The 115343-nt window shown below is 53.0% G+C and carries 93 protein-coding genes, 2 pseudogenes, 1 riboswitch and 1 other annotated feature (1 of these 97 only partly in view); of the genes and pseudogenes, 52 read left to right on the top strand and 43 right to left on the bottom strand.

Features of this window, described 5'->3' with window-relative positions; genetic code table 11:
• Positions 1–2062 carry the 5' portion of a cation-transporting P-type ATPase gene (locus ACX9GT_RS21750; protein ID WP_473188669.1) on the bottom strand. The gene continues 668 nt to the left of window position 1, outside the view, so 2062 of the gene's 2730 nt are visible here — the first part of the coding sequence; it begins with the start codon at positions 2060–2062; the stop codon falls past the left edge of the window.
• 516 nt (positions 2063–2578) lie between these two features.
• Between ACX9GT_RS21750 and sltY the strand changes: the two genes are divergently transcribed.
• Together sltY and trpR are read left to right on the top strand one after the other, a co-directional pair.
• Positions 2579–4498 (top strand): murein transglycosylase, encoded by a 1920-nt coding sequence (gene sltY / locus ACX9GT_RS21745; RefSeq protein WP_473188668.1) that lies wholly within the window; start codon positions 2579–2581, stop codon positions 4496–4498.
• A gap of 90 nt (positions 4499–4588) precedes the next feature.
• Positions 4589–4918, top strand: a complete 330-nt coding sequence (gene trpR, locus ACX9GT_RS21740; protein WP_473188667.1) for a trp operon repressor — start codon at positions 4589–4591, stop codon at positions 4916–4918.
• 15 nt (positions 4919–4933) lie between these two features.
• Here the strand turns inward: trpR and yjjX are convergent, their stop codons facing one another.
• A complete protein-coding gene (gene yjjX, locus ACX9GT_RS21735; protein WP_473188666.1) occupies positions 4934–5476 on the bottom strand; it encodes an inosine/xanthosine triphosphatase in 543 nt (180 codons plus the stop codon).
• A 101-nt stretch (positions 5477–5577) separates the two neighbouring features.
• Here yjjX and gpmB point away from each other — a divergent pair, with 101 nt between their 5' ends.
• Positions 5578–6225: a 2,3-diphosphoglycerate-dependent phosphoglycerate mutase GpmB gene (gpmB, locus tag ACX9GT_RS21730; protein WP_473188665.1), complete on the top strand. Its 648-nt coding sequence runs from the start codon at positions 5578–5580 to the stop codon at positions 6223–6225.
• Here the strand turns inward: gpmB and robA are convergent.
• Complete coding sequence (gene robA / locus ACX9GT_RS21725; protein ID WP_473188664.1) at positions 6222–7091, bottom strand: MDR efflux pump AcrAB transcriptional activator RobA; 870 nt, start codon at positions 7089–7091, stop codon at positions 6222–6224. The genes gpmB and robA overlap by 4 nt on opposite strands.
• 333 nt (positions 7092–7424) lie before the next feature.
• Here robA and creA point away from each other — a divergent pair, with 333 nt between their 5' ends.
• Entirely contained in the window at positions 7425–7904 is a 480-nt protein-coding gene (gene creA, locus ACX9GT_RS21720) for a protein CreA (protein WP_473188663.1), read from the top strand.
• Positions 7905–7953: 49 nt separating this feature from the next.
• Here the strand turns inward: creA and arcA are convergent, their stop codons facing one another.
• On the bottom strand, positions 7954–8670 hold the full coding sequence (gene arcA, locus ACX9GT_RS21715) for a two-component system response regulator ArcA (RefSeq protein ID WP_024483588.1): 717 nt from the start codon (positions 8668–8670) through the stop codon (positions 7954–7956).
• 76 nt (positions 8671–8746) lie between these two features.
• On the opposite strand from arcA, the gene yjjY reads away from it, so the two are divergent.
• The 6 genes from yjjY to thrC all read left to right on the top strand — a co-directional run bounded on the left by yjjY (position 8747) and on the right by thrC (position 15033).
• On the top strand, positions 8747–8914 hold the full coding sequence (gene yjjY, locus ACX9GT_RS21710) for a YjjY family protein (protein ID WP_473191663.1): 168 nt from the start codon (positions 8747–8749) through the stop codon (positions 8912–8914).
• 386 nt (positions 8915–9300) lie between these two features.
• A complete protein-coding gene (locus ACX9GT_RS21705) occupies positions 9301–9987 on the top strand; it encodes a tRNA/rRNA methyltransferase (protein ID WP_473191662.1) in 687 nt (228 codons plus the stop codon).
• 193 nt (positions 9988–10180) lie between these two features.
• Positions 10181–10267, top strand: coding sequence for a thr operon leader peptide (gene thrL / locus ACX9GT_RS21700; RefSeq protein WP_473191661.1), 87 nt, complete (start codon positions 10181–10183; stop codon positions 10265–10267).
• Positions 10206–10324, top strand: a sequence feature (Thr leader region). (Overlaps the previous gene by 62 nt.)
• Positions 10325–10349: 25 nt before the next feature.
• Positions 10350–12809, top strand: coding sequence for a bifunctional aspartate kinase/homoserine dehydrogenase I (gene thrA / locus ACX9GT_RS21695; RefSeq protein ID WP_473188662.1), 2460 nt, complete (start codon positions 10350–10352; stop codon positions 12807–12809).
• 1 nt (position 12810) lies between these two features.
• Positions 12811–13740: a homoserine kinase gene (gene thrB / locus ACX9GT_RS21690; protein ID WP_473188661.1), complete on the top strand. Its 930-nt coding sequence runs from the start codon at positions 12811–12813 to the stop codon at positions 13738–13740.
• A 3-nt stretch (positions 13741–13743) separates the two neighbouring features.
• The gene (gene thrC / locus ACX9GT_RS21685; protein WP_473188660.1) at positions 13744–15033 is read left to right on the top strand and encodes a threonine synthase; all 1290 of its coding nucleotides are present in this window, start codon (positions 13744–13746) and stop codon (positions 15031–15033) included.
• Between the two features lie 56 nt (positions 15034–15089).
• Here the strand turns inward: thrC and yaaA are convergent, their stop codons facing one another.
• The gene (yaaA, locus tag ACX9GT_RS21680; protein WP_473188659.1) at positions 15090–15863 is read right to left on the bottom strand and encodes a peroxide stress protein YaaA; all 774 of its coding nucleotides are present in this window, start codon (positions 15861–15863) and stop codon (positions 15090–15092) included.
• 100 nt (positions 15864–15963) lie between these two features.
• Positions 15964–17397 (bottom strand): alanine/glycine:cation symporter family protein, encoded by a 1434-nt coding sequence (locus ACX9GT_RS21675; protein ID WP_473188658.1) that lies wholly within the window; start codon positions 17395–17397, stop codon positions 15964–15966.
• Positions 17398–17778: 381 nt separating this feature from the next.
• Between ACX9GT_RS21675 and tal the strand changes: the two genes are divergently transcribed.
• The 3 genes from tal to ACX9GT_RS21660 all read left to right on the top strand — a co-directional run bounded on the left by tal (position 17779) and on the right by ACX9GT_RS21660 (position 20868).
• Positions 17779–18732: a transaldolase gene (tal, locus tag ACX9GT_RS21670; protein WP_473188657.1), complete on the top strand. Its 954-nt coding sequence runs from the start codon at positions 17779–17781 to the stop codon at positions 18730–18732.
• Positions 18733–18867: 135 nt separating this feature from the next.
• Positions 18868–19455: a molybdopterin adenylyltransferase gene (gene mog / locus ACX9GT_RS21665; protein ID WP_473188656.1), complete on the top strand. Its 588-nt coding sequence runs from the start codon at positions 18868–18870 to the stop codon at positions 19453–19455.
• Positions 19456–19581: 126 nt separating this feature from the next.
• A complete protein-coding gene (locus ACX9GT_RS21660; protein ID WP_473188655.1) occupies positions 19582–20868 on the top strand; it encodes an MFS transporter in 1287 nt (428 codons plus the stop codon).
• A 77-nt stretch (positions 20869–20945) separates the two neighbouring features.
• On the opposite strand, the gene satP is transcribed toward ACX9GT_RS21660, so the two are convergent.
• Positions 20946–21545, bottom strand: a complete 600-nt coding sequence (gene satP, locus ACX9GT_RS21655) for an acetate uptake transporter (protein WP_473188654.1) — start codon at positions 21543–21545, stop codon at positions 20946–20948.
• A gap of 408 nt (positions 21546–21953) precedes the next feature.
• Here satP and dnaK point away from each other — a divergent pair, with 408 nt between their 5' ends.
• The 4 genes from dnaK to nhaR all read left to right on the top strand — a co-directional run bounded on the left by dnaK (position 21954) and on the right by nhaR (position 27572).
• Positions 21954–23867 carry a molecular chaperone DnaK gene (dnaK, locus tag ACX9GT_RS21650; protein ID WP_459401233.1) on the top strand — a complete coding sequence of 638 codons (1914 nt, stop codon included), beginning with the start codon at positions 21954–21956 and terminating at the stop codon, positions 23865–23867.
• Between the two features lie 105 nt (positions 23868–23972).
• Positions 23973–25091 (top strand): molecular chaperone DnaJ, encoded by a 1119-nt coding sequence (gene dnaJ / locus ACX9GT_RS21645; protein WP_473188653.1) that lies wholly within the window; start codon positions 23973–23975, stop codon positions 25089–25091.
• Positions 25092–25326: 235 nt separating this feature from the next.
• Positions 25327–26493, top strand: coding sequence for a Na+/H+ antiporter NhaA (gene nhaA, locus ACX9GT_RS21640; RefSeq protein ID WP_473188652.1), 1167 nt, complete (start codon positions 25327–25329; stop codon positions 26491–26493).
• A gap of 182 nt (positions 26494–26675) precedes the next feature.
• A complete protein-coding gene (gene nhaR, locus ACX9GT_RS21635; RefSeq protein WP_473188651.1) occupies positions 26676–27572 on the top strand; it encodes a transcriptional activator NhaR in 897 nt (298 codons plus the stop codon).
• 66 nt (positions 27573–27638) lie between these two features.
• Here the strand turns inward: nhaR and rpsT are convergent, their stop codons facing one another.
• The gene (rpsT, locus tag ACX9GT_RS21630; RefSeq protein WP_473188650.1) at positions 27639–27902 is read right to left on the bottom strand and encodes a 30S ribosomal protein S20; all 264 of its coding nucleotides are present in this window, start codon (positions 27900–27902) and stop codon (positions 27639–27641) included.
• Positions 27903–28339: 437 nt separating this feature from the next.
• Here rpsT and ribF point away from each other — a divergent pair, with 437 nt between their 5' ends.
• From ribF to carB, 8 genes are all read left to right on the top strand, one after another.
• The gene (gene ribF, locus ACX9GT_RS21625) at positions 28340–29278 is read left to right on the top strand and encodes a bifunctional riboflavin kinase/FAD synthetase (protein WP_459401238.1); all 939 of its coding nucleotides are present in this window, start codon (positions 28340–28342) and stop codon (positions 29276–29278) included.
• Positions 29279–29310: 32 nt separating this feature from the next.
• Positions 29311–32127, top strand: a complete 2817-nt coding sequence (gene ileS, locus ACX9GT_RS21620; protein WP_473188649.1) for an isoleucine--tRNA ligase — start codon at positions 29311–29313, stop codon at positions 32125–32127.
• Between the two features lie 29 nt (positions 32128–32156).
• Positions 32157–32663 carry a signal peptidase II gene (gene lspA / locus ACX9GT_RS21615; RefSeq protein WP_473188648.1) on the top strand — a complete coding sequence of 169 codons (507 nt, stop codon included), beginning with the start codon at positions 32157–32159 and terminating at the stop codon, positions 32661–32663.
• Between the two features lies 1 nt (position 32664).
• Complete coding sequence (gene fkpB, locus ACX9GT_RS21610) at positions 32665–33141, top strand: FKBP-type peptidyl-prolyl cis-trans isomerase (protein WP_473188647.1); 477 nt, start codon at positions 32665–32667, stop codon at positions 33139–33141.
• A complete protein-coding gene (ispH, locus tag ACX9GT_RS21605; protein WP_473188646.1) occupies positions 33122–34075 on the top strand; it encodes a 4-hydroxy-3-methylbut-2-enyl diphosphate reductase in 954 nt (317 codons plus the stop codon). The genes fkpB and ispH overlap by 20 nt, the downstream gene beginning before the upstream one ends.
• 306 nt (positions 34076–34381) lie before the next feature.
• Positions 34382–35203: a 4-hydroxy-tetrahydrodipicolinate reductase gene (gene dapB, locus ACX9GT_RS21600; protein ID WP_473188645.1), complete on the top strand. Its 822-nt coding sequence runs from the start codon at positions 34382–34384 to the stop codon at positions 35201–35203.
• Positions 35204–35672: 469 nt separating this feature from the next.
• A complete protein-coding gene (gene carA, locus ACX9GT_RS21595) occupies positions 35673–36821 on the top strand; it encodes a glutamine-hydrolyzing carbamoyl-phosphate synthase small subunit (RefSeq protein WP_473188644.1) in 1149 nt (382 codons plus the stop codon).
• Between the two features lie 18 nt (positions 36822–36839).
• The gene (carB, locus tag ACX9GT_RS21590; RefSeq protein WP_473188643.1) at positions 36840–40064 is read left to right on the top strand and encodes a carbamoyl-phosphate synthase large subunit; all 3225 of its coding nucleotides are present in this window, start codon (positions 36840–36842) and stop codon (positions 40062–40064) included.
• Between the two features lie 39 nt (positions 40065–40103).
• Here the strand turns inward: carB and ACX9GT_RS21585 are convergent, their stop codons facing one another.
• Entirely contained in the window at positions 40104–41297 is a 1194-nt protein-coding gene (locus ACX9GT_RS21585) for a hypothetical protein (protein ID WP_473188642.1), read from the bottom strand.
• A 114-nt stretch (positions 41298–41411) separates the two neighbouring features.
• Complete coding sequence (locus ACX9GT_RS21580; RefSeq protein ID WP_473188641.1) at positions 41412–42026, bottom strand: LysE family translocator; 615 nt, start codon at positions 42024–42026, stop codon at positions 41412–41414.
• A gap of 128 nt (positions 42027–42154) precedes the next feature.
• Here ACX9GT_RS21580 and ACX9GT_RS21575 point away from each other — a divergent pair, with 128 nt between their 5' ends.
• From ACX9GT_RS21575 to folA, 3 genes are all read left to right on the top strand, one after another.
• Positions 42155–42955: a threonine/serine exporter family protein gene (locus ACX9GT_RS21575; RefSeq protein WP_459401250.1), complete on the top strand. Its 801-nt coding sequence runs from the start codon at positions 42155–42157 to the stop codon at positions 42953–42955.
• Positions 42952–43416 (top strand): threonine/serine exporter, encoded by a 465-nt coding sequence (locus ACX9GT_RS21570; protein WP_459401251.1) that lies wholly within the window; start codon positions 42952–42954, stop codon positions 43414–43416. Before ACX9GT_RS21575 ends, ACX9GT_RS21570 begins: the two co-directional genes overlap by 4 nt.
• A 182-nt stretch (positions 43417–43598) precedes the next feature.
• Positions 43599–44081 carry a type 3 dihydrofolate reductase gene (folA, locus tag ACX9GT_RS21565; RefSeq protein WP_473188640.1) on the top strand — a complete coding sequence of 161 codons (483 nt, stop codon included), beginning with the start codon at positions 43599–43601 and terminating at the stop codon, positions 44079–44081.
• Positions 44082–44127: 46 nt separating this feature from the next.
• On the opposite strand, the gene apaH is transcribed toward folA, so the two are convergent.
• From apaH to lptD, 6 genes are all read right to left on the bottom strand, one after another.
• Entirely contained in the window at positions 44128–44979 is an 852-nt protein-coding gene (apaH, locus tag ACX9GT_RS21560; RefSeq protein WP_473188639.1) for a bis(5'-nucleosyl)-tetraphosphatase (symmetrical) ApaH, read from the bottom strand.
• A gap of 1 nt (position 44980) precedes the next feature.
• Positions 44981–45358, bottom strand: coding sequence for a Co2+/Mg2+ efflux protein ApaG (apaG, locus tag ACX9GT_RS21555; protein ID WP_473188638.1), 378 nt, complete (start codon positions 45356–45358; stop codon positions 44981–44983).
• A gap of 12 nt (positions 45359–45370) precedes the next feature.
• Complete coding sequence (gene rsmA, locus ACX9GT_RS21550) at positions 45371–46180, bottom strand: 16S rRNA (adenine(1518)-N(6)/adenine(1519)-N(6))-dimethyltransferase RsmA (protein WP_459401255.1); 810 nt, start codon at positions 46178–46180, stop codon at positions 45371–45373.
• Positions 46173–47165 (bottom strand): 4-hydroxythreonine-4-phosphate dehydrogenase PdxA, encoded by a 993-nt coding sequence (gene pdxA / locus ACX9GT_RS21545; RefSeq protein WP_473188637.1) that lies wholly within the window; start codon positions 47163–47165, stop codon positions 46173–46175. Before pdxA ends, rsmA begins: the two co-directional genes overlap by 8 nt.
• Entirely contained in the window at positions 47152–48453 is a 1302-nt protein-coding gene (gene surA / locus ACX9GT_RS21540) for a peptidylprolyl isomerase SurA (protein WP_473188636.1), read from the bottom strand. The genes pdxA and surA overlap by 14 nt, the downstream gene beginning before the upstream one ends.
• An 87-nt stretch (positions 48454–48540) precedes the next feature.
• Positions 48541–50904 carry an LPS assembly protein LptD gene (gene lptD / locus ACX9GT_RS21535; RefSeq protein ID WP_473191660.1) on the bottom strand — a complete coding sequence of 788 codons (2364 nt, stop codon included), beginning with the start codon at positions 50902–50904 and terminating at the stop codon, positions 48541–48543.
• 227 nt (positions 50905–51131) lie between these two features.
• Between lptD and djlA the strand changes: the two genes are divergently transcribed.
• A complete protein-coding gene (gene djlA / locus ACX9GT_RS21530; protein WP_473188635.1) occupies positions 51132–51965 on the top strand; it encodes a co-chaperone DjlA in 834 nt (277 codons plus the stop codon).
• A gap of 58 nt (positions 51966–52023) precedes the next feature.
• On the opposite strand, the gene rluA is transcribed toward djlA, so the two are convergent.
• Positions 52024–52644: a bifunctional tRNA pseudouridine(32) synthase/23S rRNA pseudouridine(746) synthase RluA gene (gene rluA / locus ACX9GT_RS21525; protein ID WP_473188634.1), complete on the bottom strand. Its 621-nt coding sequence runs from the start codon at positions 52642–52644 to the stop codon at positions 52024–52026.
• Positions 52645–53137: 493 nt separating this feature from the next.
• Positions 53138–53348, bottom strand: a pseudogene (locus ACX9GT_RS21520) (IS3 family transposase); the annotation flags it as partial.
• A 197-nt stretch (positions 53349–53545) separates the two neighbouring features.
• Between ACX9GT_RS21520 and ACX9GT_RS21515 the strand changes: the two are divergent.
• The 7 genes and pseudogenes from ACX9GT_RS21515 to ACX9GT_RS21485 all read left to right on the top strand — a co-directional run bounded on the left by ACX9GT_RS21515 (position 53546) and on the right by ACX9GT_RS21485 (position 61390).
• Positions 53546–54588: pseudogene (locus tag ACX9GT_RS21515) on the top strand (IS630 family transposase).
• 396 nt (positions 54589–54984) lie between these two features.
• Complete coding sequence (locus ACX9GT_RS21510; protein ID WP_473188633.1) at positions 54985–55908, top strand: TauD/TfdA family dioxygenase; 924 nt, start codon at positions 54985–54987, stop codon at positions 55906–55908.
• 11 nt (positions 55909–55919) lie between these two features.
• Positions 55920–56705, top strand: coding sequence for a sulfite exporter TauE/SafE family protein (locus ACX9GT_RS21505; protein ID WP_473188632.1), 786 nt, complete (start codon positions 55920–55922; stop codon positions 56703–56705).
• A gap of 15 nt (positions 56706–56720) precedes the next feature.
• Positions 56721–57272 carry a GNAT family acetyltransferase gene (locus ACX9GT_RS21500; protein WP_473188631.1) on the top strand — a complete coding sequence of 184 codons (552 nt, stop codon included), beginning with the start codon at positions 56721–56723 and terminating at the stop codon, positions 57270–57272.
• Positions 57273–57769: 497 nt separating this feature from the next.
• On the top strand, positions 57770–58744 hold the full coding sequence (locus ACX9GT_RS21495; protein WP_473188630.1) for a diiron oxygenase: 975 nt from the start codon (positions 57770–57772) through the stop codon (positions 58742–58744).
• Between the two features lie 243 nt (positions 58745–58987).
• Complete coding sequence (locus ACX9GT_RS21490; RefSeq protein ID WP_473188629.1) at positions 58988–60121, top strand: MFS transporter; 1134 nt, start codon at positions 58988–58990, stop codon at positions 60119–60121.
• On the top strand, positions 60122–61390 hold the full coding sequence (locus ACX9GT_RS21485; protein ID WP_473188628.1) for an ATP-grasp domain-containing protein: 1269 nt from the start codon (positions 60122–60124) through the stop codon (positions 61388–61390).
• Positions 61391–61541: 151 nt separating this feature from the next.
• On the opposite strand, the gene ACX9GT_RS21480 is transcribed toward ACX9GT_RS21485, so the two are convergent.
• Positions 61542–62383, bottom strand: a protein-coding gene (locus ACX9GT_RS21480; RefSeq protein ID WP_473188083.1) for an IS5 family transposase whose coding sequence is annotated in 2 segments (ribosomal slippage) — positions 61542–62041 and positions 62041–62383 — 843 coding nt in all. Because the reading frame shifts where the segments join, the coding sequence is not laid out codon by codon here.
• A gap of 154 nt (positions 62384–62537) precedes the next feature.
• On the opposite strand from ACX9GT_RS21480, the gene ACX9GT_RS21475 reads away from it, so the two are divergent.
• Together ACX9GT_RS21475 and ACX9GT_RS21470 are read left to right on the top strand one after the other, a co-directional pair.
• The gene (locus ACX9GT_RS21475; RefSeq protein ID WP_473188627.1) at positions 62538–63107 is read left to right on the top strand and encodes an FkbM family methyltransferase; all 570 of its coding nucleotides are present in this window, start codon (positions 62538–62540) and stop codon (positions 63105–63107) included.
• A gap of 13 nt (positions 63108–63120) precedes the next feature.
• A complete protein-coding gene (locus ACX9GT_RS21470; protein WP_473188626.1) occupies positions 63121–63873 on the top strand; it encodes a methyltransferase domain-containing protein in 753 nt (250 codons plus the stop codon).
• Positions 63874–64203: 330 nt separating this feature from the next.
• Here ACX9GT_RS21470 and ACX9GT_RS21465 read toward each other — a convergent pair whose 3' ends face one another.
• From ACX9GT_RS21465 to ACX9GT_RS21445, 5 genes are all read right to left on the bottom strand, one after another.
• On the bottom strand, positions 64204–64785 hold the full coding sequence (locus ACX9GT_RS21465) for a DUF1120 domain-containing protein (protein ID WP_473188625.1): 582 nt from the start codon (positions 64783–64785) through the stop codon (positions 64204–64206).
• Positions 64786–64801: 16 nt separating this feature from the next.
• The gene (locus ACX9GT_RS21460) at positions 64802–67237 is read right to left on the bottom strand and encodes a fimbria/pilus outer membrane usher protein (RefSeq protein WP_473188624.1); all 2436 of its coding nucleotides are present in this window, start codon (positions 67235–67237) and stop codon (positions 64802–64804) included.
• Between the two features lie 13 nt (positions 67238–67250).
• Positions 67251–67949 (bottom strand): fimbria/pilus chaperone family protein, encoded by a 699-nt coding sequence (locus ACX9GT_RS21455; RefSeq protein WP_473188623.1) that lies wholly within the window; start codon positions 67947–67949, stop codon positions 67251–67253.
• A 129-nt stretch (positions 67950–68078) separates the two neighbouring features.
• Positions 68079–68777 carry a DUF1120 domain-containing protein gene (locus ACX9GT_RS21450; RefSeq protein WP_473188622.1) on the bottom strand — a complete coding sequence of 233 codons (699 nt, stop codon included), beginning with the start codon at positions 68775–68777 and terminating at the stop codon, positions 68079–68081.
• 74 nt (positions 68778–68851) lie between these two features.
• The gene (locus ACX9GT_RS21445) at positions 68852–69559 is read right to left on the bottom strand and encodes a DUF1120 domain-containing protein (RefSeq protein ID WP_473188621.1); all 708 of its coding nucleotides are present in this window, start codon (positions 69557–69559) and stop codon (positions 68852–68854) included.
• Positions 69560–71164: 1605 nt separating this feature from the next.
• Between ACX9GT_RS21445 and glaH the strand changes: the two genes are divergently transcribed.
• The 3 genes from glaH to csiR all read left to right on the top strand — a co-directional run bounded on the left by glaH (position 71165) and on the right by csiR (position 74264).
• A complete protein-coding gene (glaH, locus tag ACX9GT_RS21440; protein WP_473188620.1) occupies positions 71165–72121 on the top strand; it encodes a glutarate dioxygenase GlaH in 957 nt (318 codons plus the stop codon).
• 46 nt (positions 72122–72167) lie between these two features.
• Positions 72168–73409 (top strand): L-2-hydroxyglutarate oxidase, encoded by a 1242-nt coding sequence (gene lhgO, locus ACX9GT_RS21435; RefSeq protein WP_473188619.1) that lies wholly within the window; start codon positions 72168–72170, stop codon positions 73407–73409.
• 159 nt (positions 73410–73568) lie between these two features.
• Positions 73569–74264, top strand: coding sequence for a DNA-binding transcriptional regulator CsiR (csiR, locus tag ACX9GT_RS21430; protein ID WP_473188618.1), 696 nt, complete (start codon positions 73569–73571; stop codon positions 74262–74264).
• Positions 74265–74267: 3 nt separating this feature from the next.
• Here csiR and ACX9GT_RS21425 read toward each other — a convergent pair whose 3' ends face one another.
• Positions 74268–75161, bottom strand: coding sequence for a LysR family transcriptional regulator (locus ACX9GT_RS21425; RefSeq protein ID WP_473188617.1), 894 nt, complete (start codon positions 75159–75161; stop codon positions 74268–74270).
• A 189-nt stretch (positions 75162–75350) separates the two neighbouring features.
• On the opposite strand from ACX9GT_RS21425, the gene ACX9GT_RS21420 reads away from it, so the two are divergent.
• The 3 genes from ACX9GT_RS21420 to ACX9GT_RS21410 all read left to right on the top strand — a co-directional run bounded on the left by ACX9GT_RS21420 (position 75351) and on the right by ACX9GT_RS21410 (position 80358).
• Positions 75351–77045, top strand: coding sequence for an acyl-CoA dehydrogenase family protein (locus ACX9GT_RS21420; RefSeq protein WP_473188616.1), 1695 nt, complete (start codon positions 75351–75353; stop codon positions 77043–77045).
• A 75-nt stretch (positions 77046–77120) separates the two neighbouring features.
• Positions 77121–78251, top strand: coding sequence for a CaiB/BaiF CoA transferase family protein (locus tag ACX9GT_RS21415; protein WP_473188615.1), 1131 nt, complete (start codon positions 77121–77123; stop codon positions 78249–78251).
• Positions 78241–80358: a 3-hydroxyacyl-CoA dehydrogenase NAD-binding domain-containing protein gene (locus tag ACX9GT_RS21410; RefSeq protein WP_473188614.1), complete on the top strand. Its 2118-nt coding sequence runs from the start codon at positions 78241–78243 to the stop codon at positions 80356–80358. Before ACX9GT_RS21415 ends, ACX9GT_RS21410 begins: the two co-directional genes overlap by 11 nt.
• Positions 80359–80391: 33 nt before the next feature.
• Here the strand turns inward: ACX9GT_RS21410 and ACX9GT_RS21405 are convergent, their stop codons facing one another.
• Genes ACX9GT_RS21405 through ACX9GT_RS21385 form a run of 5 tightly spaced genes read right to left on the bottom strand, consistent with a single transcriptional unit; the run spans position 80392 to position 84845 of the window.
• Positions 80392–81093 (bottom strand): ABC transporter ATP-binding protein, encoded by a 702-nt coding sequence (locus ACX9GT_RS21405; protein ID WP_473188613.1) that lies wholly within the window; start codon positions 81091–81093, stop codon positions 80392–80394.
• Positions 81086–81802 (bottom strand): ABC transporter ATP-binding protein, encoded by a 717-nt coding sequence (locus ACX9GT_RS21400; RefSeq protein ID WP_473188612.1) that lies wholly within the window; start codon positions 81800–81802, stop codon positions 81086–81088. The genes ACX9GT_RS21405 and ACX9GT_RS21400 overlap by 8 nt, the downstream gene beginning before the upstream one ends.
• Positions 81789–82748 (bottom strand): branched-chain amino acid ABC transporter permease, encoded by a 960-nt coding sequence (locus ACX9GT_RS21395; RefSeq protein ID WP_473188611.1) that lies wholly within the window; start codon positions 82746–82748, stop codon positions 81789–81791. Before ACX9GT_RS21395 ends, ACX9GT_RS21400 begins: the two co-directional genes overlap by 14 nt.
• Before the next feature lie 7 nt (positions 82749–82755).
• Complete coding sequence (locus ACX9GT_RS21390) at positions 82756–83628, bottom strand: branched-chain amino acid ABC transporter permease (RefSeq protein WP_473188610.1); 873 nt, start codon at positions 83626–83628, stop codon at positions 82756–82758.
• 47 nt (positions 83629–83675) lie between these two features.
• Complete coding sequence (locus tag ACX9GT_RS21385; RefSeq protein WP_473188609.1) at positions 83676–84845, bottom strand: ABC transporter substrate-binding protein; 1170 nt, start codon at positions 84843–84845, stop codon at positions 83676–83678.
• A 376-nt stretch (positions 84846–85221) separates the two neighbouring features.
• Here ACX9GT_RS21385 and pcaF point away from each other — a divergent pair, with 376 nt between their 5' ends.
• Positions 85222–86430, top strand: a complete 1209-nt coding sequence (gene pcaF, locus ACX9GT_RS21380) for a 3-oxoadipyl-CoA thiolase (RefSeq protein WP_473188608.1) — start codon at positions 85222–85224, stop codon at positions 86428–86430.
• A 135-nt stretch (positions 86431–86565) separates the two neighbouring features.
• On the opposite strand, the gene rapA is transcribed toward pcaF, so the two are convergent.
• Both rapA and ACX9GT_RS21370 read right to left on the bottom strand, forming a co-directional pair.
• Complete coding sequence (gene rapA / locus ACX9GT_RS21375; protein ID WP_473188607.1) at positions 86566–89472, bottom strand: RNA polymerase-associated protein RapA; 2907 nt, start codon at positions 89470–89472, stop codon at positions 86566–86568.
• Positions 89473–89857: 385 nt separating this feature from the next.
• A complete protein-coding gene (locus ACX9GT_RS21370; protein ID WP_473188606.1) occupies positions 89858–92224 on the bottom strand; it encodes a DNA polymerase II in 2367 nt (788 codons plus the stop codon).
• 308 nt (positions 92225–92532) lie between these two features.
• Here ACX9GT_RS21370 and ACX9GT_RS21365 point away from each other — a divergent pair, with 308 nt between their 5' ends.
• The gene (locus tag ACX9GT_RS21365) at positions 92533–93300 is read left to right on the top strand and encodes a DedA family protein (RefSeq protein WP_473188605.1); all 768 of its coding nucleotides are present in this window, start codon (positions 92533–92535) and stop codon (positions 93298–93300) included.
• Positions 93301–93336: 36 nt separating this feature from the next.
• Here ACX9GT_RS21365 and ilvN (ACX9GT_RS21360) read toward each other — a convergent pair whose 3' ends face one another.
• The 7 genes from ilvN (ACX9GT_RS21360) to sgrR all read right to left on the bottom strand — a co-directional run bounded on the left by ilvN (ACX9GT_RS21360) (position 93337) and on the right by sgrR (position 100777).
• Positions 93337–93630, bottom strand: a complete 294-nt coding sequence (ilvN, locus tag ACX9GT_RS21360) for an acetolactate synthase small subunit (RefSeq protein ID WP_024527189.1) — start codon at positions 93628–93630, stop codon at positions 93337–93339.
• A 3-nt stretch (positions 93631–93633) separates the two neighbouring features.
• Positions 93634–95328, bottom strand: coding sequence for an acetolactate synthase large subunit (gene ilvB / locus ACX9GT_RS21355; protein ID WP_473188604.1), 1695 nt, complete (start codon positions 95326–95328; stop codon positions 93634–93636).
• Positions 95329–95439: 111 nt separating this feature from the next.
• Entirely contained in the window at positions 95440–95553 is a 114-nt protein-coding gene (gene ivbL / locus ACX9GT_RS21350) for an ilvB operon leader peptide IvbL (RefSeq protein ID WP_459401273.1), read from the bottom strand.
• 88 nt (positions 95554–95641) lie between these two features.
• Entirely contained in the window at positions 95642–96346 is a 705-nt protein-coding gene (gene thiQ, locus ACX9GT_RS21345) for a thiamine ABC transporter ATP-binding protein ThiQ (RefSeq protein ID WP_473188603.1), read from the bottom strand.
• Positions 96333–97946, bottom strand: coding sequence for a thiamine/thiamine pyrophosphate ABC transporter permease ThiP (gene thiP / locus ACX9GT_RS21340; protein ID WP_473188602.1), 1614 nt, complete (start codon positions 97944–97946; stop codon positions 96333–96335). Before thiP ends, thiQ begins: the two co-directional genes overlap by 14 nt.
• Positions 97922–98908 carry a thiamine ABC transporter substrate binding subunit gene (thiB, locus tag ACX9GT_RS21335; protein WP_473188601.1) on the bottom strand — a complete coding sequence of 329 codons (987 nt, stop codon included), beginning with the start codon at positions 98906–98908 and terminating at the stop codon, positions 97922–97924. Before thiB ends, thiP begins: the two co-directional genes overlap by 25 nt.
• Positions 98909–98965: 57 nt before the next feature.
• Positions 98966–99078, bottom strand: a riboswitch (TPP riboswitch).
• 37 nt (positions 99079–99115) lie between these two features.
• Positions 99116–100777 (bottom strand): HTH-type transcriptional regulator SgrR, encoded by a 1662-nt coding sequence (gene sgrR / locus ACX9GT_RS21330; protein ID WP_473188600.1) that lies wholly within the window; start codon positions 100775–100777, stop codon positions 99116–99118.
• Between the two features lie 210 nt (positions 100778–100987).
• On the opposite strand from sgrR, the gene ACX9GT_RS21325 reads away from it, so the two are divergent.
• Both ACX9GT_RS21325 and ACX9GT_RS21320 read left to right on the top strand, forming a co-directional pair.
• Complete coding sequence (locus ACX9GT_RS21325; protein ID WP_473188599.1) at positions 100988–102175, top strand: sugar efflux transporter; 1188 nt, start codon at positions 100988–100990, stop codon at positions 102173–102175.
• Between the two features lie 143 nt (positions 102176–102318).
• Positions 102319–103791, top strand: coding sequence for a DASS family sodium-coupled anion symporter (locus tag ACX9GT_RS21320; RefSeq protein ID WP_473188598.1), 1473 nt, complete (start codon positions 102319–102321; stop codon positions 103789–103791).
• Between the two features lie 51 nt (positions 103792–103842).
• Here the strand turns inward: ACX9GT_RS21320 and leuD are convergent, their stop codons facing one another.
• The 4 genes from leuD to leuA are packed head-to-tail and all read right to left on the bottom strand — an operon-like array spanning position 103843 to position 108529.
• A complete protein-coding gene (leuD, locus tag ACX9GT_RS21315; RefSeq protein ID WP_473188597.1) occupies positions 103843–104445 on the bottom strand; it encodes a 3-isopropylmalate dehydratase small subunit in 603 nt (200 codons plus the stop codon).
• A gap of 11 nt (positions 104446–104456) precedes the next feature.
• Positions 104457–105857: a 3-isopropylmalate dehydratase large subunit gene (gene leuC, locus ACX9GT_RS21310; protein WP_473188596.1), complete on the bottom strand. Its 1401-nt coding sequence runs from the start codon at positions 105855–105857 to the stop codon at positions 104457–104459.
• Positions 105858–105860: 3 nt separating this feature from the next.
• Entirely contained in the window at positions 105861–106952 is a 1092-nt protein-coding gene (gene leuB / locus ACX9GT_RS21305) for a 3-isopropylmalate dehydrogenase (RefSeq protein WP_473188595.1), read from the bottom strand.
• A 2-nt stretch (positions 106953–106954) separates the two neighbouring features.
• Complete coding sequence (gene leuA, locus ACX9GT_RS21300) at positions 106955–108529, bottom strand: 2-isopropylmalate synthase (RefSeq protein WP_473188594.1); 1575 nt, start codon at positions 108527–108529, stop codon at positions 106955–106957.
• A gap of 913 nt (positions 108530–109442) precedes the next feature.
• Here leuA and leuO point away from each other — a divergent pair.
• From leuO to ilvN (ACX9GT_RS21280), 4 genes are all read left to right on the top strand, one after another.
• A complete protein-coding gene (gene leuO / locus ACX9GT_RS21295; protein ID WP_473188593.1) occupies positions 109443–110390 on the top strand; it encodes a transcriptional regulator LeuO in 948 nt (315 codons plus the stop codon).
• Positions 110391–110834: 444 nt separating this feature from the next.
• On the top strand, positions 110835–112640 hold the full coding sequence (locus ACX9GT_RS21290; RefSeq protein WP_473188592.1) for an AMP-dependent synthetase/ligase: 1806 nt from the start codon (positions 110835–110837) through the stop codon (positions 112638–112640).
• Between the two features lie 371 nt (positions 112641–113011).
• Complete coding sequence (gene ilvI / locus ACX9GT_RS21285) at positions 113012–114730, top strand: acetolactate synthase 3 large subunit (protein WP_459401287.1); 1719 nt, start codon at positions 113012–113014, stop codon at positions 114728–114730.
• Entirely contained in the window at positions 114730–115224 is a 495-nt protein-coding gene (ilvN, locus tag ACX9GT_RS21280) for an acetolactate synthase small subunit (protein ID WP_473188591.1), read from the top strand. Before ilvI ends, ilvN (ACX9GT_RS21280) begins: the two co-directional genes overlap by 1 nt.
• Positions 115225–115343 lie beyond the last annotated feature (119 nt).

Below are 115343 nucleotides of genomic sequence, written 5' to 3'. Positions count from 1 at the left end.
CCGCGCTGGCAATGGTGGCGAAGTTATCGTCGGTCAATACCATGTCTGCGGCTTCTTTGGTGACCTCGGTGCCTTTGATCCCCATGGCGATACCGACATCGGCCTGTTTCAGCGCTGGCGCGTCGTTAACGCCATCGCCGGTCATGCCGACCACTTCACCCTTGTTCTGCAAGGCTTTCACCAGGCGCAGTTTGTGTTCCGGGCTGGTGCGGGCAAAGATGTCGTAATGCACGGCGGCTTCTGCCAGCGCCTTATCATCCATGTGCTCCAACTGGTTGCCGGTAATGGAATCCTGACTGTTACCGATACCGAGCATGGCACCGATGGCCATGGCGGTTGTCTGGTGGTCGCCAGTGATCATTTTCACGCGGATACCGGCCTGCTGGCATTCGGCGATCGCCGCAATCGCTTCAGGGCGAGGCGGATCCATCACCCCGGCGATGCCGATAAACACCATCTGCTGGCGGATATCGTCATGATCCAGTTCCACCTCTTCATCTGGCGTGGTTTTGCTGGCGGCAGCTACCATGCGCAAGCCCTGCTCAGCAAAGCGCGACATCTCTTTTTCCCAGTAGTCGCGGCGGAACGGTTTGATGCCGGATTCGGTCAGCTCCAACTCGCACAGCGAGAACAGCACATCAGGGGCACCGGTGAGGAACACCTGATTTTTGCCAGCCACCTGGCTGCGCACCGCCATATATTTGTAGCTGGAGTCGAACGGGATTTTCGCTAGTTGACGGGTTTCACCAATCGCCAGTTCGGCTTTCATCGCCAACACTTTCAGTGCACCTTCGGTCGGGCTGCCGGTGATGATCCAGCGGCCGCTGTCATCCTGCTTCACTTGGCTGTCGTTACACAGGGTGATGGCGGTAATGAACTGTGCCAGCGCGGGAATATCCTGCACTCGCGCCTGTTTGTCGCTGTCGGCGAAGAAAATGCCGCCGGTGGGCTGGTAGCTTTCGCCTTCTACGCGGAAGGCATGGTCGGCCATGATGACGTTTTTCGCCGTCATTTCGTTCATGGTCAGGGTGCCAGTTTTGTCCGAGCAGATCACCGTCATCGAACCCAGGGTTTCTACCGTCGGCAATTTGCGGATAATGGCACGGTTGCGCGCCATCGCCTGTACGCCCAGCGACAGGATGATCGAGATAATGGCCGGTAAACCTTCCGGTACCGAAGCCACAGCCAGGCTGATTAATGCCAGCAGCAGTTCACCGATCGGCATATCGCGCAGCGCTAAGGCAAACAGACCCAGCAGCACCATCATCACCAGGATCAGAATAAAGATCCCTTTACCCAGACGATCCATCTGTTGCAGCAGCGGCGTGCGCTGGGTTTCAACGGTGGAAATCATCTCGCTGATGTGGCCGAGCTCGGTGTGGCCGCCGGTGGCGATCACCACGCCTTTGGCATTCCCGGCGCTGATGGTGGTGCCGGAGAACAGCAGGTTGGTGCGATCGCCAATCATCACTTCTTCATTGATGGCATCGGTTTGCTTGGAGACGACGGTCGATTCGCCGGTCAGGATCGCTTCTTCCACTTGCAGGTTGTGCGATTCCAGCAGCCGCAGGTCGGCGGGGATTTTGTCACCAGGGCGCAGCAACACCATATCGCCGGGCACCAGATCTTCGGCATTCACCGTATGGTTAATCCCGTCACGCACCACAATCGCCTGGCTGGAAAGCATATTCCGAATGCCTTTCAGCGATTTCTCCGCGCTGTTTTCCTGTACGAAGCCGATCAGGGCGTTGATGACGGCCACGCCAAGAATCACTACGGTATCGATCCAGTGGCCCATTACGGCCTTAAGAAAGGCGGCGGCCAGCAGGATATAAATCAGCACGTCTTTGAAATGGGCAATAAAGCGTATGAAGGCGCTTTTCCCCGCCTTTTCAGGCAACGCATTCGGGCCGAATTTTGCCAGGCGCGCGGCAGCTTCTTGCTCACTCAGCCCTTCAGGCTGGCTGTTTAAATGCTGAAGAGTTTCTTCGATATCATACTGATACCATGCTTTCTCCGGTGTAATGGGAGCATGGTGCTCATGGGGGGTATGTGTTGGCATTTAACGCCTCTCCTAAAAGTAAATTAACTCTGTATTCCCACTTGCGTCGGCAGCCCTTTTGCCGGGGTTGATATCCATGGTTTTACTGTCATACAGGCGTGAATGTTGATAATTTTCAATAACCCTGTGGGTAAGTCATTGGCCGCATGATAGTAAGTAATCGAGAACTTAGGTTTTTGATCTGGGATAATAAAATCAAATTAATAGCCAATGTTTCATTATGTGCGTGAATGCTTGTGTTTTTACGTCTGTTTACTGTCATTTTGTGTATAAAAAAACAAGCTGCCAGCAAAGAAAACTATAGAACATCCCGAATATTGTGTGATGAAAAAAGTTGAGATAATTACCTGAGTTATCAAGATCTCAATGCGAAACAAGGCGAAATACGCTGTGGCAGTAAACTTCTTATAATCTAATGAATGGATATAGGTTTCTGCTGTCTATGATAAATATCAGGTGCTGCTGAACGTGGTGCAGAGCTTCTTGGCAAGACAACCCAGTGAGGAAAGAGTAAGTATGGACAAATGGCGGCTTTTGGCATTAAGCCTGTGCCTCACAGCATTTTCTGGTGCAGCATTGGCAGACTCTTTGGATGCCCAGCGTCAGCGTTACCTGCAAATCAAGCAGGCTTGGGACAGTAATCAGCAGGACGTGGTGCAGCAACTGATGCCAGCGCTGCAAGATTATCCGCTGTATCCGTATCTGGAATATCGCCAGCTAACGCAGGATCTCGCTACCGCCAGCGTTGCGCAGGTGAGCCAATTCTTGCAGAAGAACCCAACGTTGCCGCCAGCCCAATCGCTGTCTGCCCGCTTTGTCAATGAACTGGCAAGCCGTGAGGATTGGCGCACGCTGCTGGCGTTCAGCCCGCAGGCACCAAAACCGGTGGCTGCACGCTGTAATTACTATTACGCCAAGTGGGTGACCGGCGATCAGCAGGCTGCCTGGAGCGGTGCAGATGAGATTTGGCTGAGCGGTAAAACTTTGCCGGGTTCCTGTGACAAGCTGTTCGGTGTCTGGCAGGCGGCCGGTAAGCAAACGCCGCTGAATACCCTGGCGCGTATGAAACTGGCGTTGGCCGAGGGTAACAGTAGCCTAGTGAATTACCTGTATCGCCAGTTGCCTGCCAGTGAGCAGACCATGGGCGATGTCTTGGTGCGCCTGCAAAACGATCCGGCCACGGTGGAATCTTTTGCCCGCAGCGTTGGCCCAACCGATTTTACCCGCTCGGCTACCAGCATCGTTTTCGCCCGCTTGGCGCGTCAGGATGCGGAAAATGCCCGGGCGATGATCCCGACCCTGGCCCGCCTGCAGAAGATGAGTGATAGCGAGAAGCTGGAACTGGAAGAGGCGGTGGCCTGGCGGTTGATGGGCAGCGATGCCACGTTTGAGCAGACTCAGTGGCGCGATCGGGTGATCCTGCGTAGCCAGTCTCCTGCGTTGCTGGAGCGCCGGGTGCGTATGGCGCTGGGCGATGGCGATCGTGCTGGGCTGAAAACCTGGTTGGCACGTTTACCGGAAGAGTCCCGCAATAAAGACGAATGGCGTTACTGGCGTGCCAGTGAATTGATTGATGAAGGTAAGCGCAGTGAAGGGGAGCAGATACTGCGCAGCTTGATGAATGAGCGCGGTTTTTATCCGATGGTGGCGGCGCAAAAACTGAATGTGCCTTATCCGGTGAGGGTGTTGGTAGCCACCAAACCCGACGCGTCTTTGGTGAATGGCCCGGAAATTGCCCGCGTACGTGAATTGATGTACTGGAATATGGATAACCTGGCGCGCAATGAATGGAGTTCGTTTGTTGCCAGCCGCACCCGCGCTGAGCAGGAAGCCTTGGCACGTTATGCTTTTGAACAGAAATGGGCCGATCTTAGCGTGCAGGCCACCATCGTCGCCAAGCTGTGGGATCATCTGGAGGAGCGTTTCCCGATGGCTTGGTCGCAGGAATTCCACCGTGCTACCGAGGATAAAGGCATTACGCCAAGCTATGCCATGGCGATTGCCCGTCAGGAAAGCGCTTGGAACCCGAAGGCCCAGTCGCCGGTTGGCGCGACAGGATTGATGCAGGTGATGCCGCGTACCGCTCAGCATACGGTGGAGATGTACAGCATTCCGGGCTACTCCAGCCCGAGCCAACTGTTTGATCCTCAAACCAACATCAACATTGGCACCAGCTATCTCGAATCGGTTTACCAGCAATTTGGCCGCAACCGTATTCTGTCCTCGGCGGCTTATAATGCTGGTCCATCGCGGGTGAACACCTGGTTGGGCAACACCGATGGCCGCGTTGATGCGGTGGCGTTTGTGGAAAGTATTCCGTTCTCGGAAACCCGCTCTTACGTGAAGAACGTTTTGGCTTACGACGCGTTTTACCGCTACTTCATGCATCGCCCGGCGAAGGTGCTGACCGATGCCGAGTGGCAACGGCGCTATTAATGTTGAAGGTACGGCCCTGCTGGCCTGAATTTTGCTGGCCAGTGGGGATATGGTATGCTGCTGTACTAGTTAAATAGTATGGTGGCTGCCATGACGCAATTATCACTTAACGACCCCGCTCTTGCAGAACAAGGCCATGACGATTGGCTGCGCTTTGTGGCGCTGTTGCAGAGTTCGTTCACCCAAGACTTACACCAACAACTGATGCAACTGCTGCTGACAGCGGACGAACGGACCGCATTAGGGACGCGCGTGCGGATCATTCAGGAATTGATGCGCGGCGAAATGAGCCAGCGTGAGCTGAAGAATGAACTGGGCGCAGGGATTGCCACCATTACCCGCGGTTCGAACAGCCTTAAAGCGGCATCTCCGGCGTTGAAGCAGTGGTTGGATCAGCAGTTGCTGGGCGATGCACAGTAGCATCACCCCAGCGGATCATTTATGCGGTGTATTGCTAGCGTAGTGGCGATAAATCGGGTTGTGGAATGGCACCAGAGCCAACAGCAATGCCTGATGGTAAACGCTGGTGCGGCTCAGCCTGCCATCGGTGAAAATGCCGATCGCCCCCCCTTGACGCTTAATCTCGGTATTACCGGTCAACTCCGTCATTTCACTGCCCAGTTCGCGGCCAGCGCGAATTCCCTGTAAAATAGCTTCTGGCAGCATCAGGCTGGCAGAGCGCGATTCACCACGGGTTTGCGGGTTTTCTATGGTCATCCAGGCGAAGGTCATGTTCTCTTCGATCCCGGCTTCTACGCCAACCCAAAAGTCGGCTTCTGGCCGCACCTGCCGAGCTTCCATCACCCGTTGCCGTGCGCCGGTGCGAGTTTCGACATTGCCTATCGGTTGCAGTGAGACACCGCTGGCGACGTCCACAGATTCGATACGGCACTGGCCTGCACCAAAGGTATCTTCAAAGGCCAGTTGAATAGCCTTGATCTTTGCCGGGTTGGTAGTTGCAGCGATAACATGGTACATAACGGGTTTAATATCCTTCTATCTAGTACGCTAGGCGTTAGTATCAGTGGCCGCCGGGCGCAGATAAACTCAAGTTTCACGCAGTATAACGGAAAACAAACATGTTACAGGTATACCTTGTTCGCCATGGCGAAACGGAATGGAACGCGGCCCGCCGTATTCAAGGCCAGTCCGACAGCCCGTTGACCGCCAAGGGTGAATATCAGGCACAACAGGTTGCCAAGCGCGTGCGCCTTGAAGGCATTACGCACGTGATTACCAGCGATCTGGGCCGTACCCGTCGCACCGCACAAATTATTGCACAGGCGTGTGGTTGTGACGTGATTAACGACGTTCGATTGCGTGAACTGCATATGGGCGTTCTGGAGGAGCGCCTGATCGACAGCCTGACACCGCAGGAAGAACAGTGGCGTAAACAGATGGTCGATGGTACTGCCGATGCCCGAATCCCTCAAGGTGAATCCATGGCGGAGTTAGGCGCGCGAGTACGTGCCGCGCTGGAAAGCTGCTTGAGCTTGCCAAAAGGCAGCAAGCCGCTGATTGTCAGCCACGGTATCGCACTGGGTTGCCTGATTAGCACGGTGCTGGGGTTGCCCGCCTATGCCGAACGTCGCCTGCGTTTGCGCAACTGTTCGCTGTCACGCGTTGACTATCAGCAAAGCCCGTGGCTGGCTTCTGGTTGGATCGTAGAAACCGCAGGCGATGTCTCGCACCTGGACATGCCTGCGTTGGACGAACTACAGCGTTAACGCCGGATCGGGATCAGGTAATCACACTTGATCTCGGTCGGTGCCTGAGGTGGCCTACGGTCACCTTGCGGATAAAAACGCTCAATATCATGCCCTTTGCGGCGCGTCAGTTCGAGCGCTGGCAGGCAGGTGCCATACAGCATCAGGATAAAATCCTGTAGCCCTGAACTTGGCCCCTGATAGTTGAACATGGCATATTCGCCGCCCTGCAATACCATCGGCTGGCCTTCCTGAACGTTGGCCGGGACGTGATGCGGTTCCAGTGCGGTGGTGTACAGCACTTCTTGCTCGTCGTCCCTTTCCTGGCTTGGCCGTGAATGGTGCAGGCCGTACAGCACCGGTGGCAAAGTTTTTGCCTCACCCAGATACTGACGCCAGAATTGCGCGCGCAGTTCGTTACGGAAGTTGGAAATCTGTTCCAGGGTGCAGGAGTAGCTCTGCGTCAGGCCAATCAGGTGCTGTTCTGGCAGGGTGATAAACTCCGGCTGTGGCAAGGTAAAGGCTCCCAGCCGTATCGGTGGGCAAATACCAAAGGCGCTCCAGTCTTCAGCGCGACGATACAGGGCTGGCGTTTGCGCAAACTGCTTCTTGAACGCGCGGGTAAACGTCTGCTGCGAGTCGAAGCGATATTGTAAGGCAATGTCCAGAATGGGGCGGCTGGTTAAGCGCAATGCGACGGCGGCTTTGGATAATCTCCTGGCGCGGATGTAAGCGCCGATGGCGTTACCGGTGATATCTTTGAACATCCGTTGCAGATGCCATTTAGAGTAGCCCGCTTTTGCTGCCACGTTGTCCAGTGACAAAGGTTGGTCCAAATGGCTTTCCAGCCAGCTAAGCAGATCACGAATGATACCGGCTTGATCCATAGATCTTCCTCGTAGAGCTGTAGGGTCGGAACCCGAACGATTTAATTTATCACGCTGGTACCTGATGCTAACTGACTTATCCATCAATCAGTTGCATTGCACCTCTCTATGCGCCGGGCGACTACTGGGGGAGGGATACATTAACAGGCATAAAGAAACGACGATGCCGCATAATAGCAACTTTTTTACTCCACGACTCCCAAAGATTTTTTCTCCGCACTGTGCTAAAAATGACAGTTCGGGCCGAGAAAATCCCTCTTCTGTGACTTAAAACATAAGCGTTCTTAATTACCGCCCCGTTTTCCCTTAGGCTGTTCTCTTGGAGTTAAGTGAATGAAAAAAGGATGGATATTTTTGTTTGGCCTGGTTTGCGCAACCATTAGCAGTGCGCAGGCAGAACAGGTGGGCTCAGTCGATACGGTATTTAAACTGTTTGGTCCAGACCATAAAATTGTGGTTGAAGCGTTCGATGATCCTGATGTTAAAAATGTAACCTGTTATATCAGCCGGGCAAAAACCGGTGGGTTAAAAGGCGGGCTCGGGCTGGCGGAAGATACCTCGGATGCCGCGATTTCCTGCCAGCAGGTTGGGCCGATCGTGTTGAATGACAAGATCAAAAATGGCAAATCAGAAGGCACGGTGGTGTTCCAGAAACGGACTTCGCTGGTGTTTAAAAAGCTGCAAGTGGTGCGTTTTTATGATGCCAAACGTAACGCGCTGGTTTATTTGACCTACTCGGACAAAGTGATTGACGGTTCACCGAAGAATGCCTTGAGCGCGGTGCCTATCATCCCTTGGGGTGAAGCCAAATAAAACAAAAGGGGTTCAGCATGCTGAACCCCAGGGTAAACCGTTGTGGAAGTTATTCTTCCAGATCGCCGCAGAAGCGGTAACCTTCACCATGAATGGTGGCAATGATTTCCGGTGTATCCGGCGTGGATTCGAAGTGTTTACGAATACGGCGGATAGTCACGTCGACGGTACGATCGTGCGGCTTCAATTCGCGGCCGGTCATCTTCTTCAGCAACTCACCACGGGATTGGATCTTGCCCGGGTTTTCACAGAAGTGCAGCATGGCGCGGAATTCGCTGCGCGGCAGCTTGTATTGCTCGCCTGCCGGGCCGATCAGTGAACGGCTGTTGATGTCCAGTTCCCAACCATTGAATTTGTAGCTTTCAACCAGTTTGCGTTCTTCGCCGACGCTACCCAGATTCATGGTACGTGACAGCAAGTTACGCGCCCGGATAGTCAGCTCGCGTGGGTTGAACGGCTTAGTGATGTAATCATCGGCACCAATTTCCAGGCCAAGGATTTTATCTACTTCGTTATCACGGCCAGTCAGGAACATTAACGCTACGCTGGCTTGCTCACGCAGTTCGCGTGCCAGCAGTAAACCGTTTTTGCCCGGCAGGTTGATATCCATGATAACCAGGTTGATATCATTTTCAGACAGGATGTTGTGCATTTCTGCACCGTCATTGGCTTCATGAACAATGTAGCCTTCCGCCTCGAAAATGCTCTTCAGGGTGTTACGAGTGACTAACTCGTCTTCGACAATCAGAATGTGCGGGGTCTGCATATTTGCTACCTAAAATTGCCAACAAAATAGAAAATAGGAAGTACAGAAGTCTTTGTGTTCTTCGTGGAGGGCAGAGATACCGCTCACGTTCCCTCATGACCAAACGACTAAAGTACGTAAACTCGTTCTTGATGCACTTTCCATCAATGTCAACAAGATCGCTAGCTTGCAGGAGACGCTATTACCAGCATCCCCAAATGATGCCAAAACGGCGCATATCCTAACCCTATTAACAGCAATATAACAGTGCGTGCCGAATTCATCACCCAACAAAACTACGCTTTGTTGACATATATCAAATTCAATTCTAGCACGTTAACAGATTTGTGAAAAACACTTACAGAAATGCAAGCTTAAGACACAGATCAACAAATTCTGTGAACGATTCAGCATTGTAATAGCCAATGCGTTACAATCGTTGGTTAACTGAGAGTTGGAAATTTTTAATTATTTGATTAATAGAAAAATTAAGAGATATCTCGTGGATATAAGGTTTTCGTCTTAATTATGCTTCCAAAGCTCTATTTACTCATATTATTGGGGGTGATAAATTGTGTTAACTAATTGTAAATATAATCAGGTCACCCCCAACAGTCAAAGAACTATTTTTACTTTTTTGCTGGAGTAATGATGCAGTTTCATATCGTGTTAGTGGCTCCGGCACGGCCGGAAAACGTGGGCGCAGCGGCGCGAGCGATGAAAACTATGGGGTTTAACTCATTGCGCATTGTTGATAGCGAGGCCCATTTGCAGCCAGCAGCGCGCTGGGTGGCGCACGGTGCCGGTGATATTCTGGATGCCGTACAGACGTTCCCTTCTTTGCAGCAGGCGCTGGCTGACGTGGATTTTACCGTCGCCACCACCGCTCGCAGCCGCGCTCGTTTTCATTACTACTGCACACCGCAGCAACTGACCGGGCAATTGATCGAGCGCCAGCAGTGGGTGCAGCAGGCTGCATTGGTGTTTGGCCGCGAAGATTCGGGCCTGACCAATGAAGAGCTGGAACTGGCAGACTTGTTGACCGGTGTACCGATGATCGCCGATTACCCTTCGCTTAATCTCGGCCAAGCGGTGATGGTGTATTGCTACCAGCTTGCGGAACTGATGAAGATCAGCGCTCCGCAGGAACCTTCTGCCAATGCCGGGCAACTGAAGGCATTGCGTCAGCGAGCCGATCGTTTATTGAGCACCCTTGAGGTTAGCGATGACCAAAAGTTGCGCGATTGGCTCCATCAGCGGCTTGGCGTATTACAGCAGCGCGATATCGTGATGTTGCATACGTTGCTGCATGATATTGAAAAAAAATTGATAAAGTAATGCTAATGTTATTCTTTGATAATCCAGTTTAATTCACTATGGATTTGGCTTTTTATTGATTTTTTATTCTGTTATTTGGTTTTTAGTCTGTTTCATTGCGCAGATCCCAGTTTGAGCATTAAATAAGCAGGTTGAAGAAATAATTTGACTTGGGAAAGTGATTGCTTTAACCAATAGAGGGGACAAGATTCTAATGAGACAGACAGACCAAATGCGATATATCAGCCTGAACACCACAATTATTACCACCACCGATACCACAGGTAACGGGGCGGGCTGACGCGCACAGGAAACAGAAGAAAAAAGCCCGCACCTAACCAGTGCGGGCTTTTTTTTCGTCATAAATTCAGGAGATAAAGTAAATGCGAGTGTTGAAATTTGGTGGAACCTCGGTAGCGAACGCAGAACGTTTTCTGCGCGTTGCCGATATCGTGGAGAATAACGCGCGTCAGGGACAGGTGGCCACGGTATTGTCCGCACCCGCCAAGATCACCAATCACTTGGTGGCGATGATTGAGAAAACGGTGGCAGGACAGGACATTCAGCCAAACATGAGCGACGCAGAGCGTATCTTTGCTGAGTTGCTGAGCGGTTTAGCCAAGGCATTGCCGGGCTTTGAATACGATCGCCTGAAAGCGTTAGTCGAGCAGGAGTTCGCGCAACTGAAACAGGTGCTGCACGGCGTGGCGTTGCTGGGGCAGTGCCCGGACGGTGTTAACGCCGCCATCATCTGCCGCGGCGAAAAGCTTTCTATTGCCATCATGGAAGGGGTATTCAAAGCCAAGGGCTATCCGGTCACCGTGATCAACCCGGTGGAGAAACTGCTCGCGCAGGGTAATTACCTGGAATCTACCGTCGATATCGCCGTGTCTACGCAGCGCATCGCTGCCGCTGCTATTCCGGCGGATCACATCGTGCTGATGGCCGGTTTCACCGCCGGTAATGACAAAGGCGAACTGGTGGTGCTGGGGCGTAATGGTTCCGACTATTCTGCCGCCGTACTGGCCGCCTGCCTGCGTGCGGATTGCTGTGAGATCTGGACCGATGTCGATGGGGTTTATACCTGCGATCCACGCACCGTGCCGGACGCCAGATTGCTGAAATCGATGTCGTATCAGGAAGCGATGGAGCTTTCTTACTTCGGCGCCAAAGTGCTTCACCCGCGTACCATCACCCCGATTGCCCAGTTCCAAATCCCTTGCCTGATTAAAAACACCGCCAATCCACAAGCTCCCGGTACTTTGATCGGTGGCGAAAGCGTGGATCACGACATGCCGGTGAAGGGGATCACCAACCTGAACAATATGGCGATGATCAACGTTTCTGGCCCTGGCATGAAAGGGATGGTAGGCATGGCGGCGCGGGTGTTTGCCGTGATGTCGCGGGCGCGCATCTCCGTGGTGCTGATCACCCAGTCCTCTTCCGAATACAGCATCAGCTTCTGCGTGCCGCAGAGCGAGCTACAGCGCGCACGTCGTGCACTGGAAGAGGAATTCTATCTGGAGCTGAAAGACGGCGTACTGGAGCCGCTGGACGTGATGGAACGCCTGGCGATCATCTCGGTGGTGGGCGATGGTATGCGTACCTTGCGCGGTATCTCTGCACGTTTCTTCTCGGCACTGGCACGCGCCAACATCAATATTGTCGCTATCGCTCAGGGCTCTTCCGAGCGCTCCATCTCCGTAGTGGTCAGCAATGATTCTGCTACCACCGGGGTGCGTGTCAGCCACCAGATGCTGTTCAACACCGATCAGGTGATCGAAGTGTTTGTGATCGGCGTCGGCGGCGTGGGTGGGGCGTTGATCGAACAGATTTACCGTCAGCAGCCATGGCTGAAGCAGAAACATATCGATCTGCGCGTCTGCGGTATCGCCAACTCGCGCGCAATGCTGACCAACGTACACGGTATTTCACTGGAAAGCTGGCGCGATGAGCTGGGCAGCGCGCAGGAGCCGTTCAACCTTGGCCGCCTGATCCGCCTGGTGAAAGAGTACCATCTGCTGAACCCGGTGATCGTCGACTGTACTTCCAGCCAGGCGGTGGCCGATCAGTATGCCGATTTCCTCGCCGATGGTTTCCACGTGGTGACGCCAAACAAGAAGGCCAACACCTCGTCAATGAACTATTACCAGCAACTGCGCACCGCCGCTGCGGGTTCACGCCGCAAGTTCCTGTATGACACCAACGTGGGTGCGGGTCTGCCGGTGATCGAGAACTTGCAGAACCTGCTCAACGCTGGTGATGAACTGACGCGTTTCTCCGGTATTCTGTCGGGCTCATTGTCGTTTATCTTTGGCAAGCTGGATGAAGGCATGTCGCTGTCGGCGGCTACCCTGAAGGCCAAGGCGAACGGCTACACTGAGCCGGATCCACGTGACGATCTTTCCGGCATGGATGTGGCACGCAAGCTGCTGATTCTGGCGCGTGAAGCGGGTTATGCGTTCGAACTGAGCGACATCGAGGTCGAGTCGGTGTTGCCAGCGTCCTTTGATGCGTCGGGCGACGTTGAGACTTTCCTGGCTCGCTTGCCGGAGCTGGATGCTGAATTCGGCCGTCGCGTGGCCGCTGCCGCCGAGCAAGGCAAGGTGCTGCGCTATGTGGGGGTGATCGAAGAGGGCCGCTGCCAGGTGCGTATTGATGCGGTAGATGACAACGATCCGTTGTATAAAGTGAAGAACGGCGAGAACGCCCTGGCCTTCTACAGCCGTTATTATCAACCACTGCCGCTGGTGCTGCGCGGTTATGGGGCGGGTAATGATGTGACGGCGGCAGGGGTATTTGCCGATCTGTTGCGCACACTGTCATGGAAGCTGGGAGTTTAATATGGTTAAGGTGTATGCACCGGCCTCAATTGGTAACGTCAGCGTCGGGTTCGACGTTCTGGGGGCTGCGGTTTCCCCCATTGACGGTTCGTTGCTGGGCGATTGCGTCAGCGTAGAAGCGGCCTCCCGCTTCAGCCTGGAAAATGCCGGGCGCTTTGTCAGCAAGCTGCCAACGGATCCGAAAGAGAACATCGTCTACCAGTGCTGGGAGCGTTTCTGCCAGGAAATTGGCCGTGAAATACCGGTAGCGATGCGGCTGGAGAAGAACATGCCGATCGGTTCAGGGCTGGGTTCCAGCGCCTGTTCGGTGGTGGCTGGTCTGATGGCGATGAACGAGTTCTGCGAACGCCCGTTGGATAACATGCAGTTGCTGGCGTTGATGGGCGAGCTGGAAGGGCGTATTTCTGGCAGCGTGCATTACGACAACGTTGCGCCGTGCTATCTCGGCGGCCTGCAACTGATGCTGGAAGAAGAAGGCAATATCTGCCAGGAAGTGCCCTGCTTTAAAGAGTGGCTGTGGGTGATGGCTTACCCTGGTATCAAAGTCTCCACCGCTGAAGCACGCGCTATTTTGCCTGCGCAGTATCGTCGTCAGGACTGTATCAGCCATGGCCGCTATCTGGCGGGCTTTATTCATGCTTGCCACACGCAGCAGCCGCGCCTGGCCGCCAAGCTGATGCAGGATGTGATTGCTGAACCTTACCGTACCCGTCTGCTGCCGGGCTTTGCCGAAGCGCGCAAAGCCTCGCAGGATATCGGCGCGCTGGCCTGTGGTATTTCCGGTTCCGGCCCGACGCTGTTCGCAATCTGCGATGACGGCGCTACCGCGCAACGTATGGCTGATTGGCTGACTAACCACTATCTGCAAAACGACGAAGGTTTTGTTCATATTTGCCGTCTGGATACCACCGGCGCTCGACTATTGGGATAACGCATGAAACTGTATAACCTTAAAGACCACAATGAGCAGGTCAGCTTCGCACAGGCGATCAAGCAGGGGCTGGGCAAACAACAAGGCTTGTTTTTCCCGCTGGAATTGCCCGAGTTTGAGCTGACCGAGATCGATCACCTGCTGGAGATGGATTTCGTCACCCGCAGCACCAAGATCCTGTCGGCTTTTATTGGCGATGAGATCGGCGAAGCTGCGCTGTATCAGCGCGTAAAAGCCGCCTTTGCCTTCCCGGCACCGGTAGCACCGGTTGAGAGCGATGTGGCTTGCCTGGAGCTGTTCCACGGCCCGACGCTGGCGTTCAAAGATTTCGGCGGTCGTTTTATGGCGCAGATGCTGGCAGAAGTGGCGGGCGATCAGCCGGTGACCATTCTGACCGCGACGTCTGGCGATACCGGTGCCGCCGTGGCTCATGCCTTCTACGGGCTGAAAAACGTGCGGGTGGTGATCCTGTATCCGCAGGGCAAGATCAGTCCGTTGCAGGAAAAACTGTTCTGTACTCTGGGCGGCAACATTCACACCGTGGCGATCGAGGGCGACTTCGATGCCTGTCAGGCGTTGGTCAAACAGGCGTTTGACGATCAGGAACTGAAAGACGCGGTGCATCTGAACTCGGCCAACTCGATCAACATCAGCCGTCTGCTGGCGCAAATCTGTTACTACTTTGAAGCGGTAGCGCAATTGCCGCAGGAAGCCCGCAATCAACTGGTGGTTTCGGTGCCGAGCGGCAACTTTGGCGATCTGACCGCTGGGCTGTTGGCGAAATCCTTAGGGCTGCCGGTGAAGCGCTTTATTGCTGCCACCAATGCCAACGATACCGTGCCGCGTTTCCTGAGTAACGGTGAATGGCAGCCGCACGCCACCGTGGCGACGCTGTCCAATGCCATGGATGTCAGCCAGCCAAACAACTGGCCGCGCGTGGAAGAACTGTTCCGCCGCAAAATCTGGCAGCTCAAAGAATTGGGTCACGCTGCGGTGAGCGATGAAACCACCAAAGACACCATGAAAGAGCTGGCGGCGCTGGGTTATCTTTCCGAACCACACGCGGCGATCGCTTACCGTGCGTTGCGCGATCAACTGAAAGACGGGGAGTTCGGCCTGTTCCTGGGCACGGCGCACCCGGCCAAGTTCAAAGAGAGTGTCGAAGCGATCCTGGATCAGGAATTACCGTTGCCAGAAGCATTGGCGGCGCGTGCCAATCTGCCGCTGCTGTCGCATCACATGTCGGCTGATTTTGCCAGACTGCGTCAGTTCCTGATGACCTTACCGGCCTGATGGGGGGCGCTCAGCGCCCCTTGTGCTACCTAAAAGCCGCTTGCTGACAGGCGGCTTTATTGTTCCGGGCGTTTGAACACCAGTTCGTTACCCGCAGAAGCTGCTTCGTCAAAGGCATAACCTTCCAGATCGAAATCAACCAGTTGTTCACTTTTGGTCAGCCGATTTTTGATGATAAAGCGGCTCATCAGCCCACGCGCTTTTTTGGCATAGAAACTGATCACTTTATACTTGCCGTTTTTCTCATCGAGGAATACCGGTTTGATCAATGAGCCATGCAATTTGGCCGGTTTTACCGATTTGAAGTATTCGTCAGAAGCCAGGTTAACAATGACATCATCACCTTGCTGCTTGAGCGCTTCGTTCAGTTTCTTGGTGATCTGCTCGCCCCAGAAACTGTACAGATCCTTGCCTTTCGGGTTTTCCAGTTTGATACCCATTTCCAGGCGATAAGGCATCATCAGATCTAACGGCCGCAGCACGCCATATAAGCCGGAAAGCATACGCAGATGCTGTTGTGCAAAGTCGAAATCGTCTTCGCTGAAATCCTGTGCCTGTAGCCCGGTATAAACATCGCCTTTAAACGCCAGCAAAGCCTGGCGGGCATTCTCTGGGGTGAATTCAGGTTGCCATTCACTGAAACGTGCGGCATTCAGCCCGGCGAGTTTATCGCTGATGCTCATCAGGCTGGCAATTTGCGCGGGCGTCAGTTTACGGCAGAGGTTGATAAGCGCTTTCGATTTATCCAGCAGCTCAGGTTGCGTAAAACGTTCGGTCGCCAGCGGGCTTGTGTAGTCTAGGGTCTTGGCGGGTGAAATAATAACGAGCATGGCCACATCCTGTTTATCAAAGAACCGATACTGTAGCAAAAAGCACGGCAGAAGGGATGAATGGCTGTAATAGGGCGCACTGAACGCACGCCCTCAAGGTTTAGCGTGGTTTTTTGCGCTCCCAGATGCCGGGTTCTAGCTGGGCGTTCAACTCGGGGTAATAACTCGCATCGAAGGTCGGTAATCTGCCGATCGAACGCTGGTGGTTGTAATCCTTGGTCAGCTTGAAGGCAACACCAGACAACAACAGGATCGCCGTCAGATTGGTGATGGCCATCAGCGCCATGGAGATATCCGCCAGGCGCCATACCACCGGTAGCTCTGCCATCGAACCGAACATCACCATGCCTAAGGATGCGCAACGGAAAATCAGCAAGCCAGCCGGATGATTATGCTCGAGAAAGATCAGATTGCTTTCGGCATAGGCGTAATTGGCGATGATCGAGGTAAAGGCAAAGAAGAAAATGGCCACCGCGACAAAAGATGCGCCCCAGGCGCCCACCGCGCTGGTCAGCGCCCGCTGGGTCAGGTCAATGCCGCTGATATTGCCAGACGAATGATCCAGGATGCCGGAAGCCAGAATAATGGCGGCGGTCGCGCTGCAAATCACGATGGTGTCGACAAACACGCCGAGCATTTGCACATAACCCTGTGACGCCGGATGTGGAGGGTACGGGGTAGCGGAGGCGGCCACATTGGGGGCGGAACCCATACCGGCCTCATTGGAGAACAACCCCCGTTGGATACCTTGGGTCATTGCTTGGGAAATGCCATAGCCGATAGCTCCTGCTGCCGCCTCTTGTAGGCCGAAGGCGCTTTTGAAAATCAACGCCAGAATCGCCGGCATATGCTCAATGTTATGAGCGATGATCCATAACGCCAGCAGCAGATAGACGACCGCCATCAGCGGAACCACCTTTTCAGCTACGCGGGCGATCGAACGAATACCGCCGAAGATCACAATGCCACTCAGAATGGCCAGAGCGATACCCACATGCATAGGCTTGAAATTAAAGGCAACGGCGCTGGCCTGGGCAATAGAGTTGGCCTGTACGGCATTGAACACCAAACCAAAGGCGATGATCAGAAAGACGGAGAACAGCACTCCCATCCAACGCATGCCCAGCCCTTTTTCCATGTAGTAGGCAGGGCCGCCACGGTAGTTGCCGTTATCGTCTTTGGTTTTGTATAACTGGGCCAAGGTGCTTTCAATGAAAGAGGTCGCCATACCGATAAAGGCCACCACCCACATCCAGAAGATGGCCCCGGGGCCACCGGCGGTGAGGGCGATCGCGACACCGGTCAGGTTGCCGGTGCCGACACGCGCGGCCAGCGACGTGCAGAGCGCCTGGAAAGAGGAGATACCGGCGCTATCGCTTTTGGTACTGTTTTTCAGCACGGAAAACATATGGCCGAAGTGGCGAATCTGAATGAAACGGGTAGATAAAGTGAAATAAATACCAACACCCAGTAGCAAATAGATGAGTACCGATTTCCAGAGGATATTACTGATAAAGTTGATTAGATCCGTCACAGATCTCTCCTTGTTAAGCTCTACAGCGCATGGCGCTCCATTTACTCAAGGTGAAAAGGTATTTGGCCAAATCTTACAATAAGTTAGCTAAAGTCGCTTTGATGCCATTGGGGTGAGAGTTTTCTTAGGTTGTAGACATAAATACATCAATTGGCGCGAATTTAACATAATTTTCAGAAGAGAATGTACGGTAATGCCGTCCTGTTTGCTCGTAAATGACGAAGGTTGACCCTGTAAACGGTTGCTTGAACAAGGATGAAACCTCTGCCGCAACGCCGTGATTTTCCAGCCTTGCACCGGGCCTCGCGCATGTTATTATCAGCTCAGGGCATGGTTGAACGATGCCAAAAGTTCATGCACAAACGATGAGATAATGCCAACATGACCGATAAATTAACTTCCCTACGCCAGATTACTACGGTGGTTGCGGATACGGGTGATATCGCTGCAATGAAGCTGTATCAACCGCAAGATGCCACCACTAACCCTTCGCTGATCCTCAATGCAGCCCAAATTCCTGAATACCGCAAACTGATTGATGAAGCTATCGCCTGGGCTCGTGGGCAGAGCAGCGATCGTGGGCAGCAAGTTGCCGACGCGGCAGACAAGCTGGCGGTCAACATCGGTCTGGAAATCCTGAAACTGATCCCAGGCCGTATTTCCACCGAAGTGGATGCGCGCCTGTCTTATGATACCGAAGCCAGCGTGGCCAAGGCTAAGCGCCTGATCAAACTTTATAATGAAGCGGGTATCAGTAACGATCGTATTCTGATCAAACTGGCTTCTACCTGGCAGGGGATCCGCGCGGCGGAACGCCTGGAAAAAGAAGGCATCAACTGTAACCTGACGCTGCTGTTCTCCTTCGCCCAGGCACGTGCCTGCGCCGAAGCCGGTGCCTACCTGATTTCTCCGTTTGTTGGCCGTATCCTCGACTGGTACAAAGCCAATGGCGACAAAAAAGAGTTCGCACCGCATGAAGATCCGGGCGTGGTTTCGGTGACTGAGATCTATCAGTACTACAAGCAGCACGGTTATGAAACCGTGGTGATGGGCGCAAGTTTCCGTAACATCGGTGAAATTATCGAATTGGCCGGTTGTGATCGCCTGACCATTGCTCCTTCATTGCTGAAAGAACTGGCAGAGAGCGAAGGGGCACTGGAGCGTAAACTGTCCTATACCGGTGAGGTAAAGGCGCGTCCTGCATCGCTGACTGAGCCTGAGTTCTACTGGCAGCACAACCAGGATCCAATGGCGGTTGAGAAACTGACCGACGGTATCCGCAAATTTGCCGTAGACCAGGGCAAGCTGGAAAAAATGATCGCCGATCTGCTGTAATTAATGGCAGTTCGCGTGGAAAAAGGTGGCTTAGGCCGCCTTTTTTATATCTGTTTTCCCCGGTGTATACTTTCGAGATGAGTAACAGGGTGGGAGATGAACCCATCTACAGTATTTCAGCGACAGAGGTTAAGCATGGACACATTACGTATTGGTTTGGTTTCTATTTCCGATCGCGCTTCCGGCGGTGTTTATCAGGACAAAGGGATCCCGGCACTGGAGGCTTGGCTGAGCAGTGCGCTGGCCACGCCTTTCGAGCTGGAAACCCGGCTGATCCCCGATGAACAGATGCTGATTGAGCATACCTTGTGTGAACTGGTCGATGAAATGGGCTGCCATCTGGTGCTGACCACTGGCGGAACCGGCCCGGCGCGCCGTGATGTCACCCCTGATGCCACGTTGGAGATCGCCGATCGCGTGATGCCCGGCTTCGGTGAACAAATGCGGCAAATCAGCCTACACTATGTACCAACGGCCATTCTTTCGCGTCAGGTTGGCGTGATCCGTAAACAGGCACTGATCATCAACCTGCCGGGGCAGCCAAAGTCGATTCAGGAAACGCTGGAAGGGGTGAAAGACGAGCAGGGTAAGGTGGTGGTGCATGGGATTTTTGCCAGCGTGCCCTATTGCATCCAACTGCTTGAGGGGCCTTATGTGGAAACCCACGAGGCCGTGGTCGCCGCATTTCGCCCTAAAAATGCGCGCCGCGAGATCAACCTCTAAATTTCAGCTCGCTGCAAAATAGCGTTCAACCGATTTGGTGTGAAAATAGTTTGCCGTTATAGTAAGGATTCGTTTACAGAAAGCCGCTGCGCTTTTTTTCTTCACTGTTTCCTCTGACGGTACCTTATGCACCACGACAATAATCGCCGGTTGAACCGGCAAGACTACAAAACTCTGACCTTGGCGGCCTTGGGCGGTGCGTTAGAGTTCTATGATTTTATCATTTTCGTTTTCTTTGCTGCGGTCATGGGCGAACTGTTCTTCCCGGCGGACATGCCGGAATGGCTGCGCCAGGTGCAAACTTTTGGCATCTTCGCGGCGGGTTATCTGGCCCGCCCGCTGGGTGGCATCATTATGGCGCACTTCGGCGATCTGGTTGGCCGCAAGAAGATGTTCACCTTGAGTATTCTGTTGATGGCGTTACCGACGCTGGCGATGGGGATGCTGCCCACCTATGCAAGCATCGGTATTGCGGCACCGCTGTTACTGCTGCTGATGCGCGTGCTGCAAGGCGCGGCGATCGGTGGGGAAGTGCCGGGGGCATGGGTGTTTGTTGCCGAGCACGTACCGCGCAAGCGCATTGGTTTCGCCTGCGGCACGCTCACTGCGGGTTTAACCGCCGGTATCCTGCTGGGTTCGCTGGTGGCCACCGTCATTAATACCACGCTCAGCCAAGAAGCGATCCTCAACGGTGGCTGGCGTATTCCGTTCTTCCTCGGCGGTATTTTTGGTCTGTTCGCCATGTATCTGCGCCGCTGGTTGCAGGAAACACCGATCTTTATCGAGATGCAGGCGCGTAAAGCGCTGGCGGAAGAGCTGCCGCTCAAATCGGTGATAGTGAATCATAAGAAAGAGGTGGCGGTCTCCATGCTGCTGACCTGGCTGCTGTCGGCCGGGATCGTCGTGGTGATCCTGATGACGCCAACCTATCTGCAAAAACAGTTTGGCATTGCCCCGGCGCTGTCGTTGCAGGCCAACAGTGTGGCGATCGTCATGCTGATTATCGGCTGTATCACCTCAGGTTCGGCGGCCGATCGCTTTGGTGCCAGCAAAACCTTTATCGTCGGCAGTCTGCTGCTCGCCGCCTGTAGTTGGCTGTTTTATCAGACGATAGGAACTCACCCGGAAATGTTGTTTGCGACCTATGCGCTGGTGGGATTCAGCGTGGGGATCGTAGGAGCGGTGCCTTATGTGCTGGTGCGGGCTTTCCCGGCAGAAGTGCGGTTTAGCGGGATCTCATTCTCCTACAATGTGGCCTACGCCATCTTTGGTGGGTTAACTCCGATCTTTGTCACCTTGATCATGAAGTTGACCCCGTTAGCTCCGGCCTACTATGTGCTGGCGTTGTCGATGATTGGTTTGATGTTGGGGATCTACCTGCGTCGCGATCTGAACAGTGAGAACAAGCTCTAGATCACCGGTTCTTGAATGCTAAAAAAGCCCTGTCGTTGCTGCAACGGCAGGGCTTTTTGCTATCAGAGCGTCATTAATTAGGCGGTTGCGGTGACTTGCGCCGCTGGTGAAGCCGTTACGCTGCCAATAGGCAGTACGGTGCGGCCCAACTGTTCGTTAATCACTTCTGCCATTGCCAGATAAATGGCGCTGGCACCACAGATGATCCCTTCATAACCAGCAAAGGTCAGGATGGCGTGGTTACCGGTCATGTTGCCAACGGCCAGCAGGGCAAACAGCAAGGTCAGGCTGGCGAACACGAATTGCAGTGCGCGGTTGGCGCGCAAGGTGCCAAAGAACATGAACAGGGTGAAGACGCCCCACAGCGCCAGATAAATACCGAGCACGTTGGCATCGGTAGGATCCGCCAAACCCATACGTGGCAGCAGCAGGATCCCCACCAGGCTCAGCCAGAAGCAGCCGTAGGACGTGAAAGCGGTCAAACCGAAGGTGTTACCTTTCTTGAATTCAAGAATGCCAGCAAAAATCTGAGCCATGCCACCGAAGAAAATCCCCATGCTGATGATGACGGAGGTCAGTGGAAAAAAGCCTGCATTGTGCAGATTCAGCAAGACGGTAGTCATCCCGAAGCCCATCAGACCCAGAGGGCCTGGATTCGCCAACTTGTTGGTGTGCATATGTCCTCTGTAATAACAGAATATTAACGAAAATGGATATGCCCGCTGTCTTTCAAGCCAGTTGAAATATTTTGGGTATAGGTAAATTTATAGTTGGTCTGAATGGCCGAAAAGCCTCACTTCCATCAGAGCGCGCGGCATCATAATGATCCCCATGAAAGGAAACAATGATCTGACAGGTGGTAAAAACGAAATTTTTTTTACTCAGGCCCTTGATGCTGGTTCGGATGGCCCCATCTTATTGACAACCGCAGTTGCCGACCGCGGATATCCCCAAATTGCCATCTGCCTGTAGTTTGCAAGGTGAAGGGGATAAAACTGGTGTAGCGGGCAGTTGAAAAATGAAGAATCGCCCGCATATAGGTTAGCAACCTGACCGATTATGAATTTATTAGTGGAGATGTTTAGATGGGCAAAATTATTGGTATCGACCTGGGTACTACCAACTCTTGTGTAGCAATTATGGATGGTGGTAAGGCGCGTGTGCTGGAGAACGCCGAAGGCGATCGCACTACACCTTCGATCATCGCATATACCCAGGATGGTGAAATTCTGGTTGGCCAGCCTGCTAAGCGTCAGGCGGTCACTAACCCACAGAATACCCTGTTTGCGATCAAGCGCCTGATTGGCCGTCGCTTCCAGGATGAAGAAGCACAGCGTGACAAAGCGATCATGCCGTACAACATCGTTGCTGCTGATAACGGCGACGCCTGGCTGGAAGTGAAAGGCCAGAAAATGGCACCACCGCAGATTTCTGCTGAAGTGCTGAAAAAAATGAAGAAAACGGCGGAGGATTACCTGGGCGAGCCGGTAACCGAAGCGGTCATTACCGTTCCTGCTTACTTCAACGATGCTCAGCGTCAGGCAACCAAAGACGCGGGCCGTATCGCGGGTCTGGAAGTCAAACGCATCATCAACGAACCAACCGCAGCTGCCCTGGCTTACGGCCTGGACAAAGAAGTGGGTAACCGCACTATCGCGGTATACGATCTGGGTGGTGGTACTTTCGATATCTCTATTATCGAAATCGATGATGTTGATGGCGAAAAAACCTTCGAAGTGCTGGCAACCAACGGGGATACCCACCTGGGTGGTGAAGACTTCGACAGCCGCTTGATTAACTACCTGGTAGAAGAGTTCAAGAAAGATCAGGGCATGGATCTGCGCAACGATCCGTTGGCGATGCAGCGCCTGAAAGAAGCCGCTGAGAAAGCGAAGATCGAACTCTCTTCTGCCCAGCAGACCGACGTTAATCTGCCGTACATCACTGCAGATGGTTCCGGTCCAAAACACATGAACATCAAAGTGACCCGCGCCAAGCTCGAGTCACTGGTAGAAGATCTGGTTGCACGTTCCATCGAGCCGCTGAAAGTGGCACTGAATGACGCAGGCCTGTCGGTTTCCGACATTCAGGATGTGATCCTGGTGGGTGGTCAGACCCGTATGCCAATGGTTCAGAAGAAAGTTGCTGACTTCTTTGGTAAAGAACCGCGTAAAGACGTGAACCCGGACGAAGCGGTGGCCGTAGGTGCTGCGGTTCAGGGCGGCGTGTTGGCCGGTGATGTGAAAGACGTTCTGCTGCTGGATGTGACCCCGCTGTCGCTGGGTATCGAAACCATGGGCAGCGTGATGACGCCGCTGATCACCAAAAACACCACCATCCCGACCAAGCACAGCCAGGTGTTCTCGACCGCCGAAGACAACCAGGCGGCAGTGACCATCCATGTGCTGCAGGGTGAGCGTAAACGCGCTAACGATAACAAGTCACTGGGCCAGTTCAATCTGGACGGCATCCAGGCTGCGCCGCGCGGTATGGCTCAGATCGAAGTGACTTTCGACATCGATGCCGACGGTATTCTGCATGTGTCTGCCAAAGACAAGAACACCGGCCGTGAGCAGAAGATCACCATCAAGGCTTCTTCTGGTCTGAACGAAGAAGAAATCCAGAAAATGGTGCGCGATGCAGAAGTGAACGCTGAAGCAGACCGCAAGTTCGAAGAGCTGGTGCAAACCCGTAACCAGGCGGATCACCTGATCCACGGCACGCGTAAGCAACTGGAAGAAGCGGGCGACAAACTGCCTGCGGAAGACAAAACGGCGATCGAAGCGGCGCTGAAAGATCTGGAAGTGGCTGCGAAAGGCGAAGATAAAGCCGAGATCGAAGCGAAAACCCAGGCTCTGGTGCAGGTTTCTGGCAAACTGCTGGAAATGGCACAAGCTCAGGCGCAGGCACAGGGTGCTGATGCGGGCGCAGACAACGCGGCGAAGAAAGACGACGACGTGGTTGATGCCGAGTTTGAAGAAGTTAAAGACAAAAAATAATCGCCCTTAAGCGGGCACGGTGCGGCCAAAGGTCGTCACCGGAAACCAGCACGGGCGTCGAGGCAACTCTACGCCCGTGCACGCATGTTAAGGGTAAGAGAAATAATGGCGAAGAAAGATTATTACGAGGCTCTCGGCGTCGCCAAGACGGCAGATGAGCGTGAGATCAAAAAGGCGTACAAGCGTCTGGCGATGAAGTATCACCCTGACCGTAATCAGGAAAAAGACGCCGAAGCCAAATTCAAAGAGATCAAGGAAGCCTACGAGATCCTGACCGACGATCAAAAGCGTGCTGCCTACGATCAGTACGGTCATGCTGCCTTTGAACAAGGTGGTATGGGTGGCGGCGGTGGCGGGGCTGATTTCAGCGATATCTTTGGTGACGTATTTGGCGATATCTTCGGTGGCGGGCGCCGCCAGCGTGCCAGCCGGGGTTCAGATTTGCGTTACAACATGGATCTGACGCTGGAAGAAGCCGTGCGCGGTGTCACCAAAGAGATCCGTATTCCCACGCTGGAAGAGTGTGACGTTTGCCACGGTAACGGTGCCAAACCGGGCAGTTCGCCGGTCACCTGCCCAACCTGTCACGGCCAGGGCCAGGTGCAGATGCGCCAAGGGTTCTTCACCGTACAGCAGGCTTGTCCGCATTGTCACGGACGTGGCCAGATCATCAAAGATCCTTGCACCAAGTGCCATGGCCATGGTCGGGTAGAGAAATCCAAAACGCTGTCGGTGAAAATCCCGGCAGGTGTTGATACCGGCGACCGTATCCGCTTGGCGGGTGAAGGTGAAGCTGGCGAGCACGGCGCACCCGCGGGCGATCTGTACGTTCAGGTGCAGGTGAAGGCGCACCCGATTTTCGAGCGTGAAGGCAATAACCTGTATTGCGAAGTGCCGATTAACTTCGCCATGGCTGCATTAGGTGGCGAGATTGAGGTGCCAACGCTGGATGGCCGCGTTAATCTGAAAGTTCCGGCTGAAACCCAGACCGGCAAACTGTTCCGCATGCGTGGCAAAGGGGTGAAATCGGTACGTGGTGGCAGCCAGGGTGATCTGCTGTGCCGCGTGGTGGTAGAAACACCGGTGAATCTGAACGATAAGCAGAAACAGTTATTGAAAGAGTTGGAGGAGAGCCTCGGTGGCCCTTCCGGTGATAAAAACAGCCCGCGCTCGAAAAGCTTCTTCGACGGCGTGAAGAAGTTTTTTGACGATTTGACGCGCTAATCACTGCTTCTGTTGTTCTGTCGATAAACCCCGGTCATAAAACACCGGGGTTTTTTGTTGCTGCTATTATTTTAATACCCATACAAAAAATGTGATAAGTATCGCTAATTAATCGTTTTTAACGAGCTATTAAGCGTTTATAAACTGATTTTTTCGAAGTAAAACAGCATCTATACTCATTACATTGTCTCAAAGCCAAGGCGTATCGCCTGGTTCAGATCTGGAGTGATGCACTGTGACTAATATTATTCGTCAATTTTTACGCCAAGAGGCGGCAGGGGGCATTATCCTGATCGTGGCCGCTATCGTGGCGCTGATCATGGCTAATACCCCGATGCAGGTTCTGTATCAGGCGTTCCTCAATTTGCCGGTGATGGTCAAAGTCTCATCGCTGGAGATCGCTAAGCCGCTATTGCTGTGGATTAACGACGGGCTGATGGCGATCTTTTTCCTGGTGGTTGGCCTGGAGGTCAAGCGTGAGCTGATACAAGGCTCATTGGCCGGGCGTGATAAAGCCATATTCCCGGCGATCGCCGCGTTGGGCGGCATGCTGGTACCTGCGCTGGTTTATCTGCTGTTCAACGGGGCTGATGAGGTGACGCGCCAAGGTTGGGCGATCCCGGCAGCGACCGATATCGCTTTTGCCTTGGGCGTCATGGCACTGTTGGGTAACCGTGTGCCAACCAGTTTGAAGGTCTTTCTGCTGGCGCTGGCGATTATCGACGACTTGGGCGTAATCATCATTATTGCGCTGTTCTATACCCATGGGGTATCGATGGTGGCGCTGGGCGTAGCCGCTGCGGCGATTACCGTCTTGGCGCTGATGAACTGGCGCGGAGTGGGGCAAACCTCGCTGTATATGATCGTTGGGCTGGTGCTGTGGGTGGCAATTTTGAAGTCCGGTGTGCATGCCACGCTAGCCGGGGTGATTGTCGGTTTTCTGATCCCGCTGAATGTTAAAAATGGGTCTTCACCTTCCGAAACGCTGGAACATGAACTGCATCCTTGGGTTGCATTCTTGATCTTGCCGTTGTTTGCATTTGCCAATGCCGGTGTTTCGTTACAGGGTGTATCCTTGAGCGGATTAACCTCACTGTTACCCGTAGGGATTGCGGCGGGTTTGTTTATCGGTAAGCCATTGGGGATTTTCGCTTTTAGCTGGTTAGCCGTAAAGTTGGGGATCGCACAATTACCGCAAGACATTGGATTTAAACAGGTGTTTGCCGTTGCGGTGCTCTGTGGTATTGGTTTCACCATGTCGATCTTTATTGCCTCACTGGCGTTTGCCGATGCGGATGCGGCTCTCAGTACCTATTCCAAATTGGGCATACTATTGGGCTCAACCAGCGCCGCCGTGGTGGGTTATGGTTTGCTGCGCCTCGCGTTACCTCGAGGTAGATAACTCTTCAGGGTTATCCCACCATGGTACAGAGGTATTACAATAGTGCCGGGCCGGGGCAGTACAGCATGAACGCTGTGCTGCCCCGGCTATTTCTAACACTGTGTTGTCTACATAAAGGAAAGGGAATTTGTCGCTCATCAGGGCAGAGCCTGTGCCGATGAGAACCCCAAGGAGAGCACCTCGTGAGAATGTCACATATTAATTTTAATCACCTGTATTACTTTTGGCAGGTTTGTAAGGCGGGATCGGTGGTGGGTGCTGCGGAAGCACTGTTTCTTACCCCACAAACCATTACCGGCCAAATCAAAGCGTTGGAAGAGCGGCTCAACGGCAAATTGTTCAAACGCCAGGGGCGCGGGCTGGTGCCTTCTGAACTGGGGCAACTGGTTTTCCGCTATGCAGATAAAATGTTTATGCTCAGCCAGGAAATGCTGGATATCGTCAACTATCGCAAAGAATCCAATCTGCTGTTTGACGTTGGCGTCGCGGACGCGTTATCCAAACGCCTGGTCAGCCAGGTATTGGAAACGGCGGTGGTGGATAACGAGCAAATCCATCTGCGCTGTTTTGAATCTACGCATGAGATGCTGCTTGAGCAACTGAGCCAGCACAAGCTGGATATGATCCTGTCTGATTGCCCGGTGGACTCCAGCCAGCAGGAAGGGCTGTTCTCACTGAAACTGGGGGAGTGTGGTATCAGCTTCTTCTGCCGCCAACCGGCACCGGATTTGCCATTCCCGGCCTGCCTGGAGCAGCGGCGTTTACTGATCCCTGGCCGGCGTTCGATGCTGGGGCGTAAACTGCTCAACTGGTTTAACACTCAGGGTATTAACGTCGAAATACTTGGGGAGTTTGACGATGCGGCATTGATGAAGGCGTTTGGCTTGTATCACAACGCGATCTTCGTCGCCCCGACGCTGTATGCGCAGGATACCTATAGCGATGATCAGGTGGTGGAGATTGGGCGGATCGACAGCGTGCAGGAAGAGTATTACATCATCTTTGCTGAACGTATGATCCAGCATCCGGCGGTACAGCGGGTGTGCAACAAAGACTTCTCGGCGCTGTTTGCCCTTTAGCGGCAGATTACCGACGTAAAAAAACCGGCCGAGGCCGGTTTTTTTAACAAGCAGACAACGTAAGGCTTATTGCATTGCGCTGATGCGCGCAGCCAGGTTTGACTTATGGCGTGCTGCTTTGTTTTTGTGGATCAGGCCTTTAGCTGCCTGGCGATCCACAAGTGGTTGCATTACGAGAAATGCGGTTTGTGCTGCTTCTTTATCGCCAGTTGCGATAGCTGCGTCTACCTTTTTGATAAAGGTACGCACCATTGAGCGACGGCTAGCGTTATGCTTGCGGCGTTTCTCAGACTGTACGGCGCGTTTCTTAGCTGATTTGATATTAGCCAAGGTCCAACTCCCAAATATATCTATTGAGGACAATTCAAAGGCCGAGGAATATGCCCTTTTAGCCTTCGTTTGTCAATGGATTTGTGCAAATAAGCGCCGTTTGTACGGGCGGCACTTGCTACGTTGTGATGGCGCAGGATTTTACCAGCTTCGGCCATGGGAATACAGTGTTTCGCGAGAAAAATCGCCATGTGATTTGCATCACTCTCTGCAAGCGGCTGGTGGTAATGAATTATCCCCCGTCTTTCAAGCTGCTGCCAGAAGGCCAGCTTGATATCAGTTGGCTAATATACCACGCATCGGGCCGGATAAACGGGGTAGTTAAGGCGATTTTCCTCGGGTATGGTATGACTATTACATCAAAGGAAACAATCGCCGGTTAACCTTAACCGCTGTACAAGGTATAATCCGCCGATTTCCACTGTTTTGAGCCAGCTATGCAGCTAATTCGCGGCATCCACAATATCCGGGCGCGCCACCATGGTTGCGTGCTTACCATCGGCAACTTTGACGGCATACACCGCGGTCACAAGGCGCTGCTGGAGCAGTTGAAACATGAGGGGCAACGCCTCGGGCTGCCGGTGATCGTCATGATCTTTGAGCCGCAGCCGCTGGAACTGTTTGCCGCTGACAAGGCTCCTGCACGTCTCACGCGCTTGCGTGACAAGGCTAAATATCTGGCGCAGGCCGGGGTAGATTACCTGCTGTGTGTCAAGTTTGATCCCCGTTTTGCCGCCAATACCGCACAGGCGTTTGTTGCCGAACTGCTGGTAGAAAAACTGGGTGTGCAATTCCTGATGGTGGGAGATGATTTCCGCTTTGGCGCGGGCCGCGTAGGTGATTTCACCCTGTTGCAGAAAGCCGGGGAAGAGTACGATTTTGCGGTGGTCCGCACGCCAACCTTCCGTGAGGGAGAGCTGCGTATCAGCAGCACAGCGATCCGTAATGCGCTGCGTGATGACGATCTGCCACTGGCCGAAACGTTGCTTGGCCATCCGTACAGTATCTCAGGCCGCGTGGTACATGGCGATGAACTGGGGCGCACCATCGGTTTCCCCACCGCTAACCTGCCGCTCAAGCGCCTGGTGGCACCGGTAAAAGGGGTTTATGCGGTTGATGTTTATGGCCTTGGCCCTGAGCCACTGCCGGGCGTAGCGAATATTGGCACGCGGCCAACCGTGGCTGGCGTGCGTCAACAACTGGAGGTCCATCTGTTGGATATCACGATGGATCTTTACGGGCGCCATTTAGACGTGGTGCTCCGCGCAAAATTGCGCAACGAACAGCGTTTTGCTTCGCTCGATGCGCTGAAGCAGCAAATCGCCAACGATGTGGTGACGGCCCGGAAATTTTTCGGGCTACAGACACCGGTTTAATCTCTATAGCCGAAAACGGAACCGAGAATCTAATGAGTGACTACAAGAATACCCTGAACTTGCCGGATACAGGGTTCCCGATGCGTGGCGATCTCGCCAAGCGCGAACCTGGCATGCTGGCACATTGGTATGAGCAGGATCTGTACGGGATTATTCGTGCTGCCAAGAAGGGCAAGAAATCCTTTATTCTGCATGACGGCCCTCCGTATGCGAATGGCAGCCTGCATATTGGTCACTCCGTTAATAAGATTCTTAAAGACATTATTATCAAGTCCAAAGGGATGGCCGGTTTTGACTCGCCTTACGTTCCCGGCTGGGACTGCCACGGCCTGCCGATCGAACTGAAGGTTGAGCAACTGTATGGCAAACCGGGCGAGAAACTGACCCCGGCAGAATTCCGCCAGAAATGCCGCGAGTATGCGGCCGAACAGATCGAAGGCCAGAAGAAAGACTTTATCCGTATGGGGATCCTGGGGGATTGGGATCATCCGTACCTGACCATGGACTTCAAAACCGAAGCCAATATCATTCGCGCACTGGGCAAGATCATCAGCAACGGCCATCTGTTAAAAGGTGCCAAGCCGGTGCACTGGTGTACCGACTGCGGTTCATCGCTGGCAGAAGCGGAAGTGGAGTATTACGACAAAGCGTCTCCGTCGATCGACGTAACGTTCCACGCGGTGGATGCGGCGGCGGTTGCGGCTAAATTTGGCGTGCACAGCGTTAATGGCCCGATCTCTCTGGTGATCTGGACCACCACTCCTTGGACATTGCCCGCTAACCGCGCGATCTCGCTGAACCCGGAATCTGCCTACCAACTGGTGCAGGTCGAAGGCCAATGCCTGATCCTGGCGGCAGACCTGGTTGAAAGCGTGATGAGGCGCGTCGGCATTACCCGTTGGGCCGTGCTGGGCGACTGTAGAGGTGCCGATCTGGAGCTGATGCGCTTTACGCATCCGTTTATGGGCTTTGATGTGCCTGCGATCCTGGGCGATCACGTCACGCTGGACGCCGGTACCGGTGCGGTACACACCGCGCCGGGCCACGGCCCGGACGACTTTGTGATCGGCCAGAAATATGGCCTGGAAGTGGCTAACCCGGTTGGCCCGAACGGCTGCTATCTGCCGGGTACTTATCCGTCACTGGATGGCAAATTTGTGTTCAAGGCCAACGATCTGATCGTTGAACTGCTGCGCGAAAAAGGCGGGCTGCTGCACGTCGAGAAATTGCTGCATAGCTACCCGTGCTGCTGGCGTCACAAAACGCCGATCATCTTCCGTGCCACGCCACAGTGGTTCGTCAGCATGGAGCAAAAGGGCCTGCGTCAGCAGTCGTTGGCAGAGATCAAAGGCGTCAAGTGGATCCCGGATTGGGGCCAGGCACGTATCGAAATGATGGTGGCAAACCGCCCAGACTGGTGTATCTCGCGCCAACGTACCTGGGGTGTGCCAATGTCGCTGTTCGTGCACAAAGACACCGAGCAACTTCATCCGCGCAGCGTCGAACTGATGGAAGAAGTGGCGAAGCGCGTTGAGCAGGAGGGTATTCAGGCGTGGTGGGATCTGGACGCCGCCGATATCCTCGGCGCTGAAGCGGCTGACTATGTGAAAGTGCCAGACACGCTGGACGTATGGTTTGACTCAGGTTCAACCCATTCTTCGGTGGTGGATGTGCGCCCTGAGTTCAACGGCCATGGTGCCGACATGTATCTGGAAGGCTCTGACCAACATCGCGGCTGGTTTATGTCATCGTTGATGATCTCGACCGCCATGAAGGGAAAAGCGCCTTATAAAGAAGTGCTGACCCACGGTTTCACCGTGGATGGTCAGGGCCGCAAGATGTCCAAATCCATCGGCAACACCGTCAGCCCGCAGGATGTGATGAACAAGCTGGGTGGCGACATCCTGCGCTTGTGGGTGGCTTCTACCGATTATACCGGTGAGATTGCGGTTTCTGACGAAATCCTCAAGCGTGCAGCCGACTCCTATCGCCGCATCCGCAATACCGCGCGTTTCCTGTTGGCTAACCTGAACGGATTTGAGCCAAGTACCGACTGCGTGGCTCCAGATGAGATGGTGGTGTTGGATCGCTGGGCGGTTGGCCGTGCGTTGGCGGCACAGCAGGATATCGAGCAGGCTTATGCCAACTATGATTTCCATGAAGTGGTGCAGCGCCTGATGCAGTTCTGCTCGGTCGAAATGGGCTCCTTCTATCTGGATATCATCAAAGATCGCCAGTACACCGCGAAGAGCGACAGTATCGCGCGCCGTAGCTGCCAGACTGCGCTGTTCCACATTGCCGAAGCGATGGTGCGCTGGATGGCACCCATCATGTCCTTCACCGCCGATGAAATCTGGGCCTTCCTGCCGGGCAAGCGCGCGCAGTTTGTGTTCACTGAAGAGTGGTGCGGCGGCCTGTTCGGGCTGGCCGAAGGCGAAGGCATGAACGATGGCTTCTGGGACGATCTGCTGAAAGTGCGTGGTGAAGTCAACAAGGTGCTGGAGCAGGCGCGTGCGGATAAGCGCATTGGCGGCTCGTTGGAAGCGGCAGTCACTCTGTATGCAGATAACGATCTGGCTACACGCCTGAATAGCCTGCAGGATGAACTGCGTTTTGTGCTGTTGACCTCGGCTGCCACGGTGGCACCACTGGCCGATGCTCCGGCGGATGCGCAGCCAAGTGAACTGCTGAAAGGGCTGAAAATTGCGTTCAGCACCGCGGCTGGTGAGAAATGCCCACGTTGCTGGCATTACACCACCGACATCGGCCAGGTGGCGGAACATGCGGAGCTTTGTGGCCGCTGTGTCACCAACGTTGCCGGTGACGGTGAAAAGCGTAACTTTGCCTGATAACTGAATGCCTGATAAATGAGTGCCTGATGAGTAGACCGATAAGTTCGACCGGCTTGCGCTGGCTTTGGCTGGTAGTGGTGGTGCTGGCGCTGGATCTTGCCAGCAAACAGTGGATCCTGAGTCACTTCGTGCTGGGCCAGACCCAGCCGTTGTTCCCGTCATTCAACCTGTATTACGCGCGCAACTACGGTGCGGCGTTCAGTTTCCTGGCGGATCACGGTGGTTGGCAGCGCTGGTTCTTTGCCGGTATTGCTATCGCGATCGTGGCGGTACTGCTGGTGATGATGTATCGCAACAGCGCGCAGCAGAAGCTGAGCAATATCGCCTATGCCCTGATTATTGGTGGCGCGCTCGGCAACCTGTTTGATCGCCTGTGGCACGGTTTTGTCGTGGATTTTATCGATTTCTACATCGGTAACTGGCACTACCCGACCTTCAACCTGGCAGACAGCTTTATCTGCGTCGGGGCAGCCATGATTGTGCTGGAAGGTTTTCTGCCAGCGAAGAAACACGTGAAGAGCGAAGGTAAGTAATATGACGGCTCAGGTTAGCAGCAACAGCGCGGTACTGGTGCATTTTACGCTGAAACTGTCGGACGGCTCGACCGCAGAATCCACCCGCGGTAATGGCAAGCCAGCGCTGTTTCGCTTGGGTGATGGCAGCCTGTCGGCCCCGCTGGAGCAACAACTGTTGGGCTTGCGGGCCGGTGAAAAATGCGTTTTCACCCTGCAACCGGAAGCGGCATTCGGTACAGAGAACCCGGATCTGATCCAGTTTTTCTCGCGCCGTGATTTTGCCGAAACCGGCGTGCCAGACGCAGGAACCATCATGCTGTTTACCGCCATCGACGGCAGCGAAATGCCCGGCGTGGTGCGTGAAGTGGCGGAAGATTCCATTACCGTTGATTTTAACCATCCGTTGGCGGGGCACTCGGTCACCTTCGATATTGAAGTGCTGGAGATTGACCCGCAGCCGCAGCAGGAGGCAACGCATGCAAATATTGCTGGCTAACCCACGCGGTTTTTGCGCTGGGGTTGATCGTGCGATCAGCATTGTGGAGCGTGCGCTGGAGATTTACGGCGCACCTATTTATGTGCGCCACGAAGTGGTACACAACCGCTATGTGGTCGATAGCCTGCGCGAACGCGGTGCGGTGTTTATTGAAGAGATCGCGGAAGTACCGGACGGCTCGATCCTGATCTTCTCTGCGCACGGGGTTTCTCAGGCGGTGCGTGCCGAAGCGAAAGCGCGCGAACTGACCATGCTGTTCGACGCCACCTGCCCGTTGGTGACCAAGGTGCATATGGAAGTCGCCCGTGCCAGCCGCAAGGGCACAGAGGCGATTCTGATTGGCCACGCCGGGCACCCGGAAGTGGAAGGCACCATGGGCCAGTACAGTAACCCGAAAGGGGGGATGTACCTAGTGGAGTCGCCGGAAGATGTCTGGCAGTTGCAGGTGAAGAACGAAGGTAACCTGTGCTTTATGACGCAGACCACACTGTCGGTGGACGATACTTCCGACGTAATCGATGCGCTGCGCAAGCGCTTCCCGAACATCATCGGGCCGCGCAAAGACGATATCTGCTACGCCACCACCAATCGCCAGGAAGCGGTGCGCAATCTGGCGGGGGATGCCGATGTGGTGCTGGTAGTGGGGTCAAAAAACTCCTCCAACTCCAACCGTCTGGCCGAACTGGCGCAGCGCGTGGGTAAACCGGCGTACCTGATCGACTCGGCGGCCGATATTCAGGAATCCTGGCTAAAAGATGCCACTAACATCGGCGTGACAGCCGGTGCTTCCGCGCCAGACGTGCTGGTTCAGGACGTCATCAGCCGCCTGAAAGCCTTGGGTGGCCAGGATGTTCATGAGATCAGCGGCCGTGAAGAGAACATCGTGTTTGAAGTGCCGAAAGAGCTGCGCATGGATATCAGGCAGATCGATTGAATGCAGCTATATGGTTAAGCAACGGGGGAGCTTCGGCTCCCCGTTTTGCATTTTAGCCCGCGTACGGCAAGGAGGAACTCGCTGAACAGGCTTTATCTCAATGCATAAAAACCGCATGATTATGCAGATTTGTGTTCTTATCGTTATTCGACCAATTGTTAATCAATTGATAGCGTTACTGATAAAAGTATCGGGATAACATAATATTCTAATTCTGCATGAAATCCTCTGGCAGTGATAAAGCAGGGCAGTTACTCTGGACCTCATGCTCCTTACATGGGCACAAAATCAAGAAGAGAGAAAAGTATGACTGATTCACAGATCCGCATCGCGATTGCGGGTTCCGGTGGCCGCATGGGGCGTCAATTGATTCAGGCGGTGCAGCAGGCGCAGGGCGTGATGTTGGGGGCGGCTCTGGAGCGCCCAGGCTCAAGCCTGGTGGGAACCGATGCCGGTGAACTGGCTGGTGTTGGGGCGCTGGGGGTGACCGTCAGCGACAGCCTGGAACAGGTGGCTAATGATTTCGATATTCTGATCGATTTCACCCGCCCAGAAGGCACCTTGGCGCATCTGGCGTTTTGCGTGGCACATAAAAAAGGCATGGTGATTGGCACCACCGGTTTTGATGATGCCGGTAAAGCGGCGATCGGCGCTGCTGCACAACATATCGGCATCGTGTTTGCTGCCAACTTCAGCGTTGGCGTTAACGTGATGCTCAAACTGTTGGAAAAAGCCGCTAAAGTGATGGGCGACTATACCGATATTGAAATTGTCGAAGCGCATCACCGCCACAAGGTGGATGCTCCTTCCGGCACTGCGCTGGCGATGGGCGAGGCGATCGCTGGGGCGTTGGGCCGTGATTTGAAAGAATGCGCGGTTTACCAACGGGTTGGCTATACCGGCGAGCGCGATCCAAAAAGCATCGGTTTTGCTACCATTCGCGCTGGGGATATCGTGGGTGAGCACACCGCCATGTTTGTCGATATTGGCGAGCGGGTGGAAATTACGCATAAAGCATCAAGCCGCATGACTTTTGCCAATGGTGCCGTGCGTGCGGCATCCTGGATCACCAAGCAGCAAAAAGGGCTGTTTGATATGCGTGATGTCCTTGGTTTAGAGCAGTTATAATGTTTTGCATACCATTGTGATGTGGTTGTATTGATCATAGTGCTATGATAATAGGGCAATAATTTTATTGTCCTTTTTTTTAACCATAAAAACAGGGGTTACTTTGACTATTTTAACGGTATCTCCTGTTTTAATCAGTTATCTTTTGCTTTCTCTCCTTTTTATCCCCTCGTTTGTTTATTAGGGCCGAGTTTTAGCGGCTATCATGGGTTTTCTGTGTCATTGTGTCTCGCAACCGTTTACTCGCCCGAGTTTCCGTATGTTTTTATCGGTGTGAAGCCCATAAAACTGTGAGAACAGCAAAAATACGATAAAAAATGGTGCTTTGAGTAGACAAGTCAGAGGCTCATCATTAAAATGCGCCCAATTTGCCAAAAATTAGCCTTGAGGGCGGTTTTTGCATTGATTTAGGCGGTGAAATCTGAATTAATATGCAAATATTATGATTGATTATTCCTTGGAGGGTGTTTTGATTAAGTCAGCGCTATTGGTTCTGGAAGACGGAACCCAATTCCACGGTCGGGCCATCGGGGCAGAAGGTACGGCAGTGGGGGAAGTGGTCTTCAATACGTCGATGACCGGCTATCAAGAAATCCTCACTGATCCTTCCTATTCCCGCCAGATTGTTACTCTCACTTATCCTCATATCGGCAATGTCGGCACCAATGCTTCCGACGAAGAATCCTCCGCTGTTCACGCTCAAGGCCTCGTCATTCGCGACCTCCCACTGATTGCCAGCAACTATCGCAACGAAGAAGGCCTTGCCGAGTACCTCAAGCGCAACAACATTGTGGCGATTGCCGATATCGATACCCGCAAACTGACTCGCCTGCTGCGCGAAAAGGGCGCACAAAACGGCTGCATCATTGCTGGTGATGTCACCAATGCTGAATTGGCGCTACAAAAGGCCAAAGCCTTCCCTGGCCTGAAAGGCATGGATCTGGCGAAAGAAGTCACTACCAAAGAAGCCTACGCCTGGCAGCAGGGCAGTTGGACGCTTGAAGGCGACTTGCCGGAAGCGAAAGCGGCGAGCGAATTGCCCTACCACGTAGTGGCCTACGACTACGGCGCCAAACGCAACATCCTGCGCATGCTGGTGGATCGCGGCTGCCGCCTGACCGTAGTGCCTGCGCAAACCCCTGCCGATGACGTGCTGAAAATGAATCCAGACGGCATCTTCCTGTCCAACGGGCCGGGCGACCCGGAGCCGTGCGATTACGCGATTACCGCTATCAAACAGTTCCTGGAAACCGACATTCCGGTATTCGGCATCTGCCTGGGCCATCAGCTACTGGCATTGGCCAGCGGTGCCAAGACCGTGAAGATGAAGCTCGGCCATCACGGTGGCAACCATCCGGTGAAAGATCTGGATAACAATACCGTGATGATCACCGCGCAGAACCACGGCTTTGCGGTGGATGAAAATCATCTGCCCGCTACGCTGCGCGTCACGCACAAATCCCTGTTCGACCACACGGTGCAAGGGATCCACCGCACCGACAAAGCGGCGTTCAGCTTCCAGGGGCACCCTGAAGCCAGCCCAGGCCCGCATGATGCTGCGCCGCTGTTCGATCACTTTATCGAACTGATTGAGACTTACCGTTCCAACGCCAAATAATCAGGAGCCATAACAGCCATGCCAAAACGTACAGATATAAAAAGCATCCTGATCCTCGGCGCTGGCCCGATCGTTATCGGCCAGGCGTGTGAGTTCGACTACTCTGGTGCCCAAGCCTGTAAGGCGCTGCGTGAAGAGGGTTACCGCGTTATTCTGGTCAACTCCAACCCGGCAACCATCATGACCGACCCGGAAATGGCCGATGCGACCTACATCGAGCCGATTCATTGGGAAGTGGTGCGTAAAATCATCGAAAAAGAGCGCCCAGATGCGGTGCTGCCGACCATGGGCGGCCAGACGGCGCTGAACTGCGCGCTAGAGCTGGAGCGCCAAGGCGTGCTGGCTGAGTTCGGTGTGACCATGATCGGTGCCACGGCCGATGCCATCGACAAAGCGGAAGATCGCCGCCGTTTCGACATCGCCATGAAGAAAATCGGCCTGGATACCGCGCGCTCCGGCATTGCGCACAATATGGAAGAAGCGCTGGCGGTGGCCGCTGACGTCGGCTTCCCGTGCATTATCCGCCCATCGTTCACCATGGGCGGCACCGGCGGCGGTATTGCTTACAACCGCGAAGAGTTCGAAGAGATCTGCGAGCGCGGTCTGGATCTGTCGCCGACCAAAGAGCTGTTGATTGACGAATCGTTGATCGGTTGGAAAGAGTATGAAATGGAAGTGGTGCGCGATAAGAACGACAACTGCATCATTGTCTGTTCCATCGAAAACATCGACGCGATGGGGATCCACACCGGCGACTCGATCACCGTCGCCCCGGCACAGACGCTGACCGACAAAGAGTACCAAATCATGCGTAACGCCTCGATGGCGGTGCTGCGTGAAATCGGCGTCGAAACCGGCGGTTCCAACGTGCAGTTCTCGGTAAACCCGAAAACCGGCCGCCTGATCGTGATCGAAATGAACCCGCGCGTGTCCCGCTCTTCTGCGCTGGCGTCGAAAGCCACCGGTTTCCCGATTGCCAAGATTGCCGCCAAGCTGGCGGTGGGTTACACCCTCGACGAACTGATGAACGACATCACCGGCGGCCGTACTCCAGCCTCCTTTGAGCCGTCTATCGACTACGTGGTGACCAAAATTCCTCGTTTCAACTTCGAGAAATTTGCCGGTGCCAACGATCGCCTGACCACCCAGATGAAGTCGGTCGGTGAAGTGATGGCAATTGGCCGTACCCAGCAGGAATCCTTGCAGAAAGCGCTGCGTGGCCTGGAAGTGGGTGCGACCGGTTTCGATCCGAAAGTGAGCCTGGACGATCCGGAAGCGCTGACCAAGATCCGCCGCGAACTGAAGGAAGCCGGTTGTGACCGCATCTGGTATATCGCTGACGCTTTCCGCGCCGGTATGTCTATCGACGGCGTGTTCAACCTGACCAATATCGACCGCTGGTTCCTGGTGCAGATCGAAGAGCTGGTGCGTTTGGAAGAGCAAGTGGCTGAAACGGGCATCAACAGCCTGAACGCTGAGTTCCTGCGCACGCTGAAGCGTAAAGGTTTTGCCGATGCGCGTTTGGCTACGCTGGTGGGGGTTTCCGAAAACGAAATCCGCAAGCTGCGTCACAGCTTTAACCTGCACCCGGTCTACAAACGTGTTGATACCTGCGCGGCTGAATTCGCTACCGACACCGCTTACATGTATTCCACCTATGAAGAAGAGTGCGAATCTAACCCAACCAACGATCGCCCGAAAGTGATGGTGCTGGGCGGTGGTCCGAACCGTATCGGCCAGGGCATTGAGTTTGATTATTGCTGCGTGCATGCCTCGCTGGCGCTGCGTGAAGACGGTTACGAGACCATCATGGTCAACTGTAACCCGGAAACCGTGTCTACCGATTACGACACCTCGGATCGCCTGTACTTCGAACCGGTGACGCTGGAAGACGTGCTGGAAATCGTGCGTATCGAGAAGCCAAAAGGCGTGATCGTGCAGTACGGTGGCCAGACTCCGCTGAAGCTGGCGCGCGAACTGGAAGCCGCAGGCGTGCCGATTATCGGTACCAGCCCGGATGCCATCGACCGTGCCGAAGACCGCGAACGTTTCCAGCAGGCGGTTAACCGCCTGGGCCTGAAGCAACCGGCCAACGCCACGGTAGCCACCATTGAGCAGGCGGTAGAAAAAGCCACTGGGCTTGGCTATCCGCTGGTGGTGCGCCCGTCCTACGTGTTGGGTGGCCGTGCGATGGAGATCGTTTACGACGAAGTCGACCTGCGCCGCTACTTCCAGAACGCCGTCAGCGTGTCTAACGATGCTCCGGTGCTGCTGGACCGTTTCCTCGATGATGCGATAGAAGTGGACGTTGATGCCATCTGTGACGGCGAACGTGTGCTGATTGGCGGCATCATGGAGCACATCGAGCAGGCTGGCGTACACTCAGGTGACTCGGCGTGTTCACTGCCGGCTTACACTCTGAGCAAAGAAATTCAGGATGTGATGCGCCAGCAGGTTGAAAAGCTGGCGTTTGAGCTGCAGGTGCGCGGTTTGATGAACGTGCAGTTTGCGGTGAAAAACAACGAAGTTTACCTGATCGAAGTGAACCCGCGTGCGGCACGTACCGTACCGTTTGTCTCTAAAGCCACCGGCGTGCCGCTGGCGAAAGTGGCGGCGCGCGTGATGGTTGGTCAGTCGCTGGCTGAACAGGGCGTAACCGAAGAAATTATCCCGCCGTACTACTCGGTGAAAGAAGTGGTACTGCCGTTCAACAAATTCCCAGGCGTTGACCCGATCCTTGGGCCGGAAATGCGCTCCACCGGTGAAGTGATGGGCGTTGGTCGCACCTTCGCCGAAGCGTTCTCCAAAGCGATGCTGGGCAGTAACTCTGGGATGAAGAAACAGGGCCGTGCGCTGCTGTCGGTGCGCGAAGGTGACAAAGCCCGCGTGGTGGATTTGGCCGCCAGCCTGCTGAAACAGGGCTTCGAACTGGATGCGACTCACGGCACAGCTGTGGTGCTGGGTGAAGCGGGGATTAACCCACGCTTGGTCAACAAGGTGCATGAAGGCCGTCCGCACATTCAGGATCGCATCAAGAATGGCGAGTACACCTACATTGTGAACACCACGGCAGGCCGTCAGGCGATTGAAGACTCCAAGCTGATTCGCCGCAGCGCGTTGCAATACAAAGTGCATTACGACACCACGCTGAACGGCGGCTTCGCCACGGCGATGGCGCTGAAGGCGGATCCTACCGAGCAGGTGACTTCAGTTCAGGAACTGCACGCTCGCATCGGCAAGTAAAGCCAACTACCCGCCTCCGGCTGAGGCGGGTTTCCTCTGCTAGAACTGTTTGAGTAGGCTTGCGATAAAGTCCATCTCTTCCTCTTGGTTTTCCTGCGCGCGCCCTGCCAGATAGTGTTTTAATACTTTCAATGACGTGAGTTCAGCTAGTGCTTGACTCTCTTCCTTTATCTGGGCGTACAGGTATTTGGCATGCCGAGCCAGTTTCTTATCAAGAGCCTGTGGGGTGTTGTTATTGCCAAACTTGAGCCAAAGTAAAGAGGTTATTGGATCGCCAGCATGTTCCTGCTGGCGATGCTCTCTTTTTAATTTTTCCACCTGTTCGGCCAGCAATAGGTTGATGGTTGGCAGATCTTTCTCTTCGAAACCGCCGTTGGGATCGATATGTTCTTGGTACAGATCGATGATGGTCCAGATATCGTGGTTTTGCTTGGCTTGAGCTAACAGCACCATTAAATGATGTTTATCCTGCTTGCTGGCTTCGTTCATTTCGCGATCGGGGTGGAAGGCCATTGCCAAGCGTTTGTACATGCGGTTAGCGGCTGAAGTACCAAACAGAGCGGTAATGTCTTGCCGCCGCTGTTCTTGTTTATCTTCATCTTCATCAAAGAAGAAATCGTCATCGTCGGTAAATTCGTCGTATTCAAACTCCTCACCGGCAAACTCTTCGGCACCTTGTGCCTCGTTGGCGGCTGAGTGTGCGTACTCTTGCTCAGCTCTGGCTTTAAATTTCTCGGGATGACGGATTAAATCAAGCAACTCTTCATCAGAGATCTGGTGAATAAAAGAAAACTCTGTTTCCAGCATGGCGCGCATGATGGTGAGTTCATCTTCATCCGGAGCTTGGCCTACAGACCAGGCACAAACCTCGATATGTTTTTCCTTAAGAGCCATGATATCCAGATGTTCTGAAAACGGATACTCTTCCAGATACATGATCTCTTCAGTGATCCATTGAAGAAGATCGTCACGTTGATAGGCTGGAAGAGATTTTTTATTGGTAAAGGAGAGCAATCGTTCGGTTTTTTGATAGACAATATCAATATATTGTTTTTCTAAGGGCAACAGTTGTTGCTGAAAACGGGTCACAAGCTCCGTCTGTTGTTGCTGTAATGCATCGATCCGCGAGCGCTGCTTCTTGATCGCCAGACAGTGGGCATTAAATTGCTGGCGCGGGTTTTTGGGCAACGACTTAGCGGGGGTTTTCTTTTTAACCGACTTTCCTCTGCTCATGGCACTCTTCCGGAGGTTGAAATTACCCATATGATAGCAATTTTTTACCAATTTCTGTCACCGCTACTACAAGGAAGGATTAAATCAGAGCTCCACGCCGTTTTTCACCGTTCATCAACTCAGGGCGACTTTAATCCCCAGCGCGATCAGCATCCCACCTAATAATTTGTCGACCACTTTCTGTGTTTTCTCCAGCCCACGGCGCACCGGCCCGCTCTGGATCAAAAACACCAGCACCGGCCACCAGATGGCCGCAAGACCGAAAATAATCCCTGCGTACCATAGCTTTTCGCCGATACCGGAATTGATTTGCAGCACCTGAGTAAACACCGCCAGAAAGAACAGTGTGGCTTTCGGGTTGAGCAGGTTGCACAGATAGCCCTGCAAAAAGGCGCTTTTCAGGCTGACCTGCTGCTGGGGCAGGTTACTGACGTTCATCTTGCTGCTGCTGTGCGAGCGCAGCGCCTGAATGCCCACCCAGATCAGATAAACCGCTCCGGCATATTTCAGCACATTGAACAGCCACGGCGTGGTGGTGATCACAACTGCCAGCCCGGCGACGCAGTAAGACATATGAGTGGCGACGCCACAAATCACGCCGAATGCGGTCATCATTGCCGCCAAACGCCGATAACGGGCGGCATTTTTAATCACCAGAAAGAAATCCGGCCCAGGTGAAAGCATCCCCAGCGTGGCGATACCGGCAACGAATAATGAAGTTTCAAGCATGATGATGTCTCAGAGCGAAAGGCGTAACTGCGCTGATAATAACGCGACTCCTCCTGATGCGCATCAACCTATTGAAGTCATCTTTGGTTATATGATGCTCATTCATTCAGGGGGAGTGGTTGGGGACTATGAAGCAGGAATTAACCAGTGAAATGCCGGGCGTACACCGGCAACAGCGGGACATAACCCGCTTGTGTATTCAGTGCGCATTGCTGTTATTGCAGCATGGTGCGGAAAGCATGGTGGTGGAACAGTTATCAACCCGTCTGGGCCTGGCGCTCGGCATGGACAGCGTGGAAAGCTCAATTTCGGCCAATGCCGTGGTGCTGACCACCATCAGCAATGATGCCTGCCTGACGACCACGCGCAAGAACGTCGATCGCGGTATCAATATGCAGATCGTCACCGAGGTTCAGCATATTGTGATCCTCGCCGAACATCGTTTGGCGGATGCTCAGGATGTGGCGCGACGCTTTGACAAGATCCGCCCGCTGCGTTATCCGCGCGGGCTGGTAGTGCTGATGGTGGCTTTGTCGTGCGGCTGTTTCAGCGTGCTGAATGGCGGTGGCGCGGATGCTTTTGCCGTCACTTTTCTGGCCAGTGGCGTGGCGATGTTTGTGCGCCAGATGCTTACGGCCCGCCATATGAACCCGTTGATTAACTTTTGCCTGACGGCGTTTGTCGCCACGTCGGTTTCCGGCCTGCTGCTGCGGCTACCGATGTTCAGCCAGACCTCAAGCGTGGCGATGGCGGCCAGTGTGCTGTTGCTGGTGCCGGGGTTCCCGTTGATTAACGCGGTGGCCGACATGTTCAAGGGCCATGTGAATACCGGGCTGGCACGCTGGGCGATGGCCAGCCTGCTGACGCTGGCGACCTGTATCGGCGTGGTGATGGCCATGTCGCTGTGGGATCTGCGGGGGTGGTCATGAGTTTGCTGTGGGCACTGTTGCAGGATATGTTGCTGGCGGCGGTGCCAGCGCTGGGGTTTGCCATGGTGTTTAACGTGCCAGCGCGTGCTCTGCGTTACTGCGCCCTGCTCGGCGCGGTGGGCCATGGTTCGCGTATGTTGATGATGCATTTTGGCATGAACATCGAGTGGGCTTCGTTTCTGGCGGCGATTCTGATCGGCATTATCGGCATCCAGTGGTCACGCTGGCTGCTGGCTCACCCGAAGGTTTTCACCGTTGCGGCGGTTATCCCGATGTTCCCCGGCATTTCTGCGTATACCGCGATGATCAGCGTGGTGGAGATTTCGCATCTGGGGTACAGCGAAGCATTGATGTCGGTAATGATTTCCAACTTCCTCAAGGCCTGTTTTATCGTTGGTGCGTTGTCGATCGGCCTGTCGGTGCCGGGGCTGTGGTTGTACCGTAAACGCCCGGGAGTTTAATCCAGCTCGATTTCAGGCTGCTGCCTGGCAGTAGCTTGAAATTCATCGGGGGTTGAACTCTGAGTATTACTGAACCTAATAAGAGCTGTCTTATATATTCATATTGCATGATTAGCCTATCGACGCTGGCAGGGGGTTTACGTATAGTGTGAGCAATTTTGCTGCCTACACAGGGTTAAACAATGATTATCAGCCTGATCGCTGCCTTGGCGGCGGATCGCGTAATTGGTATGGAAAACGCCATGCCATGGCACCTGCCAGCGGATTTAGCGTGGTTTAAACGTAACACGTTGAATAAGCCGGTGATTATGGGTCGTAAGACCTTTGAATCAATTGGCTGCCCACTGCCGGGCCGGCATAATATCGTTTTGAGTAGCCAACCCGGTAATGAAGCCGAGGTGACCTGGGTCAGTTCTCTGGATGAAGCGCTGGCCGCAGCCGGGCAGGTGGAAGAAGTGATGGTGATGGGCGGCGGCCGGGTTTATAGCCAGTTCCTGTCTCGTGCCAACCGGCTGTATCTGACGCACATTGACGCCGAAGTCGAGGGCGATACCCACTTCCCGGATTATGAACCCGATGAGTGGGAAACGTCGTTCAGCGAGTTCCATGACGCTGACGAACTGAATTCTCACGGTTATTGCTTTGAGATTTTAGAACGCCGCTGAGTTGGCTAGAGAACAAATTGGGCACCCAAGGGTGCCCATTGTTTTATTAAGAGGCGGCCAGCGTATCCAGGCCGTCTATCGCTTCACGTCGGTTGGAGGGTTGGGTAAAGTACTGTTTGTCTTCCCAGCGCAACAGCGTGAGATTGCCCCCCCAGCAGCAGCCAGTATCCAGCCCGATCACCCCTTCCGGCGTACCTTTGCCTTCCAATGAAGCCCAATGACCAAAAATGATGGTGTAATCAGCATCAACCAGGCGCGGCAGCTCAAACCAGGGTTTCAACGGTGAAGGCGCACTGCCCGGCGCATCTTTGCAGATCATGTCTAGCTGACCGTTCGGGAAGCAATAACGCATGCGCGTCAGGGCATTGGTACTGAAACGCAGGCGCGCCAGCCCGCTCAGATCCGGGCTCCAGTTGTTCGGCATATCACCGTACATGGCATCCAGAAACAGCGGATAGCTGTCGCTGCTCAACACCGCTTCCACTTCACGCGCGCATATCTGCGCGGTGTCGATATCCCACTGCGGGGTGATACCGGCATGGCCCATGATCAGCTTGCGCTCATCATCCACCTGCAACACCGGCTGGCGGCGCAGCCAGTTAATCAGTTCGTCCCGATCGGGCGCTTCCAGCAGCGGCGTGAGAAGATCTTTGGGTTTGTTGCGGCTGATACCGGCATACACCGCCAGCAGATGCAGATCGTGATTGCCCAGCACCATACGCACGGCTGGCCCGAGGGAGCGCACATAGCGCAAGACCTCGAGCGAAGCGGGGCCGCGAGCGACCAGATCGCCCGTCAGCCAGAGTTGGTCGTGCTGTGGATCGAAAGAAACCTGGGCTAACAGCGCTTGCAGTTCATCGAGGCAGCCATGAATATCGCCGATAAGATAGGTCGACATATTAATGAATCAACGCTGGAATGGCTAAACGGAACACCGGAATCTCAGTGCGGAACGTTTGACCTTGGTGATCAACCATCTCGTAGTGGCCTTCCATGGTGCCCAACGGCGTTTCGAGAACGGCACCGCTGGTATATTGGAACTCGCTACCGGGGTGGATAATCGGCTGTTCACCGATCACCCCTTCACCCTGCACTTCGGTCTGGCGGCCGTTACTGTTGGTAATCAGCCAGTAACGGCCGAGGAGTTGCACGTCAAAACGCCCCAAATTACGGATGGTGACGGTATAAGCGAAGACATAACGCTCTTCCTCAGGTATCGACTGTGATTCCACATAAATACTTTGTACCTGAATATACACACGGGGCGAATCAATCATGGCGACTACTCCTTATTGCTGCTGCGCTGAAAGCCAGTTGGCCAGCTTGCAGTACTGCGCTACAGAAATATTTTCTGCTCTGAGCGTCGGGTCGACGCCGAGTTCCGTCAACTGCTCTGGGGTAAACAGATCGCCCAGGCTGTTGCGGACGGTTTTCCTGCGCTGGTTAAACGCCTGGGTGGTGATACGGCTTAACATACGGACATCACCAACCGGGTGCGGGATCTCGCGGTGTGGCACCAAACGGACCACGGCGGAATCGACTTTAGGTGGTGGAGCGAACGCGGTAGGCGGCACTTCCAGCACCGGGATAACGTTGCAATAATACTGCGCCATCACGGTCAAACGCCCGTAAGCTTTGCTGTTCGGGCCGGCAACCAGACGGTTTACCACTTCCTTTTGCAACATGAAGTGCATGTCGTGAATAGCGGAAGTATAGCTGAAAAGATGGAACATCAACGGCGTCGAAATGTTATACGGCAGGTTGCCGAATACGCGCAGCGACTGGCCCGCTTCTTCGGCCAGCTCGGCGAAGTTGACCGTCATGGCGTCTTGCTGGTGGATCGTCAGTTTGTCTTTCAACTGCGGATGCACGGCTAAGCGAGCCGCCAGATCGCGGTCCAGTTCGATCACCGTCATGCGATCCATTCGTGCGCCAACCGGTTCGGTCAGCGCCCCTAAGCCGGGGCCGATCTCAATAACCGCTTCACCCGGTTGAGGATGAATGGCCGAGACAATGCTATCGATGACAAACTGATCGGTTAAAAAGTTTTGTCCAAAGCGTTTGCGGGCAAAATGCCCTTGGTGGACTCTATTATTCATTACAATTAATTATCATTTTAATGGCGAGATTTAAGGCCGTTTTGAAGCTGCCTGCATCGGCGGTGCCGGTGCCTGCCAGTTCCAACGCGGTACCATGGTCGACCGAGGTACGGATAAAAGGCAAACCGAGAGTGATATTCACCGCCCGGCCAAACCCTTGGTATTTTAGCACTGGCAGGCCCTGATCGTGATACATCGCCAGCACGGCATCCGCATGTTGCAGATATTTGGGCTGGAACAGCGTATCTGCCGGTAATGGGCCAATCAGGTTGATACCGTGGCTGCGCAGGGTATCGAGGGCCGGAATGATGACATCCAGCTCTTCACGCCCCATATGGCCGCCTTCCCCGGCGTGCGGGTTCAGCCCACAGACGTAGATTTGCGGCTGTTTGATGCCAAATTTGCTCTTCAGATCGCTGTCGAGAATGGTGATCACTTCAAACAGGCTCTGCTGCGTAATGGCACCCGGCACTGCCAACAGCGGCAGGTGCGTGGTGGCCAGCGCAACGCGCAGCTCTTCGGTCGCCAGCATCATGACCACGCGATCGCAATGGCTGCGATCGGCAAAGAATTCGGTGTGGCCGGTAAACGGCAACCCACCGTCGTTGATCACGCTTTTGTTAACCGGCCCGGTAATCAGTGCGGCAAACTCGCCGTTCAGGCAGCCATCACAGGCACGAGCCAAGGTTTCCACCACGTAAGCGCTGTTGGCAACGTTCAGTTCACCCGGCACCACGGTTGCGGCAGTGTTGACAGGCAGGATCGTCAGCGTGCCTGCGCGCTGTGGTTGTGCCGGATGTGTGGGTTGATAGTTACGCAACGTCAACGGTAGCTGCAACAACCGGGCGCGTTCAAGCAACAAAGCCGGATCGGCGCACACTACCAGTTCAACAGGCCAATCCTGCTGCGCCAGCACTGCCACCAAATCCGGCCCAACCCCGGCTGGCTCGCCGGGGGTCATCACGATGCGTTTATTGTTGTGCATTGCTTCCATCGAGGATCTTCACGTAAGCAGCGGCACGTTGTTCCTGCATCCAGGTTTGCGCTTCTTCGGCAAACTTGCGGTTGAACAGCATGCGGTAAGCACGATCTTTTTGCGCCGCGTCGGTTTTATCCACCTGGCGGGTATCGAGCAACTGGATCAGATGCCAGCCGAAAGAAGAGTGAACCGGTTCGCTGACTTCACCTTTCTGCAACTTCATCAGCGCATCACGGAAAGCGGGATCGTACATGTCTGGAGAGGACCAGCCCAGATCGCCGCCCTGGAGTGCAGAACCTGGGTCCTGAGAAAGCTGTTTGGCTTCATCTTCAAACTTCGCCGTCCCACTCTTGATGGCGGCAGCCACTTCCTGCAATTTTGCGCGCGCCTGATCGTCGGTCATCACCACGGAAGGCTTCAGCAGAATATGACGGGCATGCACTTCGGTCACCGAAATGGACTGGTTGCCGCCGCGCATATCGTTCACTTTCAGAATGTGGAAGCCAACACCGGAACGGATTGGGCCAACGACATCGCCTTGCTTGGCGCTAATCAGCCTTTCTGCGAACAGCGTAGGCATTTCTTGCAGTTTACCCCAGCCCATCTGGCCGCCTTTCAGCGCCTGAGAGTCGGCAGAGTAGGTGATCGCCAGCTTAGCGAAATCGGCCCCACCGTTGATTTCACCCACCAGGCGTTTTGTCAGCGCTTCGGCTTCATCGACCTGTTTCTGCGACGGATTTTCCGGCAGCGGGATCAGGATGTGACTGAGGTTGACCTCAGTATCACCGCCGTTCTGAGCGCCAACCTGTTTAGCCAGTGCGTCCACTTCCTGAGGCAGGATGGTAACACGGCGGCGTACTTCGTTATTACGCACTTCCGAGATCAGCATTTCTTTGCGGATTTGCGCGCGATAGGTGTTGTAGTTCAACCCTTCAGCCGCCAGGCGAGTACGCATTTGATCGAGGCTCATTTTGTTCTGAGCGGCGATATCGGTAATCGCTTTGTCCAGATCGGCATCAGAAGCGGTAATTCCCATCTTTTGCGCCATCTGCAACAGGATGTTATCTGCGATCAGGCGTTCAATGATCTGGTGACGCAACGTTTTGTCGTCCGGCAACTGCTGGCCGGCCTGCTGTGCGTTGAGCTTCACCGATTGCATTAAACCGTTCACGTCGCTCTCAAGTACCACACCGTTATCCACGACGGCGGCGACTTTATCCACTTCTTGGGGTGCTGCGAACGCGGTATTGGCACAAACCACCAATCCGAGAAGAAGCGTTCTCCAGTTCTTCATACATTTCCCATTATCTAGTCCGCAAATGCGGGTGAAAGTTGTCGTTTTTCAAGGTGTTCAATATACCTGCTTACCTGCGGGTATACATCAGAATGCGCGCTGGTAAGGCAAGATGCCGGAGCGCAGCATTTCCGTGGTGCCGAGGCTATGATCGTTACTCAGGCCACGGAGTTCGATGTTGAATGAAACTTTGTTGTCATATTTACTGGTCTGGTTCCCGGCATCCCAGTCGGTGATTTTCCGTTCGTACCCCAGGTTAACCGCCCAGCAACAGGTGTTGTAACGCACGCCCACCAACTGGTTAGCCGTCTGCTTCGCACGGGTATCATAGTAATAAGCCCCTACGACGGCCCAACGATCAGCGATCGGCCAACTGGCAACGGTGCCTACCTGCGAAATACCGTCCTGATAGCCTGGGTTTTTAATCCCCGGCAAGGTTGCCGCAATATATTCCGAGCTGGCATAACGGTAGTTCAACTGAAGCATACGGTTTGCATCCTGGCGGTATTCAATCACTGAATCACCTAATGCAACGCTATTAAGACGGGTGTCGTACTGCACACCGCCGCGCAGGCCCCAGCGATCGTCAATCTTCCAATAGGTGTCACCAGCCCATACTACGCTGCCGGTATCATCATTGTTATCAAAGCTACTGCTTTTATCCCCCGTCCGCGAACGGTTGAGGTAATAGATTTGACCAACAGAAGCATTGAAACGTTCAACCAGTGCATCATCATAAATACGTGAGGTAACACCGGTTGCCAGACGATTCTGCGAAGCGATGCGATCCAGCCCGCTGTATGAACGGTCACGGAACAGACCGGAGTAGTCGGTTTGCAGCAGCGTTGAGTCATAGGTATAGATATTGCTTTGATCGCGATACGGAACATACAGATACTGCATCCGCGGCTCAATGGTCTGGGTATAGTCTTGCACCCACTCCATTGGGCGTTCAAACACCACTTTACCATCGGTTTTTAACTGCGGCAGGACTCGGTTGACCGAACCGTCGAGATTTGGCGCGGCGTTACCGGTGCGGCCTGCATAATCCGTGGCAAAACTGTTCGGAATATCCTGCTGGTAGTGCGTTGCCATCACTTTGGCTTCGGTGTTCAGGCTGCCCCAACTGTTCGCCAGCGGCAGATTGATCGCCGGTTCAACATGCCAACGGGTGGTTTCCGGGTTGTTCGGATTCACACTGGAGAATTTGGCCACTTGGCCGTAAGTGTGCAAATCAAACGGGCCGATATCGGTTTTATAATAGTTGAGGTCCAACTGGGGCTGCGCCCGGTAAGCATTTTGGTTGCCGACCCCACTGAAAATCTGGAATTGTTTTGATGCCAGCGTGGCATCCCAGTTTTCATTGGCATAACCGGCGCTGAATTTCTGCGTAGCATAGCCATCGGTCGTTGCACCGTATTTGGAATCCAGATCGGTGAAGTAATAGGGATCGCTGACCTTGGTGTAATCGATGTTGAAACGCCACACCTTATCCATCACGCCGCTATGACCCCAGTAGAACAGCCAGCGTTTGCTGTCGTCCATTTCGCCGTGATCGTCCTTAAACTGGCGATCGCTTGGCAGCCAGTCCAATGCCAGGGTACCCAGGCCCGGTTGCACCAGGTAGCGGAATTCGTTCTGCCACTGCAGGCCACGCTGGGTCATATAATGTGGCGTAAGAGTGGCATCAAAGTTTGGCGCGATGTTCCAGTAATACGGCAACGTGAACTCGAAGCCGTTGTTGCTGCCATATTTGGCGTTCGGGATCAGGAAACCCGAACGGCGTTTGCTGCCTACCGGCAGTTGCATATAGGGGCTGTAAAATACCGGTACACCGCCAATCTTGAAGCGGGCATTCCAGATTTCGGCCACTTCCTCTTCGCGATCGTGGATCACTTCAGAGCCTACTACGCTCCAGCTGTTATCGCCCGGCAAGCAGGAGGTAAAGGTGCCATTTTCCAGAATGGTGTAGCGGTTTTGCCCGCGCATCTTCATTTTGTCGGCGTCACCGCGCCCCTGGCGGCCCACCATCTGGTAGTCACCTTTATACACATCGGTATCTTTGGTATTCAGGTTTGACCAGGCTTTCGGGCCTTTCAGTTTGATCTGATTATCATCGTAATGCACATCACCGGTGGCGGTAACGGTTCGCACAGGCTCAGGCTGCCCCGCTTTCTGCGTCTGGTTCATTTCAACCTGTTCCGCCGTCAGCGTGCTGTTACCCTGTTGGATGTTGACGTTACCGCTAAACAGAGCACTGCTCGGATAGTCAGATCGTGAATCATCGGCAAGGATGGTGACGGGGAGGCTGTTGGGGTCGCCGATGATGACAGGTTTATCGTAAGTAGGTACGTCGAGCATACATTGCTCGGCCAGATCAGCCAGTGCATGCTGGCTGTAAAGTGCCGTCCAAATCAGTGTGGCCAGCAGTGTTGGGAAACTTTTTTTCATACGTGGTTTTTGGTGTTCCGTCATCAGAGGCGTCATGTCCGGCAAACGGTCAGAGACTATATTACTCATCGGCGTTGCGCTAGTGTTAAATCCTGCAGTTTGGCTGCGTCGTCGTTAGGCGCAGAGATAAATGACAGGTATGATAATCCAAATCTTGGGAAAAATCGCCTTAACCCTTGCGTGAAACGGGGGGAATGTGCGGCTTGCGGTTGATAATTGAGGAGCCTATGCAGTATTGGGGCAAACTGCTCGGAGTGATTGTTGCCATTTGGTCTGGCGCGGGATTCTGGGGTGTAGTGTTGGGGCTGATTGTCGGCCATATGATCGATACCGCGCGTAATAACAAGCGCAGTCGAGGCTTTTTTACCGACCAGCAAACGCGGCAGACGCTGTTCTTCCGCACGACTTTTCAGGTGATGGGCCACCTGACCAAATCAAAAGGACGCGTCACCGAAGCCGATATTCAGATCGCCAGCCTGTTCATGGATCGCCTGCAACTGCACGGCGAGGCCCGTACTGCCGCGCAGCAGGCGTTCCGCGAAGGTAAGCAGAGCCAGTTTCCGCTGCGTGAAACGTTGCAGCAGTTCCGCAGTATCTGTTTTGGGCGCTTCGACCTGATTCGGATGTTTCTGGAAATTCAGATCCAGGCGGCGTTTGCCGATGGGTCACTGCATCCGAACGAACGGCAGGTGCTGTATGTGATCGCCGAAGAACTGGGGATTTCACGCGCGCAGTTCGACCAATTCCTCAGCATGATGGAAGGCGGGCGTCAGTTTGGCGGCGGTAGTTGGCAGGGGCAGCAAGGGAACTACTCGCACGGCGGTTACCAGCAGGCGCAACGTGGCCCGACGCTGGAGGATGCCTGTAAAGTGCTGGGTGTCAGCAGCACAGACGAGGCGGCCGTTATCAAACGAGCCTACCGCAAGCTGATGGGCGAACATCATCCGGATAAACTGGTGGCGAAGGGTTTGCCGCCGGAAATGATGGAGATGGCCAAGCAGAAAGCGCAGGAGATTCAGGCTGCCTATGATCTGATCAAGCGTGAGAAAGGCTTCAAGTAAGCGGTCAGTGACGACGGATATAAAAGGGGCTCTGTTAACAGGGCCCTTATCATTTGTATCAGAAATCCGGTTCGGCGCAGAAATGCAGCGGCGTCTGGAATGCCGGATGGGTGATGCGCAACTCTTGTGCATGCAGCTGTAAGCGTGGTGCCATCGCTTTGGCTTCAGGGTGTGCGTAAAAACCATCCCCGAGGATCGGGTGCCCCAGCGCCAGCATATGAACGCGCAGCTGGTGCGAACGCCCGGTGATCGGCTTCAGCAGCACCCGCGTGCTGCCATCGGCATCGCGAGAAAGCACCTGATATTCAGTCTGTGCCGCTTTGCCGGTTTCAAAACACACTTTTTGCAGCGGCCGGTTTGGCCAATCACAGATCAGCGGTAAATCCACCAGCCCCTCGTCATGCTCCATATGCCCCCACACGCGGGCGATGTAGGATTTCTGTGGTTCACGCTCGCGGAACTGGCGCTTAAGCTCGCGTTCTGCGGCTTTGTTCAGTGCAACCACAATCACCCCGCTGGTGGCCATATCCAGACGATGCACCGATTCGGCGGCGGGGAAATCGACCTGAATGCGCGTCATCACGCTGTCTTTGTTCTCGGGCGCACGGCCTGGAACAGAAAGCAGCCCGCTGGGCTTATTGACCACGATGATGTGCTCATCCTGATGAATTACTATCATAGGTACCTGTGTTTATCTGAACTTAGTGGCTTTAATAAAGTAACCATTTAATTTTTTTGGCTAAACGTATTGGTGATCACGAATGGGAAGGCGGAAAGACTATTTTGGGATCACGAAAACCCCTCTATATCAGTATGCAACCCAAAGAACGTTGGCAAAAGGTGTTATCGATAAGGTTGGCCAACGTTCGGCTCAGGAGGGATTATTCTACGCGAACTCTGCGTTGCTTACGAGTTTGCTCTGAGGATTGGTAAGACGTTGGATGAAAATTGTGCTAATCCAGTATTGCTGGGCAAGGGGAAACGGATATCTCCCCCGGCACTGTAAAAAGGTGCAATCCATCTGAGAATAACCGAGACAGATATTTGAGCGACATGTTCAGTTATCGAATCAGACGATATAATCCTATGATCTTACCCACGAACAATGGATACAGGCCGAAGCATGATAAATGTACCAAACTAATAGTGCCGCAGTCACTGTGATGATTCTAGCGATTGTAATTACAATCGATATAATTAAACACCGCCGTGCATATCATTTCCCTGTTGGCAAAACGTTCTTCGCGGATGTATTCCATTTTAAGTGAGCAGAAAAAACTTTCTACGTAGGCATTACAGTAACAATTACCTTTCGCACTCACTCATGCTGCCATGCAAATTATGCCGTTTCAGCCGCGTCTGATAATCCGTTGCGCAGTATTCACGCAGCATTTTTTGACCGAAATTTCAAGTCGGCTGCGCAAGTTAGACTTAATGTTCGATATCCTCTATTGGATGCTACACGACTTACGCGTACTAAATAACTTTGCCAAATAGTAGATCACTTGAAAGGAACTCAGCCCGGATTGTGCGATCTGATCAATCGCCAAATATCCTAAATCACCCCACCGGACTAAGCGATGCCGATCATAGCAGCAATTCCTGATGAAGAACGACAACTGATGTGTAAAGAAGCCCAACAGACCCGTGATAAAAATCATGTCAGGCGACTCATCGCCATACTGATGTTACATCAGGGAATGACCGTTTCCGAGGTGGCCAGATTGCTCTGTGCTGCGAGTTCATCCGTCGGGAGATGGGTAAATTGGTTTACTTTACAGTGTGTTGAAGGACTAAAAAGCCTCAAGCCCGGACGTGTTCCTCGGTGGCCGGTCCCGGATATCCTGCGCGTCCTGCCGTTGTTGGTACAACGCTCCCCGCAAGATTTTGGTTGGCTGCGTTTCCGTTGGAGCACTGAGTTGTTGGCGCTCATCGTCAACCGGTTTTTTTAGTGTAAAACTCCATCCTGTCACCTTATACCAATACCTGAGCTGGGCAGGTATTGTCTGGAGCAGAGCCGCGCCAACGTTGAAAATTGAAGATTCACATTATGAGGAAAAGCGACACGCTATTGAGCGGGCGCTAGCTCAGGAGCAGATAGTGCATCCCGTGTTTTATCAAGATGAAGTCGATATCGACCTGAACCCTAAAATCGGCGCAGACTGGATGCCCAAAGGGCAGCAGAAGCGCATCGCTACACCGGGACAGAACCAAAAGCATTACCTGGCTGGTGCGTTACACTCGGGTACGGGACGAGTCCACTATGTCAGCGGTATCAGTAAGAGTTCTGATATATTTATCAATCTATTAGAGACGTTACGTTGCACATATCGGCGAGCGAAAACTATCACCCTGATCGTTGATAACTACATTATCCACAAAAGCCGTAAAGTAGAACGGTGGCTGGAGAAGAACAAGAAGTTCCGGCTGTTGTTCTTGCCAACCTATTCGCCTTAGTTGAACTCAATAGAACGAAAGGCTGTGGTTATCGTTACACGAAACGATAACGTGAAACCATCAGTGTCGATACATGTGGCAGTTACTGGACCAGGTAAAACAGTTTATGAATGCAGCCTCGCCGTTCCCCGGTAACCAACACGGGTTGGCTAAAGTGGAGCGGTAATATGCAAAGTTATTTAGTTTCGCCTGCTTTGAATTGGATGTCTGAAGTAGCAAAAGCCGTTTTAGGCCACTCTCTAATGGTATTGAAGGTACGTACGATAAAGAATACAAGGTCTGGCTGCAGAAATGGGACATTGGTTGAGCAGTATCGAGGTAACATTCACAAAATTTATGTATTATCTTTGATGTTACTGAAATGTAATGAATCGTTTTTTAGCATAAAATGTTAGTTTTTTGCATTTCAATGGATTTTTTAAATTAAATTTTGGTGAATAAGAATTAATTGCCTAATTGTAAAGTATTTTATATCGTTAATCTCCATTGTGTTGATAGTTAAAATAAATTCATGTTATAAATTTATTAAAAATCGTTTCACCCCTACAGGAAAAGTAACGGTATGTATCAAAACAATAAGCTGTATGAAAATGCACAGTATAATGTTCAGCATAATGATCTGAAGGTTTTTTATAAACAGCATAAAATCAATCTTGAGGCTAACGAATATTCTATAGCAGAAATCCCTATCGACGAAATTTTGCCTAGCACACCAACTAAGACTGGTTACCTTGATAATAGTGATATTCCTATTTCTGTTAGCTCTATTATTTCATTTAACGTTGCTCTAGGTTTGTATCCAGTCGTTTATGAAGGAGAGAATAATAGAAGACTAATAAGACATGTTGTACCCTTAGAGTCTGCAAGAGGGAAAATAAGTTCTCATGGTTCAGAGTATGACTTTTTTCCCCATGTAGATAATCCGGATTTATTTATAACAGGGGATCGTCGTTATAATAGTGACCATCAGTCACCATCACCGGACACATTAAGTTTACTATGCTTAAAAATGCAAAAGGGTGTTAACACTAGTTTAGTACTTCTTGATCATGTTCTTTCTGATATTCACCAATCAGATATTTCTCTTCTAATGCAGTCTAAGTTTAATATCAAGAGGCCAGACTCCTTTGGAGATAAAAAAGTTGAAGTTGAATGTGTGCCATTGATTAATAAACATAGTGATGGTAAGTTTTATTCTAGATTTGATTACCATAATGTAGTAGCAAGTAGTAGGGAGCATCAAGATGCTCTGAGTAATTTTAGAAAATCATGTATGGATAAAGATAAGTGGAAAACGTTTTCATTGGAGCCGGGTCAGATTATTATATTTAATAATCAGAGAACTTTACATACAAGGAATTCTTTTTCACCGAAATACGATGGTAATGACAGATGGTTGCTCAGGGTTTTTGGTGTTAGAGATAAACCATCACCAAAATTAATGGCTAGCAAGATTTGTGATCATAATTTGAAAACCTCTTTTTAAAGGATATGTAAATGTTTGTTGATGGAAGTATTATAAGTCAGTATTTCTTTGTTGGTTTAACCATTCTTATTGTGGCATCTTTTGTTGCCGGCTATATTGATTCAATAGCTGGGGGAGCTGGATTGATACTTATACCAGCATTTATACTTACAGGATTACCACCTCATTTAGCTCTAGGCCAAGAGAAGCTAGTTAGTACTATAGGTACTATCGCAGCAATAAAGAATTTTATGAAAAGTAGCTCCATTGTTTGGAGTATTATTCCTGCTGGTATTATATCATCATTAGTTGGTGCATATGTTGGAGCTAAAGCGATTCTTTGGTTGCCAACTGAAATAATAACATACATTATTATTTTCATGCTTCCTCTGGGGCTATTGGCTGCTTTTTTTAAAGGGAAATTAGTAAATAACAAAGATAATAGTGAAATAAAGAAGTCCGTCTTGTCTGTATTTATTACATGTTTTATTGTTGGGTTTTATGATGGTTTTTTTGGACCAGGAACAGGAAGTATTTTTATAATAGCTTTGTTTATAATAAATAATCTAAATTTTCTTAAAGCATCGGCTACATCAAAAATATTTAATTTCTCTTCAAATATTGGCGCTTTTGTTGCTTTTGCTCTTTCAGGTAATATGGCCTATTTTATAGGTATCCCAATGATAGTAGCGAGTTTAATTGGGAATCATTTGGGAAGTTTGCACGCCATTAAGACAGACGGTGAAATGGTAAAGAAGGTTTTAATAATCACTGTATCTATAATGATGGTGACACTTGCAATTCATTTAGTGAAGTAATATAGAGGTCTAAAATTGGAAATTTCTATTGCAAAGTTAACCGATATTGATGCAGTGATGGAACTTCATAAAAAATTCCATATTGACTCGATCTCAGAAGAAGATAAAAGAGATGGTTTTTTGACCACTTTGTTAACTAGAGATCAAATGGTGTCGTTAATTCAGGAAGAGCAAGGTGTATTTGTTGCAAAGGAGAACGAAAAGGTTATAGCTTTTATTTTGGCTGCTTCATGGTCATATTGGGCTTCTTGGCCTTTCTTTCAAAATATGATAAATAAGTTGGGTGAGTTTAGTTATAAAGGTGAGGTGTTGAGTGTAAAAAACTCATATCAGTATGGGCCTATATGTATAGACAAAAACTATAGATCTAGTGGTTTGCTAAAGGAAATATTTATTTTTTCATTAGAAAAAATGTCCTTGCGATTCCCTTATCTAGTAACTTTCGTTAATAAGGTGAACGAGAGATCCTACATAGCACACACGAAAAAACTAGGTCTTGATGTATTAGTTGAATTTCAATTCAATAATAATGATTACCATTGGATGGTGTGTGAAACGAAGGTATAAATAAAAGGGGTCTTGAGTTAATGCTCCATTTATTGGGGCATTATTGAAATATCGATGAACGTATGTGTTTTAATGACCTAATTATTATATATTACGCACTCTACTTTCTCAGTTATCTGATGAGGAATAATGACACTGCTAACGCCTATTTTGGAGTGCCTAGTGTCAATATGCCTATTGAATAATAATTACAGCACTGCAGTAGTTGGGGAGGCAATTTCTGAAAAATCAAAGTAATATAGTGTTTTAATCAGAGTTTATTGATTTTTATGACTGTAAGTAATGACTTGATATGCTAATTTAGTGCAAAAACACTACCGGCAGAAGCAAAGTTGACTTTTATTTAAAATGCGAAGGTCACCTATATGGTGGAATGCATAAATCTAACAAAATAATAGGTCGGATACTGCAAGCTAAATGAATTTGGAAGTGATTTTTATGCTGAAACCACAAAATAACTCATGCAGACTGTATCCAGTAAAAAAGCAGAGGAAGTTATGAGCGATAAGATTATCTATTATTCTGGGTGTCAAGAACCTCACTATAATGAAAAAGATACACTTATAATAACACCTAAAGAAAAAAGTACTTCTCTGGCTTGGTATGGTCGTTCTAGCGTACGTCAGGCCCCACGGCGCCTGTTTAACAAAGATGACATTACAAAAGACTTCTACCCAAGAGATTTAGTTCCTCATTCATCACATCCGCTAGTGATGCGGAGAGGTGAAGTAGTTATGCAGAAAATTCTTGCGTACTCACTTTATCGGTATCTTAATTTCACAATTAATCTTGAAATATCTGTAATTAATGAAACAACGCGACAGCTTATGCTAGGGGCTTTACCCATTAAGCTAACTATCGATGGTGTTCTTGATGCACAAAGATTATATGCAGACGAGGCTTATCATGCTTTGTTCTGTACAGATCTACAGAGACAAGTGGTAGAAATGAGCAATATTCAAGTGCTCAATGCACCGCCACCCTATTTTTTAAATTGGCTTAGCCAAGAATCAGCAAAGAGCCTACAACCAGAAATTATGCGATTTATTTTTACAGCTGTATCTGAAATGCTAATTACAGGTAATCTTGCACAAGTAAAAAAACGTGTCAATATACCGAAGGCTGTACAAGAAATTATGTCCGACCATGCAGGTGATGAGGCGCGTCATCACCTGTTCTATCGAGAGATACTTAAATTGTTCTTAACTACTATACCGGCTCATGAAGCACATTATTGGGCACAGTGGATTCCCAAGTGCATCTTAGTCTTCAACCATCCAGATATAGAGTGCATATCACTCGAATTAGTTTCATGTGGATTTATGCAAGCTGAGATTGATCAGGTTATTCATGATACTTATTCAGAGAGCCAAGTTGAATTATATTCAGACGGTTCTGCAAAGCACATAATAAGCTTATTACATGAGTTAGGCTTAGCTAAGCCTACGACTAGTATTAGGATGAGCTTTTGAGTATGTATCTAGTGAGTAATTAGTGGCTTTTATAGATTATCACATGTAAATATTAAACTTTTAGCTCCAATCTGAATTAAAGAGTGTGAGCTAATATAGTCAGATGATTAATGGTTATACGTTCACCATTATAAGTCAGTATTAGAAGAAAAATAGGCAGTAGATATTATGCTAGCAAGGTATGAAGATAAAACATCATCCTCATTGAGGAGTAACTATAATTTCTGGATATTGTGGCTCTCAATGTTCATCAGCACGGGAGGAACCTTCATACTATTACTCGCCTTATCGTTACATGTTTACAGAGAAACACAGTCAAGCCTACTAGCCGCTATTGTGTTTGGCATACAATGGTTACTCCCTGTTTTTGCTGCAAAAACTATTGGAATAGTATCCAGATTACGTGAGCCTAAATATAACATTCTAACTTCAGAAATACTTGGAGCTATTGTTTCTTTGTCTATAGGGCTACTTTATGGCAATATTGATTTATTATCAATTATCGCAATTTTGGCTGTAAGAGGTGTGTTTGAAGCAGCAACTAAAAGTTTCAGAATAGTGGCAGTACGCTATTATCTGCCAGAGTCATTAGTGGGTACTGGTATTGCCTATGTGAGTACCGCTCAATATCTTGGTAGTGGGGTAGGTGCATTGTTTGGTACCTACCTTATTGCAAATTATTCAATTTTAATAATCTCTATTGTAGATACCATCACATTTTTTGTGGCAACTATTCTTTATTTTTTTCTTAAAAGAGAAAGGCCTTGGTCTTCCAAAATTATAATATCTAATCGAGTATGGATGGAAACATATACTCTCTTGAAAAATAATCCCATTACAAGGAAGAATTTTCAGTACCTATTAATTGCTGCGGGAATAATTCAGGGTTGGCATAATGTGGCACGTACACCACTGCCTCTGGAGTTGTTACAGTTGGAGCATAACGGTCTTATCTACATTCAAGTTATTAGTAGTATTGCAATTTTCCTTGGTGCTTTTTTTACTGGAGTCTATTTTCAGAGAAATATCGCTTGGCGATGGATGCAGGGTCCAATATTGTTATGCTTTACTCTCAGCTTTATGATTGCTGCCTGTATTATAGATGAACCCATTATATCTCTCACTTTGTATGGCTGCTTTATGTTTATATTCGAAGTTCTTTATACTTATTCACAGAAAGAAATGGTCGTATCTTGTCCATCCAATCTTCTTCCTTACATTTCAAGTACATCTTCGACATTACAAATGTTAACTATGATGGTTGCAGTTATAGTTGGTGGCATAGTTACCGACTTAATCGGATTATTGTGGTGTGCTATATCTTTTGGTTTATTATCCTTAATTATAATGACATTTATTGAAAGGAAGGAGTACTGAATGAAACATGTGGTTTTTGTTGAAATGAGCCATCATGGCCTTTATGCTATTGAAGCTGCTAAGCAGCTGGGTATGAGAGTAACGTTGATCAAATGTGATGAGTTCAAAAAGAGCTACCAAGTCCCTAGATACGAACAATTGCTACCACTTATTGACCTTGTTGTAGATATAGAAGACTCGACCAATACTGAAATGCTTTATGCTGCTCTATATAATATAAATGAAGAACATAGTATAGATGGGGTTCTTTCTGTTCTTGACTTTACGACATTGCCTCTTGCAATAGCGGCGGATAGAGTCAATATACGAGCCACACCATTAGGTGGTATTCAAAATGCACGTAATAAAGCACTATGTCGTAAATTACTACATCAAGATAATATTCCATCGACAAAATATTGTGAAGTGGCTTCATTAGATGAAGCACTAGATGTCATACATGAATTCACCTTACCGTTAATTTTAAAGCCTGTATCAGGAGTTGGTAGTATATTAGCTGCAGTTATAAATAGTTATGAAGATATTGATGATTATTTTTTTAATAAAGAAAGAATACTAACTGGACTAGCGACAGGTGCACGAAGAACAGCATCAGGTAATACGTTGATCGAAGATTATCTTAGCGGACCACTATTTTCTGTTGAGATCGGTGCCACTGATGGTCACTTTATTCGATTTATGGTTTCCTCTCGTAAACGTAGTGCTAATAATGAGATACTGGAACTAGGTACCACAATGCCAGCAAATTTAACAGATGAGGAGATAGAGATCTGTTTTGCCTATACAGAAAGCATCCTAATATCACTTGGATTGGACCTTGGTTTATTTCATGTCGAAATAGTTCTGACTCCTTTAGGTCCAAGACTAATAGAGGTAAACCCAAGAATGATGGGGGCCTCTTTATCTACTTTGTATGCCAATGCTACAGGTGTCAATATTCATAAGATACTAGTCATGATGCATACTGGAATCCCTATTAAGCTACCAAAATTAACCAGCAAGAGATATGCAACATCACGGATACTTGCTGCAACAGAAGATGCTTATATTAAAGAGAATTTATCGGCGGATTGGTTGGATGATCTGCTCCCCTATTTTATAGAGCATAACATTCACGTATCCGCTGGTCAGTACTTACCAAAAATGATTTCTAACTTCGAAAGCTTTGGTTATTTTCAAGTGGTCACAGATAGCTACCAAAGTTCCGTTTCACTAGCTGACCATTTAGTAAAAACTATAGGCACCCGTTTGGGTGTGAATTTACACTAATGTTCTAAAAGAGAATGATATGGTACTTAAAGATAAAGCTTCACGCTCGACCTTTTCTATCCTAGGTACAGAGTTCTATTTTGTTGATCCTGATTACAGTGTTAAAAATGAAACACTGAATAATTGTATTTATGAGCCTAGGCTGTGTCCCTCAATTACATATTCGTCGTAAAAACAGCCGAATACAGCCCAGTTGAACCATCGACAGGTAGTTCCTCGCCGTCTTTTCATAACGTGTCGCTATGCGGCGGTTTTCTTTCAGCAAACCAAAGCTTCTTTCTACAACATTGCGCCTACGATAAATCTCTTTATCAAATCGGGTTCGTCCATCTGTACTGGCCTTCTCATTCGACTTATGCGGAATAACGACCTTGATACCACTCCGCTTTAAGTCACTACGTAATGCCTTGTTTGAATAGGCTTTATCAGCGAGAACGGCCTTGCCTCGACGCTTCATAAAACCATTTTTTCTTAGAACGCCGATGCCATCTAATAACCGTAGCGCAAACTGACTTTCATGAGCTTGACCCGCACTCAGCACGATATTTAAAGGGAGCCCGTTTCCGTCTGTTGCCAGATGGATTTTGGTGCCATAACCGCCTCGTGAGCGACCCAGGCCATGATCACTGGCGATATCGGGATGTTTTTTTGGGCACCGGCAGCACAACGCATTGCACGAATATTGCTACCATCCAGAGAGATAGCCGACCAGTCGAGCAGCTTATGCTCATCAAGAATGGACAGTAACTTATTGAATATAGAGTTAATGATGCCTTTTTTTGCCCACCGGTTGAAACGGTTGTAGACGGTTTTCCATGACCCATAGCGTTCGGGTAAATCACGCCAGGGAGCCCCAGAGCACAGCACCCAAAACATGCCATTGATGACTTTACGGTGTTCACTATAGGGATGCCCAGGGCGCTGAGAGCGTTCTGGAGGTAATAATGGCAGGATGAGTGCCCATGCAGCATCAGGAAGATCGTAGCGAGCCATAGCGATAACTGTTTGAAAATTAGGTGATCAGTATACCATTTTTAATTGAGGGACACAGCCTAGTACAACCGCATTATTAAAACGGTTTATTCTTAGTTATCCCGATCACACATTCTTGGATATCGGCGCTCACTATGGCTACTTCTCGTGTTATGTGTCCTCACTTTCTCCAGATACGCCAATTTATGCGTTCGAGCCAGGTAGTCGTCACCTTCCTGTTCTACAGGAAAATATAACGCTAAATAATGGCAGGGCTAATATTATCCCATTGGCTTTATCAGATCGTAACGAAATTGTGGACTTCACAGACCGAACCATGAAAGTTGATTCTAATAAGATGGTTGAGTCTATTAACTGTGAAACTTATGACAGCTTTTCCGCCAGAAATAACATTGGGAAATGTATTGCTAAAATTGATGTTCATGGCGCGGAAGGGAAAGTGATTAAGGGGATGAGTGATTCATTGAAATATAACATTGATATTCTTATGGTAGAATTACATGCTGAGCATATTCTTGTTGACTATGATCATAGCGAAATCATCTCTATGCTATTCAAATCAGGGCTTCATCTCTATGAGTGCATTGATTTTCGTCAAGAGAACGAACCTCGGTTGATTAAGCTAAACGAGAGTAATATAGGAAATATCATTTCCCCTGCGCTTTGGACGGAGTCTCAGGTAAAAACTGAGAGAATGCTCTTAGCAACAAGAACCCTATTATGAACAGGAGGATGATGTGAGCTCTGAATATATTGGTAATGAAAATACTATTCATTCAGTAATGCCTGCTGGAGAAGATATCCAGGTGGGCAATGGACGTTGGACATTCAGTGGTGAAGTAAGTCGAGTATTTGATCAGCATGTTGTCAAATCTGTTCCATTATACAGAGAAGGACATGAATTAACTGTACAGTTCTCCGACTTCTTCATTAAGGAGAATTCTGTTATCTATGAAATAGGCTGTTCTACTGGGTCACTACTTTCACAGTTAGCTCAGTCTCATCAAGGTAAGAACGTACGTTTCATTGGTATCGATGTTGTGCCTGAGATGATAGCTATCGCAAAGTCTCGCTGTGAACCTTATAAAAATGTGGAGATTTTACATGCTGACGCATTAGACTTTGAGTTCCAACGCGCTGATATGATTATCTCCTATTATACAATGCAATTTATCCCACCTAAATATCGCCAGAGCATCACGGATAAAATTTACCATGCTCTTAACTGGGGAGGTGCTTATCTATTATTTGAGAAAATGCGGGCGCCCGATGCACGTTTTCAGGATCTAATTACACAACTTTATCACGAATATAAGCTCACCCGAGGTTATGCACCTGCTGATATTATGGGGAAAATGCGTAGTCTGAAGGGGGTATTAGAACCTTTTTCAGAATCAGCAAACTATGATATTCTTAAACGTGCGGGCTTCGTTGATTTTACATCTATTATGCGCTATCTATGTTTTAACGGTGTTCTAGCAATAAAATAATAACTCGTTATACGCAACGAGCTTGTCGTAAGGCCGTGAGCCCCCAGTCACATAGTTGTCTATGTGACTGGGATGAGTCAGCGCATATGCAGCTTGAAGTCTGACGGGTATAGTTATTTTTTCCTCTATAACCGCAGGGTAATAACTCCTCAAGCAAAGTTCTGGTGTCTTTTTTGCTACACGTAATGAAGCCTCTTGGTTAGGCTAGGCCTCTCAATCCATTTTAACGAATCACAGTTTTGCAAGCCCAACCACAATATTTGGTTTTGTACTGTCGATAAGAACACACCAGAGATACTCAGGGTCGTGATGGAATCGTTTTACAAGCGCCTACTTCACCAACTCCAGCGTCAACGTGGATTCACTCATCCGGCTTGCCGACACTCTGGCCTCGGATTCTGGCAGCGTCGGCTCTATCTCCAAACGTGCAGTAAGGACTTTGCCCTTGGCAAGCTGACCATTCTGAACGGCTGCCACCGTTTGGCCCGCCTGTAGCAACTGATCGTTGGTCGGAGAGCCGCTTATCATCCCGGTGGGCGTAGTGTTTACCACCTGCACACTGTGGCCGTCTATTTGCACATCAAACAGGCGGACCACCGTGCTGCCGCGCTCGCCATAACGCAAATCTCCACGCAGCGCCAGGCGCATGGCCTGGGTGTAGGGGCACACCACGTTCAGCATCAAGGTACGCTTGCCGGGGGTCACTGCATTACCTCCGGTGGAGGCATTTTGCATCTGCCAGCGGGATTGGTTGCCGTAGTCAATCACGCTGCCCCCGACAGACAGGTTGCAACTGCTGTCCATCGGCAAGGGGGGCGGCTGAAGTGAGGGATCGCCCATTACGGGGGAAACGGCACCAACTGCCTTGCTGATCAATAGCCCCAGGATCAGGGCGGTATAGCCTATTTTCATCAGAGAGCTCCTGTGATTAGCGGCATTGTGCGGTTGCGGTTTCATACAATTCATTCTGCTCGCTCTTTTCTGGCAGCGTGAGTTGCAGGCTGCAAATAGTCTTGCCTGAGCTCTGTACGTCAAGCTTCATACCGTTGGCCGCATCAGGAATAAACAGGCTGCCTTTTTCACCTACCACGGTGACAAAATTGCCTGCGCTATCGAACACGCTGGCACCGTGGGGTAACGGTTGGCCTTGCGCGTCTTTCGCTTCAACCAATACCCGGCGGGTACGCACCACGTCAAAATTGAAGTAGTTTACTGAACCACGAGCCGCTTCGGTCTCCTGCCAGGCGTTGTTGATATCGACATTCTTACCCAGGCTGCGAGTGTCTACCTGAACGGTGGAACGCTTGAAGCCGTTCAGTGTGGGTATTACTGCGTAGCCACGGCGGTCGGTCCAGGTCGGGCCTGCCGGTGTTTCCAGGCGCACGCCCGCTTCATCACCAATTTTGGCAATGCCGAATGTGTCGCCAACGTTGTACGGCGATAGCGTAACGCCACCATGGTGCGCAACTATTCCGCCCGTGGCGCGTGCTGACCAGGTGGTGTTGTTGTCAGAACGGTGGGTAAGACCACCGCTAAGCTGGCTGATCGGCGTGACCATATCGAAGCTGGCGCCGTTTAAGGTGCTCTGGTTGCTGAAATCGCGCTCGCTCATCAGGCTCCAACCACGGTCCTGGCTGGAACGATCGTTGTAGCGCACCCCGGCTCGGCTGCCGCTACTGCTGCTGTTGACATAGCTGCTGATGCTGCGGCTACCAAATGGCACATTGACCGTCAGGTAGGCACGGTTTTCAGCCTCGGTTGTACGGCTACCGGTACTGTGCTCCAAGCTGGCACCCACAAAGACGCTAGCGATCTGTTTGCTCCAGCCGCCACGCAGGTAATCGGTATGGTCGCCGTCAAAGGTACTGGTCCGCGCCCAGGAGAGCGACAGGCTGCCGATCAATTCCTGCGCCCAGCTCAATCCGCCGCCAAACTGATTGCGGTTTCTTGCCGCGTTATCCTGAGCTTCAGCCTGCAAGGCGTCACTCAGTTCACGGTAGCCAGACGTTTGCTGGCTGGCATTGGCGTTAAGCGAAATCCGTTCGGTGAGGCTGCGGCTAAATAAAGCGACAATTGAGGCACCGTTTTTACCGTGTTTCTCATCCTGTGCCAGTGTGCTCTGTAGTGAAATTTGTGTTTCATCAAAAGGCTGGGTATCCAGCCTGACAGCGCCGGCACGGTAGGGTGATGAACCCAGCACGCCAGCGTTCAGCGCAGTATGTGGGGTCAGTTGCCAGCCTGTGGCGGCGGTAGCCAGTATCGGCGATTCGCTGCTGCCTTGCTGATCCAACTTACCCGCACCGAAGGAGAGGCCGGGTGCGACGGCGGTGCCATTGAGCAGAAAGGCCGAGGCTGGCACGGTAAACTGGCGTTTTTCACCCGAACTGCCGGTGATGGCTACGTCAAGGTCGGTACGGGTATTAAGTAACGAGAACCCTTGTAGGCGGAAGGGGCCAGCAGGCACCGTGGTGCTGTAAATCAATGCGCCCGACTGACGGACTTCCACTACCGACTGGCTGTCGGCAATCCCTTCAACCAATCCTGCGCCGCCACGGTTACCGACCAATGCCGTTTCGGGGAACATCTGGAAGCCCAGAACCTGGCCTGTGCCGAACATCGAGTTGGAGAGGCTAACCTGCCCGGCTTGCAGCACTTTCTTGATCTCGGTAAAGCTGCGTTGCGCATAGGCACCCTGATGCTGCGTGCTGTCTTCACCGTTAAAGCGTGTGAAGGTCTGGCGGCTGCGTATGATCCAATCGCTGAAATTGAACCCGGCTTCGGTGCCGAGTTGCATAAAGTTGAGGCCAGCCGTAGACCCGGCAGAATCCATATACTGCGCCTGATAGTTGAGCATTCCAGCAAAACCACCGTGGTTCCAGTTGCCGCTCTCGGTGCCCGGATTAGCCACCGCCTGTGGCGGCAGTACCAGATCAACACGTTCTTCACCTGGGTTGAGATTCAGTTCAGTCTGCGGCCAGGCGCTTTTCAAATCGAAACAAGGAGCGCTTTCAGTAAAACCGGGTGGTGGCAGGATCCCCGCCTGTTTCTGAAAAGCCTGATCGGCACACAAATGGCCTTCACTGTCAAAGCGGGCCTGTACTTTACCGCGACCGCTGCCGTTTACGCTCAGAGTGACTGTCGTTTCACCGGGCATAAAGCGTGGTGCATTACGAAACAACTCGGCCACTTTGGGGTCAATTCCGCGGCTCTGCATTGTTTGCATGTCGAACTCAACATCGTCCATAGGCTTAGCGTCCGTATCGGCCATAGCCTGCGGAGGAATAGCCAGAGCGCTCAGCAGCGCTAACGAAAGTGCTGAGTGAGCAGGGTAGTGGCTAGACATATGATGAAGTTTGTATTGCACCGGTAATTTCCTGTTATTTGCTCAGTGGAGCGTCGTAGCTGTTGACGGTATAACCCCAGGTGGTGGCCGGAGAGATGCGTACCTGTTGAGCCGCATCGGCTTTTTTATTACCGTCGGGGGTCAGCGTCAGAGTCTGGCCGGGTAACACGTAAGTGTTTGGCAGCGTCCAGTTGGTGTTATCCGGCAGAGTTTGTACACCCTGGCCCAGGCGCACCACATACGGTGACGGGTTGCTGACGACCATACTGTTGCCGCTCAATTTCCAGGTCAGGTGCTTCCAGGGGGCCAAGTCTTTCTCCAGCCCGGCAGGGCGGATAATCACCGGCAGATTCTGGCGTATCGTCATACGCACTTCGTTCTTGCCTTTTTGCTGTGGCGGAACGCCTTCAAAGATCACACGTTTCAGACGCTCGGTTTTCAACGGCGTCTTACTGGTCATGATAAAGCGCACGCGCTGGCTCTTGCCCGGTTCGACGCGTGCCGCCGGCGGCGTGATGGTTAATAGGGTTTCTGTATCATCTTTGATATTTTCCAGCGTGGTGAGCAGCAACACCGGGAAGGCATCGGTATTTTTGACGTTGATCGCCCCTTCACCATCACCTTGATCGACAATCACCACCGAGGATTCCGGGACCATGCCGGTTGCCTGGGCACCCAGAGAAAACAGCAGCAGAGCAGTAGCACCAGTCTTGAAGAGAGATGCATGAATCATGTTTTTTTACCTTTCAGATTAATCGAGAGGGAACAGTAAAATGAGGGGGCCAAGACAGCGCCCCCGGTTTACAGACCGTATCGGAACACGAATCAAAAGCTGGGGAGGGGCCGCAGCTTGATAAAATAATTATAGATACACCAGTTCAAGCGTGGTCAGGCCATCCATAACAATCGGCTTGGACAGATTCAGAGCTGAGGCTTTGTTGATATAGGCCTGAACGCCCAGTTTGCCTGCCAGGGTGGTGAAGGCGACCGGTGTTGTAGTGCCCGTTGCAGCCCAGGTGGAATAACGCGTGTTATTTGCCACGTACAGGCTGCCCACTGCGCTTTTACTCCAGGTAATCATGTCGCTACTGGAAAGACTATCAACGCTCACGCCATCAGCAATCATGGTACCGGCGGTCAGGCGAATACCGTATCCACCGATCTTTGTTGTGCCGTCCAACCCGAGACCATTCACACCTTCACTCCCCGAACTCAAACCGAAAATACGTGCGGTGGCGACATCCAGGTTCCCGTTGGCATTTAAACCAGGAGCGGTATTAGGGCGGCCTTCAATCGCTTTCAGCGCGATTTTAGCCGGTGCGTCACAGGTGATAGTAAAGTCCAGCTGCTTTTCAGGCAGAACAGTGTATGTGTCTGCCGGCAGGCTTTTGCTATTAATTGAGCCGTAGTCAACCGTGCCACCACCTGACAGCGCTGGGTGACAGCCTGGAGGAGTAATGGTACCGATAACACGTACGTCGACGCTTTCAGCCAAGGCAGGCAGTGAGGTGGCAGCCAGCACGGCCAGAGTACAAACGGTTTTTTGCAGATTATTCAACATAGAATTCTCGTATTTTTTGTGATGCAAAGGTTTTTTACATTAATAGCCGGGAGTGATCCCGGCTAAGAGGACTATTACAGGTAAACCAGCTCAAGGGTGGTCAGGCCATCCAGAACAACCGGTTTGGTCAGATCCAGCTCAGAGGTTTTATTGATATAAGCCTGAACGCCCAGTTTGCCCGCCAGAGTGGTGAAGGCGACCGGGGTAGTGGTGCCTTTTGTTGCCCAAGAGACGTAGCGCAAAGATGCCGGGGTGTTAAACACGGAGCCTGTGGTTGCTACTAACCATGAGGTGGTATTACCACTTGACGCAATAGAATCAACCGCGATGCCATCAGCGGTCATGGTGCCGCTGGTCAGACGGATCGCATAACCGCCAATACCTTTTGTGCCATCCAGACCTAAACCAACAACAGCAACACCTGCAACACCAAACAGCATGACCCCAGTTGGTGCGACAGTTAGCGTATCCATCGTGCCATCAGTTTTTACTGCGCTTGCGCCGCGTTGTGAGTGTGCGGTAATAGCCACTTTAGCCGGGGCGTCACAATTGATGGCAAAATCCAGCTGTTTCTCAGCCAGCGTAGTAAAAGCATCGGTAGCCAAGGCCGTTGGTTTGATGGTGCCGTAATCGACAGTACCGCCGCCAGAGATGGTCGGGATACATGCCGCTGGGTCGATAGTACCGATAACGCGCACATCAATACTTTCTGCCAGTGCAGGCAGAGAGGTGGTAGCCAGTACGGCCAGCGCACAAACGGTTTTTTGCAGGTTATTCAACATTTATTCTTTTCCTTTATTTCAATATAAGAGTTAACGCATTCCCGGCAGAGGTCCTCTTATTAAACCCTGTAAACCATGGCGATGCTTTTTTAAGCCCTTTGGGGCATTTATTCAGGTTCTCTGGTGTTTTTTGACACACAAATACCGAATGGTTTTTACAGGTAAATTAACTGATAACTTGCCTTGTAATATCTATTTATTGTTGCCATGCCCTGAGTCGTTAAATTCCATAACTACCGAGAGTGTATAAACTATCAGGGCGTTGATGCACCAATAGGTTAAACTCAACTTGGTTGATATACGTGATTAACGTATGCAACGTTATCGACTGTTAGCACTACTTCTTTTTAAGAGCCCATGATGTCTATATAATAAAATTTAACGGGACTTTACATCCTTTCACTTCACTCGCTGCTCTAGGCTTATAGCTCAGCGATTTATTTGTCGCTATGGGGCTATGTTATCGCTATCTCACAGCCTATGTAGGAGGGTTTTGTTGTGCTTTTGTTTTCTTTTGTACAAGCTGTAAAAATTGTAACAACAAAAAGCCCGGCCCCTGATTAGCCATGGTATCGGTCTGTTTGATAGCCTATTACTACCCTCTGGTCGTCATGGGTTTAAAAGCTTTGGCATAACTCAACGTCAAATTGTTAACTTATTAAGCCACAATGAGTTCGCTTAGCGAAGATATCTATAGCCAATGCAGATAACTGAATATTCTTTAGTAGAAGTGTTAACCAGCAAGGCCATAAATGGTCTGCGACTCAACCATTATTGAATTTAACAGAGTTATATAACACTGCTACGGTAGGGGCGTTATTGTTCAAGTCCATATTCTGCTCAACAACCTTGTGGGCAATATCAGATCAAGTTATTTCATTTGTTGTGGCTTATTCTTGAGGAAAGTAAAGGTTATATAACTTTCCGTGTTGTCATTTATACTTGTCATTTATACCTGAGTGACCATGAAACTAACCGATAACAAATCTTACCTGTGATATCTTCTTAGTGTCAATATTGTTAACTTGCTCACAATTTTCGTGTTATTCCCTGATTATTCAATAAGATATCCTTATTTTTTAAAAAAATTATAAGTCTATTCCTATTGTTTTTAGGATTCGTTACCCTGCGCGATATTCTGTTTTTAAATTAATTGTTAATTTTAAATGCTAATTAAATACCATTTAATTGAAACTATATCCTGATAAATTAGCTAAAAAAGGAGTTATTGACATTTTGTTGGCGATCTATGTGTTGCAAAGCCTCCATTCGCGGAGCAAGCGGCTTAAGCAAATTGTACGTTTTTCGGCATACCTGCCCTAACCATTCTCTATAACGCTCGATCTTAGCTTTTGCTCCAGCCAGTTGCGCATCCTTGTTAGGGGAGCATAAGAAGAGTTGCCAGTGTGCAAGAGAAACGGCTCAGCTCAAGGGTTCAGCATAGATTACAGCTTCTGTTGCAGGAATATGCCTATCAGATCACACAAATAAGCAATGTCATATTTTATGTCTTCTTTTTGTTAAAATGTAGATATAATCTAATTATGAATACAAAAAAACACCTGCGTTCGTAGGACTATCTGCTTGTTTCAGGAGACTCACTGCATGAATACCTTGACGACAGAAAAACCATCGCTGAAAAATCAAAATAAACCGGTTATACCGGGAGTGACGTTATCGACATTCCCCGCTTCCTCTCGCGTGTTAACGATCAATTTCAGTGCTGAGATCGCTCAGCGCTTCTTGCAGCAGACGGCGCAATGGCCGATACAGGCGCTGGAATATAAATCGCTGCTGCGGTTTCGCATCGCCAAAATATTAGATGACTTATGCGCGAACCAACTTCAGCCGTTCTTGTTGAAAACGCTGTTGGCCCGTTCTCAGGGCGCATTGCTTATTCAGGCTGAAGGTATCGATCGTGTCGAACAGAGTGATGAGATGGTCAAACTGGCCACGGCGATTGCTCATCTGATTGGCCGTTCCAACTTTGATTCGATGAGTGGCCAATATTACGCTCGCTTTGTGGTGAAGAACGTTGATAACTCTGACAGCTATTTACGTCAGCCGCATCGGGTGCTGGAACTGCATAACGACGGGACCTACGTGGATGAAGTAACCGATTATGTGATGATGATGAAAATCGACGAGCAGAATATGCAAGGTGGGGATTCTATTCTGTTGCACCTGGATGATTGGGAGCAGTTGGATACCTATTTTCGTCATCCGCTAGCGCACCGCACCATGTGCTGGTCTGCGCCACCGAGCAAAAATACCCATAAAGAAGTTTTCCATCCGGTATTTGACGTCGATAATCAGGGCCGCCCGGTGATGCGCTATATCGATCAGTTTGTGCAGCCGAAAGATTTCACCGAAGGTAATTGGCTAAGCGATCTGTCCGATGCCTTGGAAAGCAGCCAGCACAAGCTGTTTATTCCGGTGCCGGTCGGCAGCATTCTATTAATTAATAATCTGTTCTGGCTCCATGGGCGCGATAGATTCACACCACACCCGGAACTGCGGCGTGAATTAATGCGTCAGCGTGGCTATTTTAATGCGCCATAGCATCGTACTTAATCTCTGTTAATCGCCTGAAAGGGGATGCCGCAAGATGTATGATTTTGTAATCATCGGGGGTGGCATTATCGGCATGTCCACCGCCATGCAGTTAATCTCAACCTATCCGGATGCCTGCATTGCGGTGCTGGAAAAAGAACCCGAGCTGGCGCAGCATCAAACTGGCCATAATAGCGGCGTGATCCATGCCGGGGTGTATTACACCCCCGGCAGCCTGAAGGCGCGCTTTTGTCTGGAGGGTAATCAAGCCACCAAGGTGTTTTGCGAGCAACATGGGATCCGCTATGACGACTGCGGCAAAATGTTGGTCGCCACTACGCCATTGGAAATGGAACGCATGCGTGCCTTATGGGAGCGCACGGCGGCAAATGGTTTACAGCGCGAATGGCTAAATGCGGCGCAATTACAGGAAAGGGAACCCAACATTGTCGGGCTTGGGGGGATTTTCGTCCCTTCCAGCAGCATTGTCAGCTATCGGCAGGTGACGATGGCGATGGCCCGCGTGTTCCAGCAGGCGGGCGGGGAGATCTTTTATCAGGCTGAAGTCCAGGCGCTGCACGAGCATTCGCAGGGCGTGGTCGTCAGTACGCCGCAGGCAGAGTTTTCTGCGCGCTATCTGGTGGCCTGTTCTGGCCTGATGGCCGACCGCTTGGTCAAACTGTTGGGGATCGAACCCGGCTTTATGATTTGCCCGTTCCGTGGCGAGTATTTCCGCCTGGCGAGCCGCCATAATAACATCGTGAATCACCTGATTTATCCGATCCCCGATCCTGCCGTGCCTTTCCTGGGCGTCCATTTAACCCGCATGATCGATGGTAGCGTCACCGTGGGGCCGAATGCGGTATTGGCCTGGAAACGGGAGGGGTACCATAAAATGGATATTTCCTGGCGCGACACGCTGGAAATGGCCAGCTATGCGGGCATTCGCAAATTGATGTACCAAAACTTGTCCTTGGGCGTGGGGGAGATGAAAAACTCACTGTTCAAACGCGGTTATCTCAAGCTGGTACAGAAATATTGCCCTAGCCTGACGGAGCAAGATCTGTTGCCTTATCCGGCCGGGGTGCGTGCCCAAGCGGTATCGCCTGAGGGTAAACTGATCGATGACTTCCTGTTTGTCACCACAGCGCGCACGATCCATGTCTGTAATGCCCCGTCACCGGCAGCCACATCGGCGGTCCCTATTGGTCAGCATATTGTCAGTAAAGTGCAGGCGTTATTAGAGAATCAGCCGTCATCGGGGCCAAATCTGCGTGCTGTCGCGACGGCGGTTTAACGTCGCTGTTATAAAATCCCCCTAAATGCTGTTACGGCATTTAGGGGGATCTCCCCGTCATGCCTTGAGCCACAGGATCCTCTCCATCCCGACCGAACTGGTTATCTGCCCGTATTTCATTATAATTAAAGGCCTTATGTTTCAAGAGATGGGATCGTAATGACTCTCCAGCAAAATGCGGTATTTGATGGTTATCATTATCTGAAAAGAGACATTATTCGCGGTGTTTTTCAGCCCAACGAAAAACTGCGTATGAGTCTGTTGACCAGTCGCTATAACCTGGGGGTCGGCCCGCTACGCGAGGCTCTTTCCCAGTTGGTGGCAGAAAATCTGGTGACCGCTATTAGCCAGAAAGGGTACCGCGTTGCCCCCATGTCACAGGCTGAGCTGCTGGATATCTTTGATGCCCGCGCCAATCTGGAGGCGATGCTGGTCACATTGGCGATCGAACGTGGCAACGATGATTGGGAAGCGAATATTCTGGCGCAGACCCATCGGCTGGCCAAGATGAGCACGGTGGCCACCAGCGAGGCGCTGCTGGATGAGTGGGATCAACGTCATCAGGCATTTCACAGTGCGATCGTTGCCGGTTGTGGCTCGCAGTCTTTGTTGCAAATGCGCGATCGGCTGTTCGATCTTGCGGCGCGTTATCGCTTTTTATGGCTGAGGAAGACGGTATTTTCCGCCAGCGTGATGGAAAATAAACACCAGGAACATCAGGGGTTAGTCAAACTGGTGTTGGCGCGGGACAGCCGCCAGGCCAGCGAACTGATGCGCGAACACTTGCTGACGCCGATCCCTATCATCACGCAGGTCATGGCGCAAAACGACCTCCTGCGTAATGAAAATGAGTAAGGGTTATGGTTGTGGATGTTCAGCGGCATGGCGCACCGCAGTAATAAAGGCCGACAGCACCGGGCGCTGATCGTCCGTTTGCCAGATACAGTAGGCCTGAGAAAGTAACGCCACTTCCTCTAACGCGATAAAACACACGCCTGCCATGGAAGAGCCCCGCAGGCTGGCGGGCACCAAGGCGACGCCAAACCCTTGCGCCACCAGAGAGAGTACGCTCAGCCAGTGCCGTGCTTCGCAGCGAATGTCAGGATCGATCCCCGCCGTAAGGCACAGAGACTGGATGCGATCATAGTAATAAGGGGAAACCTGGCGTGAAAACACAACGAACTTGTCATCCCGTAGTTCACGCAGGTTAAGCGCCGGTTTGCTGGCCAACGGATGCGGCTGCGGCAAGCAGGCGACTAATTCCTCGCTGGAAAACAGCAGTGAAGAAACCCCTTCCGGTAACCGCGACGCATGAACAAACCCGACATCCAGGCTGCCGTGTGCCAGCTCGGTTAACTGATCTTTCGTATTCAGCTCCAGCATATTGAGCTGCAAGCCTGCACGCGATTGCTGGAACTGCTGTAATAACTTCGGCAACCCCTGATACAGCAGGGCACCCACAAAGCCGATGCGCAAGTGGCCGGTAACGCCTTGATCGACGTCACGCACCTGATGCATGGTGCTGTTCATGCGATCGATCAACGCCTGTGCCGCAGGCACCAAGGCCTCTCCGGCCGCCGTCAGCCGCACCTTCTGGTGGCTACGTTCAAACAATTTTGCCCCGATGGTTTCTTCCAACTGACGAATGCTTACGCTCAGCGGCGGTTGAGAGATTGAAAGGCGGCTGGCGGCACGGCCAAAATGCAGCTCATCAGCCAACACCAGAAAATAGCGTAAACGGCGAATATCCACGGTATACCCATTCCTTATTGCTGCCCTTGAAAAGCTACCGTAACACGGCTGAAAAAACGCTTCTGGGCGGAGCTTGGCAAATCACAACGGCACGATGTTTTTAGCCTATCGGCCGATAGGGAAACGGTATTAGACAGCTCCTTTCGTTTAACAAAAAATAAACATCAATACAACAACGTGGAGCTGAGTATGTATACCATTATTAATCAGCAAGATAATATACCGGACCAGTTTGGTGCCGATCTCTATCTTACCGATGCTGCGCTGGATTCCCTGTTAGCGGCCTATCTGCCCGCAGAGCTACGCGCTCATCTGCGGCCTTATCTGCAAAAACTTGGCACGCTGGCTGGCGGGCGGCTCAGTGAGCTGGCCGATCAGGCGGATAAAAATCCGCCGCAGCTTCAGGTGCGCGCCCGCACCGGCACCGATGATCAACGTATTTTAAAACACCCGGCTTTCGTTGAACTGGAACGCTACGCGTTTAGCGAGTTTGCGCTGGCCGCCATCTCTCATCGGCAAGATGTGCTGGGCTGGCAGGGGCAATTACCGCCGTTGGCCAAATATCTGTTCACCTACCTGTTTGTACAAGCCGAGTTCGGCCTGCTGTGCCCGGTATCGATGACCGACTCACTGAGCCGCACGCTAAAAAAATACGGTTCACCCGACTTGGTGGCTAAATACCTGCCACGGCTTACCTCGCTTGAGCCCACCACGCTGATGCAAGGCGCGATGTTCATGACCGAGCAGGGCGCGGGCTCTGATATTGCCGCCACCACCACGCTGGCGGTAGACATGGATAATCACTACCGGCTGTATGGCGATAAATGGTTCTGTTCTAACCCCGATGCCGAACTGGCGATGGTGTTGGCGCGCATTGAAGGCGCACCGGAAGGGATGAAAGGGGTATCGCTGTTCCTGCTGCCGCGCACGCTGGACGATGGTTCGACCAACGCCTATCGCATTTTACGCCTGAAGGACAAACTCGGTACCCGCTCGATGGCCAGCGGTGAAATCCGCCTTGAAGGGGCCACTGCCTATCTGATTGGTGAGGCCGGGCGCGGGTTCGTGCAGATGGCGGATATGGTGAATAACTCCAGGCTGTCCAACGGAGTGCGCTCTGCGGGGCTGATGCGCCGGGCGGTCAGCGAGGCGTTCTACATTGCCCGCCATCGTCAGGCCTTTGGTAAAAAGCTGATCGAACTGCCGCTGATGAGAAAGCAATTGTTGAAGATACTGCTCCCCAGCGAGCAGGCGCGCAGCATGGTTTTCCAAACGGCAGAGGTGCTGCGCCGTTCGGACAGCGGCGATAAACAGGCCTACGCGCTGCTGCGGATTCTGACCCCGCTGATCAAATTCCGCGCCTGCCGCGATGCCCGCAAGGTGACTGCCGATGCCATGGAGATCCGCGGCGGCTGCGGTTATATCGAAGAGTGGGGCGATCCGCGCTTAGTCAGAGATGCGCATTTGGGGTCGATCTGGGAGGGCACCAGTAACATCGTCGCCCTGGATGTGCGGCGCGCCATTCTGCGTGAACAGTCACTGGAGGCGCTACAAGTTTATCTGGAACACCTCCTGACGGAGGCACATCTAGACAGCGCCATGCGAGTCCGTTTCCTCTGCGCACAGCAGCGAGCCTTTGCTCTGGCGCGGGCCGCCGCAGCCCCAGAGGGCAGCAGCCTAGCGCGCCGTGCCGCCAGCGGCTTGTACAACCTGGTGAGCGCGGCGGCGATGGCGTGGGAAAGCCATCATGCCGATGCTCCAGCGCGTTTGCACTTGGCCGAGCAGGTCTTGATCCAGAAACTGTTGCCCAGCGATCCTTTAACGGCAGAAAACCCGTTGCCAGAGGCGATTGAAGAACTGCTGCTGGCGAGCGCCTACCTCTGAGCAAAGCCATAATCCCGGCGATTTGGTCGGGAACCCTTGCTTCATAAAGAAAAAACACCCGCAGGAGTAACGACTATGGCAACCCTTACCGCTGGCGCACTGGCCGGTATTCGTGTTATCGATTTATCCCGCGTCTTGGGCGGGCCGTATTGTGGTCAGGTGTTGGGTGATCATGGTGCCGATGTGCTTAAGATCGAACCGCCGCAGGGCGATGAAACCCGTACCTGGGGGCCACCTTTTCAGGAAGGAGTGGCCGCTTATTATATTGGCCTGAACCGCAACAAACGCGGGATGTACCTTGATTTATCGCAGGAAAGCGCCCGTCAAACCTTGTATGAACTGTTGGCCGAAGCCGATGTATTAATCGAAAACTTCAAGACCGGCACCATGGAAAAATGGGGCATCGGTTACGAGGCATTGGCCGCACGTTTTCCCCGGCTGATCCATTGCCGCGTCAGTGGTTTTGGTGCCGATGGCCCATTGGGCGGCTTGGTGGGTTACGATGCCTCGATTCAGGCGATGACCGGGATCATGAGCGTTAATGGTGAGCCCGATGGCGAAGCGCTGCGCGTTGGCGTTCCGCTGGTCGATCAGGCCACCGGAATGAACGCGGTGATTGGCGTTTTGATGGCGCTGTATGAACGCACCCGCAGCGGCCTGGGGCAATTTGTCGAGGCCAGCCTGTTTGATACCGGCTTATCGCTGTTACATCCTTATTCCACCAACTGGTTTGCCAACCAGCAACCGCCGAAACGTTCGGGTAACGCCCATGCCAATATCTACCCCTATGATATTTTCCCCAGCGCCAGCGTACCGATCTTCCTCGGCGTTGGTAACGACAAACAGTTTGCGCTGTTGTGCCAATGTTTAGATGCTCCATCCTTGAGTGAGGATCCGCGCTTTGTTACCCCGAAATTGCGTTCGCTAAACCGCGCAGAGCTACGCAGTGAACTCGTTTCCCTGCTCGCCAGCCATGAGGGCGTACAATTTGCCGAACAGCTGTTGCGCAGCGGGGTGCCCAGCGCGCCATTGCTGAATATTGAGGCCGCATTGCAGCACCCGCATACCCGGCACCGTGGCATGGTGGTGAAGATGGGGGATAGCTATACGGGCATCGCTTCGCCGATCAAACTCAGCCGCACCCCAGCCAGCTATCGGCTACTACCCCCGGTGGGAGCGCCTGAGGAGGCAAAAAATGCCAAATAATCATCAGCCTGATCAGGGCCTGCATCTTGAACGCTGTGGCAACATTCTGATTGCCACCATTGATAATCCGCCGGTTAATGCGCTGGGGCTTGGCGTGCGTAGTGGGCTGCTCGCGGCGCTGCACCAGGCGCAGAACGAAGAACAGATCCACGCGTTGCTGCTGCTGGGTTCAGGTAAGAACTTTGCTGCCGGGGCGGATATCCGTGAATTCAATCAACCGCGCCAGCCGCCGTTGCTGCGTGACGTTTGCGATCGCATCGAAGCCTGTACTAAACCGGTGATCGCCGCTATTGCGGGTAACGCACTGGGCGGTGGGCTGGAGATTGCCATGGCGGCGCATTACCGGTTGGCGGTCAAGGGCAGCCGCTTGGGGTTACCGGAAGTCAATTTGGGGTTACTGCCCGGGGTCGGAGGCAGCCAGCGCAGCGTGCGGCTGATCGGCGCAGAGGCGGCTTTGGATCTGATGCTCGGTGGCCGCCCATTGACTGCTGAGCAGGCGCTAGCATTGGGGCTGGTGGATCGCCTGGGGCAGGATGCCCGAGTGGACGGTTTGGCTTATGCCTATGAACTGCTGGCCGATCGCTGCACAGTACGCCGCAGCGGTGAGATCGTTACCCAGCTTGCCGATTCGGCGGCCCGGCAGGCGGCGATTGCGGCGGCGCGCGCCAAACTGCCCACGCAATTCCGTGGTCTGTTTTCCCCAGCGTTGATTATTGACTGCGTTGCCGCTGCCTGCGAACAGCCGTTTGCGGCAGGTTGCCACTATGAAGCCGCACAATTTCAACGCTGCCTGGCGAGCCCTCAGCATCAGGCCTTGCTGTATGCCTTTCAGGCCGAACGCGCGGTGGCCAAACTGCCCGATATCGCGGGTTTGGCAATACGCTCTTTTACCCAAGTGGGAGTGATCGGCGGTGGCACGATGGGGGCGGGCATTGCGGTGGTGATGCTGGATGCGGATTTGCAGGTGACTTTGTTGGAGCGTGACGAACCGAGCCTGGCAATTGGCCTGAGCCGGGTGGAAGAGATCTATCGCCAGCGGATCAGCAAACAACGGCTTTCGGCCACTGCTGCCGCAGCGCGCTTGGCGAAATTGCGTGGAACCACGCAGTATCAGGACTTGGCCTCTGCCGATCTGGTGGTGGAAGCGGTATATGAGGATCTGGCGGCCAAACAAGAGGTTTTCCGTCAGCTAGATAACCACTGCAAGCCCGGTGCGATACTGGCCAGTAATACGTCCTATCTGGATATTACCGCTATTGCGGCGGTGACCAGCAGGCCGCAGGCGGTGATCGGCTTACACTTCTTTTCCCCCGCACCGGTGATGCGCCTGCTGGAGATTGTGGTGCCGCCGCAGACACCCGTTGAGGTAATTGCCAGTGCTTTTGCGCTGGCCCGCAGGCTCGGTAAAATCCCGGTGCGTACCGGCATCTGCGACGGTTTTATCGGCAACCGCATCATGTCCGTCTACCGCCGTGCGGCGGAGGCGATGCTTGAAGATGGCGCTTCTCCGTATCAGATCGACGAAGCGGTGCGTGGCTTCGGTTTTGCCATGGGGCCGTTCCAGATCGTTGACGTTGCCGGTGGGGATATTGCCTGGGCAACCCGTAAGCGCCGGGCGGCGCAGCGCGATCCGCAGGAACGTTATGTGCAGATTGCCGATCGCCTGTGTGAACAGGGTTGGTTCGGGCAAAAAACCGGGCGTGGCTGGTATCGCTATGAGCCAGGCTCAAACCGTGGGCAGCAGGATCCGGCGGTGCTGGAGATTGTCGCCCGTGAACGCGAACGTGCGGGCATTACACCACGGCCATTCAGCGCCGCAGAGATCGTGCGCCGCTATTTGGCGGCCATGATTAACGAAGGTGCCAATCTGCTGGAAGAGGGCATTGCACTGCGCCCATTGGACGTTGATGTGGTGCTGCTGGCCGGTTACGGCTTCTCGCGTTATCACGGTGGGCCGCTGTATTATGCGGATAAGATTGGTTTGCCGAAGATACTGGAAGATATTGCGGCCTTTGCCGCCGAAGATCCGCAGTTTTGGCGTCCTTCGCCGCTGCTTATCCGCTTGGTGGAGCAAGGGCTGACGTTTGCCAGCCTCAATTCAAAGTAATTGTCAGGGCGGGGGAATCCGCCCTAACAACGTTCAATGCCCAAAATAAGCCCGATGTAACTCTTCCATATCTATATCATTGGCCGCTTTGGTAAATACCATCTTGCCGCTGCGCATCAAACAGACACGATCGGCCAGCTTGATCGCCAACTGGGTATTCTGCTCGACCAATAACAGGGTTTTGCCACTCTCACGCAGGCGGGCAAAGCAGGCAAACAGCTCGTTGACCACCACCGGGGCCAGCCCTAGGGAAGGTTCATCGATCAGGATCATGCAAGGGTCGGACATTAAACAGCGGCCTACCGCCAGCATTTGCGCTTCACCGCCGGAAAGCACGCCCGCCAGCTGTTTCTGCCGCTCGGCCAAACGTGGAAACATGGCATAAACTTCTTCCAGCCGTTGTTTCACATGCTGGCGGCTGGCTTTCTGAAAGGCACCCATGATCAGATTATCTTCTACCGTCATATCACGGAAAATCATACGTCCTTCCGGGATCAGCGCCAAGCCGCTGCGCTTGGTATGCCAGGGTGAAAGCACGCCGACGTCGATATCCTGATAAGTAATCTGCCCCTGCTTTAACGGCAGCAGCCCGGCGATGGTTTTCAGCAGGGTGGTTTTGCCCGCACCGTTTGGCCCGACGATGGCGGTGACCGTCCCCGGCTGGATATGCAGTGAAATGTCCCACAGAATGTTGATCGCACCGTAACCACCGCGCACTTGTTGAATATTAAGCATAGGCTTCTCCGGTATAGCTGCGGATCACCACCGGATCGTTGAACACCTCGGTGGGCGTGCCATCCGCGATCAGGCGGCCGAAGTTGAGGATCCATACGCGTTGGCATAGTGCCGTGACCGTTTCCAGATCGTGCTCAATCAGCAGAATGCTCAAACCGTATTCGGCATGAATCCGCCCGAGCATTTGTTGAAAACGTTTTTTACCGCTGGTTTCCAGCCCGGCCAGCACTTCGTCAAGCAACAGCAGTTTTGGTTCGGTGGCGAGCGCCTTGGCTACCTCTAGCGCTTTCAGCTCACTGAGCGAGAGTTCGGTGGCGGCGGAGCGTTCAGCCTTATCATGCAGGCCGACCAGTTCGAGGATCTCCCCCAGCCGGGCAAGATTGACCTTACCGGTGGCAAAGCGCTGCGCTACCCGCACATTTTCCAGCACGCTCAACTCATGCATCGGTTGCGGCACCTGGAAAGTACGGCCAACCCCCAGGCGGGCACGGCGGTGGATCCCTCCCCGCTGGCCGAAGGTGTTGCCATGAAAACTGAGCGTTCCAGTGGTGGGTGGGACCAGGCCGGAAATGGCGTTAAACAGGGTGGTTTTACCCGCGCCGTTCGGGCCAACTAAACCGACGATTTCGTTTTTTCCCACCGTCAAAGACACATTATCGACGGCGGTAACCGCGCCGAATGACACGCTGACTCCATCAAGCTTTAGCACGATAGAACCTCCTCTGGGCTGAACGTAACAGCGGTAACAGGCCACGCGGGCTGACCAGGATCATCACCACCAGTAATCCGCCAAGGATCATCTGGTGTCCGGTGGGGAACAGGACTTTGAACAGGAGCTGGTCGGTTAAATAGACCGCCAAAGCCCCGATCAGCGGGCCATTCAGCGAACGGAAACCGCCGAAGATCGCCGCGATAATTGGCACAATCACCCAGGAGGCGTTGAACGCGTAATCGGGCTCGAGGAAATTCATATGGTGCGCGTTGAACGCCCCGACCAACCCGGTCATAAAGGCAGACAGCAATAGGACTCCCGCTTTCAGCAGCAGGCTGTTAACGCCAACCACCTGGGTTGCGGCTTCTGAATCGTGCATCGCTTTCAGCGCCAAGCCATAGTCGCTGCGCGCCAAGGCGGCATAGACCAGTAAAAACAGCGTCACCAGCGCCAGGATCACGTAATAAACGCCGAGCTTGCTGTTCAGGGCAAAGCCCATGATGACCGGCAGCGAAGGAATGCCGGATAACCCCGCCGACCCGCCGGTGATCCCTTCGAGCTGAACCGCTAATACCCGAAAGATCTGCGAATAGGCCAGGATGGCCAGGGCAAAATAGGTGCCTTTCAGGCGCAGGGTGGGTAACATCAGCAAGGTGGTGACCGCAGCGGCCAAGCCCCCGCACAGCATCGAGAGCAACACCGGCATACCGCTGTTCATCGCCAGCATGGAAGAGATATAGGCACCGGTGCCGAAAAAGGCCGAATGCCCAAAGCTGACCATGCCCCCCAGGTTACCGAGCATCGCCCAGGCCAGCGCCAGCGCGCCGATCGTCAGGGCATCGGTAAACATACTGAGGACGTAAGGCTGCTGGTGCCAGATGGCGGGCACCAGGGTTGCCAGCAGTAACGGGAACCACATTAGTTGAATCAATGATTTCATCATGATCGCATTATCCCTGACGCCGAGCTGCGCCGAACAAACCATTAGGACGCAGGAACAGTACCAGCAGGAACAGCGCCATACTGATCAAGTCCTGCCAGGCGGGGTTGAGCAGTGTGGCACTCATGGCTTCAGCTACGCCGATCACCACTGCCCCCACTAACACGCCCGGAATGGAACCGATCCCCGCCAACACCGTGATAATAAACGCCTTAATGGTCAGCGCTTCGCCCAGCGAGGGTTGCAGTACCCGGGTGCAGAAGATCGCCACCCCAGCCACCGAGGCCATCATGCCCGCCAGCAGGAATGAGATCATTTCGGTCTGCTTCGGGTTGATCCCCATCAGCATAGCGGCTTCCCGGTGGCTGGAAACCGCCCGCACGGCGCGGCCATACCAGCTGCGTGCCAGCCATTTCCACAGCAGAACCAGTAAGATCAGGCTCATCACGAAGGCCACCAGTTCACCCCGCATGGCGTACAGATCGCCGCCGACGATCGGTTCCTGCAACCAGACGGAGCTGCTGGAGCGGATATTGGCATTCCAGATCAACAGGATCAGGTTGGTGAGGATCACGCCCACGCCATAGGTTAAAAGCAGCGAGTTGAGTTCACGATCGATCTTGATGCGGCTGAGCAGCGCATAGATCCCGAGCGCCGCCGCACAGACGATGACGAAGGCCAGTGGTATCGACCAGAGTGGCCCGAAGCCGGTCGACGACTCGAAGGTATAGGCGATATAGCCCGCCAGTAGCACCAACTCGCCATGTGCCAGATTGACCAGCCGCATAATGCCGAACACCAGCGCTAGCCCCAGAGCCACCAGGGCATAGACGCTGCCTGCCAGCAGGCCGGAATATAACGATTGAAGGAGTAATTCAGTCATGCGCACCTCTTATTCAGGTGGGGTGAACATCCAGGTAACCTAAGGGGTTACCAGGGAGTCCCAGGAAATTGCGTCGTTCCCGTGGCTGCGCTGGCAGGCCAGACAATGGCAATTTTCCCCTTTTGGTGCTGCCCGATGTTTTGCATGAACTCCTCATTGTCGCCCTGAGCGTTAAAGCGTACCTGACCAATGATGGTGTCCACCGCCGTGGAGCGCAGTTCCTGGGCAATGCCGCCTTGATCCAGCGTGCCTGCGGCCTCTGCCCGGGCGATGGCTTCGAACAGCAACATCCCCTGCACAAAACCGTACTGTGAAAGATAATCAGGCTCGTGCGGGTAGAGTTTGCGGAAGGCGGCTTCAAACGCCTGGCCTTCTGGCCGGTTGAAGGTGACCGGCACCGGCAGCATTTCCGTTCCGTAGGTTTTTTCCACTAAATCGGGGAAGTCCTGATACATCTTGGCGGTGGCGATCTGCCAGGCACCGACCATGGCTTTCACCGGCGGCCGGAGCACTCTGGCGGCCCGCAAAATGCCGACATAATCATTCTCGTAGCCAATCATGTTGATGGCATCGGGCCGATCTTGCAGTTTGATCTTGTTGATAATCGGCTTGAAATCCACCGTGGTGGCTTCAAAAGGATGCATGGTGACCGTGACGCCTTTTTCGGCCATCTGTTGCTGCATCATGCGCGCCATTTCGCTGGTGGATTTTTTAGTGGAATAGATGATAGCCAGCTTCTGGATCTGCATGGTGTCCAGCAGGCCAGCCATCGCTTTGACATACCCGGTGGTATTGTTGATGCGAAAGAAAGAGTGGAAACCTTGGGTCAGAAACTCACTGCTGGTACCCCCAGAGGTCATAAAGGGCAGGCCCAGTTTATCGGCCGCCGTTGCGGCTGGCCCAACGATATCTGACGTGGCTCCGCCGGTAATCGCCAGCACGTTATTGGAGGCTAATCTTTCTACCGCCGCCACCGCCTTGGCCGGTGAGGACTCATCGTCGATCGTCTGGATCTTGATCTTCACGCTGCCGGGCCGCTGGTTAAACACCGATTCTGCGACTTTGATACCTTCGTGCATACCTGTGCCGCCCCGGGCATTGACCCCGGTCAGTGAGATCACTTCACCGACCTGATATTCCGCCGCGTTAACGGCAGAGAGTGGGGAGAGTGCTGCGGTACAGGATAAGCCGATTACTAGCCATTTTATTAAGTTCATCGTTCCTCCCAGGATAACGGTGCGTTTTGCATCCCCGCGTGGGGATGCAAAACGACGACCGGATTACTTTGATGTGAATAATTCTTTTGCCGTAGCGATGGGTACGGCACAGAAGCGTTCCTGTTTCTCTGGTGTTGGCTAAAGACAGGGTTTACTTATGGGCATTGCAGGTCAATAACGATGTCATTCTCAATTAATATAGACATAATGGAATAATTTATACAAAATATTGTTACCAAAAATAGTCAAAAGTTAGAGTTATGTTGCAAATAATGAGTATTTATTTACAAGTGAACGTAACGGAGAGTCGCTTCATTGCGCAGGTTCAACCGGTGATGAAATTATTTAATGTGATGTTTTTATTGAGGAAAATACTATGCAGCACGCATTTATCTGTGACGGAGTACGGACACCCATAGGCCGTTATGCTGGTCAACTTGCCAGCTTGCGTGCCGATGATCTCGCCGCGATCCCTCTTCAGGCACTATTGGCGCGCTATCCGGCACTGGATTGGCAACGGGTCGATGATGTCATTCTCGGTTGTGCCAATCAGGCCGGGGAAGACAACCGTAATCTGGCACGCATGGCCGCTTTATTGGCGGGCTTACCGATTGATGTCCCAGGGGCTACCATTAACCGCCTGTGTGGTTCAGGTTTGGATGCGTTAGCCATTGCGGCGCGCAGTATCAAATCGGGTGAGGCGGGTTTGTTGCTGGCCGGAGGGGCAGAGTCGATGACGCGCGCGCCGTGGGTGATGGGAAAAGCCGAGACTCCCTTCAGCCGTCAGGCACAGATGTTTGATACCACGCTGGGCTGGCGCTTTGTTAACCCATTGATGCATCAACAGTATGGTACGGACTCGATGCCGGAAACCGCCGAGAACGTTGCCAGCAAGTTTGATATCAGCCGCGAGGCTCAGGATGCCTTCGCCTTACGCAGCCAACAGCGTACCGCCCGTGCGCAGCAGCAGGGCTTGCTGGCAGAGGAAATCACCCCGGTCACCGTGCGCAATCATAAAGGCGTGGAAACGCAGATCGCTGAAGATGAACATCCGCGGGCCAGCACCACGCTTGAGCAACTGCAACGCTTGAAAGCCGCTTTTCGTACCCCCGGTACGGTCACGGCGGGTAATGCCTCCGGCATCAACGATGGCGCAGCGGCTTTGATTGTGGCTTCAGAAAGCGTGGCATTGCAGCAGGGGTTAACGCCGCGCGCCCGGATTGTCGCCACGGCGGTTTGTGGTGTAGAACCAAGCCTGATGGGGATCGGCCCGTTACCTGCTACGCAGAAAGTCCTGGCAATGACCGGGCTAAGTTTGGCGCAGATGGACGTCATCGAACTCAACGAAGCCTTTGCCGCACAGGCTCTGGCGGTATTGCGCCAGTTGGGGCTGCCCGATAATGCCGAGCAGGTGAACCCGAATGGCGGTGCTATCGCCTTGGGGCATCCTTTGGGCATGAGTGGCGCACGGTTAGCGCTGGCGGCGACCTTGGAGCTGGAACGGCGCAAGGGGCGTTATGCGCTCTGCACCATGTGCATTGGCGTGGGGCAGGGGATTGCGATGATTCTGGAACGTGTTGGATGATAAACGGGGAACTGAAACCCTCATGCCGGTCAGTTAAGCGCAAAGCGGCATAATCACACATCAATTGCTCAAGGCGCGCCCCCTCTCCCCAAGGGAGAGGGAACTAACCATTAGAGCCGAAACTCCCTTTGGTGATTACTGGTGAGTGACCACCACCAGACGGATAGCATCCAGGCGCCAGCCCGCTTCGTTCAGATTAGCCAGCACCTGCTTGCGGTTGAACTCCAACGCTTCCACTTCGTCGTCGCGGATGTTCGGGTTAACCGCTTTCAGGGCTTCCAAGCGCGCCAGTTCGGTGCTCAGCTTGTCATCGGCTTCCTGCTTGGCCAGTTCGATCAACTCGCGCGCCTGCGCTTCCACCAGGCTTTCTGCCTGTTGCAGCATCGCGTGCACATCCTGCTGCACCGCGTTGACCAGCTTGCTGGAGGTGTGGCGATTCACCGCGTTCAACTGGCGGTTAAAGCTTTCGAACTCTACCTGCGCCGCCAGATTGGTGCCTTTACGATCCATCAGCATGCGGATTGGCGTTGGCGGCAGGAAACGGGTCAGTTGCAGGTGTTTCGGCGCCTGTGCTTCGACCACATACACCAGTTCCACCAGCAGCGTACCCACCGGCAGTGACTTGTTCTTCAGCAGAGAAACCGCGCAGCTACCGGTATCACCGGATAGGATCAGATCCAGGCCGTTGCGGATAATCGGGTGTTCCCAACTGACGAACTGGGCATCTTCACGCGACAGCGCCTGCTCGCGATCGAAGGTCACGGTGCAGCCATCCTGCGGCAACCCTGGGAAATCCGGCACCAGCATATGGTCTGACGGCGTCAGCACGATCAGGTTATCGCTGCGGTCTTCCTGATTGATACCGACGATGTCGAACAGGTTGAGGGCGAAACTCACCAGATTGACGTCGTTGTCCTGTGCGGCAATGGCTTCCGCCAGCGCCTGGGCTTTTTCGCCGCCGTTGGAGTGCATTTCCAGCAAGCGGTCGCGCCCCTGTTCCAATTGGGTTTTGAGCTGATTGTGCTGCTGGCGGCAGGTGTGGATAAACTCGTCCAACCCTTCCTGCTCGGTCGGCGCTGCCAGGTAGCCAATCAACTGCTCGTAGCTGCTGTCATAAATCGGTCGGCCGGTAGGGCAGGTGTGTTCGAAGGCATCCAGCCCTTCATGGAACCAGCGGCCCAGGATCGCCTGCGCGGTGTCTTCCAGATAAGGCACCATGATCTGGATGTCGTGCATCTGGCCGATACGATCCAGGCGGCCAATACGCTGCTCCAGCAGATCCGGGTTGAACGGCAGGTCAAACATCACCATCTGGCTGGCGAACTGGAAGTTACGCCCTTCTGAGCCGATTTCAGAACACAGCAGCACCTGTGCGCCGTCTTCCTGTGAGGCGAAGTAGGCGGCGGCGCGGTCGCGCTCAATAATCGTCAGCCCTTCGTGGAACACCGCCGCGCGGATCGCTTCCCGCTCACGCAGCACCTGCTCCAGTTGCAGCGCGGTGTCAGCCTTGGCGCAAATCACCAGCACTTTTTCGTGGCGGTTGGCGATCAGGTAATCCAGCAACCACTCAACACGCGGGTCGAAGTTCCACCAGGTGGCATTTTCCCCTTCGAATTCCTGATAAATCTGCTCTGGATACAGCATGTCGCGGGCGCGGGCTTCGACGGTTTTCTTCGCGCCCATAATGCCGGAGACTTTGATCGCCGTCTGATACTGGGTCGGCAGCGGCAGCTTGATCTGATGCAGATGGCGGTGCGGGAAGCCTTTCACCCCGTTGCGGGTGTTACGGAACAGCACGCGGCTGGTGCCGTGACGATCCATCAGCATGGTGACCAGTTCCTGACGCGCCTGCACGCTGTTATCGCTGTCGCTGTTGGCGGCTTTGAGCAACGGCTCAATGTCCTGCTCGTCGATCAGTTCGCCCAGCAGGTTGAGTTTGCTATCGGCCAGCCGTTCACCGCTCAGCAGCAGCGTGACCGCATCGGCGATCGGGCGGTATTTCTGCTGTTCGCTGACAAACTCCTGGTAGTCGTGGAAGCGGCTCGGATCCAGCAGGCGCAAGCGGGCGAAATGGCTTTGCTGGCCGAGTTGCTCAGGGGTTGCGGTCAGCAGCAGCACGCCGGGAATATGTTCCGCCAACTGCTCGATAACCTGATATTCGCGGCTGGGGGCTTCTTCGCTCCAGGCCAGATGGTGGGCTTCGTCCACCACCAGCAGGTCCCAATGAGCATCGGCCAACTGCTCAAGGCGCTGCTTGTTGCGGCGCACGAAATCCAGCGAACAGATCACCAACTGTTCGGTTTCGAACGGGTTGCTGCTATCCAGCATCGCTTCAGAATAGCGGCTGTCGTCGAACAGCGAGAAATAGAGATTGAAGCGGCGCATCATCTCTACCAGCCACTGGTGTTGCAGGGTTTCCGGCACCACGATCAGCACGCGTTCGGCGCGGCCTGCCAGCAGTTGCTGGTGAATGATCATCCCGGCTTCGATGGTTTTACCCAGGCCAACTTCATCCGCCAGCAGCACGCGCGGCGCATGGCGCTGGCCTACTTCATAGGCAATATGCAACTGGTGTGGGATCAGGCTGGCACGCATACCACGCAGGCCAGCGAACGGCAGGCGGTACTGCTCGCTCTGGTATTTACGTGCGCGAAAACGCAGCGCAAAGCGATCCATACGGTCGATCTGGCCGGCAAACAGACGGTCCTGTGGCTTACTGAAGGTCAGCTTGCTGTCTAACAGCACTTCGCGCATGGCGACGCCCGCTTCCTCGGTATCCAGCCGCAGGCCGATATAGGTCAGCAGACCGTTCTCCTCTTTGACTTCCTCCACCTGCAACTGCCAGCCTTCGTGGTGGCTGATGGTGTCGCCCGGATTGAACATCACGCGGGTGATCGGCGAGTCGTTTCTGGCATAGAGGCGGTTTTCACCGGTGGCGGGGAAAAGCAAGGTAACCATACGCACGTCCAGCGCTACCACGGTTCCCAGTCCCAATTCGCTTTCCGTATCGCTGATCCAGCGTTGACCAAGTGTAAAAGGCATAGTTTGTCGGCTCGATTCTTATTAAGTAAGTCTTATCGCCAGGCAGGTGAAGGCTGGCGACCTGTTTCAAATGCTTTTTATTCTCTAATGCTGGTCAGTTAAGACTAACCAATTCCCTCTCCTTGGGGAGAGGGGGCGCAATTTTCAGCATTGTGCCGAATGGTGATGCACTTTCTGCTTAACTGACTGACATTATGCTATTCCCGGTTTGTTTTCATTTGACGGGCAATAGTTATTCACACCATGAATACGTCATCAATACGGCACGGTGAGTGGTTCAGAATTTGGGAAGGGCGCTATGGTAATGGAAGGCGACGCATTCGTCACCTGCAAAACCCGATGATTTTTCTGACCTCTTCCTACAGCTTGGCTTGTAGGAATAATATCAGAATAGCCCCATCTGCCCGGTCACTAAGGTGGTGAAATCATCGTGCAGAAATGGAAGTATAGCGTCTGCTACCGGTTGTAGCTGACGTTCGAAGTAATGATCGTAATCGATCGCCGAATGTTGGGTTTCCAGCGGCTCTGGCCCGGCGACGGTCATCACGTAGCTGATCCAGCCGCCGTTCTGATACTGCAATGGCCGCCCTTGCTGGCGGTTATAGTCGTCGGCGAGGCGTGCTGCACGCACATGAGGCGGCACGTTGCGCTGATAGTCGCTCAGTTTGCGCCGCAGGCGCTTGCGGTACACCAGTTGATCGTCAAACTCGCCGTTGAGCGTTTTCGCCACGTAGTCGCGGACAAAATCCTGATAGGGCAACTGCTTGAAAATCAGCCGGTAAAGCTGCTGTTGGAACTGCTGTGCCAGCGGGGTCCAGTCGCTGCGCACCGTTTCCAGGCCTTTATACACCATCTGTTCGCTGCCGTCTGGTTTGGCTATCAGCCCGGCGTAACGCTTTTTGCTGCCCTGTTCCGCACCGCGAATGGTGGGCATCAGAAAACGGCAGTAGTGCGTTTCAAACTCCAGCTCCAGCGCGTTTTCCAACCCATACTGCTGTTGCAGGTGCTGCTGCCACCACTGGTTGACGTGTGCAACCAGCCTGCGGCCAATCTCGGCCGCCTGTTGTTCGCTGTGCGCTTGCTTCAGCCAGACAAAGGTTGAGTCGGTATCGCCGTAGATCACCTGATAGCCTTCTGCCTCAATCAGTTCCCGCGTCTGGCGCATGATCTCATGGCCGCGCAGGGTGATTGACGAGGCCAGTCGAGGATCGAAAAAACGGCAGCCGCTCGAGCCCAGCACGCCGTAAAAGGCGTTCATGATGATCTTCAACGCCTGCGACAGTGGCTTGTTCTGCTGGCGTTTGGCCGCCTCGCGCCCTTGCCAGATCTGGCTGACGATGTCGGGCAGGCAGTGCTTGCTGCGTGAGAAGCGGGCCTGACGAAAGCCGGGGATGGAATCGGCATCATCTGGGTGCTGCATGCCTTCTACCAGCCCAACCGGGTCGATCAGAAAAGTGCGGATGATCGATGGGTACAGGCTTTTGTAGTCCAGCACCAAGACCGAATCATACAGGCCGGGCTGTGAATCCATCACAAAGCCGCCGGGGCTGTGTTCTTCGGGCAGTTCGCCCAGATTAGGGGCCACATAGCCCTGCCGATGCATACGCGGTATATACAGGTGGCTGAACGCCGCCACCGAGCCGCCACTGCGATCGACCGCCAGCCCGGTGACGGTGGCGCGTTCCAGCAGAAAGGTCAGCAGTTCGGTTTTGGCAAAGATGCGCGTCACCAACTCACAGTCTTTCAGGTTATAGCGCGCCAGCGCGGGTTTATCTTCGGCAAAGCGCCGGTCGATTTCCGCCATGCGCTGATAAGGATTATCGATCGATTTACCTTCGCCAAGCAGCGTTTGCGACACCGATTCCAGGCTGAAAGAGGGGAAGTTCCAGGTCGCTGATTTCAGCGCCTCGATGCCGTCGATAATCAAGCGCCCGGCGGCGCTGGCGAAGAAGTGGTTTTGCTTGAAACCGTGCTCGCGCCACTCCAGCAGGTTGCCGCCCCGGCCAAAGCGCAACGGGGTCTGGTAGCGTTCGGCGTGTTTTTGCAGCACCCGCAGATCGAACTGCACCAGGTTCCAGCCGATAATCGCATCGGGATCGTGCTGTTCCAGCCACTGATTCAACCGTTCCAGCAGTTGCGGGCGGCTGTTGCAGTATTCCAGCTCGAAATCCAGCACTTCATCGCCGCCATTGGCCGGGCCGAGCATGTACACCTGGCGTTGGCCGCAGCCTTCCAGCGCGATGGAGTAAAGCTCACCGTGGGCGGTGGTTTCGATGTCCAACGACACCAGCTTGAGGTTCGGGCGATAGTCCGGTGCCGGTTTCATCTGGCCGTTGAGTAAATGGCCGTTACCCTTGGCTTGGCCGCTGAACCACACTGGTGCGGTGATGAAGCGCTCCATCAGATAGCGTTCAGGCGGGCGGATATCGGCCTCAAAAACGTTGACGCCGCCTTCTCTCAGCACTTTTTCCAGCTTGATGAACTGGCGGTGTTGGCGGCAATAGAGGCCAACCACCGGGCGCGAATGGAAATCCAGCAGCGGCAGGGGTTTCAGTTCGATATGGCGTTCTTCACGCAGCAGTAACTCGGCGCGCGCCTGCTGCTCAGCGGGGATAAAAGCCACCGAAGGCTGGGGGGCCAGTTTGAGCTGCTGCGGCCCGCTGTCGGTCGCCAGCCAGAATTCGACTTCGGTGCCGGCCGGAGTGTCACGCCAGTGGCGAGTGAGTAGGAAGCCTTGTTGGAGAGATCTCATATACCCTTCGTCTTTCAAGCCGCAGCGTTGTTGGCTGCGTGCGCTTACCCCAGTCACTTACTTGAGTAAGCTCCTGGGGATGCTCGCCCTTGCCGCCTAGCTGCAACTTGAAATCCATTGGGTATACACCCTTCTTCAAGCGGCAGCGTTGTTGCGAAATCAAATGAATTTTAGCATGGTCTTTTATACAGTATTTTTTCATGATCGTCTTATCTAAACAAAAGCACATATAATTCATTGGTTGACTCGCTGTGAGGTGAGCCGGACAATCCTTCGCCCACACGCTCTTGCTAACGAACAGAGGTCTAATGGAAGCCTATTTACAGCATCTGATCACTCAGTCATTGGCTTTCACCCTGCTGGTGGTGATGTTAGTGGCGTTTCTGGAGTCACTGGCGCTGGTCGGCCTGCTGCTGCCCGGCACGGTGATGATGGCCAGCATCGGCGCACTGATTGGCAGCGGCAAGGTGGATTTTTACATGGCCTGGGGGGCCGGGATTGTCGGTTGCCTGTTGGGTGACTGGAGTTCCTATTTTATCGGCCGTGCCTTTAAGGGGCCGCTGCACCGTTGGTCATTTCTGCAAAGAAATCGGGCGATGCTGGATAAAACCGAGCATGCGCTGCATCAGCACAGTATGGTTACCGTGTTGATTGGCCGCTTTATTGGCCCAACGCGGCCGCTGGTGCCGATGGTGGCCGGTATGCTCGATCTGCCGCCTTACAAATTCGCCCTGCCGAATATCATCGGCTGCCTGACCTGGCCGCCGGTCTATTTCTTCCCCGGGATTCTGGCCGGTGTGGCGATCGATATCCCTAACAGTGATGGCGGCGGTTTATTCAAAGGGTTACTGCTTGAGGTGGTGCTGTTGATTTGTCTGGCAGCTTGGCTGAGCTGGCGCTGGTGGCGTGAAGGTAAACGTGGGGCTGATAAGTTGGCACTCTGGCTTACGCCGCTGCGCCTGCGCGTCGTCTGTGTTGTGAGCTGGGTAGCCGCGCTGGTCAGTTTCTATTATTTGCTGCAACAACCTTTGATGCCGGTTTATCGGCATTTGCTGTGGAAGGTGTTGGCGGGTTGAGATACCCGCCAACGGGCAATCGGGGTGCCATCAATCTTATTGGAAGAACGCTTCCAACTGTTCAAACACCCGCATATCTTCGCTGTGGCGTTTCACCTGCAACACATCTTCCAGCTTCTCTACCTGGCTGATCATCTGCACCAGGCGCTGATCGTCGGCCACCAGCAGCCAGATGCGGCTTTGCGTGCCGTCTTTCAGCGGCATACACAGGATCCCTTCCACGTTGAAGGCGCGGCGGGCAAACAGGCCACAAACGTGCGTCATGACACCCGGATGGTTACGCACGGCCAGCTCCAGGATCACCTGCGGATTCTTTTGTAGTGACTGCATGGCTTATTCTCCAATCATTTCGATGTTGGCGGCACCCGGTGGCACCATCGGGTAAACTTTTTCATTGATATCGATCAGCGCATGGATCAGGCAGGGGCCAGGGCGCTGGATGGCGGCCATCAGCGCGGCTTCTGGATCTTCTTCTGCGTTCAGATCGCAGGTATCCAAGCCGAAACCAGCGGCAATTTTCAGGAAGTCGGTACGCTTCGGATAGGTAGCGGCATAGATATGCTGCTGATAAAACAGGGTTTGCTGCTGATGCACCAGCCCCAGCGCCTGGTTGTTCATCAGAATGATTTTGACGTCCAGATCGTGCTCAACCGCCGTCGCCATTTCCTGAATGTTCATCATCAGGCTGCCGTCACCGGAGAAACACAACACTTTGCGCTGCGGTTCGGCCAACGCCGCGCCGATCGCCGCTGGCAGGCCAAAGCCCATGGTGCCTAAACCGCCGGAAGTCTGCCATTGGCGCGCGCGGCTCAGTGGATACGCCTGCGCAACCCACATCTGATGCTGGCCAACGTCGGTGGTGATAATGGCGTTTTCATCCACACAGCGCGCGGCGGCTTTCACCAGCCCGTAATGGCTCAGCGGATCCTCAACATTCGGCATGTTGAACGGGAATTCACCCTTCAGATCGTTAACGATTTTCAGCCATGCGCTGCGCGGCTGCGCTTCGATCAGCGGCAGCAATTGTTGCAGCACCTGACCGACATCGCCATGAATCGCGATATTGGCCTGCTTGACCTTGCCCAGTTCGGCGCGATCGATATCCACGTGGATGATGTCGGCGTTCGGGCAGAACAGCTCGGTTTTGCCGATGGCACGATCGTCGAAACGGGCACCCAGTACGATCAACAGATCGGCTTCCTGCAAGATAAAGTTGGTGCTGCGCGCCGCATGCATGCCCAACATCCCCAGTGACAATGGATGTTCTACCGGCATCGCGCCCAGCGCCATCAGCGTCATGGTGGTGGGCAGGTTGGCGCGCTCGGCCATCTGCAAGGCGGCTTTATGCGCTTCGGCACAGATAATACCGCCACCCAGATACAGCACCGGGCGCTTGGCCTGGTTGATCATGGCGGCAGCCTGAGTGACTTGTGCGCTGTCAAAGGCGGGCGGGGCATCCGGCACGGCGATCGGCGGCAGTTCATCCAGCTCAATCACTGCGGTTTGCACGTCTTTCGGGACGTCGATCCATACCGGGCCTGGGCGGCCAGATTCGGCAATGCGGAAGGCATCGCAGATCACCTGCGGCAGATCGCGGATATCGCGCACCAGGTGGTTGTATTTGGTAATTGGGATCGAAATACCGTAGGTATCGACTTCCTGAAAGGCGTCGGTGCCGATCATTGAGGAAGGCACCTGGCCGGTAATACACACCAGCGGAATGGAATCGAGCTTGGCATCGGCGATGGCGGTGACCAGATTGGTGGCCCCTGGGCCGCTGGAAGAAATACAAACCGCCGCTTTGCCGTTAGTGCGCGCCATGCCCTGGGCCATAAAACCGGCACCCTGTTCATGGCGGGCCAATACGTGCTTGATCACGGTGCTTTGGCTCAGTGCGTCGTACAGCGGCAGCGCTGCGCCGCCGGGGATCCCTGCAATGGTGGTAATGCCCTGGCGCTCCAGCAGATGTACGATCAGCTCTGCGCCAGTGAAGCGGTGTTTCTGGTGTGGCGTACCCGAAATTGCCATGTTCCTATCCTTAGTCAAGGCCGGTTCGCATTTCTGGGCAGGGAACTAAAACAAGAAACCCCGCCCGGTTTGCGCCGGCGGGGTTTGGGAATCGATGCGTTGATTCGGACCCTACGGCGCACTGCCGACGACCACCACCACACGCACGACGACTACCGCGGCTGGTAGCGCGGTGGGTAGTAGAGTCGAAGTCAGCGAGGATGCGATCACAGGGAACCTTATCATCAGTAGTAAAAAACAGGATTTTATAAAACCACAGGTGCAAAACTCGCACAACAGGTTTATTGATTCAGCATAAAAAACGCGCCTTGGATCACGTTCTTGTTGCAATGCCCAGCACGCGTGCTTCTGGGGTGCTGCCTTCGATCAACGCCTGGGTTGGGCCGTCGTAATAGATGCGGCCATCCACCACCAGTAAGGTGCGGGGGGCGATGTGGGCGGCATCTTCCAGATTGTGTGAAACCATTAACAGCGTGAGCTGGCGGAGATCGCACACCTCTTGCAGCAGTTGCAGCATCTCATTACGCAGCGCCGGATCGAGCGCGGAGAAAGGTTCATCGAGCAGCAAAATCGGTTGCTGGCGAATCAGGCAGCGCGCCAGTGCGGCACGCTGACGTTGGCCGCCGGAAAGCTGCGCAGGCAGGCGTTGCAGGTGTTCCTCCAGCCCCACCTGCTGGGCGATCTGCGCCAACTGCTGCCGCTGGCCGCTATTCAAACGCAGGCCAGGATCCAGCCCCAGCCCGATGTTTTGCGCCACCGTCAGGTGGGCAAACAGGTTGTTCTCCTGAAACAGCATAGAAACCGGGCGCTTGGCCGGCGGCGTGGCGGTGTGGTCGCTGCCGTTCAACAGAAGTTTGCCACTGGCCGCCGGTAAAAAACCGGCGATCAGGCTAAGCAGGGTGCTTTTACCGGCACCGCTTGGCCCCAACACCGCGACGTGCTCGCCCGGTTGAATGCGCAGGTCAAAACGCATCGGCAGGTGTTCATACAGATAGGTCAGTTTTTCAAGCGTCAACATTGGTATGGCGGCCCGGTAAGCGTTCAATCAGGGTAAACAGCAGGAAACACAGTAACAGCAGCAGCGCAGCGGTCACGGCCCCGTCGTTGCTGCGGTAGGAACCAATCTGCTGATACAGGTAAAAAGGCAGCGTGCGGAACTGTTCGTTGCCGAACAGGGCAACCACGCCGAAATCACCAATCGACAGCACGCAGGCAAATGCCAGCGCCTGTGCCAGCGGGCGTTGTAGCGCTTTCAGCTCAATCCAGCGCACGCGCTGCCAGCCGTGGATATCCAGCGACAAGCAAAGAGGGTTATAGCGTTCGGCCAGATCGCGCATCGGGTTCTCCAGCACTTTCAGTGCGTAAGGCACCGCCATCAGCGCGTTGGTGAGGATCACCAGCGCGTAGGGAGATTGCGGTAACCCGATGGTATCGCTCAGCAGCAGGAAGAAGCCGGTTGCCAGCACAATGCCCGGCATCGCCAGGATCAGCATGCCGCTCAGCTCCAGCATTTGGCCCTGTGCGGGCCGTTGCCGCAGTTTCAGCTCGCGGCTGCTCCACAGCAGCATCATGGTCAGCACCACGCACAGCAGACCGGCACCGAGTGCGATCCGCAACGAAGTGAACAGCGCCTGCCACAGTAACGGCTGTTGCAGCACGGTGATCAGGTGGTGATTGGCTCCGTCGATAATGACTGCCAGCAGCGGTGGTAACAGCAATAACAGGGCAGCGCTGATCAGCAGCGTATCGCCGATGCGCCGCCCGCGGCTGTCTTCCGGGTTACGCCAGGCTTGAGCATGGGTATGGCCGACCGGCAGCGCCTGGTTCAAGCGTTGGCTGATCACCACCAACCCAAGGCAGCAGGTCAGTTGGATCAGCGCCAGCAGCGCGGCGCGGCTGAGATCGTAGTCGTAACTCAATGCCTGATAGATCGCCAACTCAATGGTGGTGGCCTGTGGCCCGCCGCCCAGCGACAGCACGGTGGCAAAACTGGCGAAGCACAGCATAAAGATCAACGCACCGCTGGGCAGGATCTGGCGGCGCAGTGCGGGCCATTCCACAAAGCGGAACTGCTGCCAGCCGTTCATCCCCAGTTGTGCCGCCAGTTGGCGTTGTTCGGTGGGGATATTTTCCAACGCCTGCAACAGTAAACGGCTGGCCAGCGGCAGATTAAAGAACAGATGGGCCAGCAGGATGCCTTGCAGGCCGTAGGGTGAGAAACTGTAATTGATCCCCAGCCAGCCGCACACAACCGCCAGCCAGCCTTGCTTGCCGTACACGCTCAGAATACCGAAAACCGCCACCAGCACCGGCAAGACCAGCGTCATGGCACACAGGCGCAGCAGCAGGTTGCGGCCAGGGAAGCGCCGCCGATAAAGCGCGCGGGCCAGCGGGATGGCGGGCAGTACCGAGATCAGGGCCGACAGCAGCGCCTGCCAGAAGGTAAAACGCACCACATGCCACAGATAGCGGTCTTGCCATAAGCTACGCCAGTCGCTGCCGGGGGCGTGCCGCCATAAGGAGCCCATCGCCAGCAGAGCGATCAGCCCGATCAGGCCAGCGGCCAGCAGCCCCGGCCATAACCAGCGCGGGATCAGTGGCTGACGGCGGTTTGCCATGCACGAACCCAGTCACCACGTTGCTTTGCCACCTCTTCAGCACTGAATTGCAATGCGGTTTGCGGCACGGTCATCTGCTCAAAACCTGCTGGCAGCGTGGTTTTAATCACCGGGTACATCCAGTTACCGGTCGGGATGGTGTTCTGGAAAGCGGGCGTAACCATAAACTGCATAAAGCGCTCTGCCAGCTCCGGGTTTTTGCTGGCCTGTAGTTTAGCGGCCACTTCGACTTGCAGGTAATGGCCTTCGCTGAAGTTGGCGGTCGCGTAGCTGTCTTTTTTCTCTTCAATCAGATGGTAAGCCGGGGAAGTGGTGTAGCTCAGCACCAGATCGCCTTCGCCTTTCAGGAACAGGCCATAGGCTTCGCTCCAGCCTTTAGTGACGGTGACGGTTTTTTTCGCCAGCTGTTGCCAGGCTTCTGATGCTTTGTCGCCATACACTTTCTGCACCCACAGCAGCAGGCCAAGCCCCGGCGTGCTGGTGCGCGGATCCTGATAAATGATCTTCCAGGGCTGATCGCTGCTCACCAGTTCTTGCAGGCTTTTTGGCGGGTTTTTCAGTTTGTCTTTGTTGTAAACAAAGGCGAAGTAGCCGTAATCGTAAGGGATGAAGGTGTTGTCCTGCCAGCCACCCGGCACGGTGAGCTTGCCGGTATCAATCTGGCTCGCGGCGAACAGGCCGGTTTGCTTTGCCGCTTGCAGCAGGTTGTTGTCCAACCCTAGCACGATATCGGCAGCGCTGTTGTTGCCCTCCATCCGCACGCGGTTGAGCAGTGAAACGCCGTCTTCTAACGCCACGAATTTCAATTCGCAGTCGCAGTCGGCCTCAAAGGCTTTTTTAATTGCCGGGCCAGGGCCCCAGTCGGCAGCAAAAGAATCGTAGGTGTAAACCGTCAGCGTAGGTTTAGCCAGCACGGGCGTGGCAGCCAGCAGCAGTAGGTAAGGCAGGTATTTTTTAACCACTTTGCACTCCTGAGATTTAAGGGGCAAAGGGCTCTGAGGGCGTGAATCAGTGAAATTTAACGCGCCATGCTCAAATCCCTCCGCCGGTATTGACCGGATCAGGTTCGACGGGTGTACTCTCAGCGGAAAAACATACTGCACTGGTGTTTTCCGCACCCCGTTGAGACGGCGCTATTGTAGAGACTAAGTGGCAGCGGTGAAAGAGACTTATGTTTCCGGCGGGGCGAACCAGGCCGATTTAAAGTCGAACCACCCGAGGGTATTCATCCGCACCCCGCGCATAGTGCGTTGGCCGTGCAGTTGCAACCAGTGATGGAACAGCGGGTGCAACTGGTGGCTGCTGACCAAACGCTGGCAGAACTCCGCCAGCGGCAAGCGGTTATCGCGCCACAGAGCCGCATCGTCGGCGATATCTGCGCTTAAACAGTGCTGGATTAACGGTGTTTCATACAGCGTGGCAAATAGGGAAAACTCCAGCGGCAGCGTGAAGTTGGCGCTGCCAAGCCATAAATCGCTGTTCGCACTACCTTTATGCCAGTCATCGTAGTTGATGATTTGCACGTTGAGCTTGATTCCATGTTGCACCAGTAAGGCGGTGATGGCCTGCTGGATGGCGTGGAATTCCGAGTGCTCGCTGTAGAAAGTTAACGTTAGTTCGGTTAGCCCCGCAGGCTTGGGTTGTTGCCGCAACGCGCGGTTATGTAACCAGCGTGGCAGAATGCCGTAGGCCGGTGCCCAATAACGTTGATATACCGATCCTGCGTGGCTCAACAGGGCGATCGGGTTGATCAGTTCACTCAGCCAACTGCGGATTTCAGGGTTGGCCGCCAGCGTGGATCGCTGGTCAAACAGCAGGAAATAACAGCCTTCTTCAAGGCGGCTTTCCAACTCATTTTTACCCGTTTCATCCCCCTGCAACTGCACGCCTGAATGCACCAGTTCTTCGGTGACTTCTGGCAGCACCCAGATGTTGACTTCATCAATCAGCGCGCGATAGCCAAAGTAATCATCGAAGGCATGGATCTTCATCTGGCTGCGATGATTGTGTACCACGCTGTAAGGCCCGGTGCCGATAGGATGGCGGGCGAAATCCGGCAGGCTCTGCCATTCGCGTGGCAGGATCATCGCATGCACGCTGCCCATCAGCCAGGGCAGCCAATAGTCCGGGCTGTGCAGGTGGACGTCGATCACATAAGGCGTGGGAGAAGTGACTTTATCGATATGGGAAAACAGGGGCTGCGGGATCAGCCGATTCAGAGAATGGATCACGTCTTCCATCTCCAGCTCGCGGCCATGATGGAAGCGAATCGCCGGGCGCAGATAAAAGCGCCAGTGCAAAGGCGTTACGGCCTGCCAGTGATGTGAAAGATCGGATTCGATTTCCCCGTTTGCCTCATTTATGCGCGTCAGACCGTTGAAAATTTGCCGCGCCAGATGGGTTTCTGAGCGGCGTAGTGCCGAGCCGGGCAGCAGGTTGTAAAGCTGGCGATAGTAGAGCACCCGCAGGATATGTTTACCCTGACGAAAGCTGCGCCCCAGTTGGGAAAGCAGCATCTGGCGCACGGCATTTTTGTCGCCCACCAGTTGCACCAACTGATCGATTTTATCCTGCTCCAGCAACTCTTCAGCGCGCTGCTGCTGAAGTGCCAGGCCGGTGTAATGGAAGCTGAGCTGTGAACGCTTGCCACGCCCGGCTTCGGCCTGCCAGGTGAGCCAGCCTTGCTGCTGCATCGCACCTAACAAGGATCGCACATGACGGCGTGAGCAACTGAGCACCTCGGCCAGCTCTTGCAACGTGGTTTCGGTGGGTTGACCATGGCAGCGTTGCCACAGGCGGATAAACTGTTGTTGCAAGCGCGAGGTAGACATAAAAGAGGAACTCTCCGGTATCAATCCGTCAATTTATCTTTCCCTATATTACGCCGATAATTTACCCCTGATAAAAAAATGTTTCTGAGTAATGGTGCTTTTCACCAGCCAGTGGGGTAACCCACTGGTATTTTTATCTGCAACGTCACTTTCTTCTGTAATTTTCCTTCTGTAGCATAAGCCTCTTTGTTTCTGGTCAGGGACGCAGGTATGAATGTTAAACGCTGGTTGCCACGCCGTTTCAATCCCGTTTTTGCCGCTTTTCTGATCATTGCCTTTCTTTCCGGCATCGCTGGCGCGTTGCAGGCTCCCACGCTGAGTTTATTTCTTACCACCGAGGTAAAGGTCCGCCCGCTCTGGGTCGGGCTGTTTTATACCCTGAATGCGATCGCTGGGATCACTGTCAGTTTCCTGCTGGCGAAACGTTCAGATACCCGCGGCGATAGGCGCAAGCTGATCCTGCTGTGCTGCCTGATGGCGGTGGGTAACAGCCTGCTGTTTGCCTTCAATCGCGATTATCTGACGCTGATTACCGCCGGGGTGCTGCTGGCAGCAGTAGCCAATACGGCGATGCCGCAGATTTTTGCGCTGGCGCGTGAATATGCCGACAGTTCGGCACGTGAAGTGGTGATGTTCAGTTCGCTGATGCGTGCCCAGCTTTCATTGGCCTGGGTGATTGGCCCGCCGCTATCGTTCATGCTGGCGCTGAATTACGGTTTTACCCTGATGTTCCTGAGCGCGGCGGCGATTTTTGTTATCTGCGCATTGCTGGTGTGGCTGATACTGCCTTCGGTACCTCGCGCGCAGGTTGAAATCAGCGTGGATTCACCACCCATCGCGCCGATTAGCGCCTGGCGCGATCCTGATGTTCGCTTGTTATTCCTGGCCTCGATGCTGATGTGGACCTGCAATACCATGTACATTATTGATATGCCGCTGTATATCACTGCCGATCTCGGCCTGCCGGAGCGGCTGGCGGGGTTGCTGATGGGCACGGCGGCGGGGCTGGAAATCCCGGCCATGCTGCTGGCGGGTTATTACGTCAAACGTTTTGGCAAACGCAACATGATGCTGATTGCGGTCGCGGCGGGCGTGCTGTTCTATGCCGGGTTGGTGTTGTTCAAATTCAAGGCCGCGCTGATGGTGTTGCAGCTCTTCAATGCGATCTTTATCGGCATTATTGCCGGGATCGGTATGCTGTATTTTCAGGATCTGATGCCGGGGCGGCCGGGAGCGGCAACCACCATGTTTACCAACAGTATTTCTACCGGGGTGATCCTGGCGGGCATATTGCAAGGCGCGCTGGTGGAGAATTTTGGCCACTACGCGGTTTACTGGTTGATCACCCTGTTGGCGATGCTGGCGCTATGGATGTGCGCCAGAGTGCGCGAAGTGTGAAGCTGAACAGTGGCTTACTTGATGCATATCATTGAGAAAATCGCACCATACTCCCTAAGATAGACACTATCAGAGCGTGAACCTCGCGCTCTTGTCCATCTTGTTGTTGAGATGCCGATCCCGTTGATAACATTGGGTATGTTATGGATAAACTAACTCCGCTAAAGCCCGTTCCTTCTCTGGTTGCCATCATTGTTGCTCTGATTATCTGGTTTGTCATTCCGGTGCCTGAAGGGGTTTCCCCCAATGCCTGGCACTTGCTGGCGCTGTTTATTGGGACCATCGTGGCCATTATCGGCAAGGCGATGCCGATTGGCGCGGTTTCTATCATTGCCATTGCGCTGGTGGCACTGACCGGCGTGACTAACCCTGGTAAACCGGCGGCCGCATTGGATGATGCACTCAGTGGCTTCTCCAACCAGCTTATCTGGCTGATCGGCTTTGCGATCATGATCTCCCTCAGCCTGAATAAAACCGGTTTGGGTGCGCGTATTGGCTACTACTTTATCTCGCTGTTTGGCAAAAAGACGCTGGGGATCGCCTATGCGCTAACCATGGCCGAAACGGTGCTGGCACCGGTGACGCCAAGCAATACCGCCCGTGGTGGTGGGATCATTCACCCGATCATGAAGTCGATCGCCGACAGTTTTGGCTCTAAACCTGAACTGAATACCTCCGGCACCATTGGCCGCTATCTGGCGTTGGTGAACTACAATATCAACCCGATCACTTCGGCGATGTTTATCACCGCAACCGCGCCTAACCCGTTGGTGGTTAACCTGATCGCCAAAGGGGCTGGTTCTGAATTTGAACTGACCTGGTCGATGTGGGCGATCGCCGCGTTGGTACCGGCAATCTGTTCGCTGATCGTGATGCCGCTGGTAGTCTATCTACTGTATCCGCCGGAAATTAAAAGCACCCCGGATGCGCCGCGTTTTGCGCAGGAAAAGCTACAGGCGCTCGGTGTAATCACATTGGCAGAGAAAATCACGCTGGGCGTGTTTGCCCTGTTGCTGGTGCTGTGGGCCGGGGTTCCCGCCATGATTTTTGGCCCGGTGCTGGCGGTGAATCCAACCACCGCAGCGGTTATCGGTTTGGCAATCTTACTGATGACCGGCGTGCTGAGTTGGGATGACGTGCTGAAACACAAAGGAGCCTGGGATACGGTGGTATGGTTTGCCGCACTGGTGATGATGGCAACCTTCCTCGGCAAACTCGGGCTGATCGGTTGGCTGTCGAAAACCGTCGGAACGGGTATTGATAGTATGGGGATGAGCTGGGTCGGCGGGACGATCTTGCTGACGCTGATCTACCTGTACTCGCACTATTTCTTTGCCAGCACCACGGCGCACGTTACTGCCATGTTCGCCGCCTTCTTTGCCGCCGGTATCGCTTTAGGCGCGCCGCCTGCGCTGCTTGGCCTGATTCTGGCGTTCTCTTCATCGCTGATGATGTCCTTAACCCACTATGCGACCGGTACCGCGCCGATTATCTTTGGTTCCGGCTATGCCACGCTGGGGGAATGGTGGAAAACCGGCTTTGTGATGAGCGTGGTCAACCTGCTGATCTGGATGGTGGTTGGCGGGCTATGGTGGAAGTGGTTGGGTTATTGGTAATAAAGAAAAGGGGACGAGCGATCGTCCCCTCTGATTTAGTTTCGATAACGCTTAGTTCAGAAACGCCGGTTGTTCGGCCTCATAGCGCGAGATATCCGCTGCGTGTTGCAGCGTCAGGCCGATGCTGTCCAAACCGTTAATCATGCAGTGGCGGCGGAAGCTGTCGATCTCAAACGGATAGCTTTTGCCCCCGGCATTCACCGTCTGGTTTTCCAGATCTACCACAAACTCGATCCCTTTGTGCTCTGCCACCAGCTTGAACAGCGTGTCAACATCCTGCTCGCTCAGAGTGACCGGCAGTAACTGGTTGTTGAACGAGTTGCCGTAGAAAATATCGGCAAAGCTCGGTGCAATCACCACTTTAAAACCGTAATCAGTCAGTGCCCAAGGCGCGTGTTCGCGGGAAGAGCCGCAACCAAAGTTTTCGCGCGCTAACAGGATGCTGGCCCCTTGGTAACGCGGTTGGTTCAGGATGAACTCTGGGTTAGGCTGCTGACCGGCGTCGTCCAGAAAACGCCAGTCGTTGAACAGGTGCTGGCCGAAACCGGTACGGGTCACTTTTTGCAGAAACTGCTTCGGGATAATGGCGTCGGTATCGACGTTGGCCGCATCCAGAGGCACCACTAAACCGGTATGTTGAGTAAATTTAGCCACGGTGGTGCTCCTTAATGCAGTTCACGGACATCGGCAAAATGGCCAGTCACGGCAGCGGCAGCCGCCATCGCCGGGCTGACCAGATGGGTACGCCCACCACGGCCCTGACGCCCTTCGAAGTTACGGTTGCTGGTGGACGCGCAGCGCTCGCCGGGGTTCAAGCGATCGTTATTCATCGCCAGACACATAGAGCAGCCTGGCAAGCGCCATTCAAAACCGGCTTCGATAAAGATCTGATCCAGCCCTTCGGCTTCTGCCTGAGCTTTCACCGGGCCGGAGCCTGGGACCACAATCGCTTGCACGCCGTTAGCGACTTTACGCCCTTTGGCAATTGCTGCCGCCGCGCGCAGATCTTCGATGCGTGAGTTGGTGCAGGAACCGATAAACACTTTATCGATCGCCACCTCGGTCAGTTTGATACCGGGTTTCAGATCCATATAGGCCAGCGCTTTTTCGGCAGAAGCACGCTCAACCGGATCGCTGAAGGATTCCGGTGCCGGGATCGCCTGATTGACGGCGATAACCTGGCCGGGGTTGGTGCCCCAGGTGACCTGTGGCGCAATCTCTTCGGCGCGCAGGGTGACGACGGTATCGAACTTGGCATCGGCATCGGATTTCAGCGTGCGCCAGTAGGTAACCGCCTGTTCCCAATTAGCACCGGTCGGTGCAAACTGACGGCCCTTCAGATAATCGAAGGTGGTGTCGTCTGGTGCCACCAGGCCCGCTTTGGCACCCATTTCAATCGCCATATTGCACAGCGTCATGCGGCCTTCCATGCTCAACGCTTCGATCGCTTTACCGCAGAACTCCACGACGTGGCCGGTACCGCCCGCACTGCCGGTTTTACCAATAATGGCCAGCACGATGTCTTTGGCGGTGATGCCTTCTGCGGCCTCGCCGGTCACTTCAATCTTCATGGTCTTGGCGCGGCCCTGTTTCAGGGTTTGCGTTGCCAGCACATGTTCAACTTCCGACGTGCCGATACCGAAGGCCAGTGAGCCAAACGCGCCGTGGGTGGCGGTATGGGAGTCGCCGCAGACGATGGTCATGCCCGGCAGCGTCATGCCCTGCTCAGGGCCGATAACGTGCACGATGCCCTGGAACGGATGATTCAGGTCATACAGCGAGACACCGAACTCCGCACAGTTTTTGATCAACTCCTGCATCTGGATGCGCGCCATTTCGCCGCTGGCGTTGATGTCTTTGGTCTGGGTGGAAACGTTGTGATCCATGGTGGCAAAGGTTTTGCCCGGCTGGCGCACTTTACGCCCCATCGCGCGCAGGCCATCAAACGCCTGCGGAGAAGTGACTTCATGCACCAGGTGGCGATCGATGTACAACAGCGGCGTTTCGTTCGGTGCTTCATGCACCACGTGGGCATCGTACAGTTTCTGATATAAAGTCTTGGCCATGATTTATGCCCCCTGAGCCACGAAGCGGGCAATGATGTCGCCCATCTCACTGGTGCCGATCGCTTTGCCGTCACCGGCCAGATCGGCAGTGCGGTAACCCTGTTCCAGCGCCTGATTGATGGCGTGCTCAATGGCGTCTGCGGCTTCATCGGCACCCAGGCTGTAACGCAACAGCAGGGCTGCGGACAGAATTTGTGCGATTGGGTTGGCAATGTTTTTGCCTGCGATGTCCGGTGCGGAGCCACCCGCGGGTTCAAACAGACCGAAGCCTTGCTCGTTCAGGCTGGCGGAAGGCAGCATACCCATGGAACCGGTGATCATCGCGCATTCATCAGACAGGATATCGCCGAACAGGTTGGAGCACAGCAGCACGTCGAACTGGGACGGATCCTTGATCAACTGCATGGTGGCGTTATCGATATACATGTGCGACAGCGATACGTCTGGGTAATCTTTAGCGACCTGAGTCACCACTTCACGCCACAGGATCGAACTTTGCAGCACGTTGGCTTTATCGATGGAGGTGACTTTGTTGCGGCGCTTGCGGGCTGATTCAAAGGCGATACGCGCAATACGTTCGATCTCAAAGCGGTGATACACTTCGGTATCGAAAGCACGCTCATGCATGCCTTGGCCTTCACGGCCCTTCGGTTGCCCGAAGTAGATGCCGCCGGTCAGTTCACGTACGCACAGAATATCGAAGCCGCGGGCTGAGATGTCGGCCCGCAGCGGGCAGAAATCTTCCAGCCCCTGATACAGACGCGCCGGACGCAGGTTGCTGAACAGCTTGAAGTGTTTACGCAGCGGCAGCAGCGCACCGCGTTCAGGCTGCTCTGCCGGTGGCAGGTTTTCCCACTTGGGGCCACCGACCGAACCGAACAGAATGGCATCGGCCTGTTCACAGCCTGCCAGGGTGGCCGCTGGCAGCGGGCTGCCGTGGCGATCGATGGCAATGCCACCGACGTCATATTCTGATTGGGTGATGCGGATACCAAAACGCTGGCGCACTGCATCCAGCACTTTGTGGGCTTGGGCCATCACTTCCGGGCCGATTCCGTCTCCGGGCAAGACGGCAATGTGGTAAGTCTTCGTCATGTTCACACCGTTTCCTGATTATTTTGTTGTTTGGTTTGCTGCAAGCGCTGCTTTTCTTTTTCTACCTGCTGTGAGCGCCAGATATTATTTAATACGTGAATCATTGCCTTGGCGGAAGATTCGACGATGTCGGTAGCCAAGCCTACGCCATGGAAACGGCGGCCTTGGTAAGACACGACGATATCAACCTGGCCGAGAGCGTCACGGCCCTGGCCTTTGGCGGTCAACTGGTACTTCACCAGTTCGATAGGGTATTCGGTGATGCGGTTAATCGCTTGATACACCGCGTCCACCGGGCCGTTACCGGTCGCCGCTTCGGCTTTTTCTTCATCGCCGCAGATCAGTTTGACCGAGGCGGTAGCCATAATACTGCTGCCAGACTGTACGCTGAAGTAGCCCAGGCTGAAATGTTCGGGTTCTTCCTGCTGTTTGTTGATAAAGGCCAGCGCTTCCAGATCGTAATCGAACACTTGGCCTTTCTTGTCGGCCAGTTTCAGGAAGGCAGCGTACAGCACGTCCAGATTGTAATCCTGCTCCTTATAGCCCATCTCTTCCATACGGTGTTTCACCGCCGCACGGCCGGAACGTGAGGTCAGATTCAACTGCACGTCTTTCAGACCGATGGTCTGCGGGGTCATGATTTCGTAGTTTTCGCGATTTTTCAGCACACCGTCCTGATGGATACCGGAGGAGTGGGCGAAGGCGTTGGAACCGACGATGGCCTTGTTGGCAGGAATTGGCATGTTGCACAGTTGGCTGACCAACTGGCTGGTGCGGTAAATTTCCTGATGATTAATATTGGTATGCACATTCATGATGTCCTGGCGAACTTTGATCGCCATGATCACTTCTTCCAGTGAACAGTTACCGGCACGCTCGCCGATACCGTTCAAGGTGCCTTCTACCTGGCGAGCACCGGCCTGTACTGCGGCGATCGAGTTACCGACAGCCATGCCCAGATCGTCGTGACAGTGAACGGAAATAATCGCCTTATCAATGTTAGGTACGCGATCATACAAAGTGGTGATAATGCCGCCAAACTGGTTGGGGGTGGTGTAACCGACCGTATCGGGAATGTTGATGGTGGTGGCACCGGCGTTGATGGCGGCTTCCACCACGCGACACAGGTTGTCAATCGGTGTACGGCCAGCATCTTCACAGGAGAATTCGACATCATCCGTGTAGTTGCGCGCACGCTTCACTGAGCGCACCGCCATCTCCAGCACTTCGTCAAATGAGCGCTTTAATTTTGACTCAATGTGCAGGGTGGAGGTGGCCAGGAATACGTGGATACGGAACGCTTCGGCAACGCGCAGCGCTTCCGCCGCCACGTCAATGTCGTTGTCTACACAGCGGGCCAGGCCACAGACGCGGCTGTTTTTGATCTGGCGAGCGATAGTTTGTACCGACTCAAAGTCCCCCGGAGAAGAGACCGGGAAGCCGACTTCCATCACGTCGACACCCATCCTTTCCAGCGCCATGGCGATCTGAATTTTTTCTTTCACACTCAGGCTGGCTTGCAGTGCCTGTTCGCCGTCACGCAATGTGGTATCGAAAATAATGACTTGTTGGCTCATTTGATAGTTCCTTATCGTGTTTGCTTCACGCTAAGCGGGCAAAAAAAAACCCGCGCACTAGCGCGGGTTTCTACAGATGATGGGCTGAATCAGTTCTGAACTCTGCCCACCAGCATACCGCGCAAAGAAGATGCGTTAAGTAGTAGGCCTAGTAGACGATGAGTACGGATCATTGAGGTCAGCTTCTCTAAAAATGTGTTCGTTGCCTAATTTGATACTTTATTGGCTGTGTGATGTCAACATTTGATTGATAACCGGGCGATTGCAGCGACTCAGATAAGGAACAAGGGCGACAGACGAAAGCTCGGTAAAAAAACCGATCAAGAGGTCAAAAAACGCGTCATTTTTGCGAGTTTTTTAGCATAAATGACATGAATCCCGTGCTACTACATTGATTCTTAATGTCGCTCAGTTAGAATTCCCAGGGCAAAAAGATGAGGAAGCACAGGCTTGGACGCGAAATTGACAATAAAATTGCATTCATTTATTGAATTGATGTAATTTATTAATACATATTATGTATTTAATCTGAAATGCCGACGCATCAGAGGCAATTAAGTCACATTAAAGGCACCTATTTTGAGATCTCATTATTGTCCATTATCTCATTTTATGGTCTGATTCAATATGACTATGGATGTCTGCTTGGTGCCCATTACTTGAGCGTGAAACCTGCCAACATGTTTGCATGCCGTCATTGTTTTCCGACCTGAAGTGTCGGGCGTTACGCACAGCGCGTAAGTCTTCGCCGTTGTGTCATGTTTTTATAGGATGATGCTCGATTGTTATCCTACGTGGATAGTCAATAGGGATAACTAATTTCGCCGTGTGGGAATAACTTAATGTTACTTTTAGCATGATATTCCCCTGCGCGCTGGCGGAATTATCTACATGGGACTTAGTGGAGTTAGATATGTCTGAATATAATTCAGGAACTGTCTTAGAAAAAGAAAACAGCGATATTCACTTGCGTAGCGTAGATCTTAATTTACTGACTGTTTTTGATGCAGTTATGCAAATGCAGAATATTACCCGCGCTGCCAATTCGTTGGGGATGTCGCAGCCCGCGGTGAGTAATGCCGTGGCGCGTTTAAAAGTTATGTTCAATGATGAACTGTTTGTGCGTTTTGGCCGTGGCATCCAACCTACCATGCGTGCGCGCCAGCTTTTTGGGCCGGTACGCCAGGCATTGCAATTGGTTCAGAATGAGTTGCCAGGTTCAGGTTTTGATGCCTTGACCAGTGAACGTACTTTTACGCTTTCTATCTGCAGCCCGTTGGATATTCGCCTTACGGCCAAGATAATTAACAACGTCAAGAATATGGCACCCAATGTGCGGTTGCAGGCAAAATCCTATCTGAACAATAACATTGAGCACCAATTGCGTTATCAGGAAACTGAATTTGTCATTGGCTACACCCGTTTTGAGCATCCTGAATTTCAAAACATCGCCTTATTTGAAGATGAATTAAGCCTGGTTGCGGCGCAGTCACACCCACGCCTGATGAACAGCGTTACCCAAGAGCAAATGCTGGTTGAACAGCATGCGGTCATATCGTTAGAGCGCTTCTGTTCCTTTAGCAAGCCATTCTATGTTGAAGAGGCCGCACAGCGTGGTATCACTCAGCAATGTACCGATCTGTTCAGCGTGCTGAATATCGTCGCAATGACAGAAATGGTGGCTATTACCCCGCGTTGGTTTGCTGAGCAACATGCACAAGCGCTGCAACTCAAAATCATTTCATTACCGTGGGATAGGAAAAATGCCACCTGCTATCTTTCCTGGCACGAATCTGCCGAGCGAGATAAAGGTCACCAGTGGATGAAATCTGTTCTGAGCCAGTCCGAGTTATTGCGTTAATTTAGCGCTTTATTAACCCGACGTACTTACGTGTACTTCGGGTTAATAGTTCAGGGTTATTACTGATAATAAGAAAATGCTTACTTTGTGATAAGAGAAATCTTAATATTTTTTTCTAAAACACTTTTTTTGCAGTATTTTAATAAATTTCCATTTATGAAATTAAATTCTGTATTAAATATCATAGTCGGAGTTTTAACCTGCTAGCCGTTTGTTAATCATCCCCTTCATTTATCAGTCCAGAATTAAACCTTCTGTCATTAAGGTCAGGGGTAAACAGAAGGCACTCAAGTTTTAGCTCACACTTCTACGCTGAAATCTCTTTTCCGAGCAGCAGAGAGTCGGTAGACTGCGCAAAAAAAAGTAAACACGTGTAAGCTGAGATAGAGGAACTTGTGTTCCAATCACGGTTGACCGTTTGATTAATTTCAGGCTTAGAGCGCTATGATCAATAAGTTGCAGCATTATCATCTGGTCCAACGTATACAGCATCAAATTTCTCAGCGTGCTGACTGCATTGCTTTTCGCCAGTGGTCCCCTGATGGTGAAACTCAATTGAGCTGGTCGCAGGTGGGCACTCATGTGAACCACATTGCCAGCGCGCTTTTGGCTCTTGGCGTTGATGTACAGGAACGCATAGCTATCTTTGCCAATAATTGCATGGCTTGGTCGCTGGCCGATCTGGCTATTCTGCAACTGCGTGCCGTCAGTGTGCCGCTGTATGCGACCAATACCGCAGCTCAGGCCGCTTTTATCATCAATGATGCCGATATTCGCATTGTATTTGTCGGTGCGCAGGCACAGTTGGATGCTGCCATCGCCCTGCGCGGCGTATGCCCACAGCTCACCCACATTATTGTGTTTGACGACGCTGCCGATCTGCGCGGTTGTGAAATTGCGCAGTATCTGAGCCACTTTGAACGTGAGGCCGATGTCGAACGCTTTGAAACGGCACGTCAGGAAAGGATTGCGGATAGCTGCCTGCAAGATTTATTCACTTTGATTTACACCTCCGGCACCACCGGTGAACCAAAGGGCGTGATGCTGGATTACCGCAATATGGCGGCGCAACTCCAGTTGCATGACGATCGTCTGACGGTAACGGAGGACGATGTTTCACTCAGTTTCCTGCCGATGTCGCATGTTTTTGAGCGAGCCTGGAGCTTTTTTATCATGCATTCCGGCGCTCAGAACGTTTATCTGCCAAATACCGACTGGGTGCGTGAGGCGATGGCGGAAGTACGGCCAACCCTGATGTGCGCGGTGCCGCGTTTTTATGAAAAAATCTTCAGTGCGGTACATGAGAAGGTGGCGCGGGCATCTTGGCTGCGCCGCGCTTTGTTCCACTGGGCGATCGTTTGCGGTGAGCGTAAGTTTTTGCAAGAACGCGCAGGCAAGCCGCTTGGCAAACTGTTCGACTTTTCCCATCGTTGGGCGGATAAGCTGGTGCTGAGCAAACTGCGTGCGATCCTCGGTGGTCGAGTGCGTTTCCTGCCAGCGGCCGGAGCCAAACTGGATGACAATGTCATTCTGTTCTTCGAGGCGATGGGGGTTAACATCAAGTACGGTTACGGGATGACGGAAACCTGTGCCACCGTTTCCTGCTGGGAAGAGAACAATTTCCGCTTTGGTTCGATCGGCAAACCCTTGCCGGGTGTGGAAGTGCGCATTGCTGCTGAAAATGAGATCCAGGTGCGCGGGCCGATCGTAATGCGTGGTTATTTCAACAAACCGCTGGAAACTGCTGATACCTTTACCGCCGATGGTTGGTTAAAAACCGGCGATGCTGGCATGATCGATGAAAATGGCAACCTGTTTATTACCGAACGCCTGAAGGATTTGATGAAAACCTCCGGTGGTAAGTATATTGCCCCGCAAATGCTGGAGGGCACGCTGGCGCAGGATCGTTTTATTGAACAGGTGGCAATCATTGCCGATGCGCGCAAGTTTGTTTCCGCACTGATCGTGCCGAGTTTTGAATCGCTGGAAGAGTATGCCCGATCGATTAACTTGAGGTATCAGGATCGGCTCGAACTATTGCGTAACAGCCATATCATTGAAATGTTTGAAACCCGGCTGCGTGAGATGCAAAAAGAGCTGGCACTGTTTGAGCAGGTGAAAAAGTTTACTCTATTGCCCGCTGCCTTTTCCATGGAGCTGGGTGAACTGACGCCGACGCTGAAGCTGCGGCGTAAGGTGATCCTTCAGCGTTACCAGAATGAGATTGAATCGATGTATCAGGAAAAATGATGATGTTGCCGCTTGACGGCTTTTCTCGGTGACAAACTCATCATACCTCTCATCTGATATCGTTCTGTAATTTCCAGAATTTCTGAAACAATGCCTAGCTGTTATCCCTTACGGCTAGTGCATTGTTTCTGTAAATCTTCCATCCCCAGCTTAATGACAATAACCTTGTTGTTAATAAGTTGTTTTGCCGTTTGCCTGCCTCATATTCTAACGTTATGTTAGGCTGTAGCGCGGCATTGGGCGCCGCTGACGCAGCTCGATGCCGCGCTACAGCCTAATGCAGAGCAGACATAAATTTTGGGGGCATTGCCCCACAGCAGGCGCTTCGTTCCAGCGCCAGACAAGTATTAAGTAAGCCTGGAGGCAAACCCATGGAGATGTTGTCAGGAGCCGAGATGGTCGTCCGATCGTTGATCGATCAGGGCGTTAAACATGTATTCGGCTATCCGGGCGGGGCGGTACTCGATATCTATGACGCCCTGCACACGGTAGGCGGAATCGATCACATTCTGGTGCGGCATGAGCAGGGCGCAGTGCATATGGCCGATGGCTATGCGCGTGCCACCGGTGAAGTCGGGGTGGTTCTGGTCACTTCCGGCCCTGGTGCGACCAATGCGATTACCGGTATCGCCACGGCCTATATGGATTCCATTCCAATGGTGGTGCTTTCCGGCCAGGTTCCCAGTTCGCTGATTGGTTACGATGCCTTTCAGGAGTGCGATATGGTGGGGATCTCCCGCCCGGTGGTGAAGCACAGTTTCCTGGTCAAGCGCACCGAAGATATTCCTTCCGTATTGAAGAAAGCCTTCTATCTGGCTTCTACCGGTCGCCCAGGCCCGGTGGTGATCGACCTGCCGAAAGATATCGTCGGCCCGGCGGTAAGAATGCCTTATGCCTATCCGAAAGAAGTCAGCATGCGTTCTTACCACCCAACGGTGCAAGGGCATCGTGGGCAGATAAAGCGTGCATTGCAGACCATTCTGGCGGCAAAAAAGCCGGTAATGTACGTGGGCGGCGGGGCGATCAATTCAGGCTGCCATGAAGAATTGCTGCAACTGGCGGAAAAGCTGAATCTGCCGGTGACCTGCACGCTGATGGGGTTAGGGGCTTTTCCTGGCACTCATCGGCAAAGCGTGGGCATGCTGGGTATGCACGGCACTTATGAAGCCAATAACACCATGCATAACTCTGATGTGATCTTTGCCGTCGGGGTGCGTTTTGACGATCGTACCACCAATAACCTGATTAAATATTGCCCGGATGCCACCGTGCTGCATATTGATATCGACCCGACCTCGATTTCCAAAACGGTCGATGCCGATATTCCTATCGTGGGTGATGCTAAACAGGTACTGGTGCAAATGCTGGAACTGTTGGCGCAGAGTGATAAAGCGCAGGATTTCGATGCGTTGCGCGATTGGTGGCAGTCGATCGAACAGTGGCGGGCACGCGATTGCCTGGGTTACGACAAGAACAGCGGCACCATCAAGCCTCAGGCGGTGATTGAAACCTTGCACCGGCTGACCAAAGGCGACGCTTATGTCACTTCTGATGTGGGTCAGCACCAGATGTTTGCCGCGCTCTATTATCCGTTTGATAAACCACGCCGTTGGATCAACTCCGGCGGTTTGGGCACCATGGGCTTTGGGCTGCCAGCGGCGCTCGGGGTGAAGCTGGCGCTGCCGGAAGAAACCGTGGTGTGTGTGACCGGTGATGGCAGTATCCAGATGAACATTCAGGAACTGTCTACCGCTCTGCAATACAACCTGCCGGTGATCGTGCTCAATCTGAATAACGGTTATCTGGGCATGGTGAAGCAGTGGCAGGATATGATTTATTCTGGCCGCCACTCCCAGTCCTACATGAATTCTCTGCCAGACTTTGTGAAACTGGCGGAGGCTTACGGTCATGTGGGGATTGCCATTCGCACGCCAGATGAGCTGGAAAGCAAACTGGCACAGGCGCTGGCCGAGAAAGAGCGGCTGGTATTTGTCGATGTCACCGTCGATGAAACCGAACATGTTTACCCAATGCAAATCCGCGGTGGAAGCATGGACGATATGTGGTTAAGCAAAACGGAGAGAACCTGATGAGGCGCCGTATTTTATCTGTACTACTGGAAAACGAATCCGGTGCGTTGTCGCGCGTGGTAGGGCTGTTCTCCCAGCGTGGCTACAACATTGAAAGCCTGACGGTAGCGCCGACCGACGATCCAACATTGTCTCGTATGACTATTCAGACCGTTGGCGATGAAAAGGTGCTGGAGCAGATTGAAAAGCAGCTGCACAAGCTGGTCGACGTGCTGCGCGTCAGTGAACTGGTTCAAGGGTCGCACGTTGAGCGTGAAATCATGCTGGTGAAATTGCAGGCCAGCGGTTACGGGCGTGAAGAAGTGAAGCGCAGTACGGACATTTTCCGCGGCCAGATTGTGGATGTCACGGCTTCGCTGTATACCGTCCAACTGGCCGGGACCAGCGACAAACTCGATGCGTTCCTTAATGCCGTGCGCGAAGTGGCGGAAATTGTTGAAGTTGCGCGCTCAGGGATTGTGGGTGTTTCGCGCGGTGATAAAATCATGCGCTAGCCAAGCTGAATTTTGCTGGCTAACGAGAGGGCGTAGCTTCATTGCTACGCCCTTTCTTTTTACTTTTTGCCCATTTGCTGGCACCTTTCTGCAAAAGCGGTTGCTCGGCTGGGTTTTCT

The sequence above is a fragment of the Serratia sp. YWN4 genome, assembly GCF_055790845.1.
Note: the sequence above shows the minus strand (reverse complement) of the source record. Positions and strands in the feature narration are given on the sequence as shown.

Excerpts from the sequence above, each read along its gene's own strand:
- sltY (WP_473188668.1), top strand. The coding sequence starts at position 2,579 with ATGGACAAATGGCGGCTTTTGGCATTAAGCCTGTGCCTCACAGCATTT.
- trpR (WP_473188667.1), top strand. The coding sequence starts at position 4,589 with ATGACGCAATTATCACTTAACGACCCCGCTCTTGCAGAACAAGGCCAT.
- yjjX (WP_473188666.1), bottom strand. The coding sequence starts at position 5,476 with ATGTACCATGTTATCGCTGCAACTACCAACCCGGCAAAGATCAAGGCT.
- gpmB (WP_473188665.1), top strand. The coding sequence starts at position 5,578 with ATGTTACAGGTATACCTTGTTCGCCATGGCGAAACGGAATGGAACGCG.
- robA (WP_473188664.1), bottom strand. The coding sequence starts at position 7,091 with ATGGATCAAGCCGGTATCATTCGTGATCTGCTTAGCTGGCTGGAAAGC.
- creA (WP_473188663.1), top strand. The coding sequence starts at position 7,425 with ATGAAAAAAGGATGGATATTTTTGTTTGGCCTGGTTTGCGCAACCATT.
- arcA (WP_024483588.1), bottom strand. The coding sequence starts at position 8,670 with ATGCAGACCCCGCACATTCTGATTGTCGAAGACGAGTTAGTCACTCGT.
- ACX9GT_RS21705 (WP_473191662.1), top strand. The coding sequence starts at position 9,301 with ATGCAGTTTCATATCGTGTTAGTGGCTCCGGCACGGCCGGAAAACGTG.
- thrL (WP_473191661.1), top strand. The coding sequence starts at position 10,181 with ATGAGACAGACAGACCAAATGCGATATATCAGCCTGAACACCACAATT.
- thrA (WP_473188662.1), top strand. The coding sequence starts at position 10,350 with ATGCGAGTGTTGAAATTTGGTGGAACCTCGGTAGCGAACGCAGAACGT.
- thrB (WP_473188661.1), top strand. The coding sequence starts at position 12,811 with ATGGTTAAGGTGTATGCACCGGCCTCAATTGGTAACGTCAGCGTCGGG.
- thrC (WP_473188660.1), top strand. The coding sequence starts at position 13,744 with ATGAAACTGTATAACCTTAAAGACCACAATGAGCAGGTCAGCTTCGCA.
- yaaA (WP_473188659.1), bottom strand. The coding sequence starts at position 15,863 with ATGCTCGTTATTATTTCACCCGCCAAGACCCTAGACTACACAAGCCCG.
- tal (WP_473188657.1), top strand. The coding sequence starts at position 17,779 with ATGACCGATAAATTAACTTCCCTACGCCAGATTACTACGGTGGTTGCG.
- mog (WP_473188656.1), top strand. The coding sequence starts at position 18,868 with ATGGACACATTACGTATTGGTTTGGTTTCTATTTCCGATCGCGCTTCC.
- ACX9GT_RS21660 (WP_473188655.1), top strand. The coding sequence starts at position 19,582 with ATGCACCACGACAATAATCGCCGGTTGAACCGGCAAGACTACAAAACT.
- satP (WP_473188654.1), bottom strand. The coding sequence starts at position 21,545 with ATGCACACCAACAAGTTGGCGAATCCAGGCCCTCTGGGTCTGATGGGC.
- dnaK (WP_459401233.1), top strand. The coding sequence starts at position 21,954 with ATGGGCAAAATTATTGGTATCGACCTGGGTACTACCAACTCTTGTGTA.
- dnaJ (WP_473188653.1), top strand. The coding sequence starts at position 23,973 with ATGGCGAAGAAAGATTATTACGAGGCTCTCGGCGTCGCCAAGACGGCA.
- ribF (WP_459401238.1), top strand. The coding sequence starts at position 28,340 with ATGCAGCTAATTCGCGGCATCCACAATATCCGGGCGCGCCACCATGGT.
- ileS (WP_473188649.1), top strand. The coding sequence starts at position 29,311 with ATGAGTGACTACAAGAATACCCTGAACTTGCCGGATACAGGGTTCCCG.
- lspA (WP_473188648.1), top strand. The coding sequence starts at position 32,157 with ATGAGTAGACCGATAAGTTCGACCGGCTTGCGCTGGCTTTGGCTGGTA.
- fkpB (WP_473188647.1), top strand. The coding sequence starts at position 32,665 with ATGACGGCTCAGGTTAGCAGCAACAGCGCGGTACTGGTGCATTTTACG.
- ispH (WP_473188646.1), top strand. The coding sequence starts at position 33,122 with ATGCAAATATTGCTGGCTAACCCACGCGGTTTTTGCGCTGGGGTTGAT.
- dapB (WP_473188645.1), top strand. The coding sequence starts at position 34,382 with ATGACTGATTCACAGATCCGCATCGCGATTGCGGGTTCCGGTGGCCGC.
- carB (WP_473188643.1), top strand. The coding sequence starts at position 36,840 with ATGCCAAAACGTACAGATATAAAAAGCATCCTGATCCTCGGCGCTGGC.
- ACX9GT_RS21585 (WP_473188642.1), bottom strand. The coding sequence starts at position 41,297 with ATGAGCAGAGGAAAGTCGGTTAAAAAGAAAACCCCCGCTAAGTCGTTG.
- ACX9GT_RS21580 (WP_473188641.1), bottom strand. The coding sequence starts at position 42,026 with ATGCTTGAAACTTCATTATTCGTTGCCGGTATCGCCACGCTGGGGATG.
- ACX9GT_RS21575 (WP_459401250.1), top strand. The coding sequence starts at position 42,155 with ATGAAGCAGGAATTAACCAGTGAAATGCCGGGCGTACACCGGCAACAG.
- ACX9GT_RS21570 (WP_459401251.1), top strand. The coding sequence starts at position 42,952 with ATGAGTTTGCTGTGGGCACTGTTGCAGGATATGTTGCTGGCGGCGGTG.
- folA (WP_473188640.1), top strand. The coding sequence starts at position 43,599 with ATGATTATCAGCCTGATCGCTGCCTTGGCGGCGGATCGCGTAATTGGT.
- apaH (WP_473188639.1), bottom strand. The coding sequence starts at position 44,979 with ATGTCGACCTATCTTATCGGCGATATTCATGGCTGCCTCGATGAACTG.
- apaG (WP_473188638.1), bottom strand. The coding sequence starts at position 45,358 with ATGATTGATTCGCCCCGTGTGTATATTCAGGTACAAAGTATTTATGTG.
- rsmA (WP_459401255.1), bottom strand. The coding sequence starts at position 46,180 with ATGAATAATAGAGTCCACCAAGGGCATTTTGCCCGCAAACGCTTTGGA.
- pdxA (WP_473188637.1), bottom strand. The coding sequence starts at position 47,165 with ATGCACAACAATAAACGCATCGTGATGACCCCCGGCGAGCCAGCCGGG.
- surA (WP_473188636.1), bottom strand. The coding sequence starts at position 48,453 with ATGAAGAACTGGAGAACGCTTCTTCTCGGATTGGTGGTTTGTGCCAAT.
- lptD (WP_473191660.1), bottom strand. The coding sequence starts at position 50,904 with ATGAAAAAAAGTTTCCCAACACTGCTGGCCACACTGATTTGGACGGCA.
- djlA (WP_473188635.1), top strand. The coding sequence starts at position 51,132 with ATGCAGTATTGGGGCAAACTGCTCGGAGTGATTGTTGCCATTTGGTCT.
- rluA (WP_473188634.1), bottom strand. The coding sequence starts at position 52,644 with ATGATAGTAATTCATCAGGATGAGCACATCATCGTGGTCAATAAGCCC.
- ACX9GT_RS21510 (WP_473188633.1), top strand. The coding sequence starts at position 54,985 with ATGTATCAAAACAATAAGCTGTATGAAAATGCACAGTATAATGTTCAG.
- ACX9GT_RS21505 (WP_473188632.1), top strand. The coding sequence starts at position 55,920 with ATGTTTGTTGATGGAAGTATTATAAGTCAGTATTTCTTTGTTGGTTTA.
- ACX9GT_RS21495 (WP_473188630.1), top strand. The coding sequence starts at position 57,770 with ATGAGCGATAAGATTATCTATTATTCTGGGTGTCAAGAACCTCACTAT.
- ACX9GT_RS21490 (WP_473188629.1), top strand. The coding sequence starts at position 58,988 with ATGTTCATCAGCACGGGAGGAACCTTCATACTATTACTCGCCTTATCG.
- ACX9GT_RS21485 (WP_473188628.1), top strand. The coding sequence starts at position 60,122 with ATGAAACATGTGGTTTTTGTTGAAATGAGCCATCATGGCCTTTATGCT.
- ACX9GT_RS21465 (WP_473188625.1), bottom strand. The coding sequence starts at position 64,785 with ATGAAAATAGGCTATACCGCCCTGATCCTGGGGCTATTGATCAGCAAG.
- ACX9GT_RS21455 (WP_473188623.1), bottom strand. The coding sequence starts at position 67,949 with ATGATTCATGCATCTCTCTTCAAGACTGGTGCTACTGCTCTGCTGCTG.
- ACX9GT_RS21450 (WP_473188622.1), bottom strand. The coding sequence starts at position 68,777 with ATGTTGAATAATCTGCAAAAAACCGTTTGTACTCTGGCCGTGCTGGCT.
- ACX9GT_RS21445 (WP_473188621.1), bottom strand. The coding sequence starts at position 69,559 with ATGTTGAATAACCTGCAAAAAACCGTTTGTGCGCTGGCCGTACTGGCT.
- glaH (WP_473188620.1), top strand. The coding sequence starts at position 71,165 with ATGAATACCTTGACGACAGAAAAACCATCGCTGAAAAATCAAAATAAA.
- lhgO (WP_473188619.1), top strand. The coding sequence starts at position 72,168 with ATGTATGATTTTGTAATCATCGGGGGTGGCATTATCGGCATGTCCACC.
- csiR (WP_473188618.1), top strand. The coding sequence starts at position 73,569 with ATGACTCTCCAGCAAAATGCGGTATTTGATGGTTATCATTATCTGAAA.
- ACX9GT_RS21420 (WP_473188616.1), top strand. The coding sequence starts at position 75,351 with ATGTATACCATTATTAATCAGCAAGATAATATACCGGACCAGTTTGGT.
- ACX9GT_RS21415 (WP_473188615.1), top strand. The coding sequence starts at position 77,121 with ATGGCAACCCTTACCGCTGGCGCACTGGCCGGTATTCGTGTTATCGAT.
- ACX9GT_RS21410 (WP_473188614.1), top strand. The coding sequence starts at position 78,241 with ATGCCAAATAATCATCAGCCTGATCAGGGCCTGCATCTTGAACGCTGT.
- ACX9GT_RS21405 (WP_473188613.1), bottom strand. The coding sequence starts at position 81,093 with ATGCTTAATATTCAACAAGTGCGCGGTGGTTACGGTGCGATCAACATT.
- ACX9GT_RS21395 (WP_473188611.1), bottom strand. The coding sequence starts at position 82,748 with ATGATGAAATCATTGATTCAACTAATGTGGTTCCCGTTACTGCTGGCA.
- ACX9GT_RS21390 (WP_473188610.1), bottom strand. The coding sequence starts at position 83,628 with ATGACTGAATTACTCCTTCAATCGTTATATTCCGGCCTGCTGGCAGGC.
- ACX9GT_RS21385 (WP_473188609.1), bottom strand. The coding sequence starts at position 84,845 with ATGAACTTAATAAAATGGCTAGTAATCGGCTTATCCTGTACCGCAGCA.
- pcaF (WP_473188608.1), top strand. The coding sequence starts at position 85,222 with ATGCAGCACGCATTTATCTGTGACGGAGTACGGACACCCATAGGCCGT.
- rapA (WP_473188607.1), bottom strand. The coding sequence starts at position 89,472 with ATGCCTTTTACACTTGGTCAACGCTGGATCAGCGATACGGAAAGCGAA.
- ACX9GT_RS21370 (WP_473188606.1), bottom strand. The coding sequence starts at position 92,224 with ATGAGATCTCTCCAACAAGGCTTCCTACTCACTCGCCACTGGCGTGAC.
- ACX9GT_RS21365 (WP_473188605.1), top strand. The coding sequence starts at position 92,533 with ATGGAAGCCTATTTACAGCATCTGATCACTCAGTCATTGGCTTTCACC.
- ilvN (WP_024527189.1), bottom strand. The coding sequence starts at position 93,630 with ATGCAGTCACTACAAAAGAATCCGCAGGTGATCCTGGAGCTGGCCGTG.
- ilvB (WP_473188604.1), bottom strand. The coding sequence starts at position 95,328 with ATGGCAATTTCGGGTACGCCACACCAGAAACACCGCTTCACTGGCGCA.
- ivbL (WP_459401273.1), bottom strand. The coding sequence starts at position 95,553 with ATGATAAGGTTCCCTGTGATCGCATCCTCGCTGACTTCGACTCTACTA.
- thiQ (WP_473188603.1), bottom strand. The coding sequence starts at position 96,346 with ATGTTGACGCTTGAAAAACTGACCTATCTGTATGAACACCTGCCGATG.
- thiP (WP_473188602.1), bottom strand. The coding sequence starts at position 97,946 with ATGGCAAACCGCCGTCAGCCACTGATCCCGCGCTGGTTATGGCCGGGG.
- sgrR (WP_473188600.1), bottom strand. The coding sequence starts at position 100,777 with ATGTCTACCTCGCGCTTGCAACAACAGTTTATCCGCCTGTGGCAACGC.
- ACX9GT_RS21325 (WP_473188599.1), top strand. The coding sequence starts at position 100,988 with ATGAATGTTAAACGCTGGTTGCCACGCCGTTTCAATCCCGTTTTTGCC.
- ACX9GT_RS21320 (WP_473188598.1), top strand. The coding sequence starts at position 102,319 with ATGGATAAACTAACTCCGCTAAAGCCCGTTCCTTCTCTGGTTGCCATC.
- leuC (WP_473188596.1), bottom strand. The coding sequence starts at position 105,857 with ATGGCCAAGACTTTATATCAGAAACTGTACGATGCCCACGTGGTGCAT.
- leuB (WP_473188595.1), bottom strand. The coding sequence starts at position 106,952 with ATGACGAAGACTTACCACATTGCCGTCTTGCCCGGAGACGGAATCGGC.
- leuA (WP_473188594.1), bottom strand. The coding sequence starts at position 108,529 with ATGAGCCAACAAGTCATTATTTTCGATACCACATTGCGTGACGGCGAA.
- leuO (WP_473188593.1), top strand. The coding sequence starts at position 109,443 with ATGTCTGAATATAATTCAGGAACTGTCTTAGAAAAAGAAAACAGCGAT.
- ACX9GT_RS21290 (WP_473188592.1), top strand. The coding sequence starts at position 110,835 with ATGATCAATAAGTTGCAGCATTATCATCTGGTCCAACGTATACAGCAT.
- ilvI (WP_459401287.1), top strand. The coding sequence starts at position 113,012 with ATGGAGATGTTGTCAGGAGCCGAGATGGTCGTCCGATCGTTGATCGAT.
- ilvN (WP_473188591.1), top strand. The coding sequence starts at position 114,730 with ATGAGGCGCCGTATTTTATCTGTACTACTGGAAAACGAATCCGGTGCG.